The organism is Citrobacter portucalensis (genome assembly GCF_002042885.1).
GTDB classification, from domain to species: Bacteria; Pseudomonadota; Gammaproteobacteria; order Enterobacterales; family Enterobacteriaceae; genus Citrobacter; species Citrobacter portucalensis.
Map to the genome: position 1 here is coordinate 57,672 of NZ_MVFY01000008.1, position 115,343 is coordinate 173,014.

General features: G+C 51.8%; 98 protein-coding genes, 1 tRNA gene, 4 pseudogenes and 1 other annotated feature (2 of these 104 cut by a window edge). Of the genes and pseudogenes, 49 read left to right on the plus strand and 54 right to left on the minus strand.

Annotated elements, in window-relative coordinates; genetic code table 11:
• The 3 genes from BZK40_RS13495 to BZK40_RS13505 all read right to left on the minus strand — a co-directional run.
• Positions 1 to 573 carry the start of an MFS transporter gene (locus tag BZK40_RS13495; protein ID WP_079934813.1) on the minus strand. It extends 669 nt beyond the left edge of the window, so 573 of the gene's 1,242 nt are visible here — the first part of the coding sequence; its start codon is at positions 571 to 573; its stop codon lies beyond the left edge, outside the window.
• 180 nt (positions 574 to 753) lie between these two features.
• Entirely contained in the window at positions 754 to 2,148 is a 1,395-nt protein-coding gene (gene pheP / locus BZK40_RS13500; RefSeq protein WP_095533142.1) for a phenylalanine transporter, read from the minus strand.
• A gap of 146 nt (positions 2,149 to 2,294) precedes the next feature.
• On the minus strand, positions 2,295 to 3,380 hold the full coding sequence (locus BZK40_RS13505) for a YncE family protein (RefSeq protein WP_079934815.1): 1,086 nt from the start codon (positions 3,378 to 3,380) through the stop codon (positions 2,295 to 2,297).
• Between the two features lie 299 nt (positions 3,381 to 3,679).
• Here BZK40_RS13505 and BZK40_RS13510 point away from each other — a divergent pair, with 299 nt between their 5' ends.
• The 3 genes from BZK40_RS13510 (at position 3,680) to BZK40_RS13520 (ending at position 15,587) form a co-directional block, all read left to right on the plus strand.
• Complete coding sequence (locus BZK40_RS13510; protein ID WP_032942620.1) at positions 3,680 to 4,855, plus strand: coiled-coil domain-containing protein; 1,176 nt, start codon at positions 3,680 to 3,682, stop codon at positions 4,853 to 4,855.
• Between the two features lie 617 nt (positions 4,856 to 5,472).
• Positions 5,473 to 6,051 carry a helix-turn-helix transcriptional regulator gene (locus BZK40_RS13515; protein WP_008784033.1) on the plus strand — a complete coding sequence of 193 codons (579 nt, stop codon included), beginning with the start codon at positions 5,473 to 5,475 and terminating at the stop codon, positions 6,049 to 6,051.
• 197 nt (positions 6,052 to 6,248) lie between these two features.
• A complete protein-coding gene (locus BZK40_RS13520; RefSeq protein WP_079934816.1) occupies positions 6,249 to 15,587 on the plus strand; it encodes an autotransporter outer membrane beta-barrel domain-containing protein in 9,339 nt (3,112 codons plus the stop codon).
• A gap of 144 nt (positions 15,588 to 15,731) precedes the next feature.
• Here BZK40_RS13520 and BZK40_RS13525 read toward each other — a convergent pair whose 3' ends face one another.
• The 6 genes from BZK40_RS13525 to rclA all read right to left on the minus strand — a co-directional run bounded on the left by BZK40_RS13525 (position 15,732) and on the right by rclA (position 20,769).
• Entirely contained in the window at positions 15,732 to 16,499 is a 768-nt protein-coding gene (locus tag BZK40_RS13525) for a putative bifunctional diguanylate cyclase/phosphodiesterase (RefSeq protein ID WP_003831149.1), read from the minus strand.
• A gap of 100 nt (positions 16,500 to 16,599) precedes the next feature.
• The gene (locus BZK40_RS13530) at positions 16,600 to 17,181 is read right to left on the minus strand and encodes a helix-turn-helix transcriptional regulator (protein WP_020996560.1); all 582 of its coding nucleotides are present in this window, start codon (positions 17,179 to 17,181) and stop codon (positions 16,600 to 16,602) included.
• Between the two features lie 21 nt (positions 17,182 to 17,202).
• Positions 17,203 to 17,898 carry a flagellar brake protein gene (locus BZK40_RS13535; RefSeq protein ID WP_048235924.1) on the minus strand — a complete coding sequence of 232 codons (696 nt, stop codon included), beginning with the start codon at positions 17,896 to 17,898 and terminating at the stop codon, positions 17,203 to 17,205.
• Between the two features lie 570 nt (positions 17,899 to 18,468).
• The gene (gene rclC, locus BZK40_RS13540; protein ID WP_008784029.1) at positions 18,469 to 19,029 is read right to left on the minus strand and encodes a reactive chlorine resistance membrane protein RclC; all 561 of its coding nucleotides are present in this window, start codon (positions 19,027 to 19,029) and stop codon (positions 18,469 to 18,471) included.
• A gap of 11 nt (positions 19,030 to 19,040) precedes the next feature.
• A complete protein-coding gene (gene rclB / locus BZK40_RS13545) occupies positions 19,041 to 19,271 on the minus strand; it encodes a reactive chlorine resistance periplasmic protein RclB (protein WP_048226462.1) in 231 nt (76 codons plus the stop codon).
• A gap of 172 nt (positions 19,272 to 19,443) precedes the next feature.
• Positions 19,444 to 20,769: a reactive chlorine resistance oxidoreductase RclA gene (gene rclA, locus BZK40_RS13550; protein ID WP_079934818.1), complete on the minus strand. Its 1,326-nt coding sequence runs from the start codon at positions 20,767 to 20,769 to the stop codon at positions 19,444 to 19,446.
• A 237-nt stretch (positions 20,770 to 21,006) separates the two neighbouring features.
• Here rclA and rclR point away from each other — a divergent pair, with 237 nt between their 5' ends.
• The gene (gene rclR, locus BZK40_RS13555) at positions 21,007 to 21,861 is read left to right on the plus strand and encodes a reactive chlorine-specific transcriptional regulator RclR (RefSeq protein WP_079934819.1); all 855 of its coding nucleotides are present in this window, start codon (positions 21,007 to 21,009) and stop codon (positions 21,859 to 21,861) included.
• A 55-nt stretch (positions 21,862 to 21,916) separates the two neighbouring features.
• Here rclR and BZK40_RS13560 read toward each other — a convergent pair whose 3' ends face one another.
• From BZK40_RS13560 to BZK40_RS13575, 4 genes are all read right to left on the minus strand, one after another.
• Positions 21,917 to 25,057, minus strand: coding sequence for a CusA/CzcA family heavy metal efflux RND transporter (locus BZK40_RS13560; RefSeq protein WP_079934820.1), 3,141 nt, complete (start codon positions 25,055 to 25,057; stop codon positions 21,917 to 21,919).
• 11 nt (positions 25,058 to 25,068) lie between these two features.
• Positions 25,069 to 26,361, minus strand: a complete 1,293-nt coding sequence (locus tag BZK40_RS13565; RefSeq protein ID WP_008784024.1) for an efflux RND transporter periplasmic adaptor subunit — start codon at positions 26,359 to 26,361, stop codon at positions 25,069 to 25,071.
• A gap of 75 nt (positions 26,362 to 26,436) precedes the next feature.
• Complete coding sequence (cusF, locus tag BZK40_RS13570) at positions 26,437 to 26,784, minus strand: cation efflux system protein CusF (RefSeq protein ID WP_008784023.1); 348 nt, start codon at positions 26,782 to 26,784, stop codon at positions 26,437 to 26,439.
• A 32-nt stretch (positions 26,785 to 26,816) separates the two neighbouring features.
• Positions 26,817 to 28,199 (minus strand): efflux transporter outer membrane subunit, encoded by a 1,383-nt coding sequence (locus BZK40_RS13575; protein WP_071445815.1) that lies wholly within the window; start codon positions 28,197 to 28,199, stop codon positions 26,817 to 26,819.
• 195 nt (positions 28,200 to 28,394) lie between these two features.
• Here BZK40_RS13575 and cusR point away from each other — a divergent pair, with 195 nt between their 5' ends.
• The 5 genes from cusR (at position 28,395) to BZK40_RS13600 (ending at position 32,734) form a co-directional block, all read left to right on the plus strand.
• Positions 28,395 to 29,078: a copper response regulator transcription factor CusR gene (gene cusR, locus BZK40_RS13580; RefSeq protein WP_003831137.1), complete on the plus strand. Its 684-nt coding sequence runs from the start codon at positions 28,395 to 28,397 to the stop codon at positions 29,076 to 29,078.
• Positions 29,068 to 30,519: a Cu(+)/Ag(+) sensor histidine kinase gene (locus tag BZK40_RS13585; protein ID WP_032942607.1), complete on the plus strand. Its 1,452-nt coding sequence runs from the start codon at positions 29,068 to 29,070 to the stop codon at positions 30,517 to 30,519. The genes cusR and BZK40_RS13585 overlap by 11 nt, the downstream gene beginning before the upstream one ends.
• A 125-nt stretch (positions 30,520 to 30,644) precedes the next feature.
• Positions 30,645 to 30,971: a PcoE/SilE family metal-binding protein gene (locus BZK40_RS13590; protein WP_063941361.1), complete on the plus strand. Its 327-nt coding sequence runs from the start codon at positions 30,645 to 30,647 to the stop codon at positions 30,969 to 30,971.
• A gap of 372 nt (positions 30,972 to 31,343) precedes the next feature.
• Positions 31,344 to 31,847, plus strand: coding sequence for a hypothetical protein (locus BZK40_RS13595; RefSeq protein WP_008784020.1), 504 nt, complete (start codon positions 31,344 to 31,346; stop codon positions 31,845 to 31,847).
• Positions 31,848 to 31,930: 83 nt separating this feature from the next.
• Complete coding sequence (locus BZK40_RS13600) at positions 31,931 to 32,734, plus strand: MBL fold metallo-hydrolase (protein ID WP_032942603.1); 804 nt, start codon at positions 31,931 to 31,933, stop codon at positions 32,732 to 32,734.
• 69 nt (positions 32,735 to 32,803) lie between these two features.
• Here BZK40_RS13600 and BZK40_RS13605 read toward each other — a convergent pair whose 3' ends face one another.
• Together BZK40_RS13605 and BZK40_RS13610 are read right to left on the minus strand one after the other, a co-directional pair.
• Positions 32,804 to 35,248: a trimethylamine-N-oxide reductase 2 gene (locus BZK40_RS13605; RefSeq protein WP_032942601.1), complete on the minus strand. Its 2,445-nt coding sequence runs from the start codon at positions 35,246 to 35,248 to the stop codon at positions 32,804 to 32,806.
• Positions 35,249 to 35,268: 20 nt separating this feature from the next.
• A complete protein-coding gene (locus BZK40_RS13610; protein ID WP_048235934.1) occupies positions 35,269 to 36,363 on the minus strand; it encodes a NapC/NirT family cytochrome c in 1,095 nt (364 codons plus the stop codon).
• 527 nt (positions 36,364 to 36,890) lie between these two features.
• On the opposite strand from BZK40_RS13610, the gene uspF reads away from it, so the two are divergent.
• Positions 36,891 to 37,319 (plus strand): universal stress protein UspF, encoded by a 429-nt coding sequence (uspF, locus tag BZK40_RS13615; protein ID WP_003831130.1) that lies wholly within the window; start codon positions 36,891 to 36,893, stop codon positions 37,317 to 37,319.
• 55 nt (positions 37,320 to 37,374) lie between these two features.
• Here uspF and torD read toward each other — a convergent pair whose 3' ends face one another.
• From torD to torC, 3 genes are read right to left on the minus strand one after another with little or no spacing between them, the layout of a single operon-like run.
• Positions 37,375 to 37,989: a molecular chaperone TorD gene (gene torD / locus BZK40_RS13620; RefSeq protein ID WP_048226199.1), complete on the minus strand. Its 615-nt coding sequence runs from the start codon at positions 37,987 to 37,989 to the stop codon at positions 37,375 to 37,377.
• The gene (gene torA, locus BZK40_RS13625; protein WP_079934821.1) at positions 37,986 to 40,526 is read right to left on the minus strand and encodes a trimethylamine-N-oxide reductase TorA; all 2,541 of its coding nucleotides are present in this window, start codon (positions 40,524 to 40,526) and stop codon (positions 37,986 to 37,988) included. The genes torD and torA overlap by 4 nt, the downstream gene beginning before the upstream one ends.
• Positions 40,516 to 41,694, minus strand: coding sequence for a pentaheme c-type cytochrome TorC (torC, locus tag BZK40_RS13630; protein ID WP_003831126.1), 1,179 nt, complete (start codon positions 41,692 to 41,694; stop codon positions 40,516 to 40,518). Before torC ends, torA begins: the two co-directional genes overlap by 11 nt.
• A 131-nt stretch (positions 41,695 to 41,825) precedes the next feature.
• Between torC and torR the strand changes: the two genes are divergently transcribed.
• Complete coding sequence (gene torR / locus BZK40_RS13635; RefSeq protein ID WP_020996565.1) at positions 41,826 to 42,518, plus strand: two-component system response regulator TorR; 693 nt, start codon at positions 41,826 to 41,828, stop codon at positions 42,516 to 42,518.
• Here the strand turns inward: torR and torT are convergent.
• The gene (torT, locus tag BZK40_RS13640) at positions 42,491 to 43,522 is read right to left on the minus strand and encodes a TMAO reductase system periplasmic protein TorT (protein ID WP_048214755.1); all 1,032 of its coding nucleotides are present in this window, start codon (positions 43,520 to 43,522) and stop codon (positions 42,491 to 42,493) included. The genes torR and torT overlap by 28 nt on opposite strands.
• An 82-nt stretch (positions 43,523 to 43,604) precedes the next feature.
• Between torT and torS the strand changes: the two genes are divergently transcribed.
• From torS to BZK40_RS13655, 3 genes and pseudogenes are all read left to right on the plus strand, one after another.
• A complete protein-coding gene (gene torS, locus BZK40_RS13645; RefSeq protein WP_079934822.1) occupies positions 43,605 to 46,370 on the plus strand; it encodes a TMAO reductase system sensor histidine kinase/response regulator TorS in 2,766 nt (921 codons plus the stop codon).
• Between the two features lie 234 nt (positions 46,371 to 46,604).
• A pseudogene (locus BZK40_RS13650) lies at positions 46,605 to 46,700 on the plus strand (hypothetical protein); the annotation flags it as partial.
• A 68-nt stretch (positions 46,701 to 46,768) separates the two neighbouring features.
• Entirely contained in the window at positions 46,769 to 47,896 is a 1,128-nt protein-coding gene (locus BZK40_RS13655; protein ID WP_079934823.1) for an acyltransferase family protein, read from the plus strand.
• Between the two features lie 69 nt (positions 47,897 to 47,965).
• On the opposite strand, the pseudogene BZK40_RS13660 reads toward BZK40_RS13655, so the two are convergent.
• The 6 genes and pseudogenes from BZK40_RS13660 to BZK40_RS25070 all read right to left on the minus strand — a co-directional run.
• A pseudogene (locus BZK40_RS13660) lies at positions 47,966 to 48,187 on the minus strand (tail fiber assembly protein); the annotation flags it as partial.
• 19 nt (positions 48,188 to 48,206) lie between these two features.
• Positions 48,207 to 48,488 (minus strand): hypothetical protein, encoded by a 282-nt coding sequence (locus BZK40_RS13665; RefSeq protein ID WP_139762114.1) that lies wholly within the window; start codon positions 48,486 to 48,488, stop codon positions 48,207 to 48,209.
• On the minus strand, positions 48,488 to 49,297 hold the full coding sequence (locus tag BZK40_RS24220) for a hypothetical protein (RefSeq protein WP_095533137.1): 810 nt from the start codon (positions 49,295 to 49,297) through the stop codon (positions 48,488 to 48,490). The genes BZK40_RS13665 and BZK40_RS24220 overlap by 1 nt, the downstream gene beginning before the upstream one ends.
• Positions 49,298 to 49,299: 2 nt before the next feature.
• Positions 49,300 to 49,938: a baseplate wedge 1 family protein gene (locus BZK40_RS13670; protein ID WP_079934826.1), complete on the minus strand. Its 639-nt coding sequence runs from the start codon at positions 49,936 to 49,938 to the stop codon at positions 49,300 to 49,302.
• Positions 49,939 to 49,948: 10 nt separating this feature from the next.
• The gene (locus tag BZK40_RS24825; RefSeq protein WP_079934827.1) at positions 49,949 to 50,530 is read right to left on the minus strand and encodes a hypothetical protein; all 582 of its coding nucleotides are present in this window, start codon (positions 50,528 to 50,530) and stop codon (positions 49,949 to 49,951) included.
• A gap of 159 nt (positions 50,531 to 50,689) precedes the next feature.
• Positions 50,690 to 50,887, minus strand: a pseudogene (locus BZK40_RS25070) (hypothetical protein); the annotation flags it as partial.
• A 29-nt stretch (positions 50,888 to 50,916) separates the two neighbouring features.
• Between BZK40_RS25070 and BZK40_RS13680 the strand changes: the two are divergent.
• Positions 50,917 to 51,891, plus strand: a pseudogene (locus tag BZK40_RS13680) (site-specific integrase); the annotation flags it as partial.
• Positions 51,892 to 51,906: 15 nt separating this feature from the next.
• Here the strand turns inward: BZK40_RS13680 and BZK40_RS13685 are convergent.
• Both BZK40_RS13685 and BZK40_RS13690 read right to left on the minus strand, forming a co-directional pair.
• Positions 51,907 to 51,983: transfer RNA gene (locus BZK40_RS13685), tRNA-Arg, on the minus strand.
• Between the two features lie 39 nt (positions 51,984 to 52,022).
• On the minus strand, positions 52,023 to 52,202 hold the full coding sequence (locus BZK40_RS13690) for a hypothetical protein (RefSeq protein WP_048235938.1): 180 nt from the start codon (positions 52,200 to 52,202) through the stop codon (positions 52,023 to 52,025).
• A 34-nt stretch (positions 52,203 to 52,236) separates the two neighbouring features.
• On the opposite strand from BZK40_RS13690, the gene fimW reads away from it, so the two are divergent.
• From fimW to fimZ, 3 genes are all read left to right on the plus strand, one after another.
• Entirely contained in the window at positions 52,237 to 52,830 is a 594-nt protein-coding gene (fimW, locus tag BZK40_RS13695) for a fimbria biosynthesis transcriptional regulator FimW (RefSeq protein ID WP_079934829.1), read from the plus strand.
• A gap of 386 nt (positions 52,831 to 53,216) precedes the next feature.
• A complete protein-coding gene (gene fimY / locus BZK40_RS13700; protein ID WP_032942589.1) occupies positions 53,217 to 53,939 on the plus strand; it encodes a fimbria biosynthesis regulator FimY in 723 nt (240 codons plus the stop codon).
• Between the two features lie 586 nt (positions 53,940 to 54,525).
• Positions 54,526 to 55,158, plus strand: a complete 633-nt coding sequence (gene fimZ, locus BZK40_RS13705; RefSeq protein ID WP_079934830.1) for a fimbria biosynthesis transcriptional regulator FimZ — start codon at positions 54,526 to 54,528, stop codon at positions 55,156 to 55,158.
• Positions 55,159 to 55,207: 49 nt separating this feature from the next.
• Here fimZ and sfmF read toward each other — a convergent pair whose 3' ends face one another.
• From sfmF to fimA, 6 genes are all read right to left on the minus strand, one after another.
• On the minus strand, positions 55,208 to 55,702 hold the full coding sequence (gene sfmF, locus BZK40_RS13710) for a fimbria assembly protein (protein WP_187392937.1): 495 nt from the start codon (positions 55,700 to 55,702) through the stop codon (positions 55,208 to 55,210).
• 34 nt (positions 55,703 to 55,736) lie between these two features.
• Complete coding sequence (gene fimH / locus BZK40_RS13715) at positions 55,737 to 56,744, minus strand: type 1 fimbria D-mannose specific adhesin FimH (RefSeq protein ID WP_008784006.1); 1,008 nt, start codon at positions 56,742 to 56,744, stop codon at positions 55,737 to 55,739.
• 4 nt (positions 56,745 to 56,748) lie between these two features.
• Positions 56,749 to 59,370 carry a fimbrial biogenesis usher protein gene (locus BZK40_RS13720; RefSeq protein ID WP_079934831.1) on the minus strand — a complete coding sequence of 874 codons (2,622 nt, stop codon included), beginning with the start codon at positions 59,368 to 59,370 and terminating at the stop codon, positions 56,749 to 56,751.
• A 7-nt stretch (positions 59,371 to 59,377) separates the two neighbouring features.
• Positions 59,378 to 60,070, minus strand: a complete 693-nt coding sequence (fimC, locus tag BZK40_RS13725; protein WP_008784004.1) for a type 1 fimbria chaperone FimC — start codon at positions 60,068 to 60,070, stop codon at positions 59,378 to 59,380.
• Between the two features lie 41 nt (positions 60,071 to 60,111).
• Positions 60,112 to 60,645 (minus strand): type 1 fimbrial protein subunit FimI, encoded by a 534-nt coding sequence (fimI, locus tag BZK40_RS13730; protein ID WP_079934832.1) that lies wholly within the window; start codon positions 60,643 to 60,645, stop codon positions 60,112 to 60,114.
• 77 nt (positions 60,646 to 60,722) lie between these two features.
• Positions 60,723 to 61,277: a type 1 fimbrial major subunit FimA gene (gene fimA / locus BZK40_RS13735; protein ID WP_032934356.1), complete on the minus strand. Its 555-nt coding sequence runs from the start codon at positions 61,275 to 61,277 to the stop codon at positions 60,723 to 60,725.
• A 575-nt stretch (positions 61,278 to 61,852) separates the two neighbouring features.
• Between fimA and folD the strand changes: the two genes are divergently transcribed.
• The 3 genes from folD (at position 61,853) to BZK40_RS13750 (ending at position 63,583) form a co-directional block, all read left to right on the plus strand.
• The gene (gene folD / locus BZK40_RS13740; RefSeq protein WP_003831112.1) at positions 61,853 to 62,719 is read left to right on the plus strand and encodes a bifunctional methylenetetrahydrofolate dehydrogenase/methenyltetrahydrofolate cyclohydrolase FolD; all 867 of its coding nucleotides are present in this window, start codon (positions 61,853 to 61,855) and stop codon (positions 62,717 to 62,719) included.
• 1 nt (position 62,720) lies between these two features.
• Positions 62,721 to 62,933 carry a ribosome-associated protein YbcJ gene (ybcJ, locus tag BZK40_RS13745; RefSeq protein ID WP_003831111.1) on the plus strand — a complete coding sequence of 71 codons (213 nt, stop codon included), beginning with the start codon at positions 62,721 to 62,723 and terminating at the stop codon, positions 62,931 to 62,933.
• Between the two features lie 125 nt (positions 62,934 to 63,058).
• Entirely contained in the window at positions 63,059 to 63,583 is a 525-nt protein-coding gene (locus BZK40_RS13750) for a metal-dependent hydrolase (RefSeq protein ID WP_003831110.1), read from the plus strand.
• A 77-nt stretch (positions 63,584 to 63,660) separates the two neighbouring features.
• Here BZK40_RS13750 and cysS read toward each other — a convergent pair whose 3' ends face one another.
• Complete coding sequence (cysS, locus tag BZK40_RS13755) at positions 63,661 to 65,046, minus strand: cysteine--tRNA ligase (RefSeq protein WP_003831109.1); 1,386 nt, start codon at positions 65,044 to 65,046, stop codon at positions 63,661 to 63,663.
• Positions 65,047 to 65,219: 173 nt separating this feature from the next.
• On the opposite strand from cysS, the gene ppiB reads away from it, so the two are divergent.
• The 5 genes from ppiB to mnmH all read left to right on the plus strand — a co-directional run bounded on the left by ppiB (position 65,220) and on the right by mnmH (position 69,434).
• Complete coding sequence (gene ppiB / locus BZK40_RS13760) at positions 65,220 to 65,714, plus strand: peptidylprolyl isomerase B (protein ID WP_003021875.1); 495 nt, start codon at positions 65,220 to 65,222, stop codon at positions 65,712 to 65,714.
• A 2-nt stretch (positions 65,715 to 65,716) separates the two neighbouring features.
• On the plus strand, positions 65,717 to 66,439 hold the full coding sequence (gene lpxH, locus BZK40_RS13765; protein WP_008784001.1) for a UDP-2,3-diacylglucosamine diphosphatase: 723 nt from the start codon (positions 65,717 to 65,719) through the stop codon (positions 66,437 to 66,439).
• 239 nt (positions 66,440 to 66,678) lie between these two features.
• On the plus strand, positions 66,679 to 67,188 hold the full coding sequence (gene purE, locus BZK40_RS13775) for a 5-(carboxyamino)imidazole ribonucleotide mutase (RefSeq protein ID WP_008784000.1): 510 nt from the start codon (positions 66,679 to 66,681) through the stop codon (positions 67,186 to 67,188).
• Positions 67,185 to 68,252: a 5-(carboxyamino)imidazole ribonucleotide synthase gene (gene purK, locus BZK40_RS13780; RefSeq protein ID WP_079934833.1), complete on the plus strand. Its 1,068-nt coding sequence runs from the start codon at positions 67,185 to 67,187 to the stop codon at positions 68,250 to 68,252. The genes purE and purK overlap by 4 nt, the downstream gene beginning before the upstream one ends.
• Positions 68,253 to 68,348: 96 nt before the next feature.
• Positions 68,349 to 69,434 (plus strand): tRNA 2-selenouridine(34) synthase MnmH, encoded by a 1,086-nt coding sequence (gene mnmH / locus BZK40_RS13785; RefSeq protein ID WP_057067797.1) that lies wholly within the window; start codon positions 68,349 to 68,351, stop codon positions 69,432 to 69,434.
• Here mnmH and BZK40_RS13790 read toward each other — a convergent pair whose 3' ends face one another.
• From BZK40_RS13790 to ybbA, 6 genes are all read right to left on the minus strand, one after another.
• The gene (locus tag BZK40_RS13790; RefSeq protein WP_003831085.1) at positions 69,435 to 70,094 is read right to left on the minus strand and encodes a methionine ABC transporter permease; all 660 of its coding nucleotides are present in this window, start codon (positions 70,092 to 70,094) and stop codon (positions 69,435 to 69,437) included.
• Positions 70,087 to 71,103 carry a virulence-associated ABC transporter ATP-binding protein SfbB gene (sfbB, locus tag BZK40_RS13795; protein ID WP_032942581.1) on the minus strand — a complete coding sequence of 339 codons (1,017 nt, stop codon included), beginning with the start codon at positions 71,101 to 71,103 and terminating at the stop codon, positions 70,087 to 70,089. The genes BZK40_RS13790 and sfbB overlap by 8 nt, the downstream gene beginning before the upstream one ends.
• Before the next feature lie 63 nt (positions 71,104 to 71,166).
• Positions 71,167 to 71,997, minus strand: a complete 831-nt coding sequence (locus tag BZK40_RS13800; protein ID WP_079934834.1) for a MetQ/NlpA family ABC transporter substrate-binding protein — start codon at positions 71,995 to 71,997, stop codon at positions 71,167 to 71,169.
• A 261-nt stretch (positions 71,998 to 72,258) separates the two neighbouring features.
• A complete protein-coding gene (locus tag BZK40_RS13805) occupies positions 72,259 to 73,392 on the minus strand; it encodes a porin (RefSeq protein WP_079934835.1) in 1,134 nt (377 codons plus the stop codon).
• A gap of 186 nt (positions 73,393 to 73,578) precedes the next feature.
• Positions 73,579 to 75,993 (minus strand): putative ABC transporter permease subunit YbbP, encoded by a 2,415-nt coding sequence (ybbP, locus tag BZK40_RS13810; protein ID WP_079934836.1) that lies wholly within the window; start codon positions 75,991 to 75,993, stop codon positions 73,579 to 73,581.
• Positions 75,990 to 76,676 (minus strand): putative ABC transporter ATP-binding protein YbbA, encoded by a 687-nt coding sequence (ybbA, locus tag BZK40_RS13815; RefSeq protein WP_008783992.1) that lies wholly within the window; start codon positions 76,674 to 76,676, stop codon positions 75,990 to 75,992. The genes ybbP and ybbA overlap by 4 nt, the downstream gene beginning before the upstream one ends.
• Between ybbA and tesA the strand changes: the two genes are divergently transcribed.
• From tesA to BZK40_RS13830, 3 genes are read left to right on the plus strand one after another with little or no spacing between them, the layout of a single operon-like run.
• Positions 76,644 to 77,270, plus strand: coding sequence for a multifunctional acyl-CoA thioesterase I/protease I/lysophospholipase L1 (tesA, locus tag BZK40_RS13820; RefSeq protein ID WP_003021850.1), 627 nt, complete (start codon positions 76,644 to 76,646; stop codon positions 77,268 to 77,270). The two genes, ybbA and tesA, sit on opposite strands and share 33 nt — an antisense overlap.
• Positions 77,271 to 77,298: 28 nt before the next feature.
• Entirely contained in the window at positions 77,299 to 78,069 is a 771-nt protein-coding gene (locus BZK40_RS13825; RefSeq protein ID WP_003835790.1) for an SDR family oxidoreductase, read from the plus strand.
• Positions 78,070 to 78,127: 58 nt separating this feature from the next.
• Positions 78,128 to 78,982, plus strand: a complete 855-nt coding sequence (locus BZK40_RS13830; RefSeq protein WP_032942575.1) for a co-chaperone YbbN — start codon at positions 78,128 to 78,130, stop codon at positions 78,980 to 78,982.
• A gap of 105 nt (positions 78,983 to 79,087) precedes the next feature.
• On the opposite strand, the gene fetB is transcribed toward BZK40_RS13830, so the two are convergent.
• Positions 79,088 to 79,867: an iron efflux ABC transporter permease subunit FetB gene (gene fetB, locus BZK40_RS13835; protein ID WP_008783989.1), complete on the minus strand. Its 780-nt coding sequence runs from the start codon at positions 79,865 to 79,867 to the stop codon at positions 79,088 to 79,090.
• A complete protein-coding gene (gene fetA, locus BZK40_RS13840) occupies positions 79,854 to 80,531 on the minus strand; it encodes an iron efflux ABC transporter ATP-binding subunit FetA (RefSeq protein WP_079934837.1) in 678 nt (225 codons plus the stop codon). The genes fetB and fetA overlap by 14 nt, the downstream gene beginning before the upstream one ends.
• Positions 80,532 to 80,664: 133 nt before the next feature.
• Here fetA and BZK40_RS13845 point away from each other — a divergent pair, with 133 nt between their 5' ends.
• From BZK40_RS13845 to BZK40_RS13860, 4 genes are read left to right on the plus strand one after another with little or no spacing between them, the layout of a single operon-like run.
• Positions 80,665 to 81,582: an SPFH domain-containing protein gene (locus tag BZK40_RS13845; RefSeq protein WP_003831073.1), complete on the plus strand. Its 918-nt coding sequence runs from the start codon at positions 80,665 to 80,667 to the stop codon at positions 81,580 to 81,582.
• Positions 81,579 to 82,037, plus strand: a complete 459-nt coding sequence (locus BZK40_RS13850; RefSeq protein ID WP_032942572.1) for an NfeD family protein — start codon at positions 81,579 to 81,581, stop codon at positions 82,035 to 82,037. The genes BZK40_RS13845 and BZK40_RS13850 overlap by 4 nt, the downstream gene beginning before the upstream one ends.
• 19 nt (positions 82,038 to 82,056) lie before the next feature.
• A complete protein-coding gene (locus BZK40_RS13855; RefSeq protein WP_079934838.1) occupies positions 82,057 to 84,201 on the plus strand; it encodes a PA5441 family protein in 2,145 nt (714 codons plus the stop codon).
• The gene (locus BZK40_RS13860; protein ID WP_079934839.1) at positions 84,171 to 84,887 is read left to right on the plus strand and encodes a DUF3142 domain-containing protein; all 717 of its coding nucleotides are present in this window, start codon (positions 84,171 to 84,173) and stop codon (positions 84,885 to 84,887) included. Before BZK40_RS13855 ends, BZK40_RS13860 begins: the two co-directional genes overlap by 31 nt.
• On the opposite strand, the gene cueR is transcribed toward BZK40_RS13860, so the two are convergent.
• Positions 84,884 to 85,294 (minus strand): Cu(I)-responsive transcriptional regulator, encoded by a 411-nt coding sequence (gene cueR, locus BZK40_RS13865; RefSeq protein WP_008783984.1) that lies wholly within the window; start codon positions 85,292 to 85,294, stop codon positions 84,884 to 84,886. The genes BZK40_RS13860 and cueR overlap by 4 nt on opposite strands.
• A gap of 290 nt (positions 85,295 to 85,584) precedes the next feature.
• On the opposite strand from cueR, the gene BZK40_RS13870 reads away from it, so the two are divergent.
• The 10 genes from BZK40_RS13870 to ybaK all read left to right on the plus strand — a co-directional run bounded on the left by BZK40_RS13870 (position 85,585) and on the right by ybaK (position 97,131).
• On the plus strand, positions 85,585 to 87,729 hold the full coding sequence (locus BZK40_RS13870) for a TonB-dependent receptor plug domain-containing protein (RefSeq protein WP_071445842.1): 2,145 nt from the start codon (positions 85,585 to 85,587) through the stop codon (positions 87,727 to 87,729).
• Positions 87,730 to 87,731: 2 nt separating this feature from the next.
• A complete protein-coding gene (locus BZK40_RS13875) occupies positions 87,732 to 88,556 on the plus strand; it encodes a heme/hemin ABC transporter substrate-binding protein (protein ID WP_032942568.1) in 825 nt (274 codons plus the stop codon).
• Between the two features lie 18 nt (positions 88,557 to 88,574).
• Positions 88,575 to 89,912, plus strand: a complete 1,338-nt coding sequence (hutW, locus tag BZK40_RS13880; protein ID WP_008783980.1) for a heme anaerobic degradation radical SAM methyltransferase ChuW/HutW — start codon at positions 88,575 to 88,577, stop codon at positions 89,910 to 89,912.
• Between the two features lie 12 nt (positions 89,913 to 89,924).
• Positions 89,925 to 90,419 (plus strand): heme utilization cystosolic carrier protein HutX, encoded by a 495-nt coding sequence (gene hutX, locus BZK40_RS13885; RefSeq protein ID WP_032942563.1) that lies wholly within the window; start codon positions 89,925 to 89,927, stop codon positions 90,417 to 90,419.
• Entirely contained in the window at positions 90,419 to 91,042 is a 624-nt protein-coding gene (gene chuY, locus BZK40_RS13890; RefSeq protein ID WP_071445846.1) for an anaerobilin reductase, read from the plus strand. The genes hutX and chuY overlap by 1 nt, the downstream gene beginning before the upstream one ends.
• Positions 91,043 to 91,093: 51 nt before the next feature.
• Positions 91,094 to 92,086 carry a FecCD family ABC transporter permease gene (locus BZK40_RS13895; protein ID WP_048235958.1) on the plus strand — a complete coding sequence of 331 codons (993 nt, stop codon included), beginning with the start codon at positions 91,094 to 91,096 and terminating at the stop codon, positions 92,084 to 92,086.
• Complete coding sequence (locus BZK40_RS13900) at positions 92,083 to 92,853, plus strand: heme ABC transporter ATP-binding protein (protein ID WP_048235959.1); 771 nt, start codon at positions 92,083 to 92,085, stop codon at positions 92,851 to 92,853. The genes BZK40_RS13895 and BZK40_RS13900 overlap by 4 nt, the downstream gene beginning before the upstream one ends.
• Before the next feature lie 147 nt (positions 92,854 to 93,000).
• Positions 93,001 to 95,502, plus strand: coding sequence for a copper-exporting P-type ATPase CopA (gene copA / locus BZK40_RS13905; RefSeq protein WP_032942557.1), 2,502 nt, complete (start codon positions 93,001 to 93,003; stop codon positions 95,500 to 95,502).
• A gap of 153 nt (positions 95,503 to 95,655) precedes the next feature.
• Positions 95,656 to 96,450, plus strand: a complete 795-nt coding sequence (locus tag BZK40_RS13910) for a TraB/GumN family protein (RefSeq protein WP_071445848.1) — start codon at positions 95,656 to 95,658, stop codon at positions 96,448 to 96,450.
• A gap of 201 nt (positions 96,451 to 96,651) precedes the next feature.
• Positions 96,652 to 97,131, plus strand: coding sequence for a Cys-tRNA(Pro)/Cys-tRNA(Cys) deacylase YbaK (ybaK, locus tag BZK40_RS13915; RefSeq protein ID WP_003831056.1), 480 nt, complete (start codon positions 96,652 to 96,654; stop codon positions 97,129 to 97,131).
• 181 nt (positions 97,132 to 97,312) lie between these two features.
• Here the strand turns inward: ybaK and ushA are convergent, their stop codons facing one another.
• Positions 97,313 to 98,965, minus strand: coding sequence for a bifunctional UDP-sugar hydrolase/5'-nucleotidase UshA (gene ushA, locus BZK40_RS13920; RefSeq protein ID WP_079934840.1), 1,653 nt, complete (start codon positions 98,963 to 98,965; stop codon positions 97,313 to 97,315).
• Between the two features lie 174 nt (positions 98,966 to 99,139).
• On the opposite strand from ushA, the gene fsr reads away from it, so the two are divergent.
• On the plus strand, positions 99,140 to 100,360 hold the full coding sequence (gene fsr, locus BZK40_RS13925) for a fosmidomycin MFS transporter (RefSeq protein ID WP_003021788.1): 1,221 nt from the start codon (positions 99,140 to 99,142) through the stop codon (positions 100,358 to 100,360).
• 225 nt (positions 100,361 to 100,585) lie between these two features.
• Complete coding sequence (ybaL, locus tag BZK40_RS13930) at positions 100,586 to 102,265, plus strand: YbaL family putative K(+) efflux transporter (protein WP_003021783.1); 1,680 nt, start codon at positions 100,586 to 100,588, stop codon at positions 102,263 to 102,265.
• Between the two features lie 45 nt (positions 102,266 to 102,310).
• Here the strand turns inward: ybaL and gsk are convergent, their stop codons facing one another.
• Positions 102,311 to 103,615 (minus strand): inosine/guanosine kinase, encoded by a 1,305-nt coding sequence (gene gsk, locus BZK40_RS13935; protein WP_003021781.1) that lies wholly within the window; start codon positions 103,613 to 103,615, stop codon positions 102,311 to 102,313.
• Positions 103,616 to 103,766: 151 nt separating this feature from the next.
• On the opposite strand from gsk, the gene aes reads away from it, so the two are divergent.
• Positions 103,767 to 104,726, plus strand: coding sequence for an acetyl esterase (aes, locus tag BZK40_RS13940; protein ID WP_079934841.1), 960 nt, complete (start codon positions 103,767 to 103,769; stop codon positions 104,724 to 104,726).
• Here the strand turns inward: aes and hemH are convergent.
• From hemH to BZK40_RS13990, 8 genes are all read right to left on the minus strand, one after another.
• A complete protein-coding gene (hemH, locus tag BZK40_RS13945; RefSeq protein WP_003831052.1) occupies positions 104,723 to 105,685 on the minus strand; it encodes a ferrochelatase in 963 nt (320 codons plus the stop codon). The genes aes and hemH overlap by 4 nt on opposite strands.
• A 163-nt stretch (positions 105,686 to 105,848) precedes the next feature.
• Positions 105,849 to 106,493, minus strand: coding sequence for an adenylate kinase (adk, locus tag BZK40_RS13950; protein WP_003021773.1), 645 nt, complete (start codon positions 106,491 to 106,493; stop codon positions 105,849 to 105,851).
• A gap of 231 nt (positions 106,494 to 106,724) precedes the next feature.
• A complete protein-coding gene (gene htpG / locus BZK40_RS13960; protein ID WP_032942554.1) occupies positions 106,725 to 108,599 on the minus strand; it encodes a molecular chaperone HtpG in 1,875 nt (624 codons plus the stop codon).
• Between the two features lie 110 nt (positions 108,600 to 108,709).
• Complete coding sequence (gene recR, locus BZK40_RS13965) at positions 108,710 to 109,315, minus strand: recombination mediator RecR (RefSeq protein WP_032942553.1); 606 nt, start codon at positions 109,313 to 109,315, stop codon at positions 108,710 to 108,712.
• Positions 109,315 to 109,644, minus strand: coding sequence for a YbaB/EbfC family nucleoid-associated protein (locus tag BZK40_RS13970; protein WP_003021764.1), 330 nt, complete (start codon positions 109,642 to 109,644; stop codon positions 109,315 to 109,317). The genes recR and BZK40_RS13970 overlap by 1 nt, the downstream gene beginning before the upstream one ends.
• A 57-nt stretch (positions 109,645 to 109,701) precedes the next feature.
• Positions 109,702 to 111,630: a DNA polymerase III subunit gamma/tau gene (dnaX, locus tag BZK40_RS13975; protein ID WP_060682646.1), complete on the minus strand. Its 1,929-nt coding sequence runs from the start codon at positions 111,628 to 111,630 to the stop codon at positions 109,702 to 109,704.
• Positions 110,305 to 110,369, minus strand: a sequence feature (DnaX frameshifting element). It overlaps the preceding gene by 65 nt.
• Before the next feature lie 210 nt (positions 111,631 to 111,840).
• Positions 111,841 to 112,392: an adenine phosphoribosyltransferase gene (gene apt, locus BZK40_RS13980; RefSeq protein WP_003021759.1), complete on the minus strand. Its 552-nt coding sequence runs from the start codon at positions 112,390 to 112,392 to the stop codon at positions 111,841 to 111,843.
• A 193-nt stretch (positions 112,393 to 112,585) separates the two neighbouring features.
• Positions 112,586 to 112,963: a DUF454 family protein gene (locus BZK40_RS13990; protein ID WP_008783969.1), complete on the minus strand. Its 378-nt coding sequence runs from the start codon at positions 112,961 to 112,963 to the stop codon at positions 112,586 to 112,588.
• 69 nt (positions 112,964 to 113,032) lie between these two features.
• Between BZK40_RS13990 and priC the strand changes: the two genes are divergently transcribed.
• The 3 genes from priC (at position 113,033) to BZK40_RS14005 (ending at position 114,735) form a co-directional block, all read left to right on the plus strand.
• Positions 113,033 to 113,560 carry a primosomal replication protein N'' gene (gene priC / locus BZK40_RS13995; RefSeq protein ID WP_008783968.1) on the plus strand — a complete coding sequence of 176 codons (528 nt, stop codon included), beginning with the start codon at positions 113,033 to 113,035 and terminating at the stop codon, positions 113,558 to 113,560.
• 14 nt (positions 113,561 to 113,574) lie between these two features.
• Entirely contained in the window at positions 113,575 to 113,742 is a 168-nt protein-coding gene (gene rsmS / locus BZK40_RS14000; RefSeq protein ID WP_065772037.1) for a pleiotropic regulatory protein RsmS, read from the plus strand.
• A 69-nt stretch (positions 113,743 to 113,811) separates the two neighbouring features.
• Positions 113,812 to 114,735, plus strand: coding sequence for an Rpn family recombination-promoting nuclease/putative transposase (locus BZK40_RS14005; RefSeq protein WP_048214781.1), 924 nt, complete (start codon positions 113,812 to 113,814; stop codon positions 114,733 to 114,735).
• 39 nt (positions 114,736 to 114,774) lie between these two features.
• On the opposite strand, the gene mscK is transcribed toward BZK40_RS14005, so the two are convergent.
• Positions 114,775 to 115,343: the end of a mechanosensitive channel MscK gene (gene mscK / locus BZK40_RS14010; protein ID WP_048235963.1), read on the minus strand. Its footprint extends 2,797 nt past the window's final position; only the last 569 of its 3,366 coding nucleotides appear in the window; the start codon falls outside the window, past its right edge; its stop codon occupies positions 114,775 to 114,777.

Genomic DNA, 115,343 nt, shown 5'->3' on the forward strand with positions numbered 1-115,343 from the left:
CAGCGTCAGGCTGTAGAGCGCCAAAACCACAGAGATAATCGCCGCCAGCGTAAAGATGCCGGTGGTGTCCGAAATTCCGGTTACACCGATAAAGATCCCCGCGACAATCCAGCCAATGGTGCCAAACACCCGCACCACCGGGAAGGTTTTGTCCTTATCCGACAGACTATGAAAAGCAATATTGTTGGTAAGCGCCAGCGTTGGCATGTAGCACAACGTGTAGCCAAACAGCAGACCAATCAACAGTGCACCGTTTTGCGCCACCAATGCCTGCGGAACAAACCACAGGATTGCCGCGCCAGCAAGGTGCATCACCGCCATCACCTTTTGCGAGGCAAAAAAGCGGTCTACCAGCATCCCTAAGACGAATGGCGACAGAATAGAGGCAATGGGCCCGGCTGAAAACGCATCGCCAATCAACAGCGACATGTTGTGCTGGCTCATCACCAGCCCCAGCGTGACGGACCAACTTCCCCAGATAAAGAACTGTAAGAACATCATTAGCGACAGCCGGGGCACCAGCAGCCGGTACTGTACGCTCTGTTTTCCACTACTTTCGGTTGTTGACACCATTTTTTGCCCCACCCTTAAAAAGTAATCGATTACAAATTAGATTCAATAGAAAAGTAATCGATTACAAAATAAAGATCCTGTCAGCAGCAGCAAAATTGCGAGAACGGTCACGATAAACGTTGAGTGAGGATCCGATCCCATCCTGACGATGGGATCGGTAATAACAAGATCGGTAGAAACTTAGCGGGACTTACGACGCAGCAGTTTGAAGGTAACAAACAGGAACAGGATCCACACCGGCAGCAGGATAGCTGACAGGCGCATCTCATCCATCGTACACATCAGCACCAGAATCATTCCAAGGAAAGCAATACACAGGTAGTTCCCTGCCGGATACAGCAGCGCTTTAAACTGCGTGTCACGTCCCTTACGACGCATCGCCGCCCGGAATCGCAGATGTGCCAGGCAGATCATAATCCAGTTCAGCAGCAGCGTCGCCACCACCAGCGCCATCAGCAGGCTAAAGGCCTTTTGCGGCAGCACATAGTTGATGAGTACCACCAGCGACGTAATAGCACCGGAAAGGATCAGTGAGTTCACCGGTACGCCGCGACGGCTGACGCGGGTTAAGAACTTCGGCGCGTTACCCTGAACCGAAAGACCAAACAGCATGCGGCTGTTAGAGTAGACGCCACTGTTATACACCGACAGCGAAGCCACCAGGATGACAAAGTTCAGCGCAGAAGCCACTACGTTGCTGTCGAGATTATGGAAAATCATTACGAACGGGCTGCTGTTGGATTTCACTTCCACCCACGGGTACAGCGCCAACAGCACCACCAGAGAACCGATGTAAAACAGCAGAATACGGTACACCACCTGGTTTACCGCCTTTGGAATGCTTTTCTGTGGATCCTGCGCTTCCGCGGCAGTAATCCCGATAAGCTCCAGCCCGCCAAAGGAGAACATAATCACTGCCAGCGACAGAATTAATCCGTTCCAGCCGGTAGCAAAAAAGCCGTTGTAACGCCACAAGTTATCGATGCTTGCATGTTCCCCGCCGTTACCGGAAAACAGCATCCACACGCCAAAACCAATCATGCCGATAATGGCCAGTACTTTAATCAGCGCAAACCAGAATTCCGTTTCGCCATACAGACGTACGTTGACCAGATTGACGGCGTTGATGATCACGAAGAATGCCGCGGCCCAAATCCAGGTTGGAACATCGGGCAACCAGTACTGCATGTAGATCCCTGCCGCTGTCAGTTCTGCCATGCCGACCAGCACAAACATCACCCAGTAGTTCCAGCCGGACAGAAAACCCGCGAACGGTCCCCAGTATTTATAGGCAAAATGGGCAAACGATCCGGAAACGGGTTCTTCGACCACCATTTCGCCCAGTTGACGCATAATCAAAAAAGCGATGATCCCGGCAACGCCGTAACCCAGTAACACCGCAGGCCCCGCCATCTGAATAGCCGGGCCAATGCCCAAAAACAGGCCGGTACCAATTGCGCCGCCCAGCGCAATTAACTGAATATGGCGGTTTTGCAACCCTCGTTGAAGCGTCGGCTCGTTCGTCGACGCGGCATCAGACACGCTGGTGTCAGATGCAGTTGACGCGTTTTTCACGCCCTTCCCCTGTGTGGTTTTTATTGAAGGGGCTTCTTTTAACATTTCAACCTGGTTGTCGCAAGGCGCAATCGATTGGATACGCCGGGCTTCCTTGCCCAACGCACCGAGGCTCGGGAGAAAAACAATAGAAAGAAGGCGAGCTGTTATTGTTTATTCAGGTCAATACGTACCACTTTGTCTGGCGCAGACGTAGAGTGGTCTTTATTAAATTTCTGTTTCACGGTGACAAACAGGGTTTGCCCATCCGCCGAGAGCAGCAAGCTGTTAGGGTTAGGTGGTAAATCCCAGCTTTTCTTCACGCTGTAATCGGTCGCATTCAGGCTGAGCAATTTCCCTGAATCACGCTGGGTAATATAGATTTCGTTGCGTTTTGCGTTAAATTTCACTGCCAGCGAATCACCCACATCCAATTTTTTCAGCAGCTTACCAGTATGGATATCCAGCACCAGGGTAGTCTTCGCTTTCGAGTTGTCGGTGACAAACAGGCGACCCGTTTGTGCGTCCTCCGTCATATTCAGCAACAGCGCAGGTTGTTCTCCCAGCGGTTGCCAGCGTTTTTCTACGCGCTGATTACGCGGGTTGATAACAAGAATTTCACCGCCGCCGTTAGCTGCATAAATTCGCTGCGTCACTTCTGAATAATGCAGTCCGGTCATCCATTTACCCGTATTTTTAATGCGGGTTTTTAGCTTCAGGGTTTCAGCGTCAACCACCCAAATCACCGCCGGATCCGCCACGGCACCAATATAGAGCAAACCGTTATGCAGCAGCACCTGGCGCGCACCATACGGGAAACCTTCTGGGTTACGTTCCGGGAACAGTACGCGATTTTTCACTTTGCCGTCAGCGGTATTCAGCGCGCTCAGGCCACCATCCAGTGAGTTGGTGACATACACTGTTTTACCGTCCGGCGAGATAGCCATACCAAAGTTTTTCATATCGGTATGACTCAAGCCGAGCGTTTTAAGCGTTTTTGGATCCAGCTTGTAAACCACGCCGCCCTGCACATCTTTAAATCCTTCGGCGCTGGCAACGTACAACGCATCCCCTGCCGGGCTAAGCGCCATTTCATATAACCCATCCGCCAGCGCGCGTTGTTGCACATCACTGACGGCAGGTTGCGCTGTTTTTTCCGTAACGCTGGCGTTGCTGGCTGGCGTGGTATGCGCCGCACAACCGCTTAACGCCGCAGCAATCAGCAATGCCAACGCGGATGTTGTTTTTTTCATAGTCGGGATCCTTACCAGAAGTAATACAGGGAGTTAATAACAAAAGAGAATGAGAACTATACGCATTATCTTTACTGAATCAAGAATAATTACCCGAGAGTAAAAAACATGAAACAGAGGTTTGAAGATGCAGACAGGTGCGCGCGACTTCCGGTTTTTCATAATTACAGTGAATTATTCTGGACGAAAAGGCATCGCAGGCCACAGAATGCGCTTTACTGTTTTTCTAACATTTTCAAACGGGTGAACCTGTTGTACTTCAGCCACTCGTTTTTTAGCCAGGCCAGGCAACGACTGTCATGAATAAGATCATCAAACGACTGGAAATCGTCAAAAGCGCTATTGAACTGGAAGATGAGGAGATTATTTTCCAGCAGGTGGCGCATCTTAAAAATGAGCCTTTGTCAGTCGTACCTGGCACCATTGTGCAGGCGATCGAAGAACGACGCTTTGGTGATGCCCTGCGTGAAATCTCGGCCTGGCTGCAATCTCAACGGGCAGTCTCTACGTGGCAGGATCCCGCCATTGCCGCCAGTAAGCTGGAACTCAAAGCACTCGAAACACAGCTGCGTGACCTGATAGATAAGCGCAACACGCGCATTCAAATCCTCGATGATTTCAACGATCTGTATCACCTTCGTCTTGGACCGCTGATGAGCCGCATTCTCGAACTGCGTAAACAGCTCGCCGCCAGTGCCCAGCGCAAACAGGAAGCGGAGCGAAAACGCCGGGAAAAAGACTATCAATCCTGTCAGCACTATATTTCCCAGGCTGTTGATCAACTGGCCAGGCTCAAGCAGCACTGGATGAACCAGAATTCAGATTCGCGCGAATCGGTGGAAACACGCCAACGTATTCAGCAGCAAACTGAACTGATTACCGCCCTGCTGGCGGAGATTCGTGAGCTGGAAAACGACTTTTCTCGCCAGGATGACAGCGCAACCCGTCAGGCACAGGAAGAGGCCAGCCATGAATATGATGAATATCAGGAGCAGCAGCAGGATGCACAGCATCGTTTTAGCCGTGACCAGCGGCTTTCCTCTGATGAACGTAATGAGTTAAAACGCCTGTGGCGTCAGGCAAGCCGTCTTTGCCACCCGGACGTGGTAGCCGATGATCTGAAAGAGAAAGCGCATCAGATGATGGTGCAGCTTAACCAGGCGCGCCAAAATGCCGATCTTGCCGCCGTCCGGGCGCTACTGACTCAATTGCAAAGCGGCCTCGAACCGATGATGGCGAGTGACCGATTGAACGATTTGCAGCATTTACGCAGCAAAATACAGCAGCTCAGAGAACAAATTAACGCGCTGCTCAAAGAGATTACCGAACTGGAAGCCGAGAACGCCTGGCGGCTTGCCACCTCCGTGACTGATAAAGAAGCCTACTTCTCCGATCAACAACGGGCGCTTACGGAAATCCGCAATACGCTGGAACAGCAGGTGCATCAGGTTGAACAGGAACTGTTGGCGGGCTAAGCCCTATCAGCAATAGCAATCAGAAAAAATAACCTCTTCAAGTGAGTTTTTAAAATTAAGCACAAAAAGCCAAAAATAGGATAATTCCCTAAAAAATTCACAACACTAAGAATTATCAACCTGAATACTCGAGTTTCAGGTCGATAACTGCAAATTTAGCGATATTTCTCTCTTCTCCTCGACGCCCCTTCTCTTTGCCCTGGTCTTGATTAAGAATTCTCCTACCCACCAGTAAGCCCATTAAGAAAAACGGGTATCCATCTGAAATATAATGTTTTTCATGTAAATTCCCTCCAAAACAGATAGGAATACCCTGTCTTTATAGAAACCACTCAATCATTATTCATGCGATTCATAAGCGAAATCTATCAATCATTTACGCAGAGCTGAAATAAACGATTTATCTTAAATTTTAACAAAGTGTAATATCTACTTTAAGAATAGTTAATGATTCTAATAAATACAGAGAATATCTGTTTAATCTGGAATTAATAAGGATACGTTCACAGCACAGAACGTAATACGAGATTTAATTAACATTTCACGCGTCGCAAGAAACTCTTTTTTAACCTACAAAAAGAGGCGACTGCTTGCACCAAAATTTCAAGGAGATCGTTATGTCAAAGGCTATTTTTTTGGGTGACTCAATTTACCCTTGGCTAGGCATGCGAGAAATCCTACGTGGCTCATCATTATATATTGATATCGCGTATTACTCCTCCCAGACGCTCTCTGCTGTCAAAATGCTTCCTTATGAAACGGATTGCATCATCATTAATCCTGACAAATCAGATTTTTTAAAATATGCCAGGATTATCCGCAACATGGCTTTACGACCTGTCACCAAAATTATTGTTTTGGCAGATGAAGCTACTTTTACTCTTTTTCAAACCGTTTGTGGGAAGAACATGCTGTTTCTTGATCAAGATGCCAGTCTTGATCGGCTACACCATGCCGTTACACGTATCACAAAAAACAATAACCAACAAAATATCAAAGCATTACACAACAAGATCACAGCAAACGAATTCAACGTAATGATGATGCTTGCCCGAGGATGGTCACTGACACAAATCGCCGGGGCATCACAAAAAAGTGAAAAAACCATCGGGGCGTACAAAAGCAATATTGCCAGAAAACTCGGCAAAAATAACACCCGGCTCAAGTACACCATTTCTCACTATAGCCAGCCGTAACTGACTTATTTAAGGACAATTATCACGGTTATTATTTAAAAAAAGTTTTCTTTCGACTCGCTTTTTAATTCCGCATCGCACGGAAGGAAACCCTATTCCCAAAAATCTATTACCGGGTAGCACATCCGCGTGCCAACCATAGCCAACAACTCAATGTATTAACACATGCATAACAGGAATGTAGACGAGGGTTATATATGAACAAAGTTTACAGCATTATTTGGAACGCGGCGCTCGGTATCTGGGTGGTCGTTTCTGAATTAACCAAAGGAAAGAAAAAAAGCAGCTCGCGTAAAACGGTTGCGGTATTAGCAGCGGGTGCATTAAGCGCTGCTTCAATGCAGGTTTCCGCTGATCCGATTATCGATATCGGTGATCACAATATTTTCACCGACTACCAGGCAGGTATTTCCGTTGGGGATTATGCGGGTATCCACGACTACGGATTCTTATATAAAGATATCACTGCTGGTCAGGCGCTCAATATCAGCGGTGCGATCCCAACGATCAGTCCGGGTCAAAGTGGCGTTGTTGAATCAACGACCATCAGAGAGCTGCTGCAAACCGGCAAAATCACTCTTAAGGCCACCAGCCCTGACCAGAGCGTAAAAACGATTACTAATGCTGAAGAGCTGGCGGAATACCTGACGTACAACCGGTCGTCGACGCCTTCACAGAGCACAGAATTCTCTATTAACGACCCGGCATTTCCTGGTGAGCCGGCATCAATTAAAGTCTTTGATACCCAGGAGTTAAGTAGCTTTCTTACCGAATCACAGATCGGCGATTCGGTATTAAACACCTACGATCCAACGTTGTCTAAAATCTATAAACAATTTGGCATCGCGCTGGCGACAAATGGCTCCATAGCAAATCTGGATATTGGCAACGACACGCTCAATGTCCGCGACAAAGCCAATACTATCGAGTTGCTGGCTAAAGACTCCTCCTTGCTTGAGGCTCAGGACGCAGGTAGTCAGGTTAACTGGCAATCCGATAACTATATAAAATTTAACGCCGCCCCAGTTATCCCTGAAAAAACATTCGCCGGTTCAGCGCAAACCTCCGTGTTTGGCGATGAGTTTTCGTTCATGACGTATGGCTATAACGAGGATGGTGAAGTCGTTCAGACCGGTGAACGCAAGTTTACCATTACCAGTACGCAGGATCTGGCCGATTTCAACGACTGGTTGTTGGGCTACAGTAGCGACGCAGCAGAAAACCCTGAAGGGCAAAAGGTCAGCCAACTGCAGCTGTGGTTGGATGCAAATGTTGTCACTACCTCCACCGCAGCACAAACGAAGTACGCCGAGCTGATTGATAGCTTGATCAACTCCAGCAAATATTCAGACATGCTCACCTGGGATTACGACGTCTGGACCGACGGCTTGTCGCATAGCAATAACGCGACTGCTGGCCGCGGTGAGCTCCATGCCATTTACGCCAACGGTGCAGGCACCTCCGGCACCCTGAACAAAGATGCGATTATTGCCGTTGACGGCAGTATTAACGGTGTCATGAAATCCCTTAATGGCGGGGTTATCACTAACCTTGGCGAGCTGAACGCATTACGCACGTCTACCGGGCAGAGTCTGGCGATTGGCATGCTGGCAAAAGACGCGACGGCAACCAACAACGGGATCATCAACTCCGGGCTGTTTATCGACAAAGACGGCAATCAAAACGTCAACAGCTATGGCGCATTTGGCATGCAGGGGCAAGGCGCCAGCCAGATAGCAAACAACGGCACCATTAACCAGGCGATCACCACCGATAACTTTGGTACCGCGTCGGCAGCCGATCCCTGGAGTAAGGATGAGCCAGATTCTTCGCTGACGCTGGCTATTGGTATGCAATTGTCTGACGATGCGCAAGGGGTCAACAACGGTGATATCAACGTCGTGGACGGGCGCAAAAACGGTGCATCCTTTGCCAAAGGCACCGCTTATGGCGTAGAAGTCGCCGGGAATGCCACTTTCACTAACGCTCAGGATGCCTCAATTTATCTTGGTCGCGACGCAAGCGATCCGTCTAAAGATGTCACGATGGCTGGCGGCTCTAGTCTGAGCGCCGGGATCATGACCAAAAGTGCCAAAGAGGTGATTAACAACGGTCTGATCACGCTGGGAACCGGGATACGCAACGCCGCGGGGATTCTGGTCGGGAATGCTACAGGCAACGTTCTCAATACCGGCAATATCGTGATCAATGGAGGTTCTGACGGGGGCAGCAGTAAAAACTACGGCATCTCCGTACGCGACAGCGGCGCGGAAAATAATCAGGAAATCCGCAACGACGGCAAGATTAACGTAAATGGCACCAACAACGTGGGGATCCACGTTAGCGCCAATAACAAAAATGCCGAAGTCACCACCAGCGCTGCGGGCTCTATCGTGGTGGACGGAGAAGGCGGCGTCGGTAACCGTAACTACGCTATTTGGGCTGAAGGTGGCAGCAGCGGCCAGGCAGTGGTCAACGTTTACTCCAACATTACGCTGGATAAAGCCGGTAACATCGGTGTGCACGTACGTGATAACGCCATCGCTAACGTTGACAGTCTTAGTAGCCCGACATTCAACAACACCGATCAGATTGGTTATTACCTGTATGGTAAAGGCGCTACCGCCAATATTGGTCAGGCGGTGATGAATGACAATGGTCAGGATCGCACCACCATTTTCCGTATCGCCAATGGCGCATTGCTGGCCGGTAACACGACTAACCCGAAAGATCAGTCCAGTTCCAACCTTGATCTTACCCTCAACGGTAAGAATTCCGTGGGCGTTCTCGCCACCGGCGCTGGCAGTAGCGTAGATACTGGTGAAGCAACGTTTGCCGTTAAGGGCAGCGACTCAGCGGCACTGGTAATCGAAGGCGGCGCGAAAGGGACCATCAGTGATAAAACCACCATCAATTTAACCGGCGAAAGAACCATTGCCGGGGTTGTGGATGGTCAGGCTCACCAGTTGAATGGTCGCACGCAGGGTGATCCTACTAGCACCACCCTCACCTCGAACGCGAAGATTACCTCTGAAGCTAGCGGCAATGAGGTTATCGCCTATGTGGCGAGAAATCAGGGCAACCTGATCCTGGATACCAACTCGATTATTGATCTGGCCAGCGTCGACAGCATCGGTGTTGATGTTCAACAAGGCGGGAGCTTAACCAATAACTCTTCCAGCGCTCTGCATGTCAGCAACGGCATCGGTGTTAGAGCTTCAGGTGCCAGCGCACAGATCAATACACTGGGCAAAGTTCAGGTTGATAATGGTACTGCCGGGGTTCTGCTCACCCAAGGAGCCAGCCTGCTAATTAACGGTATTTCTGGCGACAGTATTACTACCGATGGCACCGCTGACGGTATTCGTCTGGCCGAAGGCGCTGGCGCTCTGTCCGCGCAAAATGTGGAGATCAGTGCAAAGGGTGACGGTGCAGGCATTCAAAACGATGCTAACAATAACAATATCCTGTTACGAAACGTCACCATAAACTCCAACGATGGCGCAGGCATCCGCACCAGCGTGGCGTTGACCATGACCGATAAAGACAGCGCTGGAAATATCCTCAACGTCAACGGGAAAGGTACCGGCTTCGCTTTTGAACAACGCGACGGCGGCTCGGTGACGGGCGATCTGACCATCGGAAAAGGCTACACCATTGAGGTGCTGAACAGCGAAGGCAGCGGTATCCGCGCTAATACCAACGGTAATGTCACCACCAATGCCGACATTAACGTGCATAACGACGCAGGCGGTTCGGCGATCATCGCGAAAAACGTCAGCGCCTTGACCAACAGCGGCAAGATTATCTCTGCCAGCACCACCTCACCGGTAATTGACGCCAGCGGCGACAGCAGTAAAACCATTACCAACACGGGAACCCTGCAGGCCATCAACGACACGGCCGTGGCCATTCAGTCCGGCAAAGGCAATGACACCATTGATATCAGCGACGGTGTAACCAGCGGCGTAATCAATACCGGCGAAGGTGCGGACATCTTTAACTGGCGTAGTGGCTCCTATGCGGGTGAAGTGAATTTCGCCGGTACTGGCGGTAACAATAAAGCCAACATCGGCAATGTGACGCTGGATAAAACACGCCACATCACTACTGAAGCTGGTAGCGGCAACGCCCTCACCTTCACCGATACAAAAGGTGCGAAGATTGGTACGCTGGCGAGCGACAATCTGACCACTGGCACCAACATCGGCACCGGCTGGGATTCGCTGACCATCAGCGGCTCAAACGCGGATGTCCGCGTCGTAGAAAACCTGACACTGGCAAGCAAAACCATTGCCGTAAACAATGGCGCAACCCTGAGCACCGGCGACCACGTCGAGCCGACCAGTACTGCAGCAAGCATTGGCGATTACAATGTTACGACCCAGGGCACAGGCAGCCGGGTTATCTTCGATACCCAGGGTGATGCTTCAGCGGCGCAAATTTATCGCGGTATCATCAGCGGTGACGGGAAGTTCGAACGTGCGGCGGGCGGTACCACGATCTTCACAGCTAACAATACCTACACCGGCTCTACCACTATCGCTCAAACCGGTACGCTGCAGTTGGGTGACGGCGGAAATACAGGCGAAGTCAGCGCCGTGTCAGACATTATCGACAACGGCATATTGGCGATTAATCGCGTCAACACCGTGCTGCTCAACGGCGTGATCTCAGGTATTGGCGCGCTACAGCAAATCGGCGGCGGCATTACCCGTCTGAACGGCAACAACACCTATACCGGCGACACCACCGTTACCAACGGCACGCTGCTGGTGAATGGCGATCAAAGCGCGGCACGCGGTGCCACCACCGTTAGCGGCACGTCCACACTTGGCGGTAATGGCACTATCGGCGGCAACGTGCTGATGAACGATGCCGCGACCCTCAGCGCCGGTGACGGTGGTGCGGGTACGTTATCCATTAACGGTAATCTGCAGCTTGGTAGCAAAACGACTTCCGCTTTCGAACTGGGTCAGGCCTATACGCCAGGCGGCGCGCTAAACGATCTGATTAACGTCGCGGGCGATCTGCAACTGGACGGGACTCTGGATGTCACCACTTCACAGGGCGGTAACTTCGGACCGGGCGTGTACCGTATCTATAACTACGGCGGCACGCTGGATAACCAGACGCTGGAATTAGGCGCAATACCGGACAGTCAGGATAAGAGCAATATTTTTGTCCAGACCTCCATCGACAAACAGGTCAACCTGGTGAACGCCAACGGCGTTACCCTGCAGTTCTGGGACGGCGCAACCGTTAATCAGAGCCACGGCGCGTCGGGCATTGAAGGCGACAGCAAAATTGACGGTGGCGATGGCAAATGGATGGCAATCGGCAGCCAGGGTGATAACAACTGGACCACTGCAACCGGTGAAGGTAACGCCCCTTGGGCACAGAAGTCCTTCGCCGTCTTCACCACCAAAGGCGGTACAGTTACCGTGGACAACGCCGCGGGAGAAGTTAACTTCTCCGGAGCACAGTTTGATGCCGATGGCTATGTCGTTAAAGGCGATGCGCTTAACGCGTATGCCACCACGGAAAACGCGACCCACGCAGGCCAGACGCCGGGAACTGGCGAACTGCTGCTGCGCGTTGGCGCCGGTGGCGCGGGGCAAAACTATACCGCGACCATTGAGTCTGTTATCCGCGAAGCCAGTACTGCTGATAAGCTGACGCTGGTGAAAACCGACCTTGGCCGTCTGATCCTCAGCGGCGATAACGAGTATCGCGGCGGCACGCGCATTGATGGCGGCACGTTGCAGATCTCCTCCGACAGCAATCTCGGCCAGAGCGGAACTGACCTGGCAATCAATAACGGTTCAACGCTGCAACTGGGCGCGGACCTGACCAGCAATCGCACCATCGAGCTGGGAGCGAATGAGAACGCAGCGGTGTTCGATCTCAATTCGCACCACTTCACGCCAACCGGTGAGATTACCGGCGACGGTAAACTGAAAGTCACCAGCAGCTCTAGCGATGCGGGCAGCACCTTGTCGCTCGACCGCGCAAACAGCTACAAAGGCGACACAGAAATTGCTGGTACCGGAAACGCCAACAATGTGACGGTCAACGTCAGCAAAACCGGAGCCTTTGGCAGTAACGAAAGCAGCACCGTGAACGTCAATAAGGGAGCGACGCTCAATGTCAGCGGGACAGATACCAGCCTGAAATCCCTGACCATGAACATCGCCGACAGCCTGTTAACGCTGGCAGATAACGTCACCGCAGCGAGCGCAATGCTGAACCTGACGGGCACGGCAAAAGCGGTGTTAACCAACAACGCCACCGCGGGCAACGCGACGGTTAACGTGTCAAAAGACAGTACTCTGGCGCTGGAAGAAGACGCCAGCGGCGGCAATGCCACCGTGAACAACAGCGGGCTGATGACCTTTGCTGACCTGGCGATGGCAGAAAATACCGTCGTTAAAAACCTGGCGGGCGGTAAGGTCGATATCAGCGCAGTCGACAGCGCAACATCGATCGGCTCCTTGTCCGGCGCGGGTAATGTCGAACTGGGCAATAAAGAGCTGTCGCTGGGTAATCTGCATCTTGATGACACCATCAGCGGCATTATCAGCGGCAACGACGGCAGCCTGGTGAAAATCGGTGACGGCACGTTAACGCTGACCGGCGACAACACATACACCGGCACCACGGACGTCAATGAAGGCGTACTGCTGGTCAACGGTAATCAGTCTGCGGCTACCGGCCAGGTGACCGTGAAATCCGGGGCAACGCTCGGCGGTAACGGGATTATTGGCGGCGCGGTTGATGTACTGGACGACGCTCATATTACCGCGGGTGCAGCTATCAACAGCGTGGGTAAACTGACTACCGGTTCGCTGACGCTCAGTGATAACGCACAGCTGGATTATCAGTTTGGTCAGGCTTACACCCCGGGCGGTGCTTTCAACGACTTGATTGACGTTAATGGCGATCTGACGCTCGACGGTAAGCTCAACATTGAAACCTCACCGGGCGGCAGCTTTGATGTCGGCGTCTATCGCGTCATCAACTACACCGGCACATTGACCAACAATGTGATGGATATTGCTAACGCGCCGGAAGCGGCTGACAGCCTGTACGTGCAGACATCGGTGAAAAATCAGGTCAACCTGGTCAACCACGCAGGACTAACGCTGCGCTTCTGGGACGGCACCGGTGGTGAAAATGGCGAGCTGAAAAACAACGGCGTCATCAACGGCGGCGACGGTATCTGGCAATCCAGCCAGGGTAACGACAACTGGACTACCGATGAATCAACGCCGGAAGGCGCGCTGAACGCACCGTTTACCGATGCCGCGTTTGCCGTCTTCCAGGGTGAAGCAGGCAACGTGACCGTCGATAACAGCAAAGGCGACGTCATCATCAGCGGCGCGCAGTTCGCCACCGATGGTTATCGCGTGGGCGGCGAAGCCATTACCACCGATACGGCCAACACCCTGATTCGCGTTGGCGATGGCACAGTAGACGGCGCCAACTACACCGCGACTATCGACAGCGTGATCCGCGGTACCGGCGGCCTGAATAAAGGCGATCTCGGTACCCTCATCCTCACGGGCGACAACACCTACAGCGGTGGAACGACCATCACCTCCGGGACGCTGCAGGTAGCGGGCGATACCAACCTGGGTGCGGCAAATACGGGAATTACCTTTAATGGCGGTACGCTGAAGTATGGCGAAGCGTTTGATACTGCCCGTCAGGTGACGCTGGAATCCGGCGGCGGGACATTCGACACCAACGGGCATGACGTTTCTCTGCTGACGGAAGTCGAAGGTAATGGTCAACTGACCAAAACCGGTAAAGGCTCCCTCACCCTGACGCTGGATAACACCTACACCGGTGGCACCACCATCGAACAAGGCGTTTTACAGTTGGGTAACGGCGGCGATATCGGCAGCATTCAGGGGGATGTCGTTGATAACGGCGTACTCAACGTCAATCGTGGCGATACCCTGGCGCTGACCGGCAATATCAGTGGTAAAGGCCAGTTGCATCAGACCGGTAGCGGCATTACCGAGCTGCAAGGTGAAAACAGCTACAGCGGCGCGACGTTGATCGCCAACGGCGTGTTGCAAGCGGGTAATGCCAACACCCTGAGTAGCGCATCGCACCACTATGTGGTCGCAGACACCACGTTGAACACTCAGGGTTACAACCAAACGGTAGCGGGCCTGAGCAACGGTGGCGATGTCTCGCTCATCGGTCAGCAGACTGGCACAACCTTAACCGTCAAAGGGGATTACACCGGCGAAAAAGGGACTATCAACATGGCGGCTATCCAGAATGGTAGCGGCTCAGGCATTGCCGACCGTCTGATTATCGATGGCGGTAAAGCCAGCGGTAGCACGCTGCTGGATGTCGATGGTTCTGGTCTCGGCGCGCCGACCATTGGGGATGGTATCGAAGTGGTGACAGCGCTCAATGGCGCAACCACCACCGCACAAACGTCGCGGGATGCCTTCCATCTTGCCGCCGATCGTATGGCTGCAGGTGCGTTTGAGTACCAACTGCATGCGGGTAATGCTCAGGGCCAGGGTGAAAACTGGTATCTGAGAAGTGAATACCGTCCAGAAACCATGCTGTATTCTGGCCTCGCCAGCGTCGTACGTCAGGGTGATCTTAGCCTGTTGGGTAACATGCACCAACGTATGGGTGACGAGGTTAAACCGGGCATTGATGAAGACAATCGCGCGTGGGCAAGAATGATTGGCTACTCCGGTAAAACCAAACTGGATGATGCGGCCGGTACGCAAACCAGCTCCCATACCATGGGCATTCAGGTCGGCGTTGATATGTATGCTAACGAAAGCTGGAAAGCCGGGATGTATACCAGCATCCTTGATATCGACAGCAACGTGAAAGGCACGAAGACAGGCAGCGATGGCAAAGGCGGTAACATCGACGACAACGCATTTTACGTCGGCGGCTATGCTACCTGGTTCTCGGGTGACGGTATGTATGTTGATAACGTCCTGCAGTACGGTAACCATAAATCCCGCCTGGAGGCGACCGGTAACAACGGCTCGTATACGGTCAGAGGCAACACGCTGACGGCGTCGACAGAGGTAGGTAAATCGTTCCGTTTAGGTGCCAGCGCATGGAGTCTGGAACCTCAGGCTCAGTTGATCTACCAGTACAGCGACTTTGATAACAGCACGCTGGATGGTGTGACCCCAACGAAAGTGAAAATGGATACTGCGGATTCCTTTACCGCGCGTCTGGGCGTGCGTCTGGTCGCTGACTATGACACCAACCATGGCAAATTCCAGCCGTATGGCAGGGTAAACGTCTGGCAGGGTCTGGGTTCAAAAGACAAAACGCACTTTACCAATGCGGTAGCCACCACCACGCTGGAATCTTCACAGCAGTACTCCAGCACTGAAGTTGCAGCCGGCCTGTCATGGTCCATCGACAGAAACCTGCAGGTCTACGGTGAGCTGGGTACGCAATTCAGCAACGGCGGCAGTAAATCGCAGGTAGAAGCGCCGGTCAATGCCTCTATCGGCTTTAAGAAATCGTTCTAAGCTGACATAAACTCACCAGCCCCCTGTTCTGCAGGGGGCTTTTTTTTGCCGTTCAAAGCCGCCTGATGCGCTACGCTTATCAGGCCTACAGACTTAACAGCAACGCGGAACAACCAAGGGGTTGGGAAACGTGAAAAGGAGGGATTAACGATTATATTGTGCTAAGAGTGAAGGGATCTCTTCTGCCAGCACCGGGGGAGAAATGAAAAAGCCTTGAATTTTGTCACAACCAATCTGCATCAACCGCTCCAGCTGGGACTGGGTTTCCACCCCTTCGGCAAGAACTTCAATGCCAAAATTATGCGCCAGTGAAATAATACCCTCAACAATCTTCGTTGATCGGGTGTCGGGCTCAATACCGGTGACAAATTCCTTATCAATTTTTAAAGTGTCAAAAGGATATTTCAACAGGTAATTAAGATTAGCATGGCCGGTTCCAAAATCATCAAGTGCAAGCTTGACCCCTATCGCCTTTAATTCCGTCATATTTTTAGCCGCAATCTGACTGTCGCACAGCGGTGACGTTTCCGTGACCTCTATTTGGCATCGATGGACCGGCAGTCCGGAAGTGGCAAGATTTTGTCTGACGCGTTGGGGTAGCAGAGGATCGCAGAATTCAAGCGCGGAAATATTGACGGATAATACAATGGGGTCAGGCCAGGAAGTTGCAACATCCCACGGAGAGTGAGTAACCATATCTTCAATGGAAATAATATTGCCGCTATCTTCCAGTAAGGTAATAAAAACATCGGGAGAGATCATACCCATCTGAGGACTATTCCAACGCATTAATGCTTCAAATCCGCTTATACGCTGGGCATGCAAATTGAAAATAGGCTGATAAACCATATAAAGTTGACTGGTATTCAAAGCCTTTTCAAGCGCAGTTAGCACCTCATTGGAATTAAACATTCCCCTCTCCCTCTACAAATCATAAAATTAAAAACCAGTCAAAATCACTCCCAAATTGTATCTACTATTAGGTGTATTACATCAGAAAAGAATGGTCAGGTTAGGGTAAAAAAGACATACGATGGGTAAATCTGACAATTAACTTATTTAAATCAGAGGTATTGGTCAGGCCAAGTTTGGCGACGACTCTCATCTTATGTGCCTGAATCGTTTTATAGTTCAGGCTAACTAACTCAGAAATTTCTTTGGCTGTATAACCACTTACCAGTAAGTTCAGGATCTGCTGTTCTCTTTCGGTTAATCTCTTCTGCGAACGATACAGTCGGGGGTTCCATTTCCCGACTGATAATTTCGCCAATTGACCAAAATCGCGCAGTGAAGATTTTTCAGTCAAAACTATTGTTTTTTCGACATATAATAACTCTACGCATAATTTCGCCACCGAACTATCAGCAACAATCACCACGACGTTATTATAAAATTTGAATCGGTTTTTATTCAAAAACTGAACAATGTCTGAACACGCTTGTTCATTATCAATGATATTAAAAACCATGGTTTGATGCTGGCATAATGATGACTGATGCAACATATCCTCAAACTGGAATGTTTGTATCGGTACATGTTTGCTGGTCAGGTAGGCAAACATACCATTGCCCACAAAATTATCACTGCCACACATCAACATCCTGTTCACCGTTCCTTATAAGCTTCTAATCTTGTTACTCATTAAAAATTTAATAATGATTTTCTCGACTTCAGTCTCTTCACGACGATTTTTAAAGTCGAACTCACATGAGATCTGATGACAGGAATACAACTGGTTATCCTCATCAAATTCATTGATCGGGACGACATCGATCACTTTTAAGTCCAGTTGTAAACTGCCAAAGGTATCGAAATCCAGAGATGCATTTTTAATCACCGCATCTTTATAAAGAAAACGGGCGTTTACATCTTTAACGATTAACGCACAACCACCCTGCGAGATATTTTTAATCTTGAGAGAGTAGTTTTCTCCATTTTTGTAACGACCAAAACAGAAAAAGTCATAACCCTTCAGGAATGAAAAACGCTGATTTTGTCTCTGCTGGGCAAAGAAAATCATATCCGGGATGAAGTAGGATAATCCTGCTTCCGCACCTGCTGACGAGGTTTGTTCGAACCTGGCACTAAATTTTACAATCCCGCTTTCGCTGTGCAGGATAAAGTATTGGACCTTTTCAGGAACAATGTCTCCGTGTCTGGAGATGACAAACCGTTCGAAATCAATCTTCTCTAACTGCGTGATAACGCTACTGTCTCCACACAGGATTTCCAGTTTCGTTTTCTTATGAAGCTCTTCACGAAGGATAGCGATGATTTCAAACTTGTCTTCCTTTGCTAAGCCAAAGCTCATTCTAAAACCCTTATTTCCATATTTAAGATATGTCCCGCCTTTGGTTACTCACAAAACGCGAGATCAGCATCCACCCCTGGTGCTTAATTACCATAGTGGATTCCATGTCAAACAGTTGGTTAAAAATTAAGTTTTTAACTATCTTTAGTCAGTTATTGATACGTAAAAACATTTAATCAGGATTAATTCTAGCTCAAGCCAGGCCTAAAACCACGCGAACTTGCGTACTGGCTATAACAAAAGCGAATAACAAAATTTTTAAAATGAGGTTTTGAGATAACAAATAGCAAGAATTGTACAGAAAAAAAATAAAGCAATCATGATGGAGGGGCTACGCAACATGCGGGTTGGCGTGCTATCGCGGGGGATAAGAGAAGATGTTTACTGCACTCTATCATTAACTAAAATATAGCCCTGACTCGTTATGCTTCTAAATTGAATAATTGCAATTTATATATGCTTAATAAATTTACCTTAAGTCAGAAAAAAAGCCAGCATCCTGCTGGCCCGGTAAGTACCGAATCGAACTATAGTGGCTTGCTATCTTACAGAGGGCACAACGTTAAAAATTCAATACCGCTGCTTAATTATTGATCGGGATGAATCTGCGATAATCATCACTGCTCCCGCCAACATTAACGTATCTTTTAACACCAACCGCCCGGCGCCTGACAAGTACGGAAATCCGTGGTGTAAATCACCCAGCGGCATTACCCATGCTTCTGGAGTGGTTATTAAAAATGATAAGGTAACAATTGGTGTGGCAAATGCCAGAACACCGCCAATTAATCCCAACCAACGGCTAACAGGATTAGCCAGCACCAGCAAAGCGATAAGAACTTCGACTACGCCCAGGCCATTTGAGAACGTATACGTGTTATTCGCTGTCTGCCATTCACGAGCCTGTGGTTTGAATTCACCTTCGTGGGTTAAATGTTGTTTGTATTCTTCTGGATGCTCATAAAAAAATGACATTACCGGACTATTGGCGACAAACGGCGTAATGCTGTCGGCTTCGTAAGGTACAAATTTTAATAAACCAATCCAGATAAAAACAATCGCGATACTCAGGCGAATCAAGGTTAATCCAACTCTATCGCCTTTGCCCAATATACGAAGATACTTTTCCATCCCGGCTCTCCTCACTTGTACAAAATTGCCGTTGCGTGAGTGCTGCTATCAATGCGCATTGAGGTAATTTTCCAGGAAGTCGCATTCTTTTCCTGCGCCAGTTTCGCAATGGCATCTTCCATCACGGAAGGAGAGCCAGACACGGCTGATACGCTAACGTGGGCAACCTCTGTTTGCGCTAACGCGGAAAATGTCACCGGAGCAGTCAGTAACGCAGTCATTAGTAACGTAGACTTAAATATGTTCATTTCTATTTCCATTAACGAGTTATTTCAGTGGGAATATAATAAAACATGTCACTTTATTTTATTTCATCCGTAACGCCAGAATAACTGTCAATTAGTATCAGGAGTATAAAAAACAAATAAAAAAAAGCCCCACACGGGTGGGGCAAATATGCAGACTACGTTATTATCATTTTATGAGAGAAAAGAGATCGTTTAATGATTCGCTCATACTTGGATGGGTAAATATCTGGTCACGCAATGTGGTATAAGGTAACCCCGCGTCCATAACCGTCTTGATGATATTAATCATTTCATGAGAATCCACGCACAGCAGCGATACGCCTAATATTTGTTTCGTTTCACTATCCACCACCGCTTTAAGAACACCACGCGTATCATTCATCACCCGCGCTCGCGGGATAGCCGCTACCGGCAACGTCACGACTTGCACCGCCGCACCGCTGGCGCGAGCCTGTTCTTCAGTCATTCCGACGCGGGAAAGCGGCGGCGTCATAAAGACGGAATACGGTACGTTTTGGCGATCGCCCGTGTTACGTAACCCCTCGCCTAGCAGGTTGTCACGCACAATACGGAAGTCATCCAGCGAGATATAGGTAAATTGTAATCCACCAGTGACATCGCCCATTGCCCAAATATTGTCTGCCGATGTACGCAAATATTTATTCACAACAATGGCACCACGATCGTTTACATCCACACCCGCTTTCTGCAATTGCAGGTTTTCTGTCGCCGGTTTGCGACCTGATGCTACCAACAGCGCATCCACCGTCTGGCCCCCCTCCGGAATGTGCAGCTGTACTGCACCATCATGCGAGGAGACCGACTGCACGTTGGCATTGAGGATCAGCTCGACGCCTTTGTCGCGTAAAATGTTGGCGATAGCGTCAGCAATATCCCGGTCCTCACGAGGCAAAAACTGCGGAGCTGCTTCATAAATAGTGACTTTGCTACCAAAGTTGGCAAACATCGATGCGAATTCAACGCCGATATACCCACCGCCCAAAATGCCCAGACGCTCTGGACGTTGCGCCAAATTCAACAGCCCGGTGCTGTCAAATACGCCAGGTGTCGTGGTTAATCCCTCAACGTTTGGAATCGTTGACTGGGCGCCAGTATTAATAAAGATTTTCTCGCCGCTCAGCTCAATCTCGCCTGTTGACTGCACGACTCGCACAGTATGGTTATCAACGAATTCAGCACGACCTTCAATCACATCCACGTTTTCCAGATCGGCAAGATTATGGAAATTTTTATCGCGCAGAAAACTGACAACAGAGGCCTTGCGTTGCATTGCTTCGGCAAAGTCATGCTGAAGTTCAGCATCATGTACCAGGGTTTTGGTTGGGATACAGCCGATGTTGATGCATGTCCCGCCATACATGGTGTTTGACTGTTCAATAATCGCTACCCGCCAACCCGTTTTGGCCAGTGTTGCCGCCAGCGTTTTACCCGCTTTGCCAAATCCAATAATAATCGCCTGATACTGATTCATGCTGTCTCTCCGCCAAGTCACTGTTCGTTTGATGAACTGAAATATAGCTCTAACTCTGCCGAAACAATGTATCCACAACTCGCAGATAACTGTCAGATCGTCTAAATTAGCCTTAAAGATGACTAACATTTCGAGAATGAATTATTACACTAACACTTTGAAGGTATTAATATAATAATGAAATAAAGAGATAATATCGTTTCAATAAACGACAACAAAAAATGTTCAGGAGTCTCCATGGATGCCCTTAGCCGATTACTGATGCTTAACGACCCACAAGGCTCAATTGACCAAAACTGCCTACTGAGCAGGGACTGGCAACTGCCTCACGCAGCAGGTGAATTGTCCATTATCCGCTGGCATACGGTCACACAAGGGGCAGCCCAACTGGACATGCCCGATGGGACATCTTTTACTCTGCGGCCCGGTACTATCGTGATCCTGCCGCAAAACTCCGCACATCGGCTCTGCCAGTCTGGCGATGAACAAACACACATTGTTTGTGGCAGCCTTCGATTGCACGCTTCCTCACGCTATTTTTTAACTGCGTTACCGGAAGTATTGGTTCTGGCACCTGATGAAAATAGCCCTGTCAGCTATTGGCTCAAGGCCATGATTGTGTTGATGCAACAGGAATCCTTGAGTACTCTGCCAGGTTCCAGTGTAGTCTGCAGTCAACAATGCGCCACACTGTTCGCCTTAGCCGTTCGCGAATGGTTAACCAAGGCGACCCCCGTTCAAAACGTGTTAAATCTACTGCTTCATCCCAAACTAGGGGCTGTCGTCTTCATGATGCTGGAGTCACCGGCGTTTGCCTGGACCGTCGAAGAATTGGCGAAACGTGCGCATATGTCGCGGGCCAGCTTCGCGCAGCTATTTCGTGAAGTCTCAAACTCCACGCCGCTCGCAGTATTAACCACTTTACGCCTGCAATTCGCTGCCCAGATGCTGTCACGTGGGTCGCAGCCATTGGTTGTGGTGGCCGAGTCGGTAGGCTACGCCAGCGAATCGTCATTCCATAAAGTCTTTTTACGGGAATTTGGCTGCACGCCGGGTGAGTACCGCAAACGCGTGAAGGCACTGGAGGTATAACGCGGCGCCTGCTTCGGCAACAAATCCGAATGCAGGCGCGCGCTTTAGAGCATTATTATTGACCGCGGTGTCTGTGCAGCCACATCAGCTTATACGCAGCCGGAATAATGAATAGCGACAGCAATGGTGCGGTGATCATGCCGCCAATCATCGGCGCGGCTATGCGGCTCATGACTTCTGAGCCTGCTCCCGTCCCCCACAAGATAGGTAACAGACCCGCGATAATCACCGCCACGGTCATCGCTTTTGGCCGCACGCGCAGCACGGCACCGTGATATAACGCTTCATCCAGCTTGTCCGCCGTAAAGGTTTGCGGATTTTCCAGCGCGGGTTCGGCTTCAATAGCGTGACGCAAGTACATCAGCATCACCACGCCAAACTCCGCAGCAACACCTGCCAGGGCGATAAATCCGGTTCCGGTTGCAACCGACATATGGAACCCCATCCAGTAAAGGAACCAGATACCGCCCACCAGCGCAAAAGGCACACTGGTGATAATCAGCAGCGCTTCGCCAAAGCGACGGAAGGCCAGATAAAGCAATACGAAGATAATCATCAGCGTCATTGGCACCATCAACTTGAGCTTATGGCTGGCGCGCTCAAGCAGCTCGAATTGCCCTGAAAACGCCACGCTGGTCCCAGGCTTTAACTGGACCTTTTCAGCAATAGCCTTTTTCAGATCGTTTACCACTGAGACCATGTCACGATCTCGGGCGTCGATGTAAATCCAACTGGTTGGTCGCGCATCTTCGGTTTTCAGCATCGAAGGCCCCGAAACCACCGTCACATCGGCGACATCCGCCAGCGTAATTTGCTGTTTCATGGGCGTCAGAATCGGCAGATTACGCAATGCTTCCGGGCTATCACGATAGCTCTGCGCATAGCGCAGGTTGATAGGATAGCGTGCAATCCCTTCCACCGTTTCGCCCACCATTGCCCCTCCTACTGCTGAGGTCACAAACAGCTGCACAGCACCTACGGTCATGCCGTACCGGGCCGCTTTTTCACGATTAATATCTACGTTGAGATAGCGTCCGCCCACCAGACGCTCGGCCAGCGCCGAAGAGACACCCGGCACGGTTCTGGCCACCTCTTCAATTTGCTCCGCCGTGGCGTCGATATCTGCCAGAATATTACCCGACACCTTAATGCCAATTGGGCTTTTGATCCCCGTAGAGAGCATGTCGATACGGTTACGAATCGGCGGAACCCACAGATTCGCCAGCCCCGGCAAGCGTACGGTTTTGTCCAGCTCGGCGATGATTTTGTCCATCGTCATCCCCGGACGCCACTGGTCCTGCGGCTTCAGTTGGATCGTCGTTTCAACCATTTCCAGCGGTGCGGAGTCTGTTGCGGTTTCTGCCTTACCGGTTTTACCAAACACGCGCGCCACTTCCGGAACGGTCATGATCAGCTTGTCGGTTTTTTGCAGCATGTCCGCTGCCTGCGCCGCTGAGATCCCCGGCAATGTCGAAGGCATATACAGCAGATCGCCTTCGTTAATCTGCGGCAGGAATTCACCACCGACTTTATTCAGCGGGTAGACAACCGTCAGTATTGAAAGCACCGCCACCAGAATGGTGGTCTTGGGCCAGTGCAACACCTTCAGCAACAACGGATGGTAAATACGGATCAGAAAACGGTTAAGCGGGTTGCTACTTTCGGCCGGTATTTTTCCACGGATCCAGAATCCCATCAGGATCGGAATAACCACAATCGCCAGAAATGCCGCCCCTGCCATGGCATACGTTTTGGTGAACGCCAGCGGGCCAAACAGTCGCCCTTCTTGCCCCTCAAGCGTGAAAATGGGGATAAACGACAACGTGATGATCAACAGGCTGATGAACAATGCCGGGCCGACTTCTACCGAGGCGTCAGTAATAACCTTCCAGCGCGTTGCGTTATCGAGCTTTTCATTCGGATGCTGATGCCCCCACTCTTCCAGCCGCTTATGGGCGTTTTCAATCATCACGATTGCGGCATCAACCATCGCCCCGACGGCAATGGCAATTCCCCCTAGCGACATGATGTTGGCGTTCAAACCCTGGAAATGCATCACGATAAACGCGATACACAGCCCCAGCGGCAAGGAAATAATCGCCACCAGCGCCGAACGCAGATGCCACAGGAACAGTGCGCACACCAGCGCCACGACGATAAACTCTTCCAGCAGCTTGTAGCTGAGGTTATCAATGGCGCGATCGATGAGCTGACTGCGATCGTATGTTGTAACTACCTCTACGCCTTCCGGCAGGCTGCTTTTCAGCGTGTCGAGTTTGGCTTTAACGGCAGAGATCACCTCACGCGCATTTTTACCGGAACGCAGGATAACCACCCCGCCCGCGACTTCGCCTTCGCCATTCAGTTCGGCGATCCCACGGCGCATTTCCGGTCCAATCTGTACGCGCGCCACATCGCGCAGGTAAACAGGTACACCGTCGGCCCCTGTTTTCAGGACGATGTTATTGAAATCATCGAGCGTTTGCAGATATCCACTGGCGCGGACCATATATTCCGCTTCAGCCATCTCAACAGATGAGCCGCCCGCTTCCTGATTCGACGTATCCAGCGCCGATTTCACGTCCGCCAGGCTGATGCCATATTGCGTCAGCTTCATCGGATCGATAACGACCTGATACTGTTTAACCACGCCGCCTACCGAAGCGACCTCCGCCACGTTAGGAATCGTTTTTAACTCATACTTTAAAAACCAGTCCTGAAGAGAGCGTAATTCCGCCAGATCATGTTTCCCACTGCGATCCACCAGCGCGTACTCAAATATCCAGCCGACGCCCGTGGCGTCCGGTCCCATTTCCGCGCTAACGCCAGCCGGTAATTTTCCCTGAACCTGGTTGAGATACTCCAGTACGCGCGAGCGCGCCCAGTAAGGATCGGTACCATCTTCGAAAATGACGTACACGTAGGAATCACCAAACTGCGAGAAACCGCGCACGGTTTTCGCACCCGGTACCGACAGCATGGTGGTGGTCAGCGGGTAGGTCACCTGATTTTCAACAATTTGCGGCGCCTGCCCCGGATAACTGGTTTTGACGATCACCTGAACATCAGAGAGATCGGGCAGCGCATCAACCGGCGTATTGATGATGGTCCAGGTTCCCCAGACGCTAAGAAACAGCGCCCCCATCATCACCAGAAAACGGTTTGCCACCGAACGACGGATAATCCATTCAATCATTTATCATGTCCTCAGTGTGAATGGGTCGCCTGGGCTGGCATGGCGGCTGCGTCTTGCGCCTTACTGTTCTGGGCGCGCATACGGTCCAGTGCGCCAGAGATATTCGCTTCGGAATCAATCAGGAACAGGCCACTGGACACCACTTTTTCGCCTTCGGTCAGGCCGGAGCGGATAGCCGTCAGCCCCTGGGATTCATGGAATACCGCAACCTGTTTCGGCACAAATCGGCCTTCGTTATCAACGGTGATGACCCGCTGCTCGGTACCCGTATCAATCAGTGCTTTAGACGGGATCAGCAGCATTGGCTCGCTTTGTGTTTTCAGTTGCAGGTAAGCATTCATCCCGGGCTTGAGCGCCTCGTCAGGGTTATCGACCTGTAAACGGAGCTGGAGCGTACGCGTGGTAGCATCAACGCTTGGTAAGATACTCCACTTGCTGATGGTGAAAGGCTTATCCGGCCAGGCGGGCACGGTGATGGTAAACTGCGAGGCATCTTTAATCAGCCAGGCGATAGATTCCGGGACCGACGCGCTAACCCATACCGGGTCCATACCCTGAATTTTCGCGACCACATTGTCTTTGGAAATGTTCATACCGGTACGCAAATCGAATGCGGTGATCACCCCATCGATAGGCGCTTTCAGGGTAAAGCGAGTCTGAATTTTACGCGTCGATTTTAAGCGCTGGATATCTGCTTCAGGCATTCCAGCCAGACGTAATCTCTCCAGAATCCCTTCCACCTGCGTCGCGCTACCGCCCGTTTCCCGCAGCAATAAATATTCGCTCTGCGCCTCAACCCAATCAGGAATAGTCAGGTCGATCAGCGGCGAACCCTTCTTAATTTTGTCCCCCACGGTCAGCGGGTAAACCTTCTCGATAAAGCCCGCAGAGCGTGCCTGGACAATAACAAACTGGTATTCGTTATAACTAACGTTGGCCGGGAAAGTTTGCGCGTAGTGCAGTGGTCCACGACGCACAGGCTCTGTTTTCAGACCCAGGTTCTGGGTCTGTGTAGGATCGATGCGCACGCCAGGCGATGACGCGTTCGCGGTCTCTTCATCGGCATATTTCGGGATCAGATCCATATCCATAAACGGCGATTTACCCGGTTTATCAAAGCGCGTGTTCGGATACATGGGGTCATACCAGAACAACACTTTTCTGGCTTCTTTTTGCTGAACTGGCCCGGCTACAGACGATATTTTTGCCGATGAATAATAAGTATAAACACCGACAGAAATAATCCCGCCGGCAATCATGCTACCGAGAATAAGCGCGGTATTTTTAATATTTAAAGACGCCATAGTGATTTCCATTGCGCGATAGTCTCGCCCGCGTTCGCAAAACCCGGGCAAGAATAAAAGAGACCAGCGAGAACGTTATTTACTGATGTGAATATCGCGTAACACAGAGAGATTTCCCTGCTGAACAAACGTAAACGCGACCTTATCGCCTGGCTTAATATCATCAGCCTTCGTATCAGCAACCAGCGTAAAGCGCATCGTCATGGCCGGCCAGTTCACCGCTGGAATAGGGTCATGCTTAATCGTGATTTTTTTACTCTCCATATCAACCGCTTCAATCACCCCGGTAGCGCTAATGAGTTGTTCCTGTTGAGCCGCTGGCTGCATATTCATCATCTCGCCATGCTGATTTTCATTGGCCTGGGCGTTAAACATAACCACAGAGAAAAGGCTAAACAGTACGGCTTTGGCGGTAGTATTCATACATCATGCTCCTGAAAAGTTAATATTAAGGATTACTCCACCCAACCGCCGCCTAAGGCAGCAAACAGTTTAATTTCATTAACCTGTTGGGCGTAATTAAGATCGAGCAGCGATTGCCGCGTAGCGAATAAAGAACGTTCTGCGTCTAATACTTCGATATAGCTAACTGCGCCATTCTGATAAAGCGCTCTGGCGCGCTGTAGTGTGATTTGCAATGAATCCAGATAACGCTGCTGCCCACTAATTTGATCGGCAATGCTTTGGCGTAACACCAGTGCATCCGCCACTTCTTTAAACGCGTTCTGAATTTTTTGTTCGTAATTCACTACTGACTGTTGCTGGCGAATTTCTGCCAGGTCGAGATTGGACTGATTACGTCCGGCGTTGAAGATTGGAATATCTATTTTGGGGACAAAATTCCACATGCCGCTGGAGGCATTAAATAAATTGGAAAGATCGCTACTGCTACTAGACACGGAACTGGTCAACGTTATCGACGGAAAAAATGCCGCCCGCGCAGCACCAATATTGGCATTTGCCGCCAATAATCCGTGCTCAGCTTCCATAATATCCGGGCGCTGCAACAGTATTTGCGACGAAAGCGATGGCGGCAGCGTTACCGGTTTAATATCCCCACGGCTGCGCGCCTGGTCATCGGGTAATTTCCCGTATGTACCCAGCAACAGTTGCAGCGCGTTATTGGCCTGTGCCAACTCACCTTTACGCTTGGCAATTTCGCTACGCGTACTTTCAATCACGCCACGCGCTTGTTCCAACGCCAGTACGTTGGTGCTACCGGTTATCAGTTGCTTCTCTACAAAAGAGTAAGAGCGCTGGTAGTTTTGCAGCGTTTCTTCGGCAACTTGCAACTGCGCGTAAGCCAGACGCTGGTTGAAATAACTTTGTGACACGTTGGAAATTAATAAGATATGCACCGCCCGACGCGCCTCTTCGCTGGCGAAGAAGTTCTGCCGTTCGGCTTCACTCATATTTTTAAGCCGCCCAAAGAAATCCAGGTCGAAACTGAGATTGAGTCCAGCTTCGAATTGACGATCGGTGCTGCTATCACCTTTTAATTTACCGCTGTAGGTACCGCTGGAGCCTGCCGTGATTTGCGGATAACGGTCAGCGTCCGTGACGCCATACTGCGCTCGCGCTTCCTGAACCTTCAGCGTCGCCATGCGTAAATCGCGGTTATTGATCAGCGCCTCACCAATCAACGCCTTCACCTGGTCGTCAACAAAAAAGGTTCGCCACCCCGTGTCCTGGTATTCACCAGGAGCCGACACCAGGGAATTCTGGCTTAAAGAAAATTGCTGTGGCACCGGCAAGGCCGGGCGCTGATAGTCCGGCGCCAATGAACAACCAGCGAGCACGAATATAGCGCTGAGAGTAAGAAGCTTAAATTTGCTCATAGTTCTTCTCGTCCTGACCGGACTGATGTCCCTAAAATAAGTAGGAATTTATAGTCTTGTACTTTAACGAAGTGACTCTGTTTAACCGGTGACAGGAAAATGACAAAACTGTCATTTTCCCAATAACAGATTGCTATCCGATCCCGCTTCCCTAGAATTGAAAGTCCGCACAACCAGTGCGAGAAGGAGAATGCGATGAAGGTTTTGATAGTCGAAGATGAGAAAAAAACCGGCGAATACCTGACGAAAGGCCTGACGGAAGCGGGTTTTGTTGTGGATTTAGCGGATAACGGCCTGAACGGGTATCACCTGGCGATGACCGGCGATTACGACCTGCTCATACTCGACATCATGCTGCCGGATGTAAACGGCTGGGATATCGTGCGGATGCTGCGTTCCGCCAACAAAGGAATGCCCATTCTTCTCCTCACCGCACTGGGTACCATTGAACATCGGGTTAAAGGTCTGGAATTGGGTGCTGATGATTACCTGGTTAAACCGTTTGCCTTCGCCGAACTGCTGGCACGGGTCAGAACGCTGCTGCGCCGGGGCGCTGCGGTGATTGTTGAAAGCCAGTTTCAGGTCGCGGATTTAATGGTCGATCTGGTCAGCAGGAAAGTCACCCGCAGCGGTACGCGCATCACCCTGACCAGCAAAGAGTTTACGCTGCTTGAGTTTTTCCTGCGCCATCAGGGGGAAGTTTTACCCCGCTCACTGATCGCCTCCCAGGTCTGGGATATGAATTTTGACAGCGATACTAATGCCATCGACGTCGCCGTTAAGCGTCTGCGCGCCAAAATTGATAACGATTTTGAGCCGAAACTGATTCAGACCGTGCGCGGTGTGGGATATATGCTTGAGGTTCCTGATGACCAGTAAACGATGGCGGCGCCCTTTTTCACTGGCGACACGACTGACCTTTTTTATCAGCCTGGCGACAATTGCTTCATTTTTCGCCTTTGCATGGATAATGATCCACTCCGTGAAAGTCCACTTCGCCGAGCAGGACATCAACGATTTACAAGAGATTAGCGCCACGCTGGAGAGGATTATTAACCAACCCAACGAGCCAGAATCACGCCGCCTGGAAACGCTAAAAAATGTGGTGGCGGGTTATTCGAACGTCATTATTTCTCTGGAAGATAACAACCAAAAGGCCATTTTCCATTCGCCCAATGCGCCGGATCTCCGGCAGTTTATCGCCAGTGCAAGGCCGGATAAAAATGCTCATGCCAGCGATGTTTTTATTATCTCAGGCCCCACACTGCAAACCTCCAAACATATCCACGGACAGAAAACATCGTCTAACTGGCGAATGATTCGCCTGCCGGTAGGACAACTTGCCGATGGAAAACCAGCGTATACGCTGTATCTGGCATTATCGATCGACTTTCATCTGCACTATATTAACGATCTGAAAAACAAGCTGATTATGACAGCATCGCTGATTAGCATGATGATTGTTTTTATCGTGTTGTTCGCCGTATACAAAGGTCATGAACCGATTCGTAACGTCAGTCGTCGCATCCAAAATATCACCTCGAAAGATCTCGATGTACGCCTCGATCCGCAAGCTGTTCCTATTGAACTGGAACAGCTGGTGAGTTCGTTTAATCATATGATCGAACGCATCGAGGACGTATTTAAACGCCAGTCGAACTTCTCGGCGGATATTGCCCATGAGATCCGCACGCCCATAACTAACCTCGTCACCCAAACGGAAATTGCGCTCAGCCAGACCCGCAGCCAAAAAGAGCTGGAAGATGTGCTGTATTCTAATCTCGAAGAGTTTGGCCGTATGTCGAAGATGGTGAGTGATATGCTGTTTCTGGCGCAGGCGGATAACAATCAACTGATCCCAGAAAAAAAAGCGCTCAATCTGGCTGATGAGGTCGGTAAAGTGTTCGACTTTTTCGAAGCCTGGGCTGAAGAGCGTGAGGTTGGTTTACGGTTTGAAGGACGCGCATGCTGGGTTTCAGGCGACCCATTAATGTTACGCCGGGCAATGAGTAATCTGCTGTCAAATGCCATGCGCTATACGCCAAAAGGCGAGTCGGTAACCGTGCGGGTGAAAGAGGCGGATGGCCAGGTGCAGATAGTCGTTGAGAATCCCGGAAACCCCATTCCCCCGCAACATCTTCCGCGACTCTTTGACCGCTTTTATCGAGTGGACCCTTCACGACAGCGTAAGGGCGAAGGCAGCGGCATTGGTCTGGCGATTGTGAAATCAATTGTGACTGCCCATCAAGGAAAAGTCTCGGTGACTTCCGACCCTCATGCCACTCGCTTTATTCTGACGCTGCCCAAGCACGCGATTTAATTTATGGTGATGACGCTTATACCCGTCATCACCTGTTGTCTGACACAACCGTCATAATCCTGTCACGCCACTGACAGCCCCTATTAATTATACTTTCTTCCGTAAACCCAAACAGGAGAAATATGATGAATAAGATGTCCTCTTTTTTAGCTATCGCGTTTTTTATTTCAGCTGGCGTTAATGCGGCAGAAACACCCAAAATGCATCAGCAGGCCGCAATGGCTCATGAAATGATGAATAACAGCGACGCTCCTGCACATCAACAAATGGCACAAGCACACGCCGCGCAGGCAAATAATTCATCGTCAACATCAACCAATGCGAAATCATTTTCACAAATGAATGAACATGAAAAAGCGATGGTTGTTCACCAATCGGTAAACAACGGCCATTCATTTGCTCATGAGGTACAGGCCGAGCAGCACCGCGCGCAGATCTCCACTCAGGGGTAAAGACGAACTATATTGACAACGACATCCATAAATACGCGAAGTTTGAATATTGTGGACTACTCTCCCCACGCGGGCCTGTTTATATACAAGCCCGCGCCCCACTTCATCGTTAATGTCAATATTAATAATTCATTAAATCCTTCTTCTAAAAGTAAATACATCTTAGCTCTCTACCCGGATTGTATAAAATAAGTAAATAAACAGCTTATTATGTTGCGTATTACAGCATTCACCACCCCACCCTAATTATAAATTAGGATTCCCCCTGGTATGCTTCATTAATATTTAATGGGAGACTGCCGTCGTCGTAAACATGACAGTCAAGAAGTTCGCATTCCTATAAATAAATTTAATGATGATAGTGAGTAAAAAATGAATAAACGTCTGCTAACCCTCCTGGTCCTTGGCCTGACAACTGCCACAACAGCATGTGCAATTACCCCGGCAATGCAGAAAAAGTATGAACGTTCAGGTTGTACGCAGATGAGTGAACTCAATGGCTGCGATGTGAATAAATCCTATCAGTGGAACCGCGATCATGGCTTTATTGAGAACAGTAACGGCCAGCAGAATCGTCATCATCATGGTGAAAAACAGCAAAATACCACTAACACGGATAACCACGATAATGCCGGTATTGATGGCAAATTCAGCGGAAATTACGTGGCCAAATTTGCCAATGGTCAACGCAGCGTTGATATTCACGTCGAAGATTCCGGCGTTTACGTCAATGGTAATGAAGTGCGTGACGTAAATACCTATAAGGATACGATGACCTTCCGCGTCGGTTATGCCACTTACACCATTAAAACAAATGGTCACGGTAGCTGGAATGACAGCGATGCAGGAAACGCAGGCAAAATTGTGCGTGAATAACGGATAACGCTAAAGAGCGCTGCGATCACAGCGCTCTCAAAAGCGATGCATTACAGTATGCCGTTTTAATACGGGAGTCAGGCATGGCTTTAACCCTCACAGTGCTGCTTGAAAACCGACGCGCTGCTGGCGCAGAAAAATCAATACTGGCCAAGCCTGGATTAAGTCTGTTAGTTCAGGATGAAACAACCACAATATTGTTTGATACCGGGCCGGACGGCAGCTTCATGCATAACGCTGCACAAATGGGCGTGGACCTGACCCAATTAACCGCCGTAGTGCTGTCGCACGGTCATTATGATCACTGCGGCGGCGTGCCGTGGCTTGCGGATAACAGCCGTATCATTTGCCATCCTCAACTGGCCTGCGAGCGTTACGCATCGATAACGGTTGCGGGAATACCACGAAAAATTAAAAAACTCTCGCGTGATAACAACTACTCTCGATTCATAATGGAATACACCCGCGAGCCGCTGGCTATCAGCGATCGTTTTTTGTGGTCCGGGGAAATCAGTGTCCCCACGCCACAGTCCTATGGCGTGATTAGCGAGAAAACACTCCAGCCAGATTACATCAGTGACGAAGGCGTATTGATCTATAAATCTGCACGCGGGTTAGTCATCATTACCGGTTGCGGGCATCGGGGAATAGAGAACATCGTACGCCATTGCCAGAAAATCACCGGGGTTACCAAAATTCACGCCCTGATCGGTGGCTTTCATTTACGCGCCGCCTCCCCCGCTAAGCTATGGCGGACCCGACAATTTATTCAGCAACAGCAACCCGAAAAACTGCTCGGCTGTCATTGCACCGGTTCGTGGGGGCGATTGTGGCTACCGGGAACTGACGCCCCGGCAACGGGAGATGTGATAGTGCTGGCTGAGTAACAACAGTAAAACGTTGCCCAAACAGCAATAAAAAACGGGAGCCTTACGGCCCCCGTTTATCAGTCATCATTACATGGTGACAATTGCTGGCTCATCAAAGACGGTGAGTTTTGGCGCTTCACCGGTATATTTTTCTGCGTATACCAGGCTGGTATTCCCGGCACAGCCGTTCGCCAGTCTTGAAGTCGGGATATCCGCCGTCAGCACGTTCGCGCCGCCATTTTTACAGATACCGTTTTCAATATCCGGCCATGCGCCTTCATGAATACAGATGATGCCCGGTTTGATGCCGTCGCTGACGTGCGCCCCAACCAGAACCTGTCCACGAGCATTCCATACGCGGACCAGATCGCCCTCGGCAATCCCTCTGGCTTTTGCGTCATCCGGATGAATCGTCACCGGTTCACGATTGGCAATTGCGTACTCTTTACGTAGCGACGCGTAGTTCAGCTGGCTATGCAGACGATGTGCCGGGTGCGCCGTCAGTAGCTGCAGCTGATCTTTATCCGCAGTTCCTTTCCATTCATCCGGTTCAATCCAGGACGCATGCGGCGGACAGTCTTTATACTGATAGCCTTCAATCGTTTTCGAGTAGATTTCAATCTTGCCGCTCGGCGTTCCGAGTGCGTTCATCACCGGATCGCTGCGGAAATCCGCGTAGCGCACATATTTGTTATTCTTTTCATTCTCACGCATTTCGATCAGCTTATTCTGCTGCCAGAACGCGTTGAACTGAGGCATGGCAACACGCTGGGCGCGGGCGGCTTTTTGCGCGACGTCATAGAACTGCTTCAGCCACGCCATTTCGTCTTTGCCTTCGGTGTAGACAGCTTTCCCCCCCGGCTTGAGCATCTCAGCCAGATCGGCAAATACGTCAAAATCACTACGCGCTTCAAACTGCGGCTCAATGACCTGCTTCATCGGTACCAGATGCTGGTTACTGTAATCACCGGTCATGGTCAGATCGTTACGCTCAAACGAGGTGGTGATTGGCAGAACGATATCGGCGTGTTTGGCCGCAGCGGTCCAGTAGCATTCAGAGATGACAACCAGTTCAGGCTTCTGCCAGGCTTTGATTAAGCGGTTGGTATCCTGATGATGGGTAAAGTTAGCGCCGCCCGCCCACCAGATCATTTTGATATCCGGGAAGGTTTGCTCTTTACCGTTATGTTGATATTTGCCGCCTGGGTTTTCCAGCGCTTCGACAATTCGCGCTACCGGCAGGCTGGTCACCGCATCGGAAACCGCCCAGTCATTACCTGCCGATGATCCACCCTCAATTTTGGCGGAGATCGCCGGTAAAACCCCACCGATGCGCGTTGGGTTACCGCCATTGGAATAGTGATAAGAGAACCCGAAGCCGCCGCCTTCGGTACCAATTTGCCCCAGCATCGCCGCCAGAGTCACCAGCATCCAGTGTTTTTGCTCACCGTATTGCTGGCGCTGAATCCCCCAACCTGCCATGAGCATGGTTTTGTTGCTGGAGAAAATTTCCGCCAGCTTTTCCAGTTGCTCAGCAGGCACGCCACACACGCCAGATGCCCATTCGGCGGTTTTCTCTACTTTATCGCTCTTGCCGAGCAGGTACTCTTCAAACTGCGGATATCCGGTGGTGTATTTTTCCAGGAAGGCTTTGTCGTGAAGGTTTTTCTTCACCAGCGTATGGGCGATCCCTAACATCATTGCCACATCGGTCCCCATATGTGGCGCAATCCAGGTCGCATTATCACCAAAGAACTCGATGGTTTCAGAACGCATCGGATCGATGGCGATGACGCTTTTCCCTGATTTCTTCAGCAGATTAAAGTATTCGATCCCTTGTTCATCCGTGCTGCTCCAGGCAATCTTAAGGGTGTTGAGCGGGTTCATCCCCCACAGCACCACGACCTGACTGTGCTCAAGCACCATCGGCCAGGTGGTTTGCTGCTCATAAACCTCAACCGATCCCACAACGTATGGCATGATCACCTGCGCGGCACCGGTTGAATAATCTCCGGTATGCCCAGCGTAGCCACCGGCCATGCTCATATAGCGTTGCAGTAAGGTTTGCGCCTTATGCAGAACGCCGCTGGATCGCCAGCCATAAGAACCGGCAAATATCGAAGCCGGACCATAGCTGCTGCGGATCCGGCTGTGCTGTTCATGAATGAGCTTCAGCGCCTGTTCCCAGCTGACCCGCACAAAGGGATCGTTACCGCGTTTGCCATCCGCTTTACCCGGGTTTTCCAGATAGCTTTTGCGCACCATCGGATACTTCACGCGGATATTGGTATGAACCTGATCTGGCGCGGTTTGCTGTAATGAGTTCGGCACCGTTTTCGGCAACGCACCTTTTGAGGAAACCACTTTTCCGTCTTTTACTTCCACGTATACCGCACCCCAACGTGCTGCCGTCAGGATTGCTCCGCCATTCTGGCCTTCGGCCCAGGCTGGCATTGGGATCACCGAAGAAATCGCCATTGTCCCGGTTGCCGCGCCAGCCGTCTTAATAAAGTCACGTCTTGTGAGTTTCATGATTTCTCCTGATTGATCGCTTATTTATTCATGTCTTTAGCGTTGTACTGGAAGTAACGGCTCAGGATATCCAGTTCGGTTTCACTGATATTGGTGCGAGCCCCCATCCCTTTGGCTACTGAAGGCCAGGCGTTGAGCGTGAAGTGATTCGCCGGAATTGGCGCATGACAGCCCGCGCAGTAAACATTGTCGAGTTTGCGCGCGTAATCCCACATAGGTTCACGGCTGGCGAGTGCGGAACCGCTCCATTCGCCCTGCAGCACGACATCTCGCCACGCATTGCCGTAGTCATCTTTTTTCCAGTCGGAGAGGATCTTCAGCGACTGTTGACCTTTTTCACTCAGGCTGGCAAGAATCAAACGCTGCCCTGCTGCGTAGTAAATAACCTGTTCACTTCCTTGCATCTGGCTACCGCGAATCTCGACCAGTCGCGCGTTGTCCGTTGTTTTCAGGACCTGCATTTTAGTTGCCGGGTAAACAGTTCCCAGATCGCCCAACGCGGTGTTGCTTACAGCATAAAGTTCAGTTGCTGAAGCTGGGGTGGAGGCTGACTGCGCTTCAAGCCCTTTAAGCGCACTGTCATCCATTTTTATTTCAGGTGGGAAATGGGCGACGCCTTTATGGCAATCAATACAGGTTTGCTTTTCCGCGATGCCCATTTTGTGCATCTTCTGAGCATCCGCGCTTTGTGCGGCAAGATCCATGGCGTCCATACTGTGGCAGCTACGGCAGGTCGCAGAATCATTAGCCTTGAGCTGTGCCCAAACGGTTTGCGCCATCTCCAGACGGTGTTCTTCAAATTTTTCCGGGGTATCGATTTTTTTGGTTATGAACTGATGATAAACATCTTTTGAGGCCCGCAGCTTAGCCACCAGAAAATCCAAACCGCCCTCCGGGATATGACAGTCCGCGCACTCTGCGCGAATGCCTTTCTGATTCTGGAAGTGAACCGAGCCTGTATATTCTTCGTAGGGCGCCTGCATCGTATGGCAAGACAAACAGAATTCTGTACTCGAGGTTTTATGTAATGTCCATTGCCCTGCCAAAACAATAACTGCACCAAGAACAATGCACAGCAGCATCGTCCATAGGATAGTTTTATTTATTTTTCTCATCTTTTATTTCCATCAGACGAATACCCTTTTAGAGGTAGACAATAAATATCCTAAAGCAGCTATTTATTGATATTCATCAAGCGCGGAGAGAAATGAGAATCAGCAAATGGGTAAGTTTGAAGAGGCTCGCATAATTAGTGAGAACGAAATTTAATTATTGTTTTTTCTTTAAAAACAGATTTTTAAACCACTTACCAAGTTTATACATCTGTAAAGTAAGATGATATCAGAATAAAAAATTACGGAGTTCATAATGCTGTTGAAATTACCCCCTTAACAGCCATCGTTATATAATTAAATATACAATGAAAAATATAAAAAAGCACCCTTTTCTATTTCGAGATGGCAAGCATTAACGAGGGGACATCTCTTTTGGTTTTGCTGAGAAATACATTCAAGATAGGCTTACAGTACATACTGCTTAATGACACGCACTGATGCACACATCCTTGATCTGGTCACTTATTATACAGAAACAACTTTCGCTACACTCAGGGTAGAGGTAAAACAAACAGGAGGTAGTGAATATGTATCGCTCAATTCTGGTGCCCATTGATATCTCTGAAGCCGATCTCACTCGTCATGTTGTGCCGCAGGTCCAGGCGCATGCCAAAACCGCGAAGGTCCACTTTTTAGCCGTTATTCCTACCGTTCCGTTCTATGCCTCGCTGGGACTGGCCTACTCTACCGAATTTCCGGACAGAAGTGGTCTGCAGGCCAAGGCCAGCGAAAAACTCGAAGAAATTATTAAGCAGTTCAATATTCCTGCCGGCAGGACTCAAACCCACGTCGTTTACGGCCCGCCGAAGGATCAGATCCTCAAGCTGGCGGAGGCGGTTGACGCCGAGCTTATCGTCATCGCCTCACATAAGCCGGGGTTTAGCACATATTTGCTGGGTTCAACGGCGGCAGCCGTAGTCCGCCACGCGAAATGCCCGGTGCTGGTTGTGCGGTGATAGGGTTAAAACGGGAGCGAATGTGCTCCCGTTTTTCTGTGGCTCAGGCCATCACTCAGTTCTGATGATCCAGCCTGACAAATGCCAGCAGCAGCTGGCTCAACGCAGCGTAGAAACCAAAGTCATCATATCGGCGGCATTTAGCAGTGAACTCCGGTAACCAGCGTAACAGCCCCGCCAGCGTTTCTCTGCGCAACGCATCAATACGCTGACGGCTACCCCCTGGCTCACCAAGAGAAAAATGCAGATGGCTCAGCAGTTCGATAAAAATCGCCAGATGATCGGCTGATTCGCTAAACGTATCGCTTACCTGCATGCCCGCATCAGATAACAGTTGTTTAATGACCCCGTAGTTTGGCCCTTCTTCAAGATGAGCCGACGCATAGGGTAACGCGGCGTGTTTATCCGACATCAGGAACAGGCTGCAAAAATCAGCCGCCAGTTCCAGGGTAGCGTCTTCACGTACCTTGAGCGCGGCAATTTTCGCTTCCAGCAAAAGAACATCCGCCTCAAGCGACGGTTCACCTTTGAGTACGGTGAACCACTCAGTCATTTCGCTGGACTGCAATTGCGCTAATCCCTCACCGTCACGCTCCCGGGAAAACATTTGCGCCAACCATGCATAAACACAGGCCATCTGTTCTGTCGTCAGGGAGGTGTGTTTCATCATGACGTCACCTTCTGTGCCGGGACATATTCGCACTGCGCCACCATTTTTATCGGGCCGCTGAACGCCGTCACGTTATCCACCTTACCGGTATATTTCTCAATTTCCACCAGCGTAGTATGCGCACTGGTCGCCTGCGCCAGCTGAGACGTGCCGATATCTAGGGTTAACACGTTCGGATTACCGTATTTACACAGCGCTCCGCTTTCTCCACCGTTATCAGGATCGTACCAGGCACCTTCATGGATGCGCGCCACGCCCGGCGAGTAGAGATCGGAGACAACCGCGCCGGCCAGCACTTGTCCACGCGCATTAAATACACGAACTATATCGCCGTTGCGGATCCCCCTGGCGCTGGCATCCTGCGGGTTAATAAACACCGGCTCTTTGCCACCTACCGCGTAATGCTTACGCAGCGCTTCGGACTCGCAGAGCTGTGAATGCAGACGGAAATCCGGGTGGACGGATTGCAGATGCAGCGGCCAACGCTGCGATCCAGGCCCACCGTGTGAACGTTCGATTTTCTCAAACCACATTGGATGCCCCTGACAATCGTCATATTGCATATCGGCAATAGTTTTCGAATAGATCTCGATCAAACCGCTCGGCGTCCCCAGAGGCTCAAGGTCGGGATCTTCGCGGAAGGCCTGATGACGGACAAACATCTGCGGATGTTCGAATTCAACGTACTCTTGCTGATTCCAGAAAACGTCGAAAGCCGGAAGATGAACACCGCGTCCCTTCCCTTGCTGGCTTCCTTCCTGCCAGATGCGCTTCAACCAGCCCATCTCATCCAGCCCTTCTGTGAACGCTTCTTCACGGTTAAAGCGGCGGCAAAGATCGCGGAAAATATCGAAATCATTACGCGCTTCAAACTGCGGCTGCACCAGTTGCTTCATAGCGATAATGCCGCGGTTGGAGTGGTTGCCATATTGGTCGAGATCGTTACGTTCAAACTGGGTTGTCGCCGGCAATACGATATCGGCGAATCGACAGGTCGAAGTCCACTGATTGTCGATGGCGATAACGGTTTCCAGCTTCCGCCAGCCCTCAATAATACGGTTGATCTGCTGGTGACGATGGAAAGGGTTGGTCCCGGCAAAAACACACATCTTCAACGGTGGCAGCTTGACGGTTTTACCGTTCCAGTTAATGCTCTTGCCCGGCTCCAGAATCGCATCGATAAAACGCGCGATCGGGATAGTACTGCTGTAGCCCTTATAATCGGTGCTGTCATGTACCGGTGGAACGGTGGTGGAACCAGAAAATCCGCTCAGGATAACGCCTTTACGTCCTGGGGTGCCCGCGCCGTTGTAGTGCCAGCCAAAGCCAAATCCCCCCCCGGGTAAGCCAATTTGCCCGAGCATTGAGGCCAGCACCACGATCATCCACGCCCACTGTTCCCCGTGCTGCATACGCTGCACGCACCAGCCAGCAATAATTTGCGTTCTGCCGCCCGCCATCTGCCGCGCAAGTTCACGGATTGTCTCAGCATCAATCCCGCAGATTTTTTCCGCCCACTGGGCATCTTTAGGCTGTCCGTCACTTTCTCCCAGCAGATAAGGCAGAAATTGCTCAAACCCAACGCAGTAGTTCTCGAGGAAATGCTTATCGTAGAGCTTCTCGGTATACAGCGTGTGTGCCAGCGCCAGCTGTAGCGGTACATCAGCCTGCGGATTCACGGCGATGTGCTTAACCTTGTCACGGCCCAGGTAGTCATGAGTCGAGGTGACGACCGGGTCAACGCTGATGACCGAAATCTCGCCCCGCGCCACTTTTTCCTTCAGTTGCTCGTAGTATTCGTAGACATCATGATCCGGACACCACCAGTTCGCCTGCTGGTTTTTGATGAGGTCAGAACCCCACAGCACAATGGTTTTGCTGTTTTCGAGTACCAGTGGCCAGGAGGTCTGCTGTTCATATACCTCCATTGACCCGACTACGCGCGGCAGAATGACCTGAGCAGCACCGGTGGAATAGTCGCCCCCCGTACTCACGCTGTTGCCATGCAGCGCAATGGCACGCGCCAGCATCCCGGAAGCATTGTGGAACATCCCGGTCGATTGCCAGCCGCTGGCCGTTAGCAGCGCGCTCGGACCATAAGTCTTCTGAATGCGCTCCAGCTCCTGATAGAAGAAATCCAGCGCTTCATCCCACGAAACGCGCACAAAGCGGTTATCTCCACGTTGTGAGGTATCGCTCTGATGGCGTTTACGCAACCAGTCCACGCGGACCATCGGGTAGCGAATACGCGCTCCACCGTGTACGTGATCCGGGAGTCCGGCGATCATTTTTGACGGGTATTTATCGCGCTCGAACGGCCTGGCTTCAATGAAACGACCGTCAACCACGGTGGCACGAATCGCCCCCCAGTGAGAACCGGTCAGAATCCCCTCTTTGACGCCTGCCCCCTGCACCTCTGCGGCATTAGCGCTACGCGGCGTGAGCAGCGAAGGCCCTAACATACCGGCTACGGTCAAGCCGCCCAGTTGCAGCAAAAAACGTCGGCGCGATGCCTGAAAGAGATCGTTATTTTTCATTGCTTTCTCCCTTATCGCCATGCGGCTTATCCGTAGTGTCAGAGGCATTCATCTGCAAATATTTCAGCAAGGTACGTTCTTCACGTTTATCCAGACTGGTAAATCCAATCATGCCGTTCAACGTGCCAATCCAACCGTTAGCATCAAAGTGTTCTTTCTCTGGTGCACCGTGGCATTGGTTACAGGTTCCGTTATAGAGCGAGTCGGCATAAGCCCAGATAGGTTTGATATCGTTGACCATATCGCCCTTCTGCATCCAGGCAGTGGCCTGCAATTTACTCCATGGCGTATTCGTTTCCGCAACAGTGGTTTGCTCCAGCGTCTTCACGTGCTGCTGGATGTCGCCACGAATGGAAGCCACAAAAATGCGCTTGCCCGGCAGTTGCGCCAACACGCGCTGACGCCCATTACTCTCGGTCCAGCCCACAATTTCAATTTGCAGCCAGTCACCGTCACGCTTTAACACTTTCACTTCAGAAGCGGGCAGCAGTGAACCTGCAGGTTCTTTATCACCTTTGGCGGCATAAATAGGTTTGATGTCCAGAGAGTAGAGCGTCTCGCCATCGTCGTTCGCCCTGGCGCGTAACTCATCAAACTGCTTGCGGAAACCACTGCTCATATCGGGAAGCTGGTGCGCAATACCTTTATGGCAGTCGATACAGGATTGGTTGTCCTTGGCCGCAATCTTCATCTGGCGCGCAGCTTCGGGATGTTGTTTCGCGTGGTCCATCGCATCATAGTCATGACAAGAACGACAGGTCGCGGAGTTGTTCTCCTTCATTCGCGCCCATTCGCGCTCCGCCAGCTCTGCGCGTTTGGCTTCGAATTTCTCTGGAGTATCAATAGAGTGGGCAACAAAGGTTTGGTAAATATCGTTGCTGGCCTCCAGCTTACGTTTCACCATGCCTGGAATATCAGATGGAATGTGGCAGTCATGGCATTCTGCGCGCACCCCGGAGGCATTCTGAAAATGCGCAGACTGTTTATATTCTTCGTAAACCGGCTGCATACTGTGGCAGCTCACGCAAAACTCGGTAGAACTGGTTAATTTAATACCAACGTGCGGCAAGACGATCAGCGCAATACCGACCACAATCCCGATAACGACCAGCGCCAACACTGACCAACGTGCGCTCGGTCTGAGCAGCGCCCTCCATAGTTTCCGCATAATAGCCCCTGTAATCTTATGGTTTAGTTACAGAGGATCTTATTTCTCAAATGTGAACAGCAACACTGGTCAGGATGAATGGCTTACGGCACAATGTGAACAGATATGAACAGAAAGAGAACACCATCAGGATGCCGCATCACATTGTCATTGTTGAAGATGAACCCGTTACCCAAGCGAGGTTACAGGCATATTTTGAACAGGAAGGTTATCATGTCTCTGTCACCGCCAGCGGAGCTGGTCTGCGTGAAATAATGTCACAACATCCTGTCGATCTCATTCTGTTGGATATCAACCTCCCGGACGAAAATGGCTTAATGCTGACCCGCGCCCTGCGCGAACGCTCAACGGTGGGGATCATTCTGGTGACAGGTCGTAGCGATCAAATTGACCGGATCGTTGGCCTGGAAATGGGCGCTGATGATTATGTCACCAAGCCACTGGAGCTACGTGAACTGGTGGTTCGGGTTAAAAATTTGCTCTGGCGTATCGATCTTGCCCGCCAGGCACAGCCGGAGACTAAAGATAACTGCTATCAGTTTGCCGGATACTGTCTGAATGTCTCCCGGCATACCCTGGAGCTGGGAGATGAGACGATCAAACTCACCCGCGCCGAGTATGAAATGCTGGTCGCCTTTGTCACCAATCCGGGAGAAATTCTCAGCCGCGAACGTTTACTGCGTATGCTTTCGGCACGACGGGTAGACAATCCAGACTTACGCACCGTAGATGTACTGATCCGCCGTTTGCGCCACAAGCTACGGGCTGATTTACTGGTGACACAGCACGGCGAAGGTTATTTTTTAGCGGCCGACGTGTACTGATACAGATAAACCGGACGGAACCCGCCAGGAGACAGCGAGCGTTGAACATGCTGGCTGTCGGCATTTTTCGGGGTGAGCACCAGGATCGGCGGACTGATATTTTCCGGTACCGGTTGCCCTTGTAGCACCCTGATCGCCTGTTGAATCGCCAGTTCACCTTGCCAGACCATCTGATCGCTGGCAGCCATAATGATTCTTTCGCGTTTAAGTCCGCGATACACCTGATGCGACAGGTAAAAAGAGACCACGGTTAGCGGCGTCCCCGGATTCCGCTTCTCTCCCATCGCCGCTTCCGCAGCAATTGCCGTACCGGCAACCACATCGACATCCGGGTGACGCTCAAGCATCTCCTGCAACAGGTTGCGCTGAACTTCAATATCATTATCCCCCAACGCCACATCCACGATGTTCACCTGACTACCGGCAATCGCCTGACGGAATCCTGCCACCATTTCGCGGCTGCCTCCGGCGTCATCAGGTCCTGGCAATAGCAGAACCTTTAACGGTTTGCCGCCGCTCCACTTGACCAGATAGCGGCCCGGCTGATACCCCATCTGGAACCACGGAACACCGACCCGTGCTTTCACCGTCGGATCGTGTATCGCATTCACTACCTCAATGACCGGCAACGCGCCTACCTGCGCGGAAAGATCCGGGAAAGTCGTCGTGCTGCTACCCAGCAATATGGCATCTGCTCCCCATTGCTGGCACTGGGCGATTTGTGTTTTTTGCGTGGAGAACTGACGATACCCTCCCGCCTCTAACACCTTCAGACTTACTCCGTATTTTCTCGCCGCCTCAAGCATGCCGTAATTCACTGAAAGCCAATAGGAGTCTTTCAGGCTGGGATACAGCGCGCACAGTTTCCAGACTTTGTTTGCAGTAACGTCCGATTGCAGTTCCGGGACTGCCTGCTGCGTATCCTGCCAGCGCAGCAATGCGGCCCCAGCCGCATGACTCAAACCGGGAAAAAGCGTGATTAACAGGAAAACCAATACGCGCATGATAGCCTCAACATTGATAAGGCTTTATCCTAGTTGCTTTCCTCTTTTGGACTCAACCTTTTTAATCTGTGGCGACCAGACAGTGAATTTATCTCTGACCAAACGACTGTGGATAGGCTTTGCGCTGATGGCGGCACTGACTCTCATCAGTACGCTGACAGGCTGGTATAACTTGCGTTTTGTCAGCCAGGTTGAGCAGGCCAATACCCAGGCGCTAATTCCAACCATGGATATGGCACGCCAGCTCAGCGAAGCCAGCGCCTGGGAACTGTTTTCCGCACAAAATCTGACCACCGCAGACAATGAAAATATGTGGCTGGCTCAGGGGAGAATGTTAACCGCCCAGAGTCTGAAAATAACCACATTACTCAGAACCCTTCGAGAACAGGGCTTTGATACTTCTGCCATTGAACAGCAGGAGAAAGAAATCGCCCGGTCGTTAAGCCACCAGGGGGAGATGGTTGGCGAACGCCTGAAATTACGCGCTCAACAGCAACAACTCAGCCAGCAAATTACTGAGGCCACCGCTGACGTTGCCGAAATGGCACGCGGTCAGGCCAGTAATGCCGCCACGTCGGCGGGTGCGACACAGGCCAGCATTTATGATTTGATTGAGAGCCATCAGGGACAGGCCGCTGAACACGCGCTGGACAGGCTCATCGATATCGATCTGGAATATTATAACCAGATGAATGAACTGCGCCTGAGTGCGCTACGCGTGCAGCAAATGGTCATGAACCTGGGGAATAACCAGGCGCAGAATAACCTGGCTGCGCTGGAAAACCAGTTGAATGCCGCCGTCAGAGTACTTCAGCGCCGACAAATACGTATTGAAGATCCCGTGGTGCGCACTCAGGTGGCCAACACCGTCAATACGATTAGCCAATATGTTGAGCTGCTGTCCCTGTATCGCCAGGATAATGACATCACGACCCAATTGCAGATCTTATCGCAGAATAATATCGAGCAATTTACCCGTTTCAGTAGCGAAGTCAGCCAGTTGGTGGAAACCATCGGCCAGCGTAATCAAAGTGGACTGGCGCATCTCAAACAGGCCAGCCAGCGCGGGCAACACTTGCTGCTGCTGTTAAGTGGCGTGTCATTATGTTTGCTGATTCTTATACTTTGGCGTGTGGTTTATCGCTCAGTCACTCGACCACTGGCACAGCAAACCCAGGCGTTACAGCGTCTGCTGGAGGGGGATATTGACTCCCCATTCCCGGAAACCGCAGGCGTTCGTGAACTGGATACCATCGGGCGGTTGATGGATGCCTTTCGCGGCAGCGTTCACGCCCTCAATAGCCATCGCGAACATCTGGCCGCACAGGTTAAAGCTCGCACCGCCGAGCTGCGTTCTATGGTATCTGAACACCGACAGGCCCGTGCAGAAGCTGAAAAAGCTAACCAGGCAAAATCGGCGTTTCTTGCCGCCATGAGCCATGAAATACGCACCCCACTGTATGGTATCCTCGGCACTGCGCAGTTGCTCTCAGACAATCCCTCCCTGGCACAGCATCGGGAAAATCTACGCGCAATCACCGATTCGGGCGAGTCTTTGCTGACCATCCTCAACGATATCCTGGACTATTCCGCCATCGAAGCCGGTGGAAAAAATGTGGCGATAGGCGATGAGCCTTTTGAACCCAACCCCTTGCTGGAAAGTACGCTTCAACTCATGAACAGCCGCGTTGCTGGTCGCCCGGTCGTGCTGGTTGCGGATTTTGCCAATGACGTTCCCGCTTCCCTGCGTGGCGATCCGCGCCGCATCCGGCAAATCATTACTAATTTATTAAACAACGCACTACGCTTTACCGATCGGGGACACATCATCCTGCGTAGCCGATGTGAGGGCAAAAACTGGTACATCGAGGTTGAAGATACAGGATGTGGAATTGACCCTGCCCGCCAGCACGATATTTTTCAGCCGTTTGTTCAGGTAAGCAGTAAACGAGGTGGAACCGGACTCGGACTAACCATCAGCGCCAGTCTCGCTCAGGCAATGCAGGGAGAGCTGAGCGTCACCAGCACGCCCGGCGTCGGGAGTTGTTTCCAGCTGCGTCTGCCATTGCGGGCAACCACGATGCCCATCATGAAACCCGCACAACGCTCCATATCGTTACAGGGCTTACGCTTATTGCTTATCGAGGATAATCCTCTTACACAACGTATCAGTACTGAAATGCTCATCCTCAATGGCGCACAGGTTACTGCTGCCAGCAGCGCCGCTGAGGCGCTAAAAATATTGCAGGAAGATACACGCTACGATGCTGCTCTGGTTGATTTCGATCTTCCTGATATCGACGGGATCACGCTGGCGCAGCAGTTAGCCCACGACTATCCGGCACTTAGCCTGATCGGCTTTAGCGCGCACGTCATCGACGAAACGCTAAGCCAAAGAACCAGCACCCTGTTCCTCGGCATTATTCAAAAACCAGTCCCCCGGGATGAACTCAGTCGACTTATTACGCATTACCTGCACGGTAGTGCGACTCTCCCGCTTGCATCAGAAAATGACAACAAACGGTTAGATTTTCAGCAGCTGTCTGGAGATATCCAGGTTATGGGATGGCAAAAGGTGCACGAATGGTTAGCGCTCTTTAAGCAACACACTCTTCCTGTATTAGATGAGATTGACGCTGCCCGCGCAGCACATGACGACGAGCGGATAAAACGTCTGACGCATCAGCTAAAAAGCAGCTGCGCCAGCATGGGAATGCGCTCAGCCAGCACGATGTGTGCAGCACTTGAACAGCAGCCGTTGGGTGATTTTTCACTCAGAGAGGAGATCCAACAAAGTCTTTATGAGGTAGAACGTTGGCTGGAAAAAGAAAAACCGTCCCGCGCGTAACGGTACGTTGAAGCTGAGCATAGGGACTAACTTTAAATGGTACGCCCTGTAGGATTCGAACCTACGGCTTAGAAGTTCCTAGAACTACCTTCTAAGTCAATAACATATCCCGCCAACACTGCGCTCACACGTCCCATCTTCGAAAAAGATAGAAATTGGTCGAAAAGCATATAAAAGCCTTTGCGTCCCATTTTTGTCTCATATCACCTGGTTATCATCGAACTCAGCATGACCAGATCAGTGTACAACCACACAGCTTACCTTGATAAGCGACGGGAGATGGTGCAATGGTGGGCGGATTATCTGGAGGAGAAGGTGTTGCAGGGATGATAACAGAGCATTTTTAGTATACTATTCACCGGCGATATGATTTTCTATTAACATTTTTAGGGGGAGTGATGGAGTTCACTCAAGGTTCATTATTATTCTCTATAAGTATTATTCTGGTTGCTGTTATATGCGCATATGTAATACAAAAAACAAAATTAATACCAAACATAAATTATAAATCAGGGGAGTATTCTGCAATTAGTGGCGTTAGGGGATTGGCGGCAATATTTGTATACATCAATCACGCCCCATACATGCTCAATACAATTGGTGCGAAACCATCATTTTCTTCATGGGGTTGGATTTATGGGAATCTAGGTTCCTTTGGTGTTCAAATATTTTTTTGCATTACTGGATTTTTGTTTTTTGATAGAATCATCAAAAACAATGGTGAAATGTCATGGAATAGATTTTACGAGGCAAGAATAAAAAGAATCTGCCCATTATTTTATACTGCCTGTGCTGCATATTTCATTATAGCTTTCGTAGAAAACAAAAGCGTATCACTAAACGCATCAGATCTTCAAACTGCAGTAAGTCTCATGTCTTTTGGTTTTATTGAAAGCAGTATGAAAATAGGTGAGTTTAATTTATACCCTATAAATGGTGTTATTTGGACACTTGTTCATGAGTGGAGATTTTACTTTGCGCTACCATTAATTGCGTATGCGTATTCAAAAAGAAAACTCGGACCCTCAGTTTTATTTATAGCAATTATTGCAGCCATTATTGACTTATATAACTCCCCGTTAGTTTGCTGGTCTTACTTCTTGACAGGGATAATCACAGCAATTATATACAATAAAAAACTTAGCTTTCTAAAGACCCTATCGCCTGCATTCTCATTATTGGCATTAATCTGCCTAATAATAACCATGGGGGTAAAAATAAATCAAGGGTACAATTGGCAGAGATACATAATTTCATCTATTTTCTTTTTCTCTATAATATTATCAAATCCATTTTGGCTTAAATTTGGACCACTAAAGATACTTGGTGAAATAAGTTACAGCGTATATTTACTGCACCTCCCAATACTATACGTTGCAATAAAAGCACTCAATCAATTTACTAATCTTAATGCGATATCATTTAATTCGTATTGGTTTTTTATTTTGATTGTAGATATTTTCATTGTTTTAACATCATCTATAAGCTTTAGGTTTATAGAAAGTAGATTCATGAATACAAAGTAAATTAATATACTTAAGTTTTTTTATTGAAGCAGCAGATAAATATCTATTACATCTGCTGCTTATTTTTTGTTAAATTGGCTTTTCAGGCCATACAATGTCAGGTGGATTTGATGTATCCACTACATAAAGTGCATCAAGATAATCCAGCCACAAATTGTACTGCGCCAGTTCGTCGCCTTTAAGTCTTCCAAGAACTGCTTTACCCGGCCACTGCTTATTGTCTATATATTCCCTACTATCGGTAATCAGCAGGTTTTTGTTGTTCTCTGCCGAAACAATAGCGGACTCTTTTGCTGTTATTACAGTAAAACTACCCATTTAACGTCGCCTCCCAAATCTGGGTTTCTCTTTCTTCTGTATCTGAACCGTAGAAACCAATGAGTTCTACGATGATCTCTCCAGATTCCTTTCTGGCGTTTAATACTGGGTTAGGCTTTAACACTGAAACAAAATCGACAGCGATATCGCCATCTTTCAGTGTGTTGAAATCGAACGTATCAGTAACGCCGTCAACATCAATTGTTAATACATCACCGATTGCTGAGGCGTTCATGACGTTATCAGAGCGTTGTGGAGTAAAGATTGCTTTCATCAGAACCATCTCCCTACTGCCATATATCCAAGGTATGACGCGGCATTTTGCATGTTGCTAATTATAGCCAATGACACTCCAGTAAGTTCAATTCCTCGAATAACAACCCATGATGAATCACTACCTGTAGATAATGTTCCTGATGCTGACACGGTTGGCTTTACCCCAATAAAAGTTGCAGGAAATGTAAATGTAGCTGCGTTTAAAAAATAAAGATTTGTTCCACCGCCACTAGAGTTGTTTGCAGTAGCACTGATAGAACTTGTAAACCAAAAAATTAATGTTCCGTCTGCGAACTTTATATAGTTGCCATTTGAATTAGAACCTTTTTCAATAATGACTCCTGTAGGAACACCTCCAGATTGCGATACCGTGCCAACAATATCTGCTTTTGCTGCTGACTTCAGGGAGAGGAAATCAAATAAATTTACCCAACCTTCCCCAGACGAGTTTGGGTTAGTGGTATTAGAGTCTGTGGTGTTTATGTAAATTACACTGCCACTATCACTGATTAAAACAGATCCTGACGGATATCCACCTATAGAGGCTGAAAATGAAGAGTCAAATGTATTTAGTGCCCCGGAGCTAAACCATCTGCAAATAGAAGATAACTCATATAGTATCTGGTTCAGATCCTGCCCTTTAGGAGGCAGACCGCCAGCAGATTTTAGAATCATTGTGATTGGCGGAAACCCCAAAGCATATGATGCTGTGTTATCACCTGCCGGGGTGGTATCGAGAATAGGATCTCGCTGACCATTAATTGCGAATGGCTGAGGCTGCTTGGATGGTGCATCTGTACGGTTCATATTTAATCTCTGTAGAATGTGCCATCATTAAATGGATATGCATCAGTGGCAAAACCAAAGTAAGGACTGACAATTTGTTTTATGTTTACCTGAACGCCGCCAGGTACAGGTGTAACATTGTAATTGGTTAAAATTGACTCTTCATATAAGGCTAGTTCAAACTCAAAAGTTATGCCTATTGTCATATCTCTGTAGTTTACGCAGTAAGCCCTTCCTCGCTGATAAAAAAGTATTTTAAGGAATTTATTTATATCAGGAATTGTTGCGATGCTGATATTGGTGAAAGCCTTACAAAATATTAATGTTCTGTAAGCATCATCACCTAGCCTGACATTTGTTGTTTCCTGTACTCCTCCATAAAAAGGAGAATCATTAAATGGTGAAGGATAATCAGGATTTCCATCATCAGCTTCACTAAATCCAAATGAATCACTGTCGATTGGTGCAACAATGTATCTGCTTACCCCTACTATCTTTCCCCACATATCAAGGCCGAATGTTTCGCAGGTAGTTAAATCCCATACTCTAGTTAGCAACTCATCAGTAAAATCATCAAGGCTTACGGCCTGGTTAAATGTGTCTATGATGGATAATAATTTTTTGCTTGCTGAGTATTGGGTAAGTATTGTGTCTCCCCACATGCCTCACCCCTCACGATAGTGTTACGGTAATATCTGATTCCTGAATTGTCGGAACCTGGTCGATACCCATTGTTATGGCTGGCCCATAGGCCGATCCATCAATAGAGACTTCAAGCGATAAAATTCCAACAGTATCGGGTGATATTGAAATAACCGGCGCATAATACTTACCAGCATTAATGGTAGAGCCTATCCTTGCCTTTTCAATTCCCTCATAGCCGCCATTGAAAACTGAGGCGATCATGCTTTTCACTTGTGATGTGATATCGCTAGGTGGGTTAAGAGAACTATCCAGTTCAACATTAAAATAAACCCTGGTTGGCGTTGCTTTTTGCCACTGCATTACATAGGAGGGGTATGGCGGCAGATAGTTAACATTGTCGTAAACAGTATAAGAGGTATCTCCGTTCAGGTTTGCGCCAGGGTTATACGTCTGGAAAATAGACTCGGCAACATCCTCATCAGTCCCACCATACACGCAGATGTAAATCGAGTGCGCCAGAACCGAAAAGTTTGTGGTTCCTTGGTTTACTGTAGCTGCAGTTCTGTTTAACCATACATAGGCATCAAGAACACCATTGGTTGCCAGCAAAGCAGAAAGCGTTGATGCCTCCTGGTTGCGGCTGTTTCTCGCTACTGACTGTTTGCGATGTGTTTCAAACGCTATGCGTGATTCAACGTCCCCCCCTACCACTCCGGGGCTAACGTTTGTGATCGCATCCCAGCCAGATACTGCCCGGTAAATCTGATTTAATGCGCCGGCTACGCAGGGGATGGGTCCAGTTGTGTTATTCTCGAACTGAACATCAATGCTTCCTGACGCTGGTATCGTTGCGTTGTCGATAGACCGGTAGATATATCCATTGGTGTCAATGGCTGTACTTCCCGCAGGATTGTCGTGCCGACCTGACCAATGCAGGTTGCAGTAACAACTGTACCCTGCGCCGATATCCGATTAATGAAATAAATCTGCCCGATATGCGATGGCTTGAGGAAAAGGCAGAGAAGAAATCACTGAAGGATGACCGCAGCCGTATGGCTTTCTGGCTGGCGCATTTTGAGGGGATCCGGTTAAAGGATGTGACCGAGCAAAAGATTTACTCAGCAGTGAACAGGATGAGCAACCGCAAGCAGCTTGAGATATGGAAAATCAAAGCGGCCGCGGCGCAAAGGAATGGAGAACCAGCGCCAGTCTATTCAGCTAAGCCGGTCACCACCTCCACCAAGGCCAAGCATCTGGCGTTGATGAAGGCAATTCTGCGGGCGGCAGAACGTGACTGGAAATGGCTGGAGAAAGCTCCGGTGATCAAGGTTCCATCGGTACGAAATAAGCGCGTCCGGTGGCTTGAAGAAGATGAGGCGAAAAGGCTGATTGATGAATGTCCGGAGCCACTGAAGTCGGTTGTTAAGTTTGCGCTGGCAACCGGCCTGCGTCGTTCGAATATCATTAATATGGAATGGCAGCAGATCGACATGCAGCGTCGTGTTGCCTGGGTGAACCCGGAAGACAGCAAGTCAAACAGAGCTATTGGCGTAGCGCTGAATGACACTGCCTGTAAGGTTTTGCGTGACCAGATTGGTAAGCATCATAAATGGGTGTTCGTGCATACGAAAGAAGGCATCCGTCCTGATGGGGCAAAGACACCAACCGTGAGGAAAATGCGCGTCGATGATCAGCGGGCATGGAATGCAGCTTGCCGACGGGCCGGTATTGAGGATTTCCGTTTCCACGACCTGAGACACACATGGGCCAGTTGGTTAATTCAGTCAGGAGTTCCGCTTTCTGTTCTGCAGGAAATGGGAGGATGGGAAAGCATCGAGATGGTGCGTCGATACGCTCACCTTGCTCCGAACCATTTAACGGAACATGCGAAGCAAATTGACTCTATTTTAAGTGATGATGTCCCAAATATGTCCCATCTGGAAAATAAGGAACTTGCAGAAAATGGGTAAGTTACTGAAATATAATGGTACGCCCTGTAGGATTCGAACCTACGACCTACGGCTTAGAAGGCCGTTGCTCTATCCAACTGAGCTAAGGGCGCATTGCGAAGTGATTACTTCATGCAGATGAAACGCGTGAATTATACGGTCAGCGCCTGCTGAGTCAATGCCTTTTGTTTCAGTTGCTGGCGAAGTGAACGAATGTTGATTTTTTCTGCTGGTTCAAGGGTATCCAGGAAATCGCCTGGTAACAACTCAGCCCACGAAACGCCAGATTTAGGGATACATGTATTTAGAATATTTATGATTTTGCTTAACATTCCCTTACCCCTCCAGCGGTTCAGGAACTCTTTAATGTTAAGTATCGCCATCAAGGAAGAAAACAGTCACTTCGAACATGGACTAAAAATTATCATCTCCCATTTGGCAAACCAGTGGCATCAGGAGATTTGCTTTTTGCCTGTCGAGGATATCGATCGCGCTGACATCGCGTTTATTTCCCTGGATGAAGATTGGCTCAGCGCCAATTGCTATCAGATTCCGGTCCATACCCGCCGCCAACACCGGGTTGTCATCTGTAACAGAAACGATAAAGATAAGCTGATGTTCCGGCCCTGCCTGTACATGTTGCCACTGATCTATCGGGAAGATGACGTTGAGGAAATGACTAAAAAATTAGTCCTCATCCTGCAAAAACGTGCGCTGCGCAACAACGTGCCCGCAACTATCTGTCATTACTGCACCACTCGTAACTTTTCTATCGAAGAACGTCAGTTCTTAATGTTTCTCGCCAGCGGCTATACCTTAGCCGAAACAGCTCACTTGCTCTCGGTAAGCGAAATTCAGGCCAAAGCCACCCGTCGCAGCATTATGAAAAAGCTGCATGTGAAAAACGATCAGCAATTCTTAAGATACATCCGGGCGCATCTGAACTTTCTACAAAATTAGGTGGCATCTCTCTGCCTGATTTTTTATTGAGAAAAATCTCATCACCAATTAAGTATCGGCACCTACTGTACCTATCTCCATGCTGCCAGAATAATCCTGGCTTACTATTTCCGGGGTAACAGAAAGACACACCCGGTAATATTTTATCTAATCCCATAGAGAGGTTGAACTGGATAAAACGACTTTTTGGGCATTGAGTAAGACATCAGAAAACTTCCGGCAGATTATTCTGATGGGATACGCAATTGCCAGTCTGATGATTGCTGAAGCATTGAAACCCAACAGCACAAGGAAACTCGCCTTTACGCTGGAGAAAATTTGGGTCAGGGATGTTTATAGTCGGCAATTTATCCAGACCTGCCGCAACAGAAATGGAATGGAAAAGGATGCACAGCGCAAAACGCCGGGATCGACATCGTCGTATACGAAACACTAACTGTACCTGGCAATATCCTCACTACACATCACAGGTATTTGACCAACTTGAGTATCTGACGCAAAAACTCGAATACACATTACCGAGTGACACTATATCTCAGGCGATTATTACGACAGATTACTATCTGGCCTATGCGCTGGGTCGACATTTATTTTCAGGAGCACGTACCGCGATCTTCCAGACCATTGAATCGGCCAAAATCAGCCTGCGAGAGTCGGTAATTAGTCAGTTAGTGGTTGATATGGAAGGTTTAACAATCTCTTATTTTGATGTTCTGGAGTATCTGCGCCAGCTAATTAAACCGCGGAATAACATCCAAATCTTCATATTACTTTCCCGCCACGATGAAGACCTAATCCCTTTTATTTCTCTGTCCGGTCCATTTTATATCTTGTCACGTAGCCTGCGCCTCCCGGAGATGCGCCGCGCTTTATTGTCGCCAGTCCTTAACTATATTCACTCCAGGCACATAAACCAGCTCGATTGGGAGATGGTGGAATTACTCTTACAAGGTAACTCCTTAAAAGAGATTGCTTTGTTACAAGCTCGCCCCTACCACCGTATCATCTATCGCCTGAACCAGCTGATTGCGCGTCTGGGCTTAGCAAACCGGCAGCGTTTTTTGCACCTGATACATCGCCTCAGCGTTACCTCTGCTCATTTAATTTAACACCCTAACCCTATGTGCCATAAGATTTTTTAGGAAATTACTTATTTTTATATGAGATAAAAGATCTAAATTTCACAACTATTTAATATTTACAACTATTCCTGGTATTATGCTAACTTCCACCACCCCAGTAAACCATACTGATTCTGTGCATATCAGCACAAATAGCGTCATTCCCACCTTAACAAATCCTAAACAATTAGTTTATTGTATTGTTTTTACCATTTAAAAATTTTTTTCAGTCTGCCATAATTCAAACAGCAGTAAAATAATGCCAATAGTCATTAACACATCTGGATCTTTTAGAACATCCTAACTGACATTAACAACCTGAATGTTGTAAGCCTTTTCCGAAAGAACAGAGCAGGTATAATCCCCATAGTTTTCTGATTAATTGTTAGTTTTCCCAGTGTGAAATGGATTTTCCACAAATTCATTGTTCTGTAGAAGAGCAACCGAATAAACAAGGATGAAATAATATTTATTCGACTCTCCCTCAGAACAACCCTTGGCTATTTGACAATATTATAACGCCTGATGTTTTATAAAATTATCAAGATACGCATACAGTTTGAGGCATACAACAATGAAACCAGCATCCGTTATCATTATGGACGAACACCCTATTGTCAGAATGTCGATAGAAGTACTACTTGAAAAAAACAGTAATATCCAGGTTGTGTTGAAGACCGATGACAGCCGTACGGCAATAGAGCACCTGCGCACTTACCCTGTCGATCTTGTCATTCTGGATATTGAACTACCTGGTTCAGATGGATTTACATTACTCAAGAGAATAAAGTCTCTGCAGGAGAATACTCGGGTGCTGTTTCTCTCCTCCAAATCGGAGTCTTTTTATGCCGGGCGTGCTATCCGGGCCGGTGCAAATGGTTTTGTCAGTAAACGAAAGGATTTGAATGATATCTACAATACGGTAAAAATGATTTTATCGGGATATTCTTTTTTCCCTTCAGACACCCTTAACTTCATTAACAATATAAATATGAAAAAAGGTGTATTGAATGACATGCCGCTCTCTAATCGCGAAGTTACGGTTTTGCGTTATCTGGCAAATGGGCTCTCTAATAAGGAAATTGCTGAGCAGCTGTTACTCAGCAATAAAACGATTAGTGCTCACAAAGCTAACATCTACGCCAAACTCGGCTTGCACACTATCGTTGAGCTGATCGATTACGCAAAAATGCATGAATTAATGTAATAGCACTCCCGGCGAGACTTCGTTCGGGAGCGTTTTATGCGCGCATTGATTAGTTATAGTTAATCATAAATGTGGCATCGGCCCTGGCGAGGCCTGGCTGAACCCCGTCTGCTAACGCGATATAGTTGGCGAAAAAGGTCAGCGTAGCATTGCCGTTCTCATCAATCCCTACGGTTTGGCTGGCCTGCTCGAGCGGTAATCGCGTACGGTCACTGTCATGCAGTTCGATCGCCACCTTTTGCGCCATCACCGCGTCATCAAGCGCCAGCAACGTCGTACCGGGGGCCGGAGTACCAGAAAACGTTATTGACGCGGATCCCGGCGGGCAGCCTTCCAGCTTCAGCGTAAACGCGACTGGTTGGGTAGTATCCCCGCTGGTCTGTAACTGCTTTGTTGGCCAGGTGCCCAATTCAACCGACTTATTGCTGTCGCTGGCAATCACCGCACAGGTAAAGTCCACCACGTTTCCGCGCAGTTCAATATTGATTTCGCCCAGCGATGAGGCCGCATGGCACAACGAGCTGAATGTCAGTATGGGCAGCATCACCAGAAGCGCCCATGAAGTTGGCGTTTGCTTGTTAGTCATAATCTACTCGCAGATAGCCACGGGCAGTAAAAGGCCCTTCGGTAGGTTTATTCCCCGTCACGCTGACCGGCCATGTCCGAATACTCACGTTTGCCGCGGCGTTATCATCCAGTTGAAATGGGATCGTGCTGGACAGATTATTGGGCGTCAGCGGTCTACCGGTTTTGTCGGCGACAATGAACCCTAAGTCAGGATTGTCCGATACCATCATTTGCCCGGAGGCTTTCTCGGCCTCTACCCGCATGGTTAAGTAGGCCTGTGCAGCGACGTTGGTGCATTTTATCGCCACCGTTTTGGTCTGCGGATTAATGCCTTCGGGACGGTTTCCTGCCCCCGCCTTGCTGAACAACGATGCGCCAATATCGCCAAAATCAAACTCGACAATCTGCCCTGCGTTCACCTCACAGTTTTGTGGAACCTCCACCTTACCGCTGTAGCTGATGGTATAAACCGGCGTGCTTAGCGCATCTCCAGTACTGGTCGTGACATAGACTCTGAACATAGTCTGGCGCGGGATCGGCACCATGTTAATAAACGAGCGAATCACTTTGAGTTTAAACACCAGCTTTGAATCCATTACGCCAAAAGGCTGCTGTTTCGATACGTTGGGGTGAGTCCCCATGCGGATATAATTACGCGGAGGATAAAACAACCCGGCATAGCTGTCGGTGATGCTCATGGCCCCCAGCAGGTAGTCATTGAGCTTCAGATACTGAAAACCACCCTCGGTACTTTGAACCGGAAGTTCAGTGACATAGCTTCGATACGTGTAATCCACATGCGTCCCGGCAGGACAGGTGGCATTAACGCCAATCCAGCCTGATTTTTCCGGCAACGTCACCACCTGCCCCGGCTGATTATTGCTGCTGTTAAAGACGTTCGACAGATCGTAAAAAACATCCGTTGGTGTGCCATTCGAGTTTTGGCAGACCGTCGCCCAGGACGAATGAGCCATCAGCAGTAAAGCGCTTCCCAGTAACAAACCTGTTTGTCGTTTCATCGTATTATTCCTGTCGTGCCGTTGGAGATTCGCACGTCACGTTCGTGAGCGTCACCGCCTGTTTCAAACTCTCCTCAGGCAAGGCATAGTGCGCCACGCAGCGAGCGTTAGCGCTTTCCCCCCATTGGATCAGCAATTCGCCTTTTAGCGGCAAGCCGCTCAGGTAGATTTGCCCGTCTTCGCCCACCATACTGGTCACGCCGCTGGTGTTTTCACGCACAACGGATCCAAATGGCACAGGTTTACCTGCATATTTCGCGGTTATCAGCGCCCGCACACCGATACGTGTATCAAACGCTGCTCGCACCAATGCTCCTTGCGTTGGCACGACGCTGCTAACGTTATTTTCCACATCGGTATTGTTGTTCATTGAATTGGTATCTAACGCGACGCGGTTATAGCGATAAACGGTGGCATACGGCATCACCGCGTATCCGCGCCAGTCGGTTTGCACGCCGGTCTGGTTTTCTATCCGCACACCCTGCGCGCCAGGTGCTTTAACCAGCACATTGGTGTCCCCCAGCGGCTGACTGAGGGTAATACCGTCCGCATGCCCCACCACGCCGCCGGAGAGCTGCCAGTTATAGTCATGTTGATCGCGATCGTAGTTGTATCCCACGCCCAGCGTGCCATAAGCCGCCTGCCAGTTGGCGCTGGCGTTTCCGCTGTAACCGTTGGTGCTGCTGTGCCCCTGATTCACGCTGTAGCTCAGGTTGCGCCCATCCAGTAATGTACCGCCGATCCCGCTCTGCCAGCTGTTTTGTCCGTTGCTGTTGCGGTTGGCATTAAAAGTGGCGTAGGTGCGATCGAGTGCGTTATCACGCGAGTAGCGCCGTCCACTTAGCAGGCTGAACGGCACTGACATATTGAATGCCAGAATACGGTCGGTGTCGGAGATGCCTACCGATTCATTCCACGACCAGGAGACTGAATAGCTAATCCCCTGCCAGCCGCTGGCATAGCCCACCTGATACCAGGTATTGGTGTCTGAGGTATTCCAGTACGTTTGCTGACTCCCCGAAACATACAGCGAGCCGTAGTCTCCCAGGTTCTGCGAAATGTTAATCTGGAAGCGGCCCTTTTTGCTGTAACTCAGGTTGTGGTAACTCTTCACATCGGGCACGTCGTGGCGATTGCCTTCGCTGTCGTATTCATACTCATACCCTTCCATGCTGCGATACGCGACGTCATCAAGGGTATAGAAGCCGCGCGTTGAGTAGCGATATCCCAACAGCTGGAAGTTTGTACCAAAGTTGTTCAGCGATTTTGCATACAGAAAACGCAAAGACTGCCCCTGATGCGTACTGTCATCCGCCAGTTGACTGCGCGCATGGGTTAAATCCACAGAAACCGCCCCCCAGTCCCCCAGGTTTCGGCCAGTGCCTAAAACTACCGCGGTGTAACGTGAGGCCAGCTGCGTACCGCCATAAGCGGTGTAGCCTTCTGGTAACCCGGCAATTAATGTTCCCTGGAAAAAGAACGGTGAAGATTGCTGGCTATTGCCGCTGCGAAAATCCCCGGCAACCACGTCGTATTTGAAACGCCCTTCTCGTTGTAACAAGGGAACCGTGGAGTACGGCACCGTATAGCGCTGCTGGCTGCCGTCCTTTTCGTCCACCGTCACCTCAAGGTCACCGCTGGATGACGTCGGGTTGAGATCGGTTATCGAAAAAGCGCCCGGTGAAACATAGCTTTGATAAATCACATAGCCATTCTGACGAATGGTCAGTTTCGCTGCGGTACGCGCAATGCCGCGAACGGTTGGCGCGTAGCCCTGTAAGCTGTCGGGATACATACTGTCTGAGGAATAGAGCCGCGCCCCGCGAAACCCGACGCTGTCAAAAACGTCGTTGCCGGTGTTGCTGTCGCCCATCACCAGTTCACCCTTCAGCGGGATAATCGCGCGCTGAAGCCATGTACCGATATTTTTCCAGCTTTGTGAGTGGTATCCGTCACCTTTGGAATAGCTCCATGCGCCGTTATTTCTCAAGCGCCAGGGGCCATAGTTCAGGCCACTGAGCATACTTAAGAAATAGCTGTCAGTGTCACTGCCGCGGCTGCCGGTAAAGCTGTAGTTGACCAGCGCAGCCGGGATCCCTTCATCCCACTCCTCCGGCGGAATATAGCCACGCGCGCTGTTTAACATTGACGCCTGCGGCAGGCTGACGTTCAAGCGCAGGGTAGAAAAATCAAATGCAATCTCACTGCCTGGAATCGCCTCAGGTAGATTGATGCAGGTATCGTTCGGATCCTTACTGAGTGCCGGAAATGCGGTGATATTGACGCCAAGGCGCTTCACCCAGTCGAGTCCAAAACACGGCATCAGCCCACCAGACTTCTCCCCGGTTTTTCCCGCACTGCTCGTAAAACGAATATCCTGAGTGGCAACAAACTCATCGTTGCGCCAGATATCCACACGATAAACGCCTTCAGGCTGATGATTGCCTTTTTCAAAACGTGATAAATCCGCCACGGTTGCCGTATCCGCAGATAAAAAGGCCGGATTAAAATAGCTTTCCCCATGGCTTAAAGAGGGAAAGAGCGCCGCCAGCGTGGACAACGCCACCCCCGCCAGCGGTGGCGTAACCCCCGGTAACAGGCCAGGAAAATACGTTGTCTTATTCATCGTTATCTCAACGCACGCTAACCGTTTGGGCCGGAGTCACGGCACCATAATCATTGACCGTCTGGAACGTGACGTTGCCCTGAACGCCCGTTGGTAGCAGGACCTGCGCATCACTTTTCGGCGCGACCATCACGTTATCAACCTTCGTTTTCCCCACGTTGAGATTGACCAAGGTGACGTAATACGCTGACGGATTATTGATTTTCAGGTGGTTGCCGGTACGGGAGAATTTCAGCATCCCGGGCGCATCTTCCGGAATTTGCGGCAGATTATTCGGACGGACAAAAAGCTTGATGCGGGACAGAATCGCCAGTTGCAGAACGTTTTTACCCTCAAGGCTGTTTTTATTGACTGACGGAATGGCTTTCACATTCATCCAGAACAGCGATTCACGGTCTTTGGGCAGCGGAACACCTGCATAGATGATACGCAGCGTGTTTTCGCTTTTGGGTTCGCTGACGAACAGCGGAGGCGTAACCACAAACGATTTTTCTTTAACGCCTGCGCTATTCTCGATCCATGAATTGACCAGGTAACGTTCTTTGGTATCACTATTGCTAATAGACAGGGACGTTTGTTTGGCATCGGCTGGATAAATAACGCGGGTGGCGCCTAATGCAATGCCTCCGGCAGCCTGAACACTGGCAGCAGAAAATAAGGCCAGTAAAAGGATAAAACCTGATTTTAGATAATTAAACATAGCTACAAATACCTTTGGTGTGATTATCGTTGGGAAATTAATCAGGGATAAACCAACGTAAACCACACGTCTGAACGAAGCGTTCCCGGCGTTATATTTTCCGAGACAGCCCGATAACGAGCAGTGAAATGAAACGTCATCTCTTGCGTTATAATCGGCGCATAATGAAGCGGCAGCGCATTCGGAATAATTTGCTGTTGGCGCTCATCAAATAACGCCAGACCGATCCCCGAAGCCGCAGACGCATCACCACTAGCAAGAAAAACCTGCGGATCTTCTGCTGGTGTCACACCTGCAAACGCAATCCCAACGTGGTCATAAACATCGGAGCTGCATGACGTTAAGCGCAGTGAAAACGGCACGCTGGTCGAGGCAAAGCTTCCCGTCCCGGAGAAAGCATTGGTGCGATACTGCCCCATTTGCACCCGCAAATTTTGGCTGTCGGTAGCGACCGTACAGGCACCATTGACGAGCTGCCCCCGTAAGTGAAGGCGGCCACTTTCCAGTATTACCGTATGTGCAAACACAGGCAGTACGCACAGCATTCCCGCCAGCGCCAAGCCTTTCCCTATCATCTGCCGCATCCTTCATCATCCCCGGAAATTGCCTCATCCAGTGAGGCGAACGTCATCCTTGCGCAAATCAGAACGGCTTATTCGTACTTCATGATGAACGTCGCGTCGGCATTTGCCTGACCCGGCGTAGCGCTGGTGGCTGTGGCTTTGTAACGCGCAGAGAAACGTAGGGTGTTGGTCCCTTCTACCAGCGCCTGAGCGGTAGAGAAGGTGGCTCCATCCGGCTTCAGCGCGGTGGACGTATTGTCCAGGATTTCAATCCCGACACCGCTGGCAGTAGTACCGTTATCTGCAGAAGTGACAGCCAGCAGGTTGTTGTTGGTAATATCGGATTGACCAGAGAAAGCCACGGCTGCGGTTGCGGCAACTTTCGGGTCACAGTCGTTCAGCACGATTGAGAACGGAATTTGCGCCGTTGTATCGCCAACTGCGGTAAAACTGGCGGTACGATACTGGCCTAAGGTGACAACCTGATCGGATGACTGAGTACTGACTGCACAGGCTGCATTGACCAGTTCACCTTCAAAATGCACAGTACCGCCGCTAACGCTTACCGGATCGGCTGCAACCGCTGCACCTGCAACTAACATCAGGCTGGCAATAACAGAAGAGGTCATTAATTTACGTTTCATGGATTTCCCTTGAATTACACACATCCGGCTCCGGCGTCCTGCGGGATCCGTTTGAATCATTATCGACATTAAATGTCAGGCTAATTATCTCTGCATCCTGTAAAGATATATATCGCAAGAGAATTAGCTAACCTTTTACCCCAACTCTCCTGAGTATTTGATTCACTAATTAATCTTCGCGAATATGACTATTCGTCACAGGGTTAAATTAAACATTTCAATTAATGAAAAATACCTGCAAATCCTTTTATTGACCCTGGCCAATTCTTATTGGGACCTAAGAAAAATCTGGGTGAATATTACTTAAATGCTCCCATAAAGGTACGTAACAGACTGGTTTATGGCGCATTACCCCTGAAAATACCAGGGTGATGAATTGTTTCATTCACGTTAATTTTAATTCGCATGCTCATTAATTACCCGGGGGACTTCAGCCTCTGTGCTGCTCCCATTCTCTGACCATGACACCCGTTATCGCACGTAAAAACGCAAACGAAAACTGACAGCACGCCCCGCTTCTGACAAAATAGTGACATCCCCTTCGGTTTAACGTAACAGACGGAATTCTCTCTCTGATGGCAGCAAAGATTATTGACGGTAAAACGATTGCGCAGCAGGTGCGCTCTGAGGTTGCTCAAAAAGTTCAGGCGCGTTTAGCGGCTGGATTACGCGCCCCAGGCCTGGCTGTTGTGCTGGTAGGTAGCAACCCGGCTTCGCAGATTTATGTTGCGAGTAAACGCAAAGCCTGTGACGAAGTGGGGTTTGTCTCCCGCTCCTATGACCTGCCTGAAACCACCAGCGAGGCGGAGCTTCTTGAGCTGATCGATACGCTCAATGCAGATACCACCATCGACGGTATCCTGGTACAACTGCCGTTGCCGGCGGGTATCGACAACGTGAAAGTGCTGGAACGTATTGCGCCAGATAAAGACGTTGACGGTTTCCACCCGTATAACGTCGGTCGCCTGTGCCAGCGCGCACCGCGTCTGCGCCCATGTACTCCGCGCGGTATCGTTACCCTGCTTGAGCGTTACAACATCGATACCTACGGTCTGAATGCCGTGGTCATTGGCGCCTCGAATATTGTCGGTCGCCCAATGAGTATGGAGCTACTGCTGGCTGGGTGCACCACCACCGTCACCCACCGATTCACCAAAGATCTGCGCCGCCACGTAGAAAATGCTGACCTGCTGATTGTTGCCGTCGGTAAACCGGGCTTTATTCCTGGTGAGTGGATCAAAGAAGGTGCGATTGTGATTGATGTCGGCATCAACCGTCTGGAGAATGGTAAGGTTGTTGGCGATGTGGTCTTTGACGATGCGGCCGCACGAGCGTCATATATCACGCCGGTCCCCGGCGGCGTAGGCCCAATGACGGTCGCCACACTTATCGAAAACACGCTGCAGGCGTGTGTTGAATATCATGATGTAAAGGACGTTTAAGATGGCCACATTTTCACTGGGTAAACACCCACACGTTGAACTCTGCGATTTGCTGAAGCTGGAAGGCTGGAGCGAAAGCGGCGCCCAGGCAAAAATTGCTATTGGCGAAGGGTTAGTGAAGGTCGATGGCGTTGTTGAAACGCGTAAACGCTGCAAAATCGTTGCCGGACAGACCGTCAGCTTTGAAGGCCACAGCATTAACGTCGTGGCGTGACCCTAAGTGCCGGATGAGGTTAACACCGTATCCGGCCACTTCCCCCTCTCGTTTTCAGATAATGACTTCATCCCCACTTCACAGTGAACTGATAGCATGTTGTTTTTCCACACGAAGCGATCATCATGCCCACTATCGTTACCCACGCGGCCGTTCCGCTCTGTTTAGGGTTAGGTCTCGGACTTAAAGTCATCCCCCCACGATTACTGTTTGCTGGCGTCGTTCTGGCCATGCTGCCAGATGCCGACGTGTTGTCATTTAAGTTCGGCGTCGCCTACGGCAATGTGTTTGGCCACCGGGGATTTACCCACTCACTGCTGTTCGCCTTCGTGGTACCGCTGCTCTGCGTCTTGATTGGCCGACGATGGTTTAAGGCGGGATTGATTCGCTGCTGGCTATTCCTGACGGTTTCACTGCTGTCGCACAGTCTGCTGGATTCTGTCACCACCGGCGGTAAAGGCGTCGGCTGGCTGTGGCCGTGGTCGGATGAGCGCTTCTTCGCGCCGTGGCAGGTGATTAAAGTCGCCCCGTTTGCGTTATCACGCTACGCCACGCCGTACGGGCACCAGGTGATCATGTCGGAGTTAATGTGGGTATGGCTGCCGGGAATCGTAATGATGGGTGTGCTGTGGTGGTATCGGAAACATTAATCTGCCGGATGCGACGCGATGCGTCTTATCCGGCCTATACGGCCCGGTAAGCGTAAGCGCCACCGGGCATTACAGAGTTACTTACGACGCCAGGTGGTACCCTGCGGGCCGTCTTCCAGCACGATGCCCATCTCGTTGAGACGGTCACGCGCGGCGTCAGCTGCCGCCCAGTCTTTCGCCTTACGGGCATCCAGACGCTGTTGGATTAGCGCTTCAATTTCAGCAACTTCACCGTCATCCGCCTGCGCACCGCTTTGCAGGAACGCTTCTGGATCCTGTTCCAGCAGGCCCAGTACGCTGGAAAGCTTACGCAGATGCGCAGCCATGCCGTTAGCCGCCGCCATATCTTCACCCTTCAGACGGTTAACCTCACGTGCCATATCAAACAGCACGGAGTAGGCTTCCGGGGTGTTGAAGTCATCGTCCATCGCTTCAATAAAGCGCGCTTCAAAGGCTTCGCCACCGGCTGGAGCAACGGATTTGTCGGTGCCACGCAGCGCGGTGTACAGACGTTCCAGCGCAGAACGCGCCTGCTTGAGGTTCTCTTCGCTGTAGTTTAACTGGCTACGGTAATGACCGGACATCAGGAAGTAACGGATGGTTTCGGCGTCGTAGTATTTCAGCACGTCGCGCACGGTAAAGAAGTTGCCCAGCGATTTGGACATTTTCTCACGGTCAACCATCACCATCCCGGAATGCATCCAGTAATTAACGTACTCACCGTCATGCGCACAGGTGGACTGAGCGATTTCGTTTTCATGGTGCGGGAACATCAGGTCCGAACCGCCGCCGTGAATATCGAAATGGTTGCCCAGCTGTTTGCAGTTCATCGCCGAACATTCGATGTGCCAGCCCGGACGGCCCGCGCCCCACGGAGACGGCCAGCTCGGCTCGCCTTCTTTGGACATTTTCCACAGCACGAAGTCCATCGGGTTGCGTTTCACATCAACCACGTCAACGCGTGCGCCTGCCTGCAGCTGATCCAGATCCTGGCGCGACAGCTGGCCGTAGTTCGGGTCAGTCGGCACGTCGAACATCACGTCGCCGTTATCAGCAACGTAAGCGTGACCTTTGGCAATCAGCTGTTCAGTGATTTCGATAATTTCAGCGATATGGTGCGTAGCACGCGGCTCCAGATCCGGGCGCAGAATATTCAGCGCATCGAAATCGCTGTGCATTTCCGCGATCATTCTGTCGACCAACGCCACAAAGCTTTCGCCGTTTTCATTCGCGCGCTTGATGATTTTGTCATCGATATCGGTAATGTTGCGCACATACTTCAGCTTATAGCCGAGGAAGCGCAGATAACGCGCAACGACGTCGAAAGAAACGAAGGTACGTCCGTGGCCAATATGACAGAGATCGTAAACGGTAATACCACACACGTACATGCCGACTTCCCCGGCATGAATAGGTTTGAATTCCTCTTTTTGGCGCGTCAGTGTATTAAAGATTTTTAACATCGAAGATTCCGTGTAGACGTGTGTGGATAGTAAAGTCTGTATAATACCCATAATTTAGACCGGAAGCAGCACACTTTGCGAGGTGATCGCAGCTTGCGGTTATGCTATAACACACCCCTAACTCTGACCCTTGACGGGGTCGAAGCACCAATCTATCGGAACAGGATGCAAAAATGGTTACTTTCCACACTAATCACGGCGATATCGTAATCAAAACGTTTGATGATAAAGCGCCTGAAACAGTTAAAAACTTCCTGGACTACTGCCGCGAAGGTTTTTACAACAACACCATTTTCCACCGTGTTATTAACGGTTTCATGATCCAGGGCGGCGGTTTCGAGCCAGGCATGAAGCAAAAAGCCACGAAAGAAGCGATCAAAAACGAAGCGAACAACGGTCTGAAAAATACCCGTGGTACGCTGGCGATGGCGCGTACTCAGGCTCCGCACTCCGCAACCGCACAGTTCTTCATCAACGTTGCAGACAACGACTTCCTGAACTTCTCCGGCGAAAGCATGCAGGGTTGGGGTTACTGCGTGTTCGCTGAAGTTGTTGAAGGCATGGACGTGGTTGATAAAATCAAAGGCGTTTCCACTGGTCGCAGCGGTATGCATCAGGATGTGCCAAAAGAAGACGTTATCATCGAAAACGTGACCGTCAGCGAGTAATCGTGGCGACACTGTTTATTGCAGATCTTCACCTCTGCACAGAAGAACCGGCGATCACCGCCGGTTTTCTGCGTTTTTTAGCCGGTGATGCGCGAAAGGCCGATGCGCTATACATTCTTGGCGACCTGTTTGAAGCCTGGATTGGCGACGACGATCCTAATCCGCTGCATCGTGAAATGGCCGCGGCGATAAAATCACTGACTGATTCCGGCGTTCCCTGCTTTTTTATTCACGGTAACCGTGATTTTCTGCTCGGTAAACGTTTTGCCCGTGCGAGCGGCATGACCTTGCTTCCCGAAGAAAAAGTGCTCGACCTGTATGGCCGCAAGGTGCTGATCATGCATGGCGACACCTTATGCACCGACGACGCAGGCTATCAGGCATTTCGCGCCAAAGTGCATCAACCCTGGTTACAGAAGCTGTTCCTCGCTCTGCCGCTGTTCGTTCGCCAGCGAATCGCTGCGAAAATGCGTGCCAACAGCAAAGCAGCCAACCACACCAAATCGCTGGAAATCATGGATGTGAATCAGCAGGCCGTGATTAGCGAGATGGAAAAACATCAGGTTCAGTGGTTAATTCACGGCCATACCCACCGCCCTGCCGTCCACGAGCTTACGGCCAATGAGCAACCCGCTTTCCGCGTGGTTTTAGGCGCATGGCACACCGAAGGTTCGATGATCAAAGTCACCCCTGACGACGTTGAACTGATCGCCTTTCCGTTTTAATTCTGCAGATACCCAGTTCCTCTTTACACAAAACTATTCGAGTTGCATCGAGGCGGCAAATCTGTGAGTCCCCTGGAGCTTACAAAAGTAAGTGACTGGGGTGAGCAGATGCAGCCAACAAAGAGGCAGCTTGAAGAGTGAAGCGCAAAGCGCGCAATCGTTTTCCTTGGCGGTGAAATTATGCTATTCTCTGTGGCCTCAAAAGTCGAGTGTAGTGCACCACAGGAGTTTTCAGACGCATGTCTTCCCGCAATAATCCGGCGCGTGTCGCCATCGTGATGGGGTCCAAAAGCGACTGGGCTACCATGCAGTTCGCCGCCGAAATCTTCGAAATCCTGGACGTTCCGCATCATGTTGAAGTCGTCTCCGCCCACCGCACCCCAGACAAACTGTTTAGCTTCGCCGAAAGCGCTGAAGAGAACGGTTATCAGGTGATTATTGCCGGGGCCGGTGGCGCAGCGCATTTGCCTGGCATGATTGCGGCGAAAACGCTGGTGCCTGTCCTCGGTGTTCCGGTGCAAAGCGCAGCGCTGAGCGGCGTAGATAGCCTCTACTCTATCGTTCAAATGCCGCGCGGTATTCCGGTCGGCACGCTGGCTATCGGCAAAGCGGGCGCGGCAAATGCGGCCCTGCTGGCAGCACAAATTCTGGCTACACACGATAAAGAACTGCATCAGCGTCTGCATGACTGGCGCAAAGCGCAAACCGATGAGGTGCTGGAGAACCCGGACCCGCGAGGTGTCGCATGAAGCAGGTCTGCGTACTTGGCAACGGACAGCTAGGGCGCATGCTGCGCCAGGCCGGTGAGCCACTGGGCATAGCGGTCTGGCCCGTCGGGCTGGACGCTGAACCGGCTGCGGTCCCTTTTCAGCAAAGCGTGATCACCGCTGAGATTGAGCGCTGGCCGGAAACGGCACTCACCCGCGAACTGGCACGCCACCCGGCGTTTGTTAACCGCGACGTCTTCCCGATTATTGCCGACCGTCTGACGCAAAAGCAGCTTTTTGACAAGCTCGGTCTGGCGACCGCGCCTTGGCAGCTGCTGGCAGATAAAAGCGAATGGTCTGCGATATTCGACAAACTTGGCGAGCTGGCGATCGTGAAACGTCGCGTCGGCGGCTACGACGGACGTGGACAGTGGCGCTTGCGCGCAAATGAAACTGAGCAACTGCCGGACGACTGCTACGGCGAGTGCATCGTCGAGCGGGGAATCAGCTTCTCCGGTGAAGTCTCACTGGTTGGCGCTCGTGCGCACGACGGCAGCACCGTTTTCTATCCGCTGACCCATAACCTCCATCAGGACGGCATTCTGCGCACCAGCGTGGTATTCCCGCAGGCTAACGCCAGACAGCAGGAACAGGCTGAAGCAATGCTCTCTGCCATCATGCAGGAGCTGGGCTATGTCGGCGTGATGGCGATGGAGTGTTTCATCACCCCGGAAGGTCTGCTGATTAACGAACTGGCTCCGCGCGTGCACAACAGTGGCCACTGGACGCAAAACGGCGCCAGCATCAGCCAGTTTGAGTTGCATCTACGTGCCATTACCAACCTGCCATTACCGACGCCGGTGGTGAACCACCCTTCGGTGATGGTAAACCTGATTGGTAGCGACCTGAACTACGACTGGCTGAAGCTGCCGCTGGTGCATCTGCACTGGTATGACAAAGAGGTGCGTGAAGGGCGTAAGGTGGGTCATCTGAACCTGAGCGACAGCGATACCGCGCGCCTTAGCGCAACGCTGGAAGCGCTTATCCCCCTGCTGCCGCCGGAATATGCCAGCGGTATTATCTGGGCGCAGTCAAAGCTGAAATAAGCCAATAATGCCGGGGAGTTGATTTTATCCTTCCCCGGCCCCTCCTCTGGCGCGTAAAATCCCCTCCATTGCTGTTTTGTATTTTCAGGATCAAACATGAACGATGGAACGGACTACCGCGCAATTTTGCTCGCCGGTACGCCTTTAATCGATGTACGCGCCCCCGTGGAATTTCAGCAGGGCGCAATGCCGGGCGCAATCAACCTTCCCTTAATGAACGATGACGAACGTGCCGCCGTCGGGACCTGTTATAAACGTCAGGGGCCCGAAGCCGCCCTCGCGCTCGGCCATCAACTGGTCTCGGGTGAGACCCGCCAACAGAGAATGCGGGCCTGGCAGGACGCCTGCCGTCAAAATCCTGCAGGCTATTTATGCTGCGCGCGCGGCGGTCAGCGTTCGCATATTGTGCAGCAGTGGCTGCATGAGTCCGGTATTGACTATCCGCTGATTAAAGGCGGTTACAAAGCCCTGCGCCAGGCAGTGATACAGCTGACTGAAGAATTAGTGCAAAAGCCGATCGTCTTAATTGGCGGCTGTACCGGGAACGGTAAAACGCAGCTGGTGCAACAGCAGCCAAACGGTGTGGATCTCGAAGGTCTGGCGCACCATCGCGGCTCCTCGTTTGGGCGCACCGTTGAACCTCAATTGAGTCAGGCGAGTTTTGAAAACCTGCTGGCGGTTGAAATGCTCAAAACCGATAGCCGTCAGGATTTACGTCTGTGGGTACTGGAAGATGAAGGCCGCATGATCGGGGCTAATCATCTGCCAGAATGCCTGCGCGAGCGCATGACCCAGGCATCAATTGCGGTGGTGGACGATCCTTTTGAGCGTCGTCTGGAGCGACTACGCGAAGAGTATTTCGTGAAGATGCACCACGATTTTACCCACGCTTATGGCGAGAGCCAGGGCTGGCAGGAGTACAGCGAGTATCTGCACCACGGCCTGTTTGCTATCCGCCGTCGTCTGGGTTTACAACGTTTTGCCGAGCTGACCACCCTGCTCGACGAGGCTCTGCGCGAACAGCAGGCAACGGGCAGCACCGACGCCCATATGGGCTGGCTGGTGCCGTTGCTCAATGAGTATTACGACCCGATGTATCGTTATCAGCTGGAAAAGAAAGCCGCGAAAATCGTCTTTCGCGGCACATGGCAGGACGTTGCCGAGTGGCTTAACGCACAGTGATCAGTGTCTGTCGCGCTTATCTGCGCGTTTTGCCAGCCAGTCACCCAGCACCTGAACGACCTGCACCAGAATAATCAGCGCCACCACGGTGACGATCATGACCTGGGTTTCGTAGCGGTAATAACCAAAGCGAATCGCCAGGTCGCCGACTCCACCGCCGCCAACGATCCCGGCCATCGCGGAGTAACCGATCAGACTCACCAGCGTTATCGTCAACCCACGCAGCAGACCCGCGCTCGCTTCAGGTAACAGAACGGTGCAGATGATGCGCATCGGGCTGGCGCCAAACGCTTCCGCCGCTTCAATAATCCCTTTATCGACTTCACGTAGCGCGCTATCAACCAGACGGGCATAGAAGGCGATTGCCGCCACTGAGAGCGGGACCGACGCCGCAATCGGGCCAATGGTATTCCCGAGCAAAAACTGGGTTAGCGGCAGCAGCAGAACCAGCAGGATCACAAACGGTACCGAACGAATGATATTCACCAGCACGGAGCTGAGCAGATACACAAAACGGTTTTGCCAGAATAAATGCCGGTCGGTGACGAAAATCAGGAAACCGAGCGGCAGACCACCAATAATTGCCAGCACCGTAGAGATGCTCAGCATCTGGAAGGTTTCATTAAACGCCAGCGTCAAATCAGGCAATAAATCATCCACGAATCACCTCCACCTGTGCAGTACGTTGACGAATATGTTCCACGGCGACTTCCACCGCTGAAGGGTTATGCGGCGCGGTCAGCTGCACGACCAGAATCCCCAGCGCACGTTCGCCAATATATTCAATTTTGCCGTGCAGAATGTTCACCGCCACGCCAAATTTAACCGCGACTTCTGACAACACCGGCTGTTCCGCCGAATCACCGATAAACAGGATTTTTAGCAACTGACCAGGCAGATGCTGGCGCAGACGCTCGGGCAGCGTCAAATTGAGGGTATGCGACACCAGCTGCTGGGTGAAAGCGTGCTGCGGGTGAGCAAAAACGTCAAACACCTCACCAGACTCCACCACCTTGCCACCGGACATCACCGCCACGCGATCGCAAATCGATTTGATCACGTTCATCTCGTGAGTGATCAGCACGATCGTGATCCCCAACTGTTGGTTGATCTGCTTAAGCAATGCCAGAATCGTGGCTGAGGTTTCGAGATCTAAGGCGGAAGTAGGTTCATCACACAGCAACACATCCGGATGATTGGCAATCGCGCGGGCAATACCCACACGCTGCTTTTGCCCACCGCTGAGCTGAACCGGAAAGCGGTTCGCCTTGTCGGACAGCCCCACCAGCGCCAGGATTTCGCTCACGCGCGGGCCAATTTTACTGCGCTCCCATCCGGCAGCCTTCAGGCTAAAGGCGACGTTTTGCGCCACGGTACGGGTATGCATCAGGTTAAAATGTTGAAAAATCATACCGATACGCTGACGGGCTTTACGTAGATGCCCCCCTTCCAGCGCGGAAATTTCTACGCCGTTCACCTTCACGCTTCCCTGGCTCGGACGCGTTAAGGCGTTCAGGGTGCGCAGCAGCGTACTTTTCCCCGCGCCGCTGGTCCCGACAATGCCAAATATCTCACCTGCGCCAATGCGCAAGCTAACGTCATCAACCGCCCGGGTTGATGGTCCACGGCCTGCGCTAAAATCCACGCAAACTTTCTCAATCTCAATCATAGCCACCTCAGAAATGCGAAAAGGGCAGTCGTCGCTGCCCCTGTTAACCCTTGTGCGCAGCGATTATTGGGCTGACGACATCCATTCCGGTTTCTGGAAGGCGCTGTAGATATTTTGCGGATCGTCGATCACCGCGCGATACGCCGGAGATTTCACCGCCTCAACAATATCTTTCGCGAACGGTTTATCCGCATCTTCACTGCGTACCGCGATGATATTTTTCAGATTTTCGTCCAGGTGTTCCTGCTTGATGGCGCTGGCGAGATCCATTTTTGCCGCCACGGCAAAGTTACCGTTGACCAGCGCACCGGTCACACCGTCCAGCGTACGCGGCAGTTGTGCCGCTTCCAGCGGTTTAAACACCAGCCCTTTCGGATTGCTGGCGATATCGCGCTCGGAGGCTTTAGTTGGATCAATATTGTCTTTGATGGTGATAAGGCCAATAGACTGCAGGAAACGCAGACCGCGAGCCAGGTTGGTGGGATCGTTGGAGAGCGTGATCACATCTCCTTTTTTCAACTCATCCAGGCTTTTGATTTTATGTGAGTAAAACCCCATCCCGGCCGTCGGGACCACAATCAGCTTGCTCAGCTTCAGGCCTTTATCGGCAGTGAATTTGTCAAAATAGAGCGAATGCTGGAACAGGTTAGCATCAATGCTACCGTTGGAGAGCGCCATGTTTGGCTGCACGTAATCGCTGAATTCGCGCACCACTACCTTATAGCCTTTCTCTTTCAGCGTGGGGGCAATGGCCTGTTTCACCATATCGCCGTATGGCCCAGGCGCGACGCCAAACACAATTGTGTGCGGGTCACTGTTCGCATGAGCAAACTGTAATCCACAGGCCAGTAACAGCGCCCCGGTCGCGACGCGTAAACTCTGACGCAATCCCATATTCTCTCCATTTTAACGTTGTGGTGTCATGTCTCACGCCGTTCTTGCGACGTTGTTCTTGTTGGCCCGTTAACAGGCTGATTGTTAACATGACACAGATCACAACCTGCTGTCCTTGAAATTATTTCATGATGTTGCAGAGTATGTTTTTAAATGAAAGAAGGTATGAAAAAGCCGGATGTCGGCACAAGTGCCTTATCCGGCCTACAACAGCTTTCTTAGGCCCGATAAGCGCAAGCGTATCGGGCGGCAGGCGTTCGATTAGAAGTCGTAACGCAGACGAACCAGGTTCATGTCACCCAGATTGTCGGTGCTGGAGGTAAAGACGTGTTCGTAGTCAACACGGAAACCGTAATCCAGCTGGAAGCTGATCCCCACGCCGTTGTCGGTACGCAGATAGTTACGGCCATTCACGTACTCAATACGGTCGCCCATAAAGTACGGCTGAACGGATTTCAGCGCATGTTGCCCCACCGGGAAGGTGTAGCCGGCGAAGTATTCCAGACCCCAGGCGTCACCGGCAAAGTAGTCGTTAACAGAGACTTTTTTGGTGGTCATGAAGTTTTGATACCAACCGCCGCCCATCGAGAAGGTCCAGTTGTCCGGTTTCCAGCTCAGCGCGGTACCGACGATGTTTTGATCGTAGGTTTTGCTGGTGTTGCCACGCATTTCCGCGCGAGTGTAGTTCCACGCCGTACCCCAGGTCAGGTCATCGGTAATGTGATAATCCACACCCAGTGAGCCGCCGCCTTTACGCTTGTAGCGCAGACCGTTGTTCGGATTGTAATCATCACTGAACAGATAAGAGGCGTAGAGATCCACATCACCAACGGTATTCTTATACTTCAGAGATTTGCGCGTACGATAGGAACCATCATAGTCGCCATTGATACCGTTACCTGGCGCCTGACCGATCATGTCGTAGTCCCAGATATCCGTTTTCGCACCGACTACATCATAGTAAATGCTGTTTTGTTGACCGAAGGTCAGCGTACCCCAGGTTGCACTCTTCAGACCGGTGTACAGCATACGACGCGTGGTATCGTTGGCACCGTCAGCGTAGTGGTTATCCCAGTTGAACATCGCCGGGAAGTTAACGCCCAGCTCGTAGTAGCTCACCCAACTGATATCATCAAACAGATAGTAGTCAGCGGCGAAGCGGAAACGTGTACCGCCATCGAAGCCATTACGTTTGTAGCCATTCTTACCATCGTCACCGGCCATATTCTGGAACTGCGGACGAATACTGCCGCCGACGGTGAAGTTAAGACGGCTCAGCGGGTTGCCCGCCTGCGGATCTTGTTTCAGGACCGTGATTTCCGCCTGTGAAGCGAAAGTCGTTAATGCCACTGCTGCGCCGATCGATACCGCCAGCGCTGTTTTTTTTATAGTCATTATTTATACCTTGATAGATAGCCTGCCAATTATTCAGCACACAAATATTAACGTTTATTAATACTCTCGTGTTGTTGGGTTTTTATTGTTCTGTGCTGTTAAATATCAAGGAGTTATCAATTTGTGCTACATAGAAAAAAAGACGCACCGATTTTAAAACCGGTGCGTAATCATCACGAATATGAATTAACTACTGAACTGACGGAACAGCGCTTTACCTTTTAGCAGACGTGAACCGAGCCATCCGCCGCATAAAGAGAGCAGCAATGCTCCACTAAATGGTAATACTACCCACAGTCGCCAGTCTGGCTCCCACGGGAAATCAAACACTTTGGTTTGCAGTACCGCCAACGCTGTTTCCGCACCGATGGCCGCCACCAGTCCGGCAACCATCCCGAGCATGGCGAACTCGCACCACAGCGTGGTACGCAGCAGCTTCTTACCTGCTCCCAGCGTGCGCCAGACCACCAACTCCTGATGACGCTGACGCATCCCGACCTGGACCTGCGCCAATAGCAGCAGCATGCCACAGGCGGTGACCAGTACCACCATCACCTCCAGTGCGCGGCTCACCTGATCCAGCACCTGGCTCACCTGTTTGAGGATGGCGCCAATATCCAGCAGGCTGATGGTCGGGAATTCGCGGTTAAGCTGCGTTAGCATGCCGTTGCCGTTCTCCCAGCGAAAGCTGGTTAACCAGCTTTGCGGCTGAGCATCCAGCGCGCCGGAGGGGAAGATAAAGAAGAAGTTGGGCCGCAGGCTTTCCCAGTCCACTTTGCGCAGACTGCTGACCGTGGCGCTGAAATCCTGGGTATCGCCCATAAAAGTCACCCGATCGCCGAGTTTGACGTTCAGCCGTTTCGCTAACCCCTCTTCCATCGATACTTCGCCCGCTTTTGGCGGCCAACTTCCGGCGGTTATCGGGTTATGATCCGGTCGGGTATCCTGCCAGGTCAGGTTAAGCTCGCGGTTCAGCGCCTCATCCTGATTGCCTTCGGTCGGCTTCTCATTGATCGCCGTCAGACGCGCCCGCACAATCGGATAGAACGATTCCGGGATCACCTGATGTTCGGACAGGAAAGCCTTCAGCGGAACCACCTGCTCGGTGGCAATGTTGATCAGGAAATAGTTCGGGCTTTCCGGTGGCATTTGCTGCTGCCAGCGGTCGAGCAGATCGCCGCGCAGCACCAGTAACAACGCCAGCAGCATAAAGGAAAGCGAAAATGCCGATAGCTGGCTGAGCGTTGACCACGGCTGGCGTAACAGTCGACTGACCGCCAAACGCAGCGGCAGTGAGGAGAGCGTCAGACCACGCAGCACGTTGAGCAGCATCCAGCCGAGCACCCCGCACAACAGCGCCAGTACCACCGCACCAGCCAGTACCGCCCACAGCAGTGGACTTCCGCCCATCAGTCCAGCAAGCAGTGCAATCACGACTATCACGACCACCGGCAAATAAAACTTCAGGGGCCAGACGTTTGCCACCACGTCACGGCGCAGCACCCGCAGCGGCTGCGTTGCCAGCAGCAGGCGGTAAGGGCGTAACCCCACCAATAGCGAAATCACCGTCATGGTGCCTAGTGCCCATAACCACGGCCAGGGGCTGGCAGGCGGTAGTTCTCCAGGCAGAACCGGCTTGAGCAGCAGCACCAGCACGCGCTCGAATAACAGTCCGAATAGTCCGCCGGTCACGCCAGACAGCGCCAGCACCATCAGCCATTGACCAACAATCAGCCTGCGCAGTTGCGCTCTGCCCGCACCGAGCGTTTTCAGAATAGCCACCAGATCGTAACGGCTGCGGCAATAATGGCTCATAGCCACGGCAACCGCGGCGACCGCTAGCAACAGCGTTAACAGCGCCGAAAGCAGCAAGAACTGTTGCGAACGCTCAAGTGATTTCCCCAGCGCCCCTTCATCCTGCTCCAGCCCATACCAGCGCTGTTCAGGCTTTAACTGTGGCAGCAGCCACTTTTCATAGGCTTCCAGTTGCGATGGCGTCCCGCCAAATTTATAGCGCCAGGTCACGCGGCTTCCCGGCTGGACCGCCGCCGTTTTTTCGACATCCGCCATGTTCATCATCAGACGCGGTGCTATCTGGAACGGATTAAAACCAGAGTCCGGCTCCTGCACCACCTCCCCGGCAATACGCAGCGTGGCATCGCCAACGTCGATGGAATCACCGACTTTTAAGTTGAGTAGCGCCATCAGACGTGGGGCCAGCAGCACCGAGCCCGGCTGCGGTTTCAGTCCCGGCGGGTTGGTTTGCAGCGTGCCGTACATCGGATACACATCATCTACCGCTTTGACGTTCGCCAGCTGCGGCGTATCCCGGGCAAAAGTCATGGTAGCAAAGGTCAACTGTTCGCCCACCTTCAGGCCACGCTGTCGCGCCTCGTCAATCCACGCTTTCGGCACGGTACGCGAACTTTGTAGCGACCGATCGCCCGCCATAAACTCACGGCTTTGCTGGCTCAGCCCTTTTTCCATACGATCGCTGATATTGCCCAGCGCCAGCACACAGGCTACCGCCAGGCTCAGCGCCAGCCAGACAATCAGTAGTGAAGGCGAGCGCCATTCGCGCCAGAACCAGCGTGCAATCATGCCTCCTCCTGCAACTGTCCATTCACCAGACGTAAGCGCCTGTCGCAACGCGCCGCCAACTGCGGGTCATGCGTCACCAGAATCAGGGTGGTGCCGTGTTCCCGGTTCAGAGAAAACAACAGGTCGGCTATTTTGTCTCCGGTCTGGCGATCGAGGTTGCCCGTTGGTTCATCGGCAAACAGCACGTCAGGGCGACCGTTAAACGCTCGCGCCAGCGCCACGCGCTGCTGCTCCCCGCCGGAAAGCTGGGCCGGAAGATGATCAAGACGTTTTCCCAGTCCCAGTTGTTCCAACAGCGTTTTTGCCCCGTCACGACTTTTTCCGCTATTTTCGCCGCGCAACAGCGCGGGCAGTTCGACGTTTTCCAGCGCGTTGAGGGTCGGAATTAACATGAATGACTGGAAGACAAAACCCACGTGCCGCGCCCGCAGCTGCGCCCGGGCTTCTTCGTCCATGGTGTGCAGCGCCTGCCCCACCAGGCTGACTTCACCGCTGGTGCCATCGTCAAGCCCGGCGAGAATCGCCAGCAGCGTGGATTTCCCCGATCCCGACTCGCCAATCAACGCAATGGTCTCGGCGCGTTTGACAACCAGTTCAACTCCGGTAAGGATGGATAGCTCATGATCACCCTGACCGACGGATTTCTTAAGATGATGAACTTCAACAATGTTTTCCGCTGGCATTGGCCTTTCCTGTTCCTGGTCCTGTTAACTTTCCGCGCCGCCGCAGCGGACACGTTATTAATTCTGGGTGACAGCCTGAGCGCCGGATACCGAATGTCCGCCAGCGCCGCGTGGCCTGCGCTACTTAATGATAAATGGCAAACCAAAACGCCAGTGGTGAATGCCAGCATTAGCGGCGACACCTCGCAGCAGGGCCTGGCCCGTCTGCCTGCATTACTCAAGCAGCACCAGCCGCGTTGGGTACTGGTCGAACTTGGCGGCAACGATGGCCTGCGCGGCTTTGCGCCTGCGCAAACCGAACAAACCCTGCGCACGATTTTGCAGGACGTGAAAGCGGCAAATGCCGAACCGCTATTAATGCAAATTCGTCTGCCGGCAAACTACGGTCGCCGTTATAATGAAACCTTTAGCGCGATTTATCCAAAGCTCGCCAAAGAGTTTGATATCCCTCTGCTGCCCTTTTTTATGGAAGAGGTTTATCTGAAACCCCAGTGGATGCAGGATGATGGTATTCATCCTAACCGTGACGCCCAGCCGTTTATCGCCGACTGGATGGCGCAACATCTCACACCTCTAGTAAATCACGACTCGTAATTCAACGGAGATCCTGACAGGTAAAGTTATGCAAAAATCGGTCTTAATAACAGGATGTTCCAGCGGAATCGGCCTGGAAAGTGCGCTTGAGCTAAAGCGCCAGGGTTTTCAAATTCTGGCAGGCTGTCGCAAACCTGACGATGTCGCGCGTATGAACAGCATGGGATTCACTGGCGTGTTGCTGGATCTGGATTCACCCGAAAGCGTGGATCGTGCCGCCGATGAAGTGATCGCCCTGACCGATAATCGTTTATATGGGATCTTTAACAACGCCGGATACGGTGTCTATGGTCCCCTGCCCACCATCAGCCGTGAACAGATGGAACAGCAGTTTTCCGCCAACTTCTTTGGCGCACATCAGCTTACCATGCGCCTGTTACCTGCCATGTTACCCCACGGCGAAGGGCGCATTGTGATGACCTCATCGGTGATGGGATTGATCTCAACGCCGGGACGCGGCGCCTATGCCGCCAGCAAATATGCACTGGAAGCCTGGTCCGACGCACTGCGTATGGAACTGCGCCACAGCGGGATTAAGGTCAGCCTGATTGAACCCGGCCCCATCCGTACCCGCTTTACCGAAAACGTCAACCAGACCCAGAGCGATGCTCCCGTTGAAAATCCCGGCATTGCCGCGCGTTTTACGCTGGGACCAGAAGCGGTTGTCGCCAAAGTGCGTCATGCGTTTGAGAGCGATAAACCAAAGCTACGTTATCCGGTTACGCTGGTGACCTGGGCAGTGATGCTGCTTAAACGCCTGTTGCCAGGCCGCATAATGGACAAAATTTTACAGGGTTGAGTTGAAGCTCGCGCGTCAGCCCCCATGTAACAAGAAATCGACAAAAGAGAGTAACTCCATGTCCACACAGAATATTGTTAACATTAACGAATCGAACCTACAGCAGACCCTCGAACAGTCGATGACCACGCCGGTCCTGTTCTATTTTTGGTCTGAGCGCAGCCAGCATTGTCTGCAATTAACGCCGGTACTGGAGAACCTTGCCGCCCAGTATAACGGTCAGTTTATTCTCGCTAAGCTGGACTGCGACGCCGAGCAGATGATCGCCTCCCAGTTTGGTCTGCGCGCGATCCCTACGGTTTATCTGTTCCAGAACGGCCAGCCGGTAGATGGATTCCAGGGTCCGCAACCGGAAGAGGTTATTCGCGCGCTGCTGGAGAAAGTGCTGCCGAGCGAAGAAGAGCTGAAAGCACGCCAGGCTATCGAATTCATCGAAGCCGGTAATCACGCGGATGCGCTGCCGCTGCTGAAAGAAGCCTGGCAGATCTCCAACCAGAGCAGCGAAATCGGTCTGCTGCTGGCGGAAACGCAAATCGCCCTGAACCGTTCTGACGAAGCCGAAGCGGTGCTGAAAACCATTCCGTTGCAGGATCAGGACACCCGCTATCAAGGGCTTATCGCACAGATCGAACTGCTGAAGCAGGCCGCTGATACACCGGAAATCCAACAGTTGCAGCAGCAGGTCGCCAGCAATCCACAGGATGCGGCGCTGGCAACGCAGTTGGCTATTCAATTGCACCAGGTCGGACGTAACGAGGAATCGCTGGAATTACTGTTCAGCCACCTGAAGAAAGATCTTACGGCTGCCGACGGTCAGGCACGTAAGACTTTCCAGGAGATCCTTGCCGCACTGGGTACCGGTGATGCGCTGGCTTCGAAATACCGCCGCCAGCTGTACGCGCTGCTGTACTAATTGGTTCATCATGCCCGATGGCGCTACGCTTATCGGGCTTACAAACACAACCAACACCTCATTCCCGTCGGCCGGATATGGCGGTAGCCGCCATACGGCATCACATCACGGTTTCTTTAATGGCGTTACCACTAATTGGTGACGTGAGTTATAGAATTTTCGATAGGTTAAGTAGCAGGCGATAATGGTCGACAGGCTGGCGGTCGAAAGCAGCATAAACGTCACCATAATCTGATACTTAATTGCTTTTACCGGGTCAATACCTGCAAAGATCAGTCCTGACATCATTCCCGGTAAACTCACCAGTCCTACGGTCTTCGCTGAATCAATCGTCGGGATCAGCGAGGCGCGAATGCTGTCGCGAATAAGCGGTGCAGAAGCCACCTTCGGCGTTGCGCCGAGGCTGAGTTTTTCCTGAATTTGCTGCTGCTCGCTGTTAAACCGCTGCCCCAAATTGTTGTAACACAGCCCCACCGCCACCATCGCATTGCCTGCAATCATGCCGGAGATCGGGATGACCTGCATCGGCGTGAACTCGATAGAGCCTGAAAGAACCAGCACCGAAAGCGTTAGCCCCGCTCCCACCGTAATAGCAATAAACGACGAGAGAAAAGCTTTATCAATATATTTACTGCGTTTTTGCGCGTTATAGGCCGCGTTAAAGCAGATAAACAGCACCATCAATAAGGTCAGAATGCTATGGTTGACGCCGAAAATATATTTCAGCACGTAGCCCACGATAATAAGCTGAACCACTGCCCGGCAAACGCTCCAGAGAATATCTTTTTCCAGCGCCAGCTTTTCTTTGTTGCTGATCAGTATCGCGACCACCACCAGCATCATCGCTAACGCCAGGGATTCATTGGTAATATTATGCTCGTTCATTGCTGACTTCCTGCATTTCTCCGGCGTGCGGTTGAAGAGTGATGACATTATCCGCGTGATTAATCTCATCTTTATCGTGCGTCACCCACAGCACGGCAATATTCTTGTCGCGGACATAGTGGTGAATTAATTCGTTCACGTTACGTTTGTTGGACTCATCCAGTGCGCTGGTGATTTCATCAAGCAGCAGGATTTTCGGCAGAAACTGCAAATTACGAATTAACGAGACGCGCTGCTTTTCGCCACCAGATAGCTCATTGATATTTTTTTTGAGGATCGTCTCGGGTAACTGAAAACGGGCCAGGTCTTCCAGAAACACATCCGGTTCCGGGCGTTTATCGCGGATTTGCCAGGGAAAAATGAGGTTGTCGTAGACGGTATCACCGAACAAAGCGGGCGTTTGCGCGCAATAAGAGACCTGCTGGCGATAAGCTTCAGGCTTAAGCGTTGATATCTCCTTACCCTCAAAAAGGATTTCACCGGAACTCGGGCTAATTAACGACGCGACTATCTTGAGTAACGTACTTTTACCGCAGCCGGACTGGCCGGTAATCAGCTTAAATTCTCCGGCGCGGAGATCAAAACAGATGTTATTAAGAACCTGCGTCGCCCCTGCCTGCCATGCGACATTTTTTAACTGAAGCAGAATGCTGCTTTCTTCCATTACCAATCCCTTTTTACATCTTTCGTGCAGATAGTCTATCCCTGTAATTTATTATAGGGGAGCCCACCTTGATAAATCGGGTATAATTTGACTAATGAGGCAGTAAAGGACAGCACAACAGGAGGTTTCATCAATGCTCATTTTTATTCCTATTCTTATTTTTGTCGCGCTGGTGATCGTCGGCGCAGGCGTCAAAATCGTCCCGCAGGGATATCAGTGGACGGTAGAGCGTTTTGGCCGTTACACCAAAACCCTGCAACCGGGTTTAAGCCTTGTTGTACCGTTCATGGACCGCATTGGTCGTAAGATCAATATGATGGAACAGGTGCTTGATATCCCCTCTCAGGAAGTCATCTCCAAAGATAACGCCAACGTCTCGATTGATGCTGTGTGCTTTATTCAGGTGATCGACGCGCCGAAAGCCGCGTATGAAGTCAGCAACCTGGAACTGGCGATCATCAACCTGACCATGACCAACATTCGTACTGTTCTCGGCTCGATGGAGCTCGATGAAATGCTCTCCCAGCGTGACAACATCAACACGCGCCTGCTGCATATTGTTGATGAGGCCACCAATCCCTGGGGCATCAAAATCACCCGTATTGAGATTCGTGACGTGCGTCCACCGGCGGAACTGATTGACGCCATGAACGCGCAGATGAAAGCCGAACGTACCAAGCGCGCCTACATTCTGGAAGCCGAAGGGATCCGCCAGGCGGAAATCGTCAAGGCCGAAGGTGAGAAGCAGTCGAAAATCCTCATCGCGGAAGGTGAACGTCAGTCCGCATTTTTACAGGCTGAAGCGCGTGAACGTTCCGCAGAAGCAGAAGCCCGCGCAACACAGATGGTGTCTGAAGCCATTGCCGCCGGGGATATTCAGGCCGTGAACTACTTCGTGGCACAGAAATACACTGAAGCGCTGCAGCATATCGGCTCGTCGAATAACAGCAAAGTGGTGATGATGCCGCTGGATGCCAGCAGCCTGATGGGCTCCATTGCCGGGATCGCCGAACTGGTTAAGGACAGCGCCAGCGAGCGGAAAAAATCATGATAGCGATGATTCTGGTGCACCCGCATATTTTCTGGCTCAGCCTCGGTGGTCTGTTACTGGCCGCCGAGATGCTGGGCGGTAACGGTTATCTGCTGTGGAGCGGCGTGGCAGCGGTGATTACCGGTCTGGTCGTCTGGCTCGTTCCGCTAGACTGGGCGTGGCAGGGGGCGATGTTCGCCGCCCTCACCCTGCTGGCGGCCTGGCTGTGGTGGAAGTGGCTGGCAAGACGCGTTCAGGAGCAGCAGCCGGCCGACAGCCATCTTAATCAACGTGGACAACAGTTAGTTGGCCGTCGATTTACTCTGGAAACTAACCTGGTCAATGGTCGCGGACATATGCGCGTCGGCGACAGTTCCTGGCCCGTTAGCGCCCGTGACGATTTGAGCGCCGGAACGCAGGTTGAAGTCATTGCCGTTGAGGGAATCACCCTGATTATAAAAGCGGTATCACACTAAAGAGACAGGAAATAAGACTATGGTCAGGAAGACATCCCTTGCCTTTGCCCTTTGCACATTGCTGACCGCCGCCCCGCAGGCATTCGCTTCGTTCGATATGGAAGACTGCAAATGGAGCGACGACAGCTGCCTGCTGAAGGGAACGCCGACCTTTAACCCTGAAAACGACAGCCGCGACAACCTGCTGCGGCTGCTGAGCCAGGAAAAATCATTTGTTCTGCCCGTGCAGTCGATGCCCGCAGACATCACTCGCTCCCGAGATTTCTATTTTGCCTATCACCCGCAATGGGATGAGGCTGCCCCGCAAACAGCGGCAGCTCAGGCATCCGCCGCGGACAGTCCTCTCTCCCGACAGATGGCCGAGCTGAACATTAGCGCCGACGAAATAAACATCAATGACGCTGAGCTAGAGAACCGTCATGTTTCGAATAACGCCGAGAGCGTTAGCGCCTTTTTTGCCGCGCTGTTGGCCGATTCCACATTAACAGCGGAACAGCGTCAGGCTTTAGCCCAGGCGCGTACGGGACTGCTTTCTGGGGCAACCCGCGAGCAAATTGAGTCTTCTCTTGCCACCTTCCCGGCAGATTCTCAAGCTCTGCCCTATAAAAACTATCTGGCAGCAGCCGCCAGTTTCTATGCCGGTGATTATGCCAGTGCCGAACGGGATTTCACTCAACTTGCTACAAGCGATCGTCCGTGGTTAGCAGAGACCGCGCAATACATGCTGATGCGCACGGCGTTGAACAAGAGCAGTCAGAACAGCGTGGGCGAGTACGGCGATTTTGATATTGCGAAAATTAATCGCGAGGATGCCACTCAGGCTCAAGAGTTGGCGCAGGCCTATCTGCAGAGTTTTCCCCAAGGACTCTACGCTGACTCTTCACGAGGCATGTTGCGTCGCATCAACTGGTATTTACAGTCATGGCCGCAGCTGGCCGGGTTGTATGAACAGACGCTGAAGCAGTCGGCTGACGCACGGCAACTGCGCGAAAATGTCATCGAATACGATAATGTCTATGGCATGGCGTTCTACGACCAGTCCGTCGTTGAGGCCTTCCCCGACGCGCCGCGAGTCAGCTATATCGAACTACTACGCGCGCTGCGCCTGGATAACAATAACAAACCCACGCTGACGCAGGCAAAGCTCGACGCCAGCAAACCGATGTTTGAACAGAGCCAAAAACTGCCGCTATGGCGCGACCTGCAACTGAATCTGTGGCTGGCAACGGGCAACTACGCGGCAATTATTCAGGCAGTTACGCCAGCGCAGAAACTTGCCGCTAACGATACCCTCGCCTTCAGCGAACAGGTGCTGTACGGCGAAGCGTTGATGGGCCAGAAGAAATGGGCCGAGGCGCGCGATTTTTGGCAGCAGTTGTTAAAACTCAGCCAGGATAACGAACAGCAGCAATATGTGCAGGCTAAGCTTGCCGCCACGCTGGTATATAGCGGCGACGTGGCGGCAGTTTTCGCACCGAATAGCGCGGTGACCAACCTGCGCTTTCGCTCGCAGGTGCTGAAAACGCAGGCCACGCCAGAACTGCTGCGCCAGCAGGCCGTTAATGGCCCGAATAACGAAGAGCGTACCATTGCGCTGCATACGCTGCTGGTGCGGGATCTTACAGAGAATCGTTTTGGCGACTGGCTTACTGACAGAAAACTGGCTAGCGCGATTACATCACCGGTCATTGGCGAAGCGTTTGATGACGTTAACCTGAGCATACTCGACTGGAATGGCGACACGGCGCAGGCGGGTTATACGTGCCGCAGCCTCAATGAAACGGTAACGGTATTGAGCAAAAAAGCGGATGATGCTCACGCGCTGAACTGCCTTGGCGAATTCTTCCGCACCACGCAAACACATGTTGATCTGTGGAAAAACAGCGCTGGCAACGATGTGCTTGAATCAGCTATCTCGCGCAAGAAACCTTTCGGCCAGTTCGACAGGCAAAGCTACTATCAGCAGGTAATTACCTCGCCCACCGCGGAAGTCGAAGATAAGAGCTTCGCGCTGTATCGCGCCATCATGTGCTATGCGCCATCAGGCGCTAACGAATGCGGCGGTGAAGACGTGGATAAACTGCAGCGTAAGGGCTGGTTCACCCAACTGAAAACGCAGTATCCGGGAAGCCCGTGGGCGCAAAAACTCAAATATTACTGGTAACCGCACTGCTTCTCGGCCAGGCACAGGCAGCGGATATCGTCGCCGCCCGTGAACATTCAGCCTTCTGGCTGTGGTCTGGGGTGAAAGCCAGTGACGAGCTGAAAGACGCGCAAACGGTTTATCTGCACCAGGGCGAGGTACTGGTTCGTTCCGGTAACGTGGTGTTCCAGCGCCTCGGACTGCCGGTCAGTCGTCTGTCTTTTCCCTCAATCTGGCTGACCGTACGCTTTACAACCCTCGACGTACCGGAAGAGATCCCGGCGCGTATCATACGGTTGATGCAGCGCTGGCAGACCGCCGGGAATAACGTCGTCGGCCTGCAGGTTGATTTTGACGCAGCGACCCATCAACTGACCGACTACGCCCGCTTTCTGCAGCAACTGCGCCAACAGCTCCCGGCCGAGTTTGCGCTAGGGGTAACCGGACTACTGGATTGGGCAAAAACGGGCGACGTCGCTACGCTGAACGCGTTGGCGGTCGATGAACTGGTGGTGCAAAGCTATCAGGGGCGTCGCACGGTGACGAATTATCAGGCGTATCTACCCGCGCTGAGCCGCCTGCGCATTCCATTTAAGCTGGGACTGGTGCAAAACGGTAGCCGAGATCCACTGGCTGAAGCGCAGCTTGAGAAATCTCCGTGGTACCGCGGTACGGTGGTGTTTATGCTTAATCCTTCTCGCCGTTAAGCCTTCGCTTTGTGATGGCAGCAGCCGGAGAGATTATCCATAATCGGACATTCAGCGCTGTCATCACCCGGGCAACTGTCCGCCAGCGCCAGTAAATGCAAGCGCATGGCCTGCAGCTCACTGATATGCCGCTCAATATCCGCCACCTTTTCCAGGGTGCGCTTTTTCACATCCGCGCTGTGACGCGCCGGATCGTTAAACAGGTTTACCAGCTCGCCGCACTCTTCCAGATTAAATCCAACCTGCCGCGCCTGACGCAGCAACGTCAGTTCATTCAGATGCTGTTGGTTGTAAGTGCGATAGCCATTGTCACTACGCAGCGGCGGCGTCACCAGTCCTTTCTCTTCATAAAAGCGAATGGCTTTGCTGGTTAAACCGGTTTTTTTCGCAACATCGCTAATATTCACATTTCCCCCGCGGTGCTTGTTGGTGCTGAGCCACATTATAGCCCAGATTGCCGTAATCATTTACCCGAGAAATCTGCACATTATAAGCCAACAAAGAGATGAATAAATCCTTTCTATTCACATTGTTATACCCGATACAGATCACATTTCAGTATTTATTGACCGTACAAAATTGACTCAAATCAAAAGATATATTGGTTATGCATCTTTCATATTGAACAAAGGGAAACATTTTTATATACAAATGCGAATGATAATGATGATCATTTACATTTAATAAAGGTTCTCTTATGTTGCCACGGATTAACCAAAGGCCATTTATTCTTTCAGCCCTGACATTATGCATGTCCGGCGCTGCTTCTGCAGCTACCTCTACAACACACGCTTCAGCGCCCGACGATGATACGGTGATCGTCACGGCTAACCGCTCTGAAAGTAGTCTCTGGGATAGCCCGGCAACTATTCAGGTTATCGATCGCCAGACGCTGCAAAACTCCACCAGCGTTTCTATTGCTGATGATTTACAAGATATTCCTGGCGTCGAAGTCACCGATAACGCCCTCGCTGGCCGGAAACAAATTCGTATCCGTGGCGAAGCCTCTTCGCGGGTGCTGATTTTGATCGACGGCCAGGTTGTCAGCTACCAGCGCGCCGGGCAAAACTACGGGGCCGGTTTGCTGATTGACGAATCCGCGCTGGAACGGATTGAAGTAGTAAAAGGCCCCTACTCTGTCCTTTACGGTTCGCAGGCGATTGGCGGTGTCGTAAACTTTATTACGAAAAAAGGCGGCGATAAGCCTCTCGGCGGCAGCGTTAAGGCCGTTTATAACTCCGCAACGGCAGGATGGGAAGAATCAGCAGCAGCCTGGGGCAGCATCGGAAACTTTGACTACCGCATCAATGGCAGCTATTCCGACCAGGGGGACCGCGATACGCCTGACGGGAGATTGCCCGACACCAATTTCCGTAATAACGGCCAGGGCGTGTGGCTTGGCTACAATTTCGATCGCCATAAAATCGGACTCTCCCTCGATCGTTACAAACTGTCTACTCAAACCTGGTTTGACGATCCAGAGGGCCAGTTCGACGACTTTAGCGTCAAAATACCTAAGCTGGAACGCGAGAAAATCGGTCTTTTCTACGACTACGCGGCTGGCGGGGATTACCTGAAGAAAATCCATGTTGACGCATACACCCAGACAATAGAGCGCAAATTTGAAAACCGGGTCAAAACGACTCAGGTAATCCCCAGCCCGGCGATTAAAGCGCTGACGATAAACAATCAAACCAATACCAACGACAAACAGTATACCCAGGGGGTAACGCTGCAGGGCAATTTCTCCCTTCCCGCGAACAACGAGCTGGTGATTGGCACTCAATATCAGCATGACAAAATCAAACAGGACACAGACGGCAGTACGCGCCAGACCGCAGCTACCGGCTTCTTCGATACGCAAACCCGCACCCTGTCATACAACGAAGCGGAGCAAAGCAACACCTCATTGTTCGCGCAAAACGACTGGCGCTTTGCCGATGACTGGACCTGGACCGTAGGCGCACGCCAGTACTGGCTGTCTTCGAAGCTCAATCGCAACGATACGCAAACCCTGCAAAGCAGCGGCAGCACCTGGCATTCCACCGGGGGAAATTCAGTACACGATGATGAACTGGTGACCTCAACCAGCCTACGCTATTCCGGTTTTAAAGATCTTGAACTCCGGGCAGCATATGCCCAGGGCTATGTTTTCCCCACGCTGACTCAGCTGTTTATGCAGACGTCCGCAGGCGGAAGCGTGACCTACGGCAACCCAAACCTGAAGGCGGAACACTCGAATAACTATGAGCTGGGCGCACGGTATAAAGGGAATATGTGGCTGATTGACGGCGCCATTTATTACTCCGAAGCCAAAGACTATATCGCCAGCCTGGCCTGTTCAGGCCAACCCGTTTGCAGCGGTAATACCACCTCTTCACGGGGCGGCTATTACTACTACGAAAACATCGATCGGGCCAAAACCTGGGGCATGGAACTCACCGCAGAATACAACGGCTGGGCGGTTTCACCTTACCTGAGCGGTAATCTCATTCGCCGTCAGTACGAAGGCAATACCCTAAAAACCTGGGATACCGGCGAACCCACGCTGACCGGGCGTGTCGGCCTGAAACATACCTGGTTGATGAATGTCGCTAACGTGACGTCCGATGCCTTTATCCGCGCGGCGTCCAGCGCTAAAGATAATACCGGCACCACGGAAATCAACTACCCAGGCTGGGCCACACTTAACCTCGCATTCAACACCGAGTTCGGTCCGCAGGACCAGTATCAGGTCAACCTCGCGCTCAACAACCTGACCGATAAGCGTTACAGAACCGCACATGAATCTATTCCAGATGCTGGTTTCAATGCCGCCGTTGGCTTTGCGTGGAATTTCTGACGATGAAAAAGCTCATGATTGGCTTACTGAGCCTCGCCTGCGTTTTCAGTGCCCAGTCCGCCGACCGCCTGGTGGTGGCGGGCGGCTCGCTTAGTGAACTGGTATACGCCATGGGCGTCGGCAACCGGGTGGTTGGCGTTGATGAAACCACCTCGTATCCGCCCGAAACTGCCGCACTCCCGCATATCGGCTACTGGAAGCAGTTAAGCAGCGAGGGCATTTTGTCGCTCCATCCGGACAGCTTTATCACCTGGCAGGATGCAGGTCCCCAAATCGTGTTGGATCAGTTGCGGGCGCAAAAGGTTAACGTCGTGACGTTGCCGCGCGTACCGGCCACCGTCGAACAGATGTACGCCAACATTCGAGAACTGGCTACAACACTGCACATTCCTGACCAAGGTGAGGCGCTAGTCAATCGCCTGCAGCAACGTCTGGAGCGTATTAAGCACAGCGTGGCGGCGAAAAACGCGCCGGTCAAAGCCATGTTCATTCTCTCTGCTGGCGGCAGCGCACCTCAGATCGCCGGAAAAGGCAGCGTTGCCGATGCCATTATGACCCTCGCAGGCGCACAAAATGTCGCCACCCATGCGCAGTATAAAAGCTACAGCGCGGAGTCACTGATCGCCGCCAACCCGGAGGTGATCGTGGTGACGTCGCAAATGGTCGATGGCGGTCTGGCTCGCCTGAGCGCGATTGCCGGTATTACCCACACTGCGGCCTGGAAAAACCAGCGCATTGTGGCGGTAGACCAGGCGCTGATTCTGGGAATGGGACCACGCGTCGCCGATGCGGTTGAAGCCCTGCACCAGCAATTCTGGCCTCACTAACTGGATTTATTAAGAAGAATGAAAACTGAACATTCGCTGGATCTCACCGCGCATTTTGCGCTCGAGGGAAGTCAGCCATTTAAGGATCGCCGCGCCACGATGCCCTGGCGTGGGGCGATCCCGGTTGCCAAAGAGCTATTGTCACAGACCTGGCAGGAGGTCATCAACCAGCCAACCCCACCGCGTAAACGGCTGGTGTACTTGCATATTCCTTTTTGTGCAACACATTGTACTTTCTGCGGTTTTTATCAAAACCGATTTGAAGAAGACAACTGCGCCCTCTACACCAACGCGCTGTTGCGCGAAATAGAGATGGAAGCTGATAGCGCATTACATCAGTCAGCCCCCATTCACGCCGTCTATTTTGGCGGCGGTACGCCTTCTGCGCTGTCTGCACAGGACCTGGCCAGAATCATTACCGCGCTGCGTGACAAGCTACCGTTGGCGCCGGACTGCGAAATCACCATTGAGGGACGGGTGCTCAATTTTGACGATGCGCGAATTGATGCCTGCCTTGACGCTGGCGCCAATAGATTTTCAATCGGTATTCAGTCTTTTAACAGCCGAATCCGCAAGAAAATGGCGCGTACTTCGGACGGCCCGACCGCGACGGCCTTTATGCAGGGACTGGTAAAACGAGATCGTGCCGCCGTGGTATGCGATCTGCTGTTTGGTCTGCCAGGACAAGACGCAAAACTGTGGGGCGAGGATCTGGCGATTGCCCGCGACATCGGCCTCGACGGCGTAGATCTTTATGCGCTGAATCTGATCCCTAATACACCGCTTGGCAAAGCGGTTGAAACCGGGCGCACAACCGTTCCCTCTCCCGCCGAACGCCGCGATCTCTATCTTCAGGGCTGCGATTTCATGGACAGCGCGGGCTGGCGCTGCATCAGCAACAGCCACTGGGCGCGTACCACACGGGAACGCAATCTGTACAACCTGCTGATTAAACAGGGTGCAGACTGTCTGGCATTCGGCTCTGGCGCAGGAGGGTCAGTCAATGGCTATTCCTGGATGGTCGAGCGCAACCTGAATACATGGCATGAATCTATCGCCGCCGGAAAAAAACCGCTAATGATGATGATGCGCACCGCCGAGCGTGGTTTCCAGTGGCGACACACTCTCCAGGCTGGTATTGAGACGGCCCGCATTCCGCTGGATGAGCTGACGCCTCATGCACAAAAACTGGCCCCGCTACTGACCCAATGGCATCACGCAGGACTGACGCGAGATGCCAGCACCTGTGTACGCCTGACCAATGAAGGGCGTTTTTGGGCGAGCAATATTTTGCAGTCTCTTGATGAACTGATTCAGGAACTTAACGCGCCGCGCATTGCGGTAGAGCAACCATAAAAGGAGTGAATAATGAGCCATGTCTCTTTACAGGATTTTTTGAAAACTGAGCCGGACGGTACGCTGGAAGCTATCGCAGCCCAGTACAACACTACATTGCTGGAGGTGGTGAAAAACCTCCCTTCCCCAACGCTGGTTTCCGGCAGTCAATTTGATACCGTCTGGGAAACCGTCTGCGAATGGGGCAAAGTCACCACCCTGGTCCATACTGCTGATGTCATTCTGGAATTCACCGGTGAATTACCTTCCGGATTCCACCGCCACGGTTACTTCAACCTGCGCGGCAAAAAAGGCATGACCGGTCATATCAAGGCAGAAAACTGCACGCATATTGCCCTGATTGAACGCAAATTTATGGGAATGGACACTGCGTCCATTCTCTTCTTCAACCAGGCGGGTAGCGCTATGTTCAAAATTTTCCTCGGTCGCGATGAGCATCGACAGCTGCTGGCCGAACAGGTCAGCGCCTTTCACACGTTGTCTTCATCTTTAAAGGAACATGCCTGATGGCTCCATGGCTTATTTTTGGTGCAGGTGGAAGCGGCGTCGGCGCGAAAACGCTGGAGCTCGCACTGGCGGAGCATCGTCCGGTGATTGCTGTCGTTCGCAATCCCCAGGTTGCTGCCGGGCTGCAGGAAAAAGGTGTGCAGGTCTTTATTGGCGACGCCTGCGACAGCCAGGTCACCGCCTGCGCCTGTCGCGCAGCGGGTCAGCATGCCACGGTGATCTCCTCCATGGGCGGTGCCCAGGATTATCTGGCGCACAGAACCGTCATTGATGAAGCAGAAAAAGCTGAGATCAAACGCATGATTCTGGTTACCTCTCTGGGCTGTGGCGACAGTTGGCCCTTTTTGTCCCCACGCGCCAGGGCCGCATTTGGCCAGGCCGTACGGGAAAAATCGTTGGCTGAAAGCTGGCTACAAACCAGTCTACTGGACTACGCCATTCTCCGCCCCGGCGGTTTGCTGAATGGTGAAACCACAGGTCTGGCGCAACGCATACAGGCCGAGGAGTGTCATGGCTTTGTGATGCGCGCGGATGTTGCCAGGCACATTCACGAACTGGCCACGGCGCCGACACTCAATAACCAGATTTACAGTTTAGTTGAGCCGGGACTGAAACCCGCGTAAACCCCTCGCGGCGCGGAAACTTCGCGCCGCAAAGACGTTATGGAGCGTTGCGTGCTTAAGGACTCGCTTTCTTCCGTCAGCATTCTGACGGGCCTTTCTCTCTTGCTGGTCGCTCTGATGCTGTTCGGTGCCAGCCAGGGGGCGTTGAACATTAGCTTCAGCGCCCTGTTCAACGACGAATACCGAGATATCTGGTTGAACATCCGCCTGCCCCGCGTACTGCTGGCCGTTTTGGTCGGTGCTGCGCTGGCTACGGCAGGGGTCATTATGCAGGGACTTTTTCGCAATCCAATGGCCGATCCCGGCCTGCTTGGCGTCAGCAGCGGCTCCGCGCTGATGGTCGGCATCGCGATAGTTATCCCATTTTCCTTCCCCGTAGTGCTGGTGTTGTATGAGCAGATGATTTTTGCCGTCGCGGGCAGCATGGTGGTCTGCACGATTATTTTCCTGATAAGTCAGCGTCATAACCACGGCGGAATGATGCAACTACTGTTAGCAGGTATCGCTATCAATGCTCTGTGCGGTTCGGCTATTGGTGTGCTGAGCTATGTGGGCGACGAACAGCAGCTACGTCAACTTACGCTGTGGATGATGGGGAATCTCGGCCAGGCCCAGTGGCCAACGCTGCTGGTTGCCAGCACGTTTGTTCTTCCAGCCATTGCAGTCACCGTCTGTATGGCGGGAACGCTTAATTTGCTGCAGTTGGGTGATGAAGAGGCGCATTACCTCGGCGTAAACGTCAAACGTAAGCGCCAGCAGTTACTGTTGCTCAGCTCGCTACTGGTTGGCGCTGCCGTTTCCGTCAGCGGCGTGATTGGCTTTATTGGCCTGGTGATCCCGCATCTGATCAGAATGACTACCGGCGCCGATCATCGCTGGTTGATTCCTTGCTCTACGTTGGCCGGTGCCTGTTTACTTCTGATTGCCGACACGCTGGCCCGCACACTTGTTCAGCCTGCCGAAATGCCCGTTGGTCTGTTAACCAGCCTGATCGGTGGACCGTATTTCCTGTGGTTAATACTGCGTAGCCGGAGGATGTCATGATCGTCGCTGAAAATCTGGTCTACCACATTCAGGGCAGACGACTGACCGATGACGTTTCCGTGACGCTACCTGATGGAGAAATCATCGCGATTCTTGGCCCGAATGGGGCCGGAAAATCGACGCTGCTTCGCCAGCTTACGGGCTATCTGCAGCCCCACAGCGGGCGTTGTAGCTTGTTTGGCAAGCCGCTGAACGAGTGGTCAATCACCGAGCTGGCAAAAACCCGTGCCGTGATGCGCCAGAACAGTCATATGGCCTTCCCGTTTAGCGTGCAGGAGGTCATCCGCATGGGCAGGCATCCGTATCGTACGCGCAACACGGGCGATGAAACGGAGCACATCATGACGTTGTGTGACTGCCAGGCGCTGGCCGCGCGCGATTACCGGCACCTGTCGGGAGGAGAACAACAGCGGGTACAGTTGGCGCGTCTGCTGGTTCAACTTTGGGAGCCCGAACCCAGGCCAAAATGGTTGTTTCTCGATGAACCCACCTCCGCCCTGGATATTCACCACCAACAGCATCTTTTTCGTCTGCTGCGTCGTCTGGTAGGTGAACGACAGTTCAGCGTCTGCTGCGTCCTGCACGATCTCAACCTTGCGGCGCGCTATGCTGACCGCGTTGTATTAATGGAACGCGGCAGGATAGTTGATAACGGTCGTCCGCAGGATGTTCTGCAGCAATCGTCACTAAATGCACTGTACGGCGCCGATCTCACGGTGATGAATGAACCGCAGCATCGAACGCCGCTTATCGTTCTCAATCAATAACAGACCGGGAACGTGCTGACCTGACGTTCCCGTTTTTCTTCCTTTACGCCCTTTTTGCACCTTTTCTAAAAACTCCCTTGACCTTCCCCTAGATGGAAGGTTTAACCTTTATCACAGTCAGTTAATCCTGCAATAAAGGAGTTGGTTATGTCTCAAACAATCGATCTAACCCTGGACGGCTTGTCCTGTGGTCACTGCGTAAAACGCGTTAAAGAAAGTCTGGAGCAACGCCCGGACGTTGAGCAAGCGGATGTCACTGTGACTGAAGCGCACATCACCGGGAGCGCTAGTGCTGAAGCGCTGATTGAAACCATCAAACAAGCCGGTTACGGCGCGGAGTTAAGCCACCCAAAGGCTAAACCGCTGACGGAGTCATCAATCCCGTCGGAAGCACTGGCAGCGGTCCCTTCCGAGCTTCCGGCAGCTACGGCTGATGATGACAGCCAACAGTTGCTGTTAAACGGCATGAGCTGCGCCAGCTGTGTTATCCGCGTACAAGATGCTCTGCAAAGCGTACCGGGTGTCACGCAGGCACGGGTAAACCTGGCGGAACGTACTGCGCTGGTAATGGGCAGTGCGTCCGCCGACCAGTTAGTGAAAGCGGTGGAAAAAGCGGGCTACGGCGCAGAAGCCATTGAAGATGATGTTAAGCGCCGCGAGCGTCAGCAAGAAACCGCCGTAGCAACCATGAAACGTTTTCGCTGGCAGGCGGCCGTCGCGCTGCTGTTGGGTATCCCTGTCATGGTATGGGGAATGATTGGCGAAAACATGATGGTCACTGCCGACAACCGCAGCCTGTGGCTGACGATTGGTCTGGCAACGCTTGCCGTGATGGTTTTCGCGGGCGGTCATTTTTACCGCAACGCGTGGAAAAGCCTGATGAACGGCACCGCGACTATGGATACGCTGGTGGCGCTGGGTACGGGGGTGGCATGGCTTTATTCCATGAGCGTCAACCTCTGGCCGCAATGGTTCCCGATGGAAGCGCGACACCTCTATTATGAAGCCAGTGCGATGATTATCGGTCTGATTAACCTCGGGCACATGCTGGAAGCGCGGGCTCGCCAGCGTTCGTCCAAAGCACTGGAAAAATTACTCGATCTGACGCCGCCGACCGCGCGTGTTGTTACTGACGAAGGTGAAAAGAACGTGCCGCTGGCAGACGTTCAGGCGGGAATGTTGCTGCGCCTGACCACCGGTGACCGCGTTCCGGTAGATGGCGAAATCACTCAGGGCGAAGCCTGGCTGGATGAAGCCATGCTGACCGGAGAGCCTATTCCGCAACAAAAAGGCGAAGGCGATAGCGTCCACGCCGGTACGGTCGTACAGGACGGCAGCGTGCTATTCCGCGCCAGTGCCGTTGGCAGCCACACCACGCTTTCACGCATTATTCGTATGGTGCGCCAGGCGCAAAGCAGTAAACCGGAGATTGGCAAACTAGCCGACCGTATCTCCTCAGTGTTCGTTCCGGTCGTCGTCGTCATTGCGCTGGTGAGTGCGGCAATCTGGTATTTCTTCGGGCCGGCACCACAAATTGTTTATACGCTGGTGATTGCCACTACCGTACTGATTATTGCCTGCCCTTGTGCGCTGGGCCTGGCAACACCAATGTCGATTATTTCTGGTGTGGGCCGTGCCGCTGAGTTTGGGGTTCTGGTACGTGATGCCGATGCGCTGCAGCGTGCCAGTACGCTCGACACCGTCGTATTTGATAAAACCGGGACATTGACTGAAGGTAAACCGCAGGTTGTCGCCATCAAAACGTTTGGCAACACCGATGAAGCACTGGCAATTCGTCTGGCAGCAGCCCTTGAACAGGGATCCAGCCACCCGCTGGCCAGAGCGATACTGGACAAAGCCGGTGATGTTACGCTGCCACAGGTCAATGGTTTCCGTACGCTGCGCGGTTTAGGCGTAAGCGGTGAAACGGAAGGTCATACGCTGCTGCTGGGCAACCAGGCGCTGCTCAATGAGCAACAGGTAGATACCACTGAAATGGAAGCTGAAATCACCGCTCAGGCATCCCAGGGTTCAACCCCGGTCCTGTTGGCGATTGATGGTAAAGCGGCTGCTCTGTTAGCGGTGCGTGATCCGCTGCGTAGCGACAGCGTGGCAGCACTTCAGCGCCTGCACCGCAACGGATATCGTCTGGTGATGCTTACCGGTGACAACCCGACCACGGCTAACGCTATTGCCAAAGAAGCCGGTATTGATGAGGTGATTGCCGGTGTTCTGCCGGACGGTAAAGCCGAGGCGATTAAACGTCTGCAAAGCCAGGGGCGTCAGGTTGCCATGGTGGGTGACGGTATCAACGATGCACCTGCGCTGGCTCAGGCCGATGTAGGGATTGCCATGGGTGGCGGCAGCGATGTAGCGATTGAAACCGCCGCGATTACGCTGATGCGCCATAGCCTGATGGGTGTTGCGGATGCACTGTCTATCTCCCGGGCAACGTTGCGTAATATGAAGCAGAACCTGGTCGGCGCGTTTATTTATAACAGCATCGGTATTCCCGTTGCCGCGGGGATCCTGTGGCCGTTCACCGGAACACTGCTGAATCCGGTCGTTGCCGGGGCGGCGATGGCGCTCTCCTCCATTACTGTGGTGAGCAACGCTAACCGACTGCTGCGCTTCAAACCGAAAGAGTAACCCTCTGCCGCATGGCGCTCACGCTTATCCGGCCTACAAAGTGCAGGTAACATTGTAGGCTGGATAAGACGATTTCGCGTCGCCATCCGGCAATTCGCGCATTGCACCTTCCCGGACCTCGCGCTAGCATGAAAGTCTACTTAGGGAGGTCGTATGGATCTGTTATACCGGGTAAAAACATTTTTCACCGCGCTACGCGGCAACCACTATACCTGGCCTGCCATCGACATTTCATTGCCCGGCAACCGCCATTTTCATCTGATTGGCAGTATTCACATGGGCAGTCGCGATATGGCACCTCTGCCTGCCAAATTACTCAAAAAACTCAACCATGCCGACGCGCTGATTGTCGAAGCGGATGTTTCCGGTGACGACGCGCCGTTTGCTAACCTTCCTACATTTGCCGCACTCGAAGAACGTATCAGCCCGGAGCAGTTAGAAAACCTGCATAAAGTCACCAACGAACTGGGCATTTCCCCATTGCTGTTATCTACTCAGCCGTTGTGGCAAATCGCCATGGTATTACAGGCGACACAGGCACAGCAGTTGGGTCTACGGGCAGAATACGGGATTGATTACCAATTGCTGAAAGCGGCAAAACAAGCGCATAAACCCGTTATCGAGTTGGAAGGCGCATCCAGTCAAATCGAGCTGTTATGTCAGTTGCCTGATAACGGACTGGCTCTGTTGGACGATACTCTGACGCACTGGCATACCAATGCCAGATTGTTGCAACAGATGATGGGCTGGTGGCTTAAAACACCGCCACGCAATAGCGAACTGGCGCTTCCCAATACCTTTAGCCAGTCGTTGTATGACGTATTGATGCATCAACGCAACACAGCCTGGCGCGATCGGCTCAGGGCGATGCCTGCTGGTCATTACGTCGTGGCCGTTGGCGCGCTACATCTGTACGGAGAGGGAAATTTGCCGGAGATGTTACGGTAAAAAAAATGGCCAATATTTCTATTGGCCCGTCAAAGAGGAATTTCATCATTATTATGATCCCAATGCTTAAAGCATCGGTGTAGTTCGATTGTCGCTCAAAGTCATCATCCTGCCAATACTATTGCGCAAGATGGTACTATTTTTTAGACAGACATCAGGCGTATGCTTGAGTCGTATTTTGTCTGGTCCAGGAAAATTGCTATGACACCCGCCGTTAAATTACTCGAAAAAAACAAAATTTCTTTCCAGATCCACACCTACGATCACGATCCGTCCGAGACGAACTTTGGTGATGAAGTGGTACGCAAGTTAGGTCTGAATGCGGACCAGGTCTACAAAACGCTGCTGGTTGCCGTGAATGGCGATATGAAGCATCTGGCAGTTGCGGTCACGCCTGTAGCCGGTCAACTGGATCTCAAAAAGGTCGCTAAGGCTCTGGGGGCTAAAAAGGTCGATATGGCCGATCCAATGGTTGCGCAACGAACCACCGGTTATCTGGTGGGGGGGATCAGCCCATTAGGACAGAAAAAGAGATTGCCAACGCTCATTGATGCCCCTGCCCAGACGTTTGACACCATTTATGTTTCCGGCGGCAAACGCGGGCTGGATATCGAACTGGCAGCGGGCGACCTGGCGAAAATTCTGGATGCGAAATTCGCCGACATCGCACGCCGCGATTAAGCGGTTATAGAATGATTGCCTGATGGCGCGCAGCTTTAAGGCCTACAAACCGAATACTCAACAGGGCGTTATTGGTGAAGGCAGTTTGGACTCGGCCAGCGCGCAGGAACCGGAGCGTACATGTAGTACGTGAGGATTCCGAGCACTGCCCGCGTTCAAAATGGCGAACAAAATAGCCCTGTTACTGCCAGGTAACTTCACCCCTCGGCTCATACACACTGGCATCCAGCGGTGAGTTCTTCTGCACAAACTCTTTCAGTACTTCCGCATCAATAAACCCGGTATTCACATAGCCTGGTTTGTTATCAATTCGCGGATAGCCATCGCCGCCGGTTGCGTTGAAGCTTAGCGTTGCCATACGATAGTTTTTGGCTGGGTCAACGGGTTCGCCCTTGATTTTCAAATCGTTAAGCTTGCCGTCTTTCGCCACAAAGCTGACGTTGGCAAACTGTGGATAGGCCCCGGAGTCCGGCTTCATTTGCGCCACGGCGGTCAGATAGTCAATCACCTCTTTCCCGCTCATGTCGGCATACACCACGATGTTTCCGAACGGCTGTACTTTCAGCACGCTCTTATAAGTGATATCGCCGCCTTCGATGGAATCACGGATGCCACCGCCGCTCATCACGCCAAAATCAGCGCTGGTTCGCGCCATTTGCGCAGCCAGCAGCAAATGTCCCATGTTGGTCTGCACGAAACGGACTTTGCTTCGGTCGCCTTCGAGGCGCGCATTGACGCTACCTATTTTCACGTCGAGCTGCGCTTTACCTTTATTCTGGAACGGCGTCAGCAGCGAGAGCATTTGCTGATTTTCAGCTATTTCCGGGGTGTAGAGTACGCGCTCACTTTTACCGTTGTCCCAAGTCACTTTTTTCTTCAGGTTGACGGGTATGAGCTGGTAGTTGACCATTTTCATTTCGCCGTTACGGAACTCAAAGTCCGCCCGGCCCACATATTTCCCCCACTCGTGTGCCTGCACAATCCAGATCCCATTTTGCTTGTCTGGCGCACACGGCGTACCCGGTACGTAATCAACCTGCTTCTTGTTCTCTGAAGCCATACACACCGGATCCTGCGAGTGACCACCTACAATCATCGCCAGCGATCCCGCCGGCAGGCTACGCGCCATTTCGACATCGCCAGGGGCGTTCGAGCCGTGGTTGCCGTTGTCATAATGTCCCATATGGGTGGTCGCGATAATGATGTCTGGCTTTTCACCCATATTCAGTTCCTGGATAACCAGTTTGGCTTCATCAGCAGGTTTACGGAACTCAATATCGGTAAAGAACTCGGGGTTGCCTATTTTCGCCGTATCGTCGGTGGTTAAACCGAGTACGGCAATTTTTAAATCCTGGCGCTTAAAGAGGGCCCACGGCTTAAACAAACGCTCGCCAGTGCTTTTCTGATAGATATTGGCCGAGAGAAACGGGAATTTGGACCATTTTTCCTGCTGACGCAATACGGTCATGGGATTATCAAACTCGTGGTTTCCGACCGCCATCGCGTCATAGCCAATCAGGTTCATCCCACGAAAATCAGGTTCCGCATCCTGCAGATCGGACTCCGGTACGCCGGTATTAATGTCGCCACCGGAAAGCAGCAGTACGCTGCCCCCTTCCTCTGCCACCTCTTTACGAATACCGTCCACCAGCGTTTTTTGCGCCGCCAGTCCGTATTCTCCGTATTCGCTGCGCCAGAAGTGACCGTGATGATCGTTGGTATGCAGAATGGTAATTTTGTAGGTTTTATCTTTTTCGTACGCTTGTGCAGGCTGACCTGCCAGCGTAAATGCGGCTAATAACGCCAGCGCCACGCCCCGTTTTAAAAACTTCATATTTCTCTCCCTGAGCCAAAATCAACGACTGAAATTACAATGATATGAAATAATAGTCGAAAATGTTTTCAGAAATGAGACTTCCTTCAAACACCTTCCGCAGGTATGTTAGTCAGGTAATAATAACAAAATAGATTACCCTCATAATCGCAACCCAAACAGAAGTGACTTTCTATGGCAATAAGTGAACCAACCCAGCCTGTGGCTGGCGCGTCAGCGTCGGTTGCTAAAGCACGCACCTCATTTGGCATTTTAGGAGCGATCAGTCTCTCCCATCTGCTAAACGATATGATTCAGTCGCTGATCCTGGCGATTTATCCGCTATTGCAGTCAGAGTTCTCGCTAACGTTCATGCAGATCGGGATGATCACCCTAACCTTCCAGCTTGCTTCCTCGCTGCTGCAACCGGTGGTGGGTTACTGGACGGACAAATACCCGATGCCGTGGTCGCTGCCCATAGGGATGTGCTTCACGCTGAGCGGGCTTGTTTTGCTGGCTATGGCCGGCAGCTTCCATATGGTGTTGCTCGCCGCGGCGCTGGTTGGCACCGGCTCTTCGGTATTTCATCCGGAATCGTCCCGCGTGGCACGCATGGCCTCCGGCGGTCGTCACGGCCTGGCACAGTCAATTTTCCAGGTTGGCGGCAACTTCGGCAGCTCTCTGGGACCCTTGCTGGCAGCTGTCATCATCGCGCCATATGGTAAGGGTAATGTGGCCTGGTTTGTTCTGGCTGCGTTATTAGCGATTGTCGTCCTGGCACAAATCAGCCGTTGGTATGCCGCGCAGCATCGGATGAGTAAAGGAAAACCGAAAGTCGCCATCGTCAATCCGTTACCGCGCAATAAAGTGGTGCTGGCGGTAAGCATCCTGCTGGTGCTGATTTTCTCCAAATACTTCTATATGGCGAGCATCAGCAGCTATTACACCTTTTATCTGATGCAAAAATTCGGATTATCGGTACAAAACGCCCAGTTTCACCTGTTTGCCTTCCTGTTTGCCGTCGCGGCCGGGACGGTGATTGGCGGACCATTAGGCGATAAAATTGGCAGAAAATATGTTATTTGGGGGTCTATCCTCGGCGTTGCGCCATTTACCCTCGTTTTACCCTACGCAACGCTGGAATGGACCGGGATTTTAACCGTGATCATTGGTTTTATCCTCGCATCGGCGTTTTCTGCTATTTTGGTCTACGCGCAGGAGCTGCTTCCTGGGCGTATCGGCATGGTTTCTGGGCTATTTTTCGGTTTTGCCTTCGGCATGGGCGGCTTGGGAGCCGCGGTGTTAGGGCTGATAGCCGACCATACCAGCATCGATTTGGTCTACAAAATATGTGCTTTCCTGCCACTTCTGGGGATACTGACCATATTCTTACCTGATAACCGACACAAAGCCTGATTTTCTGACGGCCAAAAGTAAATTTTGGCCGTCATTACTTGCAGTAGCCATCAGCCTTTACCTCTCACATATCACCGTACTTTTCCGATCCGTGCTTTTTTACGCTTAAAATCCCGTTTTCTTCAAAATTCAACAATTATTCATAAACATAAACATTAAAATTGTCATAAACTATTACTCGTAGTTTGGGTTTTCAGGATCATCACAGCAACCAAAGGAGACGGAATGCATCACGCCACCCCGCTTATCACCACCATTGTCGGCGGCCTTGTGCTCGCTTTTATATTAGGCATGATTGCCAATAAACTGCGTATTTCTCCTCTGGTGGGATATCTGTTAGCGGGCGTTCTGGCCGGTCCATTTACACCTGGTTTTGTTGCTGATACTAAGCTCGCGCCTGAGCTGGCCGAGCTTGGCGTTATTCTGCTGATGTTTGGCGTGGGGCTGCACTTTTCATTGAAGGATTTGATGGCGGTAAAGTCTATCGCCATTCCCGGCGCGATTGCCCAGATAGCAGTGGCAACGCTGCTGGGTATGGCGCTTTCAGCCGTATTAGGCTGGTCGCTGATGGTGGGGATCGTGTTTGGTCTGTGTCTTTCAACCGCCAGTACCGTGGTGCTACTGCGCGCGCTTGAAGAACGACAGCTCATTGACAGCCAGCGCGGGCAAATTGCCATTGGCTGGTTGATTGTCGAAGATCTGATGATGGTGCTGACGCTGGTTCTCCTGCCAGCCGTCGCCGGGATGCTGGAAAAAGAAGACGTCGGCTTCGCCTCGCTGGCCGTCGATATGGGCATTACCATCGGTAAGGTGGTGGCGTTTATCGCGATTATGATGCTGGTGGGTCGTCGCCTGGTACCGTGGATTATGGCCCGCAGCGCCGCAACCGGTTCACGCGAACTGTTTACCCTCTCAGTCCTCGCCCTCGCCTTAGGTATCGCCTTTGGCGCAGTAGAGCTGTTCGATGTCTCCTTTGCGCTGGGCGCGTTCTTCGCCGGTATGGTGCTGAATGAATCTGAACTAAGCCACCGTGCGGCGCATGATACTCTGCCGCTGCGCGATGCGTTCGCCGTGCTGTTCTTCGTTTCCGTCGGGATGCTGTTCGATCCGTTAGTTCTGATCCAGCAGCCGTTGGCGGTACTGGGCACGCTGGCGATTATCATCTTTGGTAAATCCCTTGCAGCCTATTTCCTGGTGCGCCTGTTTGGTCACTCCCAACGCACGGCGCTCACCATTGCCACCAGCCTGGCGCAGATTGGTGAATTTGCCTTTATCCTGGCGGGTCTGGGAATGGCGTTAAACCTGCTGCCGCAGGCCGGACAGAATCTGGTGCTGGCCGGGGCAATCCTGTCCATCATGCTCAACCCGGTGCTGTTTGCGGTGTTAGAAAAATACCTCGCCAAAACAGAAACGCTGGAGGAGCAGACGCTGGAAGAGGCTATCGAAGAAGAGAAGCAAATTCCGGTGGATATCTGCAATCATGCCTTACTGGTTGGCTTTGGTCGCGTCGGCAGCCTGCTGGGTGAGAAATTGATGGCTGCGGGGATCCCGCTGGTGGTGATCGAAACCTCACGTACCCGGGTGGATGAACTGCGCGAGCGTGGGATCCGCGCGGTACTGGGAAATGCCGCCAACGAAGAGATTATGAATCTGGCGCATCTGGATTGCGCGCGCTGGCTGCTGCTGACCATTCCCAATGGTTATGAAGCGGGTGAAATTGTCGCTTCCGCACGTGAGAAATGCCCGTCGATTGAGATTATCGCCCGCGCGCATTATGACGATGAGGTGGAATATATTACCGAACGCGGCGCCAACCAGGTCGTCATGGGTGAGCGTGAAATCGCCCGCACCATGCTGGAGCTGATTGAAACGCCGCCTGCAGGTGAAGTTGCTACGGCCAGTTAATGTCCGTGCCGGATAGCGTTATCGCTTATCCGGCCTATACAAGATTTAACGGTCCCAGTACGACTCTTCGAGACTGTCTTCACGTTCCGGCAAACCGCGCGTCAGGCGCGGTGAATGCTGGTTCAGCACCTGATAACTCACGCGATTAGCATACTTACACACCTGGGCTAACGACGAATAGGTCAGCCAGGTGAACTTGTGCTTGCTGGAGTTAGGCACGTTGCTGCGGTGATAGCTGTTGGCGGTAATATCATGCAGCAATGCCGCCAGCGCGCCGTCACCTGCGCCGTTGGTGTTCATTATCTTTTCAGGTCCGCCCATATACGGTGCGATGTGCGAATACACGCGCAGCGGATTGGTACAGTCTTTATGGCGCATGGCGCGGCTGAATTCGTACTGATTAAATTCGGCAATAGCACCAGGGAGCAGAGGATGCTGGGTTTTACGTTTCACTTCTTCTTCCGTAAAGCCCGCCATATACAGACCCGCCGGACCCGCAGTGCACAGCACCAGATCCACCCAATCCAGCGCCTTGTCAGACGCCAGCAGCGGGTCGTTTTCGCCGGTCAGCGCTTCAGCCTCTTCTTCATTCATCGCCAGAATAGAGACATGCTCTTTGAGGAACGCCTGCCACCACTGCGGGTTATCGGCAATGACGAATTTGGTGCCCAGGGTCAGAACCACCGGCACATTGTGCTTTTTGGCGTATTCAATCGCCTTCATGGTCGCTTCCGGCATCGGCTCACCCGGTTCGCAGCGCACCAGATAAGACGTCAGCACCAGCGCGGACGCTCCGGCAATCACCGATTCAGGGATGCTATCCGCCCGTAGCTTATTCATATGCCCAGGGCTGATTGCGAAGGTACGCTCACCTGACTCGCCAATCAGCGTAAAGCAGCGGCCAATCGGTCCGTTAACGCCTTGCAGGTAGTTCAGGTCGGTACGGCTGGAGGTATTGCATAAATAGCGGTACGCATAGCTGCCAATCTCGATATTGCTGCACATCACGCCCAGCAGCACCGAGCGGTCATCCGCCAGTACAGAGTAGTTGTGCATCGTGTTACCGATAGTACCGCCCGCAAACTGATGGGTGATCAAGTTTTCACGCACCAGTTCCTGGTAGAGCGCTTCTGCGACATCATCGGCAATCACCAGAGAATGCCCGGCGCTTAATCCATAACGTTTTACAAAGTCATCATCCACTTTGGCTTCAATATCCACCAGCGTCTGGTCGATGCCCACCACCCAGGCTGCGCTGGTTTCATTTTCTGGCTGAATTTGTTGCAGCAACGGATCGCGCGCGCTGACGGGAAAATAGTGTTTGGATTTGCGTTTACCGGGAAATTTCATGGTCGATTTTACGGGTGGTTAACTGAGCGAAGCATGGTAACACATTCCCTGCCACGCATGCGATGCGGCGCTAAGTTTCAATATCAGACGGTGAGATCGCAGTTTATACGGGATTAATTTCTACAATAACTCACCTTCACAAGGAGCATTTATGAAGCCGGAAAACAAGATCCCCGTACTCGACAGAATTTCGGATGAAATGAAAAGCGTGGTGAATTTTCATCGCGACGATCTGCCGCCGTGGCCCGCTGCAGATGACTTCGTGGCCCAGCGCCAACACTACATTCATGAACGGCAGTTGTGGAATGCCGATGCCCCAGAGATGAATACCCGCGAATGCGTTATTTCTACCGCATGCGGCCCCGTGGCCACACGTATTTACTCACCGCAGCCCCATAGTCTGGCAACGTTGTATTATCTGCACGGCGGCGGTTTTATTCTCGGTAATCTGGATACCCACGACCGTATTATGCGCTTGCTGGCGCGCTATACGCAGTGCACGGTAATTGGTATCGACTATTCACTTGCGCCGGAAGCCTGTTTCCCGCAAGCCATTGAAGAGATTGCCGCCGTCTGCCAGTATTTTCATCAGCACGCTGGCGACTATTCTCTTAATGTGAATCATATCGGTTTTGCGGGCGATTCCGCCGGAGCCATGCTGGCGCTTGCCAGCGCGCTGTGGCTACGGGATAAACGCATTGTCTGCGGCAAGGTGGCTGGGGTGCTGTTGTGGTATGGACTTTACGGCCTGCAGGATTCACTGAGTCGACGGCTGATGGGCGGAGCGTGGGATGGGTTAACCCGCGAGGACTTGCAGATGTACGAAAACGCGTACCTGCGTAGCGCTGACGATCGCGAGTCACCGTATTATTGCCTGTTTAATAACGATCTGACGCGTGACGTGCCACCGTGTTTTATCGCTGGCGCTGAGTTTGATCCGCTGATTGACGATAGCCGCTTACTATTCCAGACGTTGCAGGCGCATCAGCAGCCCTGCCAGTACAAAATGTACCCCGGTACGCTGCACGCCTTCCTGCACTATTCGCGAATGATGAAAACCGCCGACGATGCATTACGGGAAGGCGCTCGTTACTTCAGAGCCCAGCTTTAACGGTAAGCGTCGGTCAGTTTAACCATCATTTCGATATGTTCCGGTGCGGCATTAAGCGCCGGAATATACTCATATTGCTTACCGCCAGCTTCGAGGAAAATCTCCCGGTTTTGTACCGCTATCTCTTCCAGCGTTTCGAGGCAATCTGCCGAGAAGCCCGGACACATAACCTGGATATGTTGTGTCCCTTTCTCCGCCAGCATTTTTAACGTTTCGTCGGTATACGGCGTCAGCCACGGTTCGCGACCAAAGCGAGACTGGAAGGTCATCATTACTTTTTCTGGCGGCAGACCAAGCGCTGAAACCAGCTCACGGGTGGTATCGCGACAGCGCTGCGGGTAGTCATCGCCTTCATCGGCGTAACGCTGCGGAATGCCGTGGTAGGAGAGCAGCAGCAAATCAGGTTCACCGTGTTGAGCAAATGAATCCCGGGCACTCTTGGCCAGCGCATCGATGTAGCTGCTGTCATCGGCGTAATCACGAATAAATGAAACGCCAGGAATACCGCGTTTACGCGCTAAGATACGGGCCAGTTCGTCCCAGACTGCCGCCACCGTCGAACAGGAATATTGCGGGTACAGCGGTAACACCACCATGTGTTCAACCCCGCTTGCCAACAGTTCATCGACCGCGCTTTCAAGCGACGGCGAACCGTAGCTCATTCCCAGCGCAACAGGGGTATTTGGTAGGCGTTCTGCCAGCGCCCGCTGTTGTGCCTTGCTATAAACCATCAGCGGGGAACCGTCTTCCATCCAGATTGACTGGTACAGCTTGGCTACGCGTGGCGCACGCAACGGTAAAATCACCCCGCGCAGCAGCGGCCACCACAGTGCAGGTGACGTATCAACTACGCGTGGATCGCTTAAAAACTGGCGCAGGTAGCGCTTAACGGCTTCGGGGGTTGGGGCATCGGGAGTGCCGAGGTTTGCCAGCAGGATACCGGTTTTCGTCTGACGCATTACCGCCTCTTATCGATTCAAATTGTTGATAATTGTAGCGGAAAAGCGATAAAGAAGAACTAATTGCTGTGAGAGGTAAGACGAGAATTTGCCTGATGGTGCTACGCTTATCAGGCCTACGCGATAATGGCAGGCCTGATAAGAGGTTTATTACGCGAAAAAATTAGCCGAGGATTTTTTCCAGCGCTGCGCGCACGTCAGCAACGGCCTGAGTGCCATCAACTTTCGCGTATTTGGTGTTACCCGCCTGCGCTTCTTTAGAGTAGTAGCCGATCAGCGGAGCGGTCATCTGATGGTATTCCACCAGGCGCTTACGTACAGTTTCTTCTTGATCGTCTTTACGGGTGGTCAGCTCTTCGCCGGTCACGTCGTCTTTACCTTCAACCTTAGGCGGGTTGAATTTGATGTGGTAAACGCGGCCAGAAGCAGCATGTACGCGACGACCCACGATACGGTCAACGATCAGTTCGTCAGGAACATCGAACTCCAGAACGTAGTCCACGTTGATGCCCGCTTCTTTCATGGCGTCTGCCTGCGGAATAGTACGCGGGAAGCCATCCAGCAGGAAACCATTACGGCAGTCTTCCTGAGCAATACGCTCTTTTACCAGCGCGATCACCAGCTCATCAGTCACCAGCTTACCGGCGTCCATGATGTCTTTCGCTTGTTTGCCCAGCTCGGAGCCAGATTTCACGGCGGCACGCAGCATATCACCGGTGGAGATTTGCGGAATACCATACTTCTCCATGATGAACTGAGCCTGAGTTCCTTTACCCGCGCCCGGAGCGCCAAGCAGAATGATACGCATTACGAAAATCCCCTTAAAGGTTGTCGATATTTTTTAAAAAGCGCTAAACGATACCACCATCACGCAATTGGCTCAAGAAAGACGCCCGACGCTGAAACGGTTAACGGTGGGAAAATTAAAAATAAGGCGAGAAAATGCCGGATGGCGGTGGAAACACCGTATCCGGCATACTATTACGAGATGCTGTAGGCCGGATAAGCGTTAGCACCATCCGGCATTACATTACGGGTATCAGGACACCAGTAACTGGTTCATACGACGGATGAACTGGTTCGGGTCTTCCAGCGTGCCGCGCTCAGCAAACAGCGCCTGATCCAGCAGCAGTTCGACCCATTCTTTGAACTGCGCTTCGTCCTGGGTATCCGCCGTGCGTTTTACCAGCACGTGGTCCGGGTTCAGTTCAAAGATATATTTCACTTCCGGTACGGCCTGGCCCGCAGCGGCAAACAGTTTCGCCATCTGGGTGCTCATTTCATCCGCATCGGTGGTGACGATGGCTGGCGTGTCGGTCAGACGGTGAGTCAGACGCACTTCTTTCACGCGGTCGCCCAGCAGGGTTTTCACGCGCTCAACGAACGGCGTCAGCGCTTTTTCCGCTTCTTTTGCCGATTCATCAACTTCATCCGCCAGCTTGTCGATGGACTCGTCAGCTTTGGCAACAGACTGGAATGCCTTACCGTCGAACTCGGTCAGGTAGTTCATCATCCACTCATCGATGCGGTCAGAAAGCAGCAGGACTTCGATGCCTTTCTTACGCAGCAGTTCCAGGTGCGGGCTGCTCTTCGCTGCCGCATAGCTGTCTGCGGTGATGTAGTAGATTTTCTCCTGCCCTTCTTTCATACGCGACACGTAGTCTTCCAGCGACACGGTCTGTGCGGAGGAGTCAGTGTGCGTAGACGCGAAGCGCATCAGCTTAGCGATCGTTTCCTGGTTGGCGTGATCTTCCGCCGGGCCTTCTTTCAGTACCAGGCCGAACTGTTTCCAGAAGGTCTGGTATTTTTCCGCGTCGTCTTTCGCCAGTTTTTCCAGCATCTGCAGTACGCGTTTGGTCAGCGCGCTGCGCAGGTTACGGGTGACGGTGCTGTCCTGCAGGATCTCACGGGAAACGTTCAGCGGCAGATCGTTGGAATCTATCAGACCGCGCACAAAGCGCAGGTAGTTCGGCATGAACTGCTCGGCGTCGTCCATAATAAACACACGCTGGACGTACAGTTTCAGACCATGCTTGTGATCGCGGTTCCACATATCCCACGGAGCCTGGGACGGGATGTACAGCAGGCTGGTGTACTCCTGCTTACCTTCCACACGGTTGTGGCTCCAGGTCAGCGGGTCAGTGAAGTCGTGGGCGATGTGCTTGTAGAACTCGTTGTATTCGTCGTCTTTGATTTCCGACTTGTTACGGGTCCACAGCGCCTGCGCTTTGTTGATCTTTTCCCAGGAAACCACGGTCTCGCCGTCTTTTTCTTCGGATTTTTCGATCTCTACCGGCAGCGCGATATGGTCGGAATATTTGCTGATGATGGAACGTACGCGCCAGTCATCAAGGAACTCATCTTCGCCTTCACGCAGATGCAGGGTGATTTCGGTGCCGCGATCGTCTTTGGTGATGTCGGCAACGGTGTACTCACCTTCGCCCGCAGATTCCCAGAACACGCCGTTTTCCGGCTTATCGCCCGCTGCGCGGGTACGCACGGTGACTTTGTCCGCCACGATGAACGCAGAGTAGAAACCCACCCCGAACTGGCCGATCAACTGGCTGTCTTTCGCCTGATCGGATCCCATGGATTCGAGGAAAGATTTAGTACCGGATTTCGCAATGGTCCCCAGATGATCGATAACGTCATCACGGTTCATCCCCACGCCGTTATCGGCAATGGTCAACGTACGTTTATCTTTATCGAAGGAAACACGTACACGCAGCTCACCGTCGCCTTCATACAGGTCCGGGTTAGACAGGGCGCGGAAACGCAGCTTGTCTGCCGCATCCGAGGCGTTAGAGATAAGCTCACGCAGGAAGATTTCTTTATTGGAATACAGAGAATGGATCATCAGGTGCAGAAGTTGTTTTACTTCTGACTGAAAACCACGAGTTTCTTGTCCTTTCATGTAGATCTACCTCAACAATGCCATTTTCAATGGTAAAAACACGTTGAGGGTGAAATGGGGACAAGCGGGAAGGATTTCAAGCGGAAGCCGCCGTCGCGGCCTCCGTTTGTTCAGAATTTAATCTTGTGTCGCCCTGCCAGAGAGTGCGACAGCGTGGTGCCATCGACCATTTCCAGCTCGCCGCCTACCGGAACGCCATGGGCGATACGGCTGGCTTCAACGCCATATTGCATGCAAAGCTCAGCAATATAGTTGGCGGTCGCCTCTCCTTCGACCGTAGGATTGGTCGCCAGGATCAGTTCGTTGATGTGCTCAGACTCCAGTCGCTGTTCGAGACGATCCAGCCCGATATCATCAGGGCCAATACCGTCCAGCGGCGACAGGTGTCCCATCAGCACGAAGTAACGTCCGGAAAACTGCCCGGTTTGCTCAATGGCGTAGATGTCCGCCGGACTCTCCACCACACAAATCTGACCGTTTTCCTGGCGACGCGGGTTCGAGCAAATGTTGCAGACGTCTTGCTCTGTGAAGGTGCGGCAATCGGCACAATGGCCGATTTCCGACATTGCCTTCGTTAACGCCTGTGCCAGACGCATCCCGCCGCTGCGATCGCGCTGAAGTAGCGTGAACGCCATGCGCTGCGCCGACTTCGGGCCAACGCCCGGCAGACAGCGCAGTGCTTCCATAAGCTGAGTTAACAGCGGGCTGGTTTGCATCAGAACGGCATCTTAAAGCCAGGCGGCAGCTGCATTCCGGAGGAAACAGAGGCCATCTTCTCTTTCTGCGTCTCTTCAATGCGACGTGCTGCATCGTTGAATGCCGCAGCAACCAGGTCTTCCAGCATCTCTTTGTCGTCTTCCAGCAGGCTTGGATCGATCTCCACGCGACGGCAGTTGTGCGCGCCGTTAATGGTCACTTTTACCAGACCCGCGCCAGATTCGCCGGTCACTTCCAGCTTGGCGACTTCTTCCTGCATCTGCTGCATTTTTTCTTGCATCTGCTGGGCCTGTTTCATCAGGTTACCCAGACCGCCTTTACCAAACATAGGCTTCTCTCTCAATCACGTTAAGGGATGACGACCGTCAAACCATTAGGCTCACGATCAAATGGGGCGAATACTCTCTTCGTCCAGCTCCGCATCGAAAAAACGACGCAGCGTCTGGATGTTATTATCCGCAATAATCGACTCACGCGCCTGCGCGAGCTTCTCTTCATAAATGGCCTGACGCCACTCCAGCGGCGTACGCACCGCTGGATTATCATCTTCAACGATGGTCAATTCAACCGTTGACCCCGTTAAGGAACTCAGTGCTTCAGCCAGTTTTTGCTGCGCGCCGCTGGAATTTAGGTGTCGCTGCGTGGAACGCAGGTGCAGGCAAACTACGTTGCCATTCTCTTCTTTCCAGGCATTAAGCGCCACCTGCTCCACCAGTTTAGGCAGCGAGAGCTGACTCACCTGGGCGGCCCACGGGTCGCGTTCAATGGCTTCAGCCGCAAGCTTTGCCGCCAGTTCCGGCGTTTTTTCATGCTCAAGCGCTTTTTTCAGCGCTTTCGGCGTGGCAACGACTTCTTTAACTTCTGCAACAGGATTGGTCGCTTTCCAGCGATACGCTTCTTTCTTCGCCGGTGCTTTTTCCAGCGCAGAGACCGCCGGACGCGCCTGAACACGTTCCGACACCGAAGCCAGTCTTTCCAGCGCAGCATTATTCACCGGCCGCGCGCGGGAAGCGGCTGCCGGTTCACTCTTTTTTGCTTTGGTTGCTCCCTGAGCGCGTTGCAACTGGCTACGCGCCGCCAACACCTGACTGGTGGCATCGGAGAGCGGCACATTCTGTTGCTGTTGTGCAGGCGCAGGCTGCTGCTGCACCTGCGTCGGGGTCATCACCGCAGTGGGTGCGACCGGGGCAAACGACTGTCGTGGAACTTCAGGTTCCGGGAGCGGCATGCGCGGATGAAAAGCCAGCGCACGCAGCAGCGTCATTTCGACGCCCATTCGCCTGTCCGGTGCATACGGCAGTTCTTTGCGGCCGATTAACAAAGTCTGGTAGTAAAGCTGCACATCGGTTGGCGGAACAATTCGAGCCAGTTCACGCATACGCTGTTCAATGGCGGCCATATCGCTGCCGAGCGCGGCAGGCGAAAGCTGAACCATGGCAATACGATGCAGCAAAGCCGACATCTCAACCAGCAGCGCTTCCCATTCGATACCGCGCGCGGCGGCGTCGTTTACTAGCGCCATAACGCGTTCGCCGTCCGCAGCCACAACCGCTTCAACGAGCGAGAGCGCCTGGTCGTCGTCCAGCGTGCCGAGCATGGTGCTGACCGCCTCGGTCGAGACCTGACCATCGCCGCTGGCGATCGCCTGATCGGTAAGGCTCAGCGCATCACGCAGGCTGCCGTCCGCGGCGCGAGCCAGCAGTTGCAGTGCACGTGGTTCATGGACGATATGCTCTTCTTTGAGGATATGCTCAAGCTGATGGCGAATCTGTTCGACATCCAACGCTTTAAGATGGAATTGCAGACAGCGCGACAGGATAGTCACCGGCAGCTTCTGCGGATCGGTAGTCGCCAGCAGGAACTTAACGTGCGCGGGCGGCTCTTCGAGCGTTTTCAGCAAGGCATTAAAACTGTGGCGCGACAGCATGTGCACTTCGTCGATCAAGTAGACCTTGAAGCGACCGCGCGCAGGCGCATACTGGACGTTATCCAGCAGGTCACGGGTGTCTTCGACTTTGGTGCGTGAGGCGGCGTCGATTTCAATCAGATCGACAAAACGCCCCTGCTCGATTTCCCGGCAATTATCGCACACGCCGCACGGCGTAGCGGTGATACCGGTTTCACAGTTTAATCCCTTCGCCAGTAAGCGGGCGATAGAGGTTTTCCCGACGCCACGGGTGCCGGAAAACAAATAAGCATGATGAATACGCCCTAACGACAAGCCGTTCGCCAGTGCCGTCAGCACATGTTCCTGGCCGACGACGTCAGCAAAGGTTTGTGGGCGCCATTTTCGGGCTAAGACCTGATAACTCATTGGCAGGCTCTGAAAGGCTGGAGGGTGGATTCACAGGGGGATAATGCTAACACAACCTCGCAGCGACGGCGAGGTTGACACGTTATATTCGGGCGTTATCGTTGCAGTCAGTTTGGTTTCGGGCAGCGCACAGAAACCGGAGCGTACACGCAGTACGTGAGGATTTCGAGCACTGACCGGGGCCAAAATGGCAAAAAAGATAGCCCTAAATTAGTGGCCCGGGAATGGAACCAGGCTATAACAGGTAAGCCCCTGTTTTTCCAGACGCTGTTCTCCGCCCAGATCAAACAGGTTAATGATAAAAGCAGCATCGGTAACTTCACCACCCAGACGGCGGATCAGCTTCACGGTCGCTTCAATCGTGCCGCCAGTTGCCAGCAGGTCGTCCACAACCAGCACTTTATCGCCAGGTTTGATGGCATCAACGTGGATTTCCAGCTGATCGGTGCCGTACTCCAGCTCATAGGTCTCAGCAATAACTTCACGCGGAAGCTTACGGGGTTTGCGTACCGGAACAAAGCCGACGCCCAGACCCAACGCTACCGGCGCGCCAAACAGGAAGCCACGCGCTTCGGTGCCAACCACTTTAGTGATACCCGCATTTTTGTAGCGTTCAACCAGCAATTCAATGCTGAGGGCGTAGGCTTTCGGGTCTTCCAGTAAACTGGTGACATCACGAAATAGAATGCCCGGTTTTGGGTAGTCGTGGATGCTTTTGATGCTATTTTTGAGAAACTCAAGCTGCTGTGCTGTCGCGGTCATAAGTTTGTGCCTGATTAATACAGTATTACTTCACGGCGCACTAAACACTTCATCCTCGACGTATCTTGAATGATTTTGTGTCTATATAAGAGCCAAGGTTACACTTGCTTAACCTTTGACCACCTGCGCCTGTGCTCGAAAACGGTCGAATTTACTGGCTGTGAGAGACAATTGCAACAGCGATTATTGCGCTTTACTGCTTTTGTTGTTTTTCATCAATCACCGGGATCCGCCACATAAAAATCAGTAAACAGGCGAGAATAACCAGCAGCAGGCCGCGTACCCACATCATATTGACCAGCCACAGTGAAATACCAAACGTCACCAGGATCAACAAAATAGCGCGCGGTTTTGCTCCCGGCGGCATCGCACGGTGTTTTTGCCAGTGGCGCAAATACCCGCCGAACCACGAACGGTAAAGCAACCAGTCGTGAAAACGCGGCGATGAGCGGGCAAAACACCAGGCAGCCAGCAGTATAAACGGCGTCGTCGGCAACAGAGGCAATACAACGCCCAGCGTACCTAGCACTACCGCTATCCAGCCAATGATGATTAGAATAATGCGTTGCATAATATGAGTACTTAACACAGAGAATCGCTACTTTAGCATAACGGTTCTCATTTTCATCGGAGTGTTGTTGTGAAAACCGCCATGCTGTTACAGACGCTCGAAAACCAGCTTAACCGCTTGCGACAACATTGCGCCCCGCTGGCGCACCACACAACGCTTAGCGCCCGCTTTGACAGGCATCTGTTTCACACGCGCAGCACGTTGCTGCAGGCCTGTCTGGATGAGGCTGACGATAATCTTACTGCCCTGCGTCGCGCCGTTGAGCAGCAACAACTCCCACAAATCACCTGGCTTGCGGAACACCTTGCCTCACAGTTAGAGGCGATTTCACGTGAAACCGCCAGTTGGTCCCTTCGAGAGTGGGACAGCGCTTCTCCAGGTCTGGCGCGCTGGCAGCGCAAGCGGGTCCAACATCAGGAATTTGAACGCCGTCTGGTTGAAATGACGCGTGAACGCAAAGAGCGTCTGGCTCAGGCTACCGGCTTTGAAGAACAGCAAAAACTGCATCGTGAAGTAGAAGCATTCGAGGCACGACTGGCGCGTTGTCGCCATGCTCTGGCAAGAATAGAAAACGTGCTGGCGCGTTTAACCCGTTAATCCCCGGAGAATTTATGTCATTAGAGAACGCCCCGGACGAGGTCAAACTGGCCGTCGATTTGATTGTTTTACTTGAGGAAAATCAGCTACCAGCACGAACGGTGCTACGCGCGCTGGAGATCGTCATGCGTGATTATGAAAACAAACTTAAAACTGCGGAAGGCACCTCGCAAACTGATTAATTGCCCTCTGGTCTGCCATTGGCTTCGGTGTCAGAGTCGTCGCAACATCACGACGATAACGGACAGATCATGGAACGACTCCCCACCACACCCCACGACGCGGTCTTTCGGCAAATGCTGACGCAAAAGGAAGTTGCCCGAGATTTTTTGCAGATCCATTTGCCTGAAGCATTTCTCAATATATGCGATATGGATACATTAACGCTGGAATCAGGCAGCTTTATTGAGGACGATTTACATACCAGCTATTCAGATATCCTCTATTCCCTGCAAACAACACATGGACCCAGCTACGTTTACGCACTGATTGAACATCAGAGTAAGCCCGATAAATTCATGGCCTTTCGCCTGATGCGCTACGCAATTGCCGCCATGCAACACCATCTTAACGCCGGGCATAAGACATTACCTCTGGTCGTTCCTATCCTGTTTTACCATGGTATGGAAAGTCCGTGGCCTTATACCCTTAACTGGCATCACCTGTTTAGCGAACCAAAGCTTGCGAAAGCACTTTACGGCAATGAATTTACACTGGTAGACCTGACCGTAATGCCAGATAATCAGATCTTGCAGCATCAACGGGTAGCGATGCTGGAACTCCTGCAAAAACATATTCGTCGACGGGATCTGAGTGAGCTATTGGATCAACTGGTCACACTCTTAACACAAGAGCATCTGACAGAATATCAAATCGACGTTTTGATTAATTACATGCTTAAAGCAGGAAATACCACGGAACCCGGCGTACTTGTCCGCCATCTGGCGCAGAGTGCGCCACAGTACAAGGAACAGCTGATGACGATTGCCGAATGGTTGGAAGAAAAAGGCAGAGTGGAAGGCATACAACAAGGGCTGGAAAAAGGGTTAGAAGAAGGTCGGCAGGTTGAAGCGCGTAATATCGCACAAAAAATGCTCGCCCGCGGCCTGGAACTGGAGCTGATTACGCACCTTACAGGCCTGACGCAGGAAGAACTGGTCGCGCTGGCGCACTAAATGCAATCAGGGCGGCAAGTATGCCGCCCTGATTGCAACTTAACCTACCGAAGGCGTCGGATCATCACCTTTAATGATGTCACGCTTAACCTCGGTCACGGTATCACCTTTCGCGTTATGCAGATGCACTTCGAGCTGGTTAAAGGCGATATCAATGTCGTTTTCACGGCACAAACGATCGACCGCACGGTTCAGTTCATCAACCGTGTGGCTACGATCGCGCAGTTCACGCACGTATAAACGCAGTTCATGATCCAGCGTGCTGGCACCGAAGGCGGTAAAGAACACCGCAGGCTCTGGATCGTGCATCACTTTCGGGTGTTCCATCGCCGCCTGCAACAGCACTTTCTTCACTTTATCCAGATCCGAACCGTAGGCCACGCCGATGCGGATCACCAGACGCGTGGTGGTATCGGAAAGCGACCAGTTGATCAAACGCTCCGTCACAAATGCTTTGTTCGGGATGATCACCTCTTTGCGATCGAAGTCGGTAATGGTGGTGGCACGGATACGGATCTTGCTGACCGTTCCTGAGAACGTACCGATAGTCACGGTATCGCCGATGCGGACCGGGCGTTCAAACAGAATAATCAGACCCGAAACAAAGT

What these genes read in the sequence shown, in the direction of transcription:
- rclA (WP_079934818.1), bottom strand. Translation starts at nt 20,769, where the DNA reads ATGAATCAGTATCAGGCGATTATTATTGGATTTGGCAAAGCGGGTAAA.
- BZK40_RS13525 (WP_003831149.1), bottom strand. Translation starts at nt 16,499, where the DNA reads ATGTTTAATTCCAATGAGGTGCTAACTGCGCTTGAAAAGGCTTTGAAT.
- torC (WP_003831126.1), bottom strand. Translation starts at nt 41,694, where the DNA reads ATGCGGAAACTATGGAGGGCGCTGCTCAGACCGAGCGCACGTTGGTCA.
- BZK40_RS13560 (WP_079934820.1), bottom strand. Translation starts at nt 25,057, where the DNA reads ATGATTGAATGGATTATCCGTCGTTCGGTGGCAAACCGTTTTCTGGTG.
- ybbP (WP_079934836.1), bottom strand. Translation starts at nt 75,993, where the DNA reads ATGATTGCACGCTGGTTCTGGCGCGAATGGCGCTCGCCTTCACTACTG.
- ybbA (WP_008783992.1), bottom strand. Translation starts at nt 76,676, where the DNA reads ATGCCAGCGGAAAACATTGTTGAAGTTCATCATCTTAAGAAATCCGTC.
- ushA (WP_079934840.1), bottom strand. Translation starts at nt 98,965, where the DNA reads ATGAAGTTTTTAAAACGGGGCGTGGCGCTGGCGTTATTAGCCGCATTT.
- BZK40_RS13750 (WP_003831110.1), top strand. Translation starts at nt 63,059, where the DNA reads ATGCCCACTATCGTTACCCACGCGGCCGTTCCGCTCTGTTTAGGGTTA.
- BZK40_RS13845 (WP_003831073.1), top strand. Translation starts at nt 80,665, where the DNA reads ATGCTCATTTTTATTCCTATTCTTATTTTTGTCGCGCTGGTGATCGTC.
- BZK40_RS13530 (WP_020996560.1), bottom strand. Translation starts at nt 17,181, where the DNA reads ATGTGTGGCAGTGATAATTTTGTGGGCAATGGTATGTTTGCCTACCTG.
- hemH (WP_003831052.1), bottom strand. Translation starts at nt 105,685, where the DNA reads ATGCGTCAGACGAAAACCGGTATCCTGCTGGCAAACCTCGGCACTCCC.
- fimI (WP_079934832.1), bottom strand. Translation starts at nt 60,645, where the DNA reads ATGATAGGGAAAGGCTTGGCGCTGGCGGGAATGCTGTGCGTACTGCCT.
- aes (WP_079934841.1), top strand. Translation starts at nt 103,767, where the DNA reads ATGAAGCCGGAAAACAAGATCCCCGTACTCGACAGAATTTCGGATGAA.
- ppiB (WP_003021875.1), top strand. Translation starts at nt 65,220, where the DNA reads ATGGTTACTTTCCACACTAATCACGGCGATATCGTAATCAAAACGTTT.
- BZK40_RS13590 (WP_063941361.1), top strand. Translation starts at nt 30,645, where the DNA reads ATGAATAAGATGTCCTCTTTTTTAGCTATCGCGTTTTTTATTTCAGCT.
- BZK40_RS13855 (WP_079934838.1), top strand. Translation starts at nt 82,057, where the DNA reads ATGGTCAGGAAGACATCCCTTGCCTTTGCCCTTTGCACATTGCTGACC.
- BZK40_RS13610 (WP_048235934.1), bottom strand. Translation starts at nt 36,363, where the DNA reads ATGAGAAAAATAAATAAAACTATCCTATGGACGATGCTGCTGTGCATT.
- BZK40_RS13670 (WP_079934826.1), bottom strand. Translation starts at nt 49,938, where the DNA reads ATGTGGGGAGACACAATACTTACCCAATACTCAGCAAGCAAAAAATTA.
- cusF (WP_008784023.1), bottom strand. Translation starts at nt 26,784, where the DNA reads ATGAATACTACCGCCAAAGCCGTACTGTTTAGCCTTTTCTCTGTGGTT.
- BZK40_RS13875 (WP_032942568.1), top strand. Translation starts at nt 87,732, where the DNA reads ATGAAAAAGCTCATGATTGGCTTACTGAGCCTCGCCTGCGTTTTCAGT.
- apt (WP_003021759.1), bottom strand. Translation starts at nt 112,392, where the DNA reads ATGACCGCGACAGCACAGCAGCTTGAGTTTCTCAAAAATAGCATCAAA.
- BZK40_RS13605 (WP_032942601.1), bottom strand. Translation starts at nt 35,248, where the DNA reads ATGAAACTCACAAGACGTGACTTTATTAAGACGGCTGGCGCGGCAACC.
- cusR (WP_003831137.1), top strand. Translation starts at nt 28,395, where the DNA reads ATGAAGGTTTTGATAGTCGAAGATGAGAAAAAAACCGGCGAATACCTG.
- BZK40_RS13655 (WP_079934823.1), top strand. Translation starts at nt 46,769, where the DNA reads ATGGAGTTCACTCAAGGTTCATTATTATTCTCTATAAGTATTATTCTG.
- ybcJ (WP_003831111.1), top strand. Translation starts at nt 62,721, where the DNA reads ATGGCCACATTTTCACTGGGTAAACACCCACACGTTGAACTCTGCGAT.
- purK (WP_079934833.1), top strand. Translation starts at nt 67,185, where the DNA reads ATGAAGCAGGTCTGCGTACTTGGCAACGGACAGCTAGGGCGCATGCTG.
- tesA (WP_003021850.1), top strand. Translation starts at nt 76,644, where the DNA reads ATGATGAACTTCAACAATGTTTTCCGCTGGCATTGGCCTTTCCTGTTC.
- hutX (WP_032942563.1), top strand. Translation starts at nt 89,925, where the DNA reads ATGAGCCATGTCTCTTTACAGGATTTTTTGAAAACTGAGCCGGACGGT.
- fimY (WP_032942589.1), top strand. Translation starts at nt 53,217, where the DNA reads ATGCACAGCGCAAAACGCCGGGATCGACATCGTCGTATACGAAACACT.
- BZK40_RS13595 (WP_008784020.1), top strand. Translation starts at nt 31,344, where the DNA reads ATGAATAAACGTCTGCTAACCCTCCTGGTCCTTGGCCTGACAACTGCC.
- mnmH (WP_057067797.1), top strand. Translation starts at nt 68,349, where the DNA reads ATGAACGATGGAACGGACTACCGCGCAATTTTGCTCGCCGGTACGCCT.
- BZK40_RS13535 (WP_048235924.1), bottom strand. Translation starts at nt 17,898, where the DNA reads ATGAGCTTTGGCTTAGCAAAGGAAGACAAGTTTGAAATCATCGCTATC.
- chuY (WP_071445846.1), top strand. Translation starts at nt 90,419, where the DNA reads ATGGCTCCATGGCTTATTTTTGGTGCAGGTGGAAGCGGCGTCGGCGCG.
- folD (WP_003831112.1), top strand. Translation starts at nt 61,853, where the DNA reads ATGGCAGCAAAGATTATTGACGGTAAAACGATTGCGCAGCAGGTGCGC.
- htpG (WP_032942554.1), bottom strand. Translation starts at nt 108,599, where the DNA reads ATGAAAGGACAAGAAACTCGTGGTTTTCAGTCAGAAGTAAAACAACTT.
- BZK40_RS13515 (WP_008784033.1), top strand. Translation starts at nt 5,473, where the DNA reads ATGTCAAAGGCTATTTTTTTGGGTGACTCAATTTACCCTTGGCTAGGC.
- cysS (WP_003831109.1), bottom strand. Translation starts at nt 65,046, where the DNA reads ATGTTAAAAATCTTTAATACACTGACGCGCCAAAAAGAGGAATTCAAA.
- BZK40_RS13520 (WP_079934816.1), top strand. Translation starts at nt 6,249, where the DNA reads ATGAACAAAGTTTACAGCATTATTTGGAACGCGGCGCTCGGTATCTGG.
- BZK40_RS13565 (WP_008784024.1), bottom strand. Translation starts at nt 26,361, where the DNA reads ATGGCGTCTTTAAATATTAAAAATACCGCGCTTATTCTCGGTAGCATG.
- BZK40_RS13600 (WP_032942603.1), top strand. Translation starts at nt 31,931, where the DNA reads ATGGCTTTAACCCTCACAGTGCTGCTTGAAAACCGACGCGCTGCTGGC.
- purE (WP_008784000.1), top strand. Translation starts at nt 66,679, where the DNA reads ATGTCTTCCCGCAATAATCCGGCGCGTGTCGCCATCGTGATGGGGTCC.
- BZK40_RS13585 (WP_032942607.1), top strand. Translation starts at nt 29,068, where the DNA reads ATGACCAGTAAACGATGGCGGCGCCCTTTTTCACTGGCGACACGACTG.
- torD (WP_048226199.1), bottom strand. Translation starts at nt 37,989, where the DNA reads ATGATGAAACACACCTCCCTGACGACAGAACAGATGGCCTGTGTTTAT.
- rsmS (WP_065772037.1), top strand. Translation starts at nt 113,575, where the DNA reads ATGTCATTAGAGAACGCCCCGGACGAGGTCAAACTGGCCGTCGATTTG.
- BZK40_RS24220 (WP_095533137.1), bottom strand. Translation starts at nt 49,297, where the DNA reads ATGAACCGTACAGATGCACCATCCAAGCAGCCTCAGCCATTCGCAATT.
- BZK40_RS13900 (WP_048235959.1), top strand. Translation starts at nt 92,083, where the DNA reads ATGATCGTCGCTGAAAATCTGGTCTACCACATTCAGGGCAGACGACTG.
- BZK40_RS13825 (WP_003835790.1), top strand. Translation starts at nt 77,299, where the DNA reads ATGCAAAAATCGGTCTTAATAACAGGATGTTCCAGCGGAATCGGCCTG.
- BZK40_RS13665 (WP_139762114.1), bottom strand. Translation starts at nt 48,488, where the DNA reads ATGAAAGCAATCTTTACTCCACAACGCTCTGATAACGTCATGAACGCC.
- adk (WP_003021773.1), bottom strand. Translation starts at nt 106,493, where the DNA reads ATGCGTATCATTCTGCTTGGCGCTCCGGGCGCGGGTAAAGGAACTCAG.
- BZK40_RS13830 (WP_032942575.1), top strand. Translation starts at nt 78,128, where the DNA reads ATGTCCACACAGAATATTGTTAACATTAACGAATCGAACCTACAGCAG.
- BZK40_RS13690 (WP_048235938.1), bottom strand. Translation starts at nt 52,202, where the DNA reads ATGTTAAGCAAAATCATAAATATTCTAAATACATGTATCCCTAAATCT.
- BZK40_RS13510 (WP_032942620.1), top strand. Translation starts at nt 3,680, where the DNA reads ATGAATAAGATCATCAAACGACTGGAAATCGTCAAAAGCGCTATTGAA.
- sfmF (WP_187392937.1), bottom strand. Translation starts at nt 55,702, where the DNA reads ATGCTGCCCATACTGACATTCAGCTCGTTGTGCCATGCGGCCTCATCG.
- BZK40_RS14005 (WP_048214781.1), top strand. Translation starts at nt 113,812, where the DNA reads ATGGAACGACTCCCCACCACACCCCACGACGCGGTCTTTCGGCAAATG.
- recR (WP_032942553.1), bottom strand. Translation starts at nt 109,315, where the DNA reads ATGCAAACCAGCCCGCTGTTAACTCAGCTTATGGAAGCACTGCGCTGT.
- ybaL (WP_003021783.1), top strand. Translation starts at nt 100,586, where the DNA reads ATGCATCACGCCACCCCGCTTATCACCACCATTGTCGGCGGCCTTGTG.
- BZK40_RS13970 (WP_003021764.1), bottom strand. Translation starts at nt 109,644, where the DNA reads ATGTTTGGTAAAGGCGGTCTGGGTAACCTGATGAAACAGGCCCAGCAG.
- sfbB (WP_032942581.1), bottom strand. Translation starts at nt 71,103, where the DNA reads ATGATTGAGATTGAGAAAGTTTGCGTGGATTTTAGCGCAGGCCGTGGA.
- fimZ (WP_079934830.1), top strand. Translation starts at nt 54,526, where the DNA reads ATGAAACCAGCATCCGTTATCATTATGGACGAACACCCTATTGTCAGA.
- torR (WP_020996565.1), top strand. Translation starts at nt 41,826, where the DNA reads ATGCCGCATCACATTGTCATTGTTGAAGATGAACCCGTTACCCAAGCG.
- BZK40_RS13870 (WP_071445842.1), top strand. Translation starts at nt 85,585, where the DNA reads ATGTTGCCACGGATTAACCAAAGGCCATTTATTCTTTCAGCCCTGACA.
- fsr (WP_003021788.1), top strand. Translation starts at nt 99,140, where the DNA reads ATGGCAATAAGTGAACCAACCCAGCCTGTGGCTGGCGCGTCAGCGTCG.
- fimA (WP_032934356.1), bottom strand. Translation starts at nt 61,277, where the DNA reads ATGAAACGTAAATTAATGACCTCTTCTGTTATTGCCAGCCTGATGTTA.
- dnaX (WP_060682646.1), bottom strand. Translation starts at nt 111,630, where the DNA reads ATGAGTTATCAGGTCTTAGCCCGAAAATGGCGCCCACAAACCTTTGCT.
- rclR (WP_079934819.1), top strand. Translation starts at nt 21,007, where the DNA reads ATGGATGCCCTTAGCCGATTACTGATGCTTAACGACCCACAAGGCTCA.
- fimC (WP_008784004.1), bottom strand. Translation starts at nt 60,070, where the DNA reads ATGTTTAATTATCTAAAATCAGGTTTTATCCTTTTACTGGCCTTATTT.
- ybaK (WP_003831056.1), top strand. Translation starts at nt 96,652, where the DNA reads ATGACACCCGCCGTTAAATTACTCGAAAAAAACAAAATTTCTTTCCAG.
- BZK40_RS13720 (WP_079934831.1), bottom strand. Translation starts at nt 59,370, where the DNA reads ATGAATAAGACAACGTATTTTCCTGGCCTGTTACCGGGGGTTACGCCA.
- BZK40_RS13850 (WP_032942572.1), top strand. Translation starts at nt 81,579, where the DNA reads ATGATAGCGATGATTCTGGTGCACCCGCATATTTTCTGGCTCAGCCTC.
- fetB (WP_008783989.1), bottom strand. Translation starts at nt 79,867, where the DNA reads ATGAACGAGCATAATATTACCAATGAATCCCTGGCGTTAGCGATGATG.
- BZK40_RS13910 (WP_071445848.1), top strand. Translation starts at nt 95,656, where the DNA reads ATGGATCTGTTATACCGGGTAAAAACATTTTTCACCGCGCTACGCGGC.
- fetA (WP_079934837.1), bottom strand. Translation starts at nt 80,531, where the DNA reads ATGGAAGAAAGCAGCATTCTGCTTCAGTTAAAAAATGTCGCATGGCAG.
- uspF (WP_003831130.1), top strand. Translation starts at nt 36,891, where the DNA reads ATGTATCGCTCAATTCTGGTGCCCATTGATATCTCTGAAGCCGATCTC.
- BZK40_RS13575 (WP_071445815.1), bottom strand. Translation starts at nt 28,199, where the DNA reads ATGAGCAAATTTAAGCTTCTTACTCTCAGCGCTATATTCGTGCTCGCT.
- BZK40_RS13800 (WP_079934834.1), bottom strand. Translation starts at nt 71,997, where the DNA reads ATGGGATTGCGTCAGAGTTTACGCGTCGCGACCGGGGCGCTGTTACTG.
- torA (WP_079934821.1), bottom strand. Translation starts at nt 40,526, where the DNA reads ATGAAAAATAACGATCTCTTTCAGGCATCGCGCCGACGTTTTTTGCTG.
- torT (WP_048214755.1), bottom strand. Translation starts at nt 43,522, where the DNA reads ATGCGCGTATTGGTTTTCCTGTTAATCACGCTTTTTCCCGGTTTGAGT.
- BZK40_RS13505 (WP_079934815.1), bottom strand. Translation starts at nt 3,380, where the DNA reads ATGAAAAAAACAACATCCGCGTTGGCATTGCTGATTGCTGCGGCGTTA.
- copA (WP_032942557.1), top strand. Translation starts at nt 93,001, where the DNA reads ATGTCTCAAACAATCGATCTAACCCTGGACGGCTTGTCCTGTGGTCAC.
- fimH (WP_008784006.1), bottom strand. Translation starts at nt 56,744, where the DNA reads ATGAAACGACAAACAGGTTTGTTACTGGGAAGCGCTTTACTGCTGATG.
- fimW (WP_079934829.1), top strand. Translation starts at nt 52,237, where the DNA reads ATGTTAAGTATCGCCATCAAGGAAGAAAACAGTCACTTCGAACATGGA.
- rclC (WP_008784029.1), bottom strand. Translation starts at nt 19,029, where the DNA reads ATGGAAAAGTATCTTCGTATATTGGGCAAAGGCGATAGAGTTGGATTA.
- hutW (WP_008783980.1), top strand. Translation starts at nt 88,575, where the DNA reads ATGAAAACTGAACATTCGCTGGATCTCACCGCGCATTTTGCGCTCGAG.
- gsk (WP_003021781.1), bottom strand. Translation starts at nt 103,615, where the DNA reads ATGAAATTTCCCGGTAAACGCAAATCCAAACACTATTTTCCCGTCAGC.
- BZK40_RS13805 (WP_079934835.1), bottom strand. Translation starts at nt 73,392, where the DNA reads ATGACTATAAAAAAAACAGCGCTGGCGGTATCGATCGGCGCAGCAGTG.
- BZK40_RS13990 (WP_008783969.1), bottom strand. Translation starts at nt 112,963, where the DNA reads ATGCAACGCATTATTCTAATCATCATTGGCTGGATAGCGGTAGTGCTA.